This is a genomic window from Rhizobium sp. 57MFTsu3.2, assembly GCF_012932765.1.
Lineage (GTDB): Bacteria > Pseudomonadota > Alphaproteobacteria > Rhizobiales > Rhizobiaceae > Rhizobium > Rhizobium altiplani.
Genome location: NZ_JDWI01000001.1, coordinates 56997 through 168911, shown reverse-complemented (window position 1 = coordinate 168911; position 111915 = coordinate 56997). Strand labels below are relative to the sequence as shown.

112 protein-coding genes and 1 tRNA gene (2 of these 113 running past the window's edge) are annotated in these 111915 nt (G+C 60.9%); 44 read left to right on the top strand and 69 right to left on the bottom strand.

Annotated features, from left to right (window positions below; all coding sequences use genetic code 11):
* The 4 genes from AF71_RS00830 to gcvA form a co-directional block, all read right to left on the bottom strand.
* A protein-coding gene (locus AF71_RS00830; RefSeq protein WP_169679252.1) for an ABC transporter substrate-binding protein crosses the window boundary here: on the bottom strand, positions 1 to 195 show its 5' portion. Its footprint begins 933 nt before the window's first position; the window shows 195 of its 1128 coding nt (coding positions 1–195); its start codon is at positions 193 to 195; its stop codon lies off the left edge, out of view.
* Complete coding sequence (fhuF, locus tag AF71_RS00825; protein ID WP_113470555.1) at positions 192 to 941, bottom strand: siderophore-iron reductase FhuF; 750 nt, start codon at positions 939 to 941, stop codon at positions 192 to 194. The genes AF71_RS00830 and fhuF overlap by 4 nt, the downstream gene beginning before the upstream one ends.
* A gap of 4 nt (positions 942 to 945) precedes the next feature.
* Positions 946 to 3123, bottom strand: coding sequence for a TonB-dependent siderophore receptor (locus AF71_RS00820; protein WP_169679249.1), 2178 nt, complete (start codon positions 3121 to 3123; stop codon positions 946 to 948).
* Between the two features lie 136 nt (positions 3124 to 3259).
* Positions 3260 to 4144: a transcriptional regulator GcvA gene (gene gcvA, locus AF71_RS00815; RefSeq protein WP_169679247.1), complete on the bottom strand. Its 885-nt coding sequence runs from the start codon at positions 4142 to 4144 to the stop codon at positions 3260 to 3262.
* A 214-nt stretch (positions 4145 to 4358) separates the two neighbouring features.
* On the opposite strand from gcvA, the gene AF71_RS00810 reads away from it, so the two are divergent.
* Positions 4359 to 5276, top strand: a complete 918-nt coding sequence (locus AF71_RS00810) for a DMT family transporter (protein ID WP_192240310.1) — start codon at positions 4359 to 4361, stop codon at positions 5274 to 5276.
* On the opposite strand, the gene hemW is transcribed toward AF71_RS00810, so the two are convergent.
* Genes hemW through rph form a run of 4 tightly spaced genes read right to left on the bottom strand, consistent with a single transcriptional unit; the run spans position 5273 to position 8267 of the window.
* Complete coding sequence (gene hemW / locus AF71_RS00805) at positions 5273 to 6448, bottom strand: radical SAM family heme chaperone HemW (protein WP_018855128.1); 1176 nt, start codon at positions 6446 to 6448, stop codon at positions 5273 to 5275. The two genes, AF71_RS00810 and hemW, sit on opposite strands and share 4 nt — an antisense overlap.
* Positions 6449 to 6482: 34 nt before the next feature.
* Positions 6483 to 7127: an RdgB/HAM1 family non-canonical purine NTP pyrophosphatase gene (rdgB, locus tag AF71_RS00800; RefSeq protein WP_025658695.1), complete on the bottom strand. Its 645-nt coding sequence runs from the start codon at positions 7125 to 7127 to the stop codon at positions 6483 to 6485.
* 7 nt (positions 7128 to 7134) lie between these two features.
* Entirely contained in the window at positions 7135 to 7551 is a 417-nt protein-coding gene (locus AF71_RS00795) for a VOC family protein (RefSeq protein ID WP_018855126.1), read from the bottom strand.
* Positions 7548 to 8267, bottom strand: a complete 720-nt coding sequence (gene rph / locus AF71_RS00790; protein ID WP_062371335.1) for a ribonuclease PH — start codon at positions 8265 to 8267, stop codon at positions 7548 to 7550. Before rph ends, AF71_RS00795 begins: the two co-directional genes overlap by 4 nt.
* Positions 8268 to 8442: 175 nt before the next feature.
* Between rph and hrcA the strand changes: the two genes are divergently transcribed.
* Complete coding sequence (gene hrcA, locus AF71_RS00785; protein WP_018855124.1) at positions 8443 to 9531, top strand: heat-inducible transcriptional repressor HrcA; 1089 nt, start codon at positions 8443 to 8445, stop codon at positions 9529 to 9531.
* Between the two features lie 5 nt (positions 9532 to 9536).
* Here the strand turns inward: hrcA and AF71_RS00780 are convergent, their stop codons facing one another.
* On the bottom strand, positions 9537 to 9971 hold the full coding sequence (locus AF71_RS00780) for a GFA family protein (RefSeq protein WP_018855123.1): 435 nt from the start codon (positions 9969 to 9971) through the stop codon (positions 9537 to 9539).
* A gap of 219 nt (positions 9972 to 10190) precedes the next feature.
* Here AF71_RS00780 and grpE point away from each other — a divergent pair, with 219 nt between their 5' ends.
* A complete protein-coding gene (gene grpE, locus AF71_RS00775; protein WP_018855122.1) occupies positions 10191 to 10811 on the top strand; it encodes a nucleotide exchange factor GrpE in 621 nt (206 codons plus the stop codon).
* A gap of 30 nt (positions 10812 to 10841) precedes the next feature.
* Here the strand turns inward: grpE and AF71_RS00770 are convergent, their stop codons facing one another.
* Positions 10842 to 11786, bottom strand: coding sequence for a nucleoside hydrolase (locus tag AF71_RS00770; RefSeq protein ID WP_169679244.1), 945 nt, complete (start codon positions 11784 to 11786; stop codon positions 10842 to 10844).
* Between the two features lie 260 nt (positions 11787 to 12046).
* On the opposite strand from AF71_RS00770, the gene AF71_RS00765 reads away from it, so the two are divergent.
* Both AF71_RS00765 and AF71_RS00760 read left to right on the top strand, forming a co-directional pair.
* Positions 12047 to 12478: an Hsp20 family protein gene (locus tag AF71_RS00765; protein WP_062371331.1), complete on the top strand. Its 432-nt coding sequence runs from the start codon at positions 12047 to 12049 to the stop codon at positions 12476 to 12478.
* A 49-nt stretch (positions 12479 to 12527) separates the two neighbouring features.
* Positions 12528 to 12785: a DUF1150 family protein gene (locus AF71_RS00760; RefSeq protein ID WP_007799651.1), complete on the top strand. Its 258-nt coding sequence runs from the start codon at positions 12528 to 12530 to the stop codon at positions 12783 to 12785.
* Between the two features lie 6 nt (positions 12786 to 12791).
* Here AF71_RS00760 and trmB read toward each other — a convergent pair whose 3' ends face one another.
* The 17 genes from trmB to AF71_RS00675 form a co-directional block, all read right to left on the bottom strand.
* Entirely contained in the window at positions 12792 to 13493 is a 702-nt protein-coding gene (trmB, locus tag AF71_RS00755; protein ID WP_018855118.1) for a tRNA (guanosine(46)-N7)-methyltransferase TrmB, read from the bottom strand.
* Positions 13490 to 14743, bottom strand: coding sequence for a methionine adenosyltransferase (gene metK, locus AF71_RS00750; RefSeq protein ID WP_018855117.1), 1254 nt, complete (start codon positions 14741 to 14743; stop codon positions 13490 to 13492). Before metK ends, trmB begins: the two co-directional genes overlap by 4 nt.
* A gap of 182 nt (positions 14744 to 14925) precedes the next feature.
* The gene (locus AF71_RS00745; protein WP_018855116.1) at positions 14926 to 15345 is read right to left on the bottom strand and encodes a helix-turn-helix domain-containing protein; all 420 of its coding nucleotides are present in this window, start codon (positions 15343 to 15345) and stop codon (positions 14926 to 14928) included.
* Between the two features lie 152 nt (positions 15346 to 15497).
* On the bottom strand, positions 15498 to 17099 hold the full coding sequence (gene lnt / locus AF71_RS00740) for an apolipoprotein N-acyltransferase (protein ID WP_169679241.1): 1602 nt from the start codon (positions 17097 to 17099) through the stop codon (positions 15498 to 15500).
* 76 nt (positions 17100 to 17175) lie between these two features.
* A complete protein-coding gene (locus AF71_RS00735; protein WP_026371511.1) occupies positions 17176 to 18327 on the bottom strand; it encodes a hemolysin family protein in 1152 nt (383 codons plus the stop codon).
* Positions 18324 to 18839 carry an rRNA maturation RNase YbeY gene (gene ybeY, locus AF71_RS00730; protein ID WP_018855113.1) on the bottom strand — a complete coding sequence of 172 codons (516 nt, stop codon included), beginning with the start codon at positions 18837 to 18839 and terminating at the stop codon, positions 18324 to 18326. Before ybeY ends, AF71_RS00735 begins: the two co-directional genes overlap by 4 nt.
* Positions 18839 to 19888 carry a PhoH family protein gene (locus AF71_RS00725; RefSeq protein WP_025658708.1) on the bottom strand — a complete coding sequence of 350 codons (1050 nt, stop codon included), beginning with the start codon at positions 19886 to 19888 and terminating at the stop codon, positions 18839 to 18841. The genes ybeY and AF71_RS00725 overlap by 1 nt, the downstream gene beginning before the upstream one ends.
* Positions 19889 to 19907: 19 nt before the next feature.
* Complete coding sequence (gene miaB / locus AF71_RS00720; RefSeq protein ID WP_169679239.1) at positions 19908 to 21317, bottom strand: tRNA (N6-isopentenyl adenosine(37)-C2)-methylthiotransferase MiaB; 1410 nt, start codon at positions 21315 to 21317, stop codon at positions 19908 to 19910.
* Positions 21318 to 21365: 48 nt separating this feature from the next.
* Positions 21366 to 22163, bottom strand: a complete 798-nt coding sequence (locus AF71_RS00715; RefSeq protein WP_025658710.1) for a lysophospholipid acyltransferase family protein — start codon at positions 22161 to 22163, stop codon at positions 21366 to 21368.
* 29 nt (positions 22164 to 22192) lie between these two features.
* Complete coding sequence (locus AF71_RS00710) at positions 22193 to 22621, bottom strand: Fur family transcriptional regulator (RefSeq protein ID WP_007789354.1); 429 nt, start codon at positions 22619 to 22621, stop codon at positions 22193 to 22195.
* 37 nt (positions 22622 to 22658) lie between these two features.
* Positions 22659 to 23153: an N-acetyltransferase gene (locus AF71_RS00705; protein ID WP_025658711.1), complete on the bottom strand. Its 495-nt coding sequence runs from the start codon at positions 23151 to 23153 to the stop codon at positions 22659 to 22661.
* A 2-nt stretch (positions 23154 to 23155) separates the two neighbouring features.
* On the bottom strand, positions 23156 to 23815 hold the full coding sequence (tsaB, locus tag AF71_RS00700; protein ID WP_018855108.1) for a tRNA (adenosine(37)-N6)-threonylcarbamoyltransferase complex dimerization subunit type 1 TsaB: 660 nt from the start codon (positions 23813 to 23815) through the stop codon (positions 23156 to 23158).
* A gap of 102 nt (positions 23816 to 23917) precedes the next feature.
* A complete protein-coding gene (locus AF71_RS00695; RefSeq protein WP_018855107.1) occupies positions 23918 to 24484 on the bottom strand; it encodes a NifU family protein in 567 nt (188 codons plus the stop codon).
* A 110-nt stretch (positions 24485 to 24594) separates the two neighbouring features.
* Complete coding sequence (locus tag AF71_RS00690) at positions 24595 to 25086, bottom strand: universal stress protein (RefSeq protein ID WP_007789346.1); 492 nt, start codon at positions 25084 to 25086, stop codon at positions 24595 to 24597.
* Between the two features lie 82 nt (positions 25087 to 25168).
* A complete protein-coding gene (locus AF71_RS00685) occupies positions 25169 to 25594 on the bottom strand; it encodes a cupin domain-containing protein (protein WP_018855105.1) in 426 nt (141 codons plus the stop codon).
* A gap of 101 nt (positions 25595 to 25695) precedes the next feature.
* Positions 25696 to 26760 carry a tryptophan--tRNA ligase gene (trpS, locus tag AF71_RS00680; RefSeq protein WP_018855104.1) on the bottom strand — a complete coding sequence of 355 codons (1065 nt, stop codon included), beginning with the start codon at positions 26758 to 26760 and terminating at the stop codon, positions 25696 to 25698.
* Positions 26761 to 26857: 97 nt separating this feature from the next.
* Positions 26858 to 27253 carry a VOC family protein gene (locus AF71_RS00675; RefSeq protein ID WP_018855103.1) on the bottom strand — a complete coding sequence of 132 codons (396 nt, stop codon included), beginning with the start codon at positions 27251 to 27253 and terminating at the stop codon, positions 26858 to 26860.
* A 401-nt stretch (positions 27254 to 27654) separates the two neighbouring features.
* Here AF71_RS00675 and AF71_RS00670 point away from each other — a divergent pair, with 401 nt between their 5' ends.
* Positions 27655 to 28080 carry a D-Ala-D-Ala carboxypeptidase family metallohydrolase gene (locus tag AF71_RS00670; RefSeq protein WP_018855102.1) on the top strand — a complete coding sequence of 142 codons (426 nt, stop codon included), beginning with the start codon at positions 27655 to 27657 and terminating at the stop codon, positions 28078 to 28080.
* 3 nt (positions 28081 to 28083) lie between these two features.
* Here AF71_RS00670 and murJ read toward each other — a convergent pair whose 3' ends face one another.
* The 4 genes from murJ to mutS all read right to left on the bottom strand — a co-directional run bounded on the left by murJ (position 28084) and on the right by mutS (position 35701).
* Complete coding sequence (murJ, locus tag AF71_RS00665) at positions 28084 to 29664, bottom strand: murein biosynthesis integral membrane protein MurJ (protein WP_169679236.1); 1581 nt, start codon at positions 29662 to 29664, stop codon at positions 28084 to 28086.
* A gap of 10 nt (positions 29665 to 29674) precedes the next feature.
* A complete protein-coding gene (locus tag AF71_RS00660) occupies positions 29675 to 32584 on the bottom strand; it encodes a [protein-PII] uridylyltransferase (RefSeq protein WP_169679233.1) in 2910 nt (969 codons plus the stop codon).
* Between the two features lie 105 nt (positions 32585 to 32689).
* The gene (locus AF71_RS00655) at positions 32690 to 32965 is read right to left on the bottom strand and encodes a hypothetical protein (RefSeq protein WP_169679230.1); all 276 of its coding nucleotides are present in this window, start codon (positions 32963 to 32965) and stop codon (positions 32690 to 32692) included.
* A 3-nt stretch (positions 32966 to 32968) separates the two neighbouring features.
* Complete coding sequence (gene mutS / locus AF71_RS00650; RefSeq protein WP_169679226.1) at positions 32969 to 35701, bottom strand: DNA mismatch repair protein MutS; 2733 nt, start codon at positions 35699 to 35701, stop codon at positions 32969 to 32971.
* 111 nt (positions 35702 to 35812) lie between these two features.
* On the opposite strand from mutS, the gene AF71_RS00645 reads away from it, so the two are divergent.
* A complete protein-coding gene (locus AF71_RS00645) occupies positions 35813 to 38098 on the top strand; it encodes an NADP-dependent malic enzyme (RefSeq protein WP_169679223.1) in 2286 nt (761 codons plus the stop codon).
* A gap of 54 nt (positions 38099 to 38152) precedes the next feature.
* Here AF71_RS00645 and AF71_RS00640 read toward each other — a convergent pair whose 3' ends face one another.
* The 5 genes from AF71_RS00640 to AF71_RS00620 all read right to left on the bottom strand — a co-directional run bounded on the left by AF71_RS00640 (position 38153) and on the right by AF71_RS00620 (position 43921).
* The gene (locus AF71_RS00640; RefSeq protein ID WP_018857739.1) at positions 38153 to 39028 is read right to left on the bottom strand and encodes a GNAT family N-acetyltransferase; all 876 of its coding nucleotides are present in this window, start codon (positions 39026 to 39028) and stop codon (positions 38153 to 38155) included.
* Between the two features lie 109 nt (positions 39029 to 39137).
* A complete protein-coding gene (locus AF71_RS00635; protein WP_169679221.1) occupies positions 39138 to 41408 on the bottom strand; it encodes an ATP-binding protein in 2271 nt (756 codons plus the stop codon).
* Between the two features lie 56 nt (positions 41409 to 41464).
* A complete protein-coding gene (lspA, locus tag AF71_RS00630) occupies positions 41465 to 41968 on the bottom strand; it encodes a signal peptidase II (RefSeq protein ID WP_029867569.1) in 504 nt (167 codons plus the stop codon).
* Positions 41965 to 42825 carry an RNA methyltransferase gene (locus tag AF71_RS00625; RefSeq protein ID WP_026371839.1) on the bottom strand — a complete coding sequence of 287 codons (861 nt, stop codon included), beginning with the start codon at positions 42823 to 42825 and terminating at the stop codon, positions 41965 to 41967. Before AF71_RS00625 ends, lspA begins: the two co-directional genes overlap by 4 nt.
* Positions 42815 to 43921, bottom strand: a complete 1107-nt coding sequence (locus AF71_RS00620) for a class I SAM-dependent methyltransferase (protein WP_169679218.1) — start codon at positions 43919 to 43921, stop codon at positions 42815 to 42817. Before AF71_RS00620 ends, AF71_RS00625 begins: the two co-directional genes overlap by 11 nt.
* Positions 43922 to 44041: 120 nt before the next feature.
* On the opposite strand from AF71_RS00620, the gene AF71_RS00615 reads away from it, so the two are divergent.
* Together AF71_RS00615 and AF71_RS00610 are read left to right on the top strand one after the other, a co-directional pair.
* Entirely contained in the window at positions 44042 to 44494 is a 453-nt protein-coding gene (locus tag AF71_RS00615) for a carbon monoxide dehydrogenase subunit G (protein WP_169679215.1), read from the top strand.
* A gap of 45 nt (positions 44495 to 44539) precedes the next feature.
* Positions 44540 to 44995, top strand: a complete 456-nt coding sequence (locus AF71_RS00610; RefSeq protein ID WP_025658727.1) for a GNAT family N-acetyltransferase — start codon at positions 44540 to 44542, stop codon at positions 44993 to 44995.
* Here the strand turns inward: AF71_RS00610 and AF71_RS00605 are convergent.
* The 4 genes from AF71_RS00605 to sppA all read right to left on the bottom strand — a co-directional run bounded on the left by AF71_RS00605 (position 44989) and on the right by sppA (position 47787).
* Positions 44989 to 45894 (bottom strand): S1C family serine protease, encoded by a 906-nt coding sequence (locus tag AF71_RS00605; RefSeq protein ID WP_018857732.1) that lies wholly within the window; start codon positions 45892 to 45894, stop codon positions 44989 to 44991. The two genes, AF71_RS00610 and AF71_RS00605, sit on opposite strands and share 7 nt — an antisense overlap.
* Positions 45895 to 46051: 157 nt before the next feature.
* Complete coding sequence (locus tag AF71_RS00600) at positions 46052 to 46384, bottom strand: hypothetical protein (RefSeq protein ID WP_018857731.1); 333 nt, start codon at positions 46382 to 46384, stop codon at positions 46052 to 46054.
* 122 nt (positions 46385 to 46506) lie between these two features.
* Positions 46507 to 46806, bottom strand: coding sequence for an integration host factor subunit beta (locus AF71_RS00595; protein ID WP_003544934.1), 300 nt, complete (start codon positions 46804 to 46806; stop codon positions 46507 to 46509).
* 30 nt (positions 46807 to 46836) lie between these two features.
* Positions 46837 to 47787 carry a signal peptide peptidase SppA gene (gene sppA, locus AF71_RS00590; RefSeq protein ID WP_169679212.1) on the bottom strand — a complete coding sequence of 317 codons (951 nt, stop codon included), beginning with the start codon at positions 47785 to 47787 and terminating at the stop codon, positions 46837 to 46839.
* A gap of 213 nt (positions 47788 to 48000) precedes the next feature.
* Here sppA and lptC point away from each other — a divergent pair, with 213 nt between their 5' ends.
* The 6 genes from lptC (at position 48001) to ptsN (ending at position 53194) form a co-directional block, all read left to right on the top strand.
* Positions 48001 to 48666 (top strand): LPS export ABC transporter periplasmic protein LptC, encoded by a 666-nt coding sequence (gene lptC / locus AF71_RS00585; protein ID WP_025658730.1) that lies wholly within the window; start codon positions 48001 to 48003, stop codon positions 48664 to 48666.
* Positions 48667 to 48679: 13 nt separating this feature from the next.
* Entirely contained in the window at positions 48680 to 49300 is a 621-nt protein-coding gene (locus tag AF71_RS00580; protein WP_026371837.1) for an LptA/OstA family protein, read from the top strand.
* A 39-nt stretch (positions 49301 to 49339) separates the two neighbouring features.
* Positions 49340 to 50122 (top strand): LPS export ABC transporter ATP-binding protein, encoded by a 783-nt coding sequence (gene lptB, locus AF71_RS00575; protein ID WP_018857727.1) that lies wholly within the window; start codon positions 49340 to 49342, stop codon positions 50120 to 50122.
* Positions 50123 to 50278: 156 nt separating this feature from the next.
* Entirely contained in the window at positions 50279 to 51838 is a 1560-nt protein-coding gene (rpoN, locus tag AF71_RS00570; RefSeq protein WP_018857726.1) for an RNA polymerase factor sigma-54, read from the top strand.
* A gap of 252 nt (positions 51839 to 52090) precedes the next feature.
* Entirely contained in the window at positions 52091 to 52666 is a 576-nt protein-coding gene (raiA, locus tag AF71_RS00565) for a ribosome-associated translation inhibitor RaiA (protein ID WP_025658734.1), read from the top strand.
* A gap of 63 nt (positions 52667 to 52729) precedes the next feature.
* Positions 52730 to 53194 carry a PTS IIA-like nitrogen regulatory protein PtsN gene (ptsN, locus tag AF71_RS00560; protein ID WP_007529605.1) on the top strand — a complete coding sequence of 155 codons (465 nt, stop codon included), beginning with the start codon at positions 52730 to 52732 and terminating at the stop codon, positions 53192 to 53194.
* A 73-nt stretch (positions 53195 to 53267) separates the two neighbouring features.
* Here the strand turns inward: ptsN and AF71_RS00555 are convergent, their stop codons facing one another.
* From AF71_RS00555 to AF71_RS00545, 3 genes are all read right to left on the bottom strand, one after another.
* Positions 53268 to 55607, bottom strand: a complete 2340-nt coding sequence (locus tag AF71_RS00555) for a methyl-accepting chemotaxis protein (protein WP_169679209.1) — start codon at positions 55605 to 55607, stop codon at positions 53268 to 53270.
* A 219-nt stretch (positions 55608 to 55826) separates the two neighbouring features.
* A complete protein-coding gene (locus tag AF71_RS00550) occupies positions 55827 to 56726 on the bottom strand; it encodes a ribokinase (protein WP_018857722.1) in 900 nt (299 codons plus the stop codon).
* A gap of 48 nt (positions 56727 to 56774) precedes the next feature.
* A complete protein-coding gene (locus tag AF71_RS00545) occupies positions 56775 to 58001 on the bottom strand; it encodes a DNA recombination protein RmuC (RefSeq protein ID WP_169679206.1) in 1227 nt (408 codons plus the stop codon).
* Between the two features lie 195 nt (positions 58002 to 58196).
* Between AF71_RS00545 and AF71_RS00540 the strand changes: the two genes are divergently transcribed.
* The 4 genes from AF71_RS00540 (at position 58197) to truA (ending at position 62169) form a co-directional block, all read left to right on the top strand.
* On the top strand, positions 58197 to 59693 hold the full coding sequence (locus AF71_RS00540) for a globin-coupled sensor protein (RefSeq protein ID WP_169679203.1): 1497 nt from the start codon (positions 58197 to 58199) through the stop codon (positions 59691 to 59693).
* Between the two features lie 97 nt (positions 59694 to 59790).
* Positions 59791 to 60309: a peptide deformylase gene (def, locus tag AF71_RS00535; protein WP_025658739.1), complete on the top strand. Its 519-nt coding sequence runs from the start codon at positions 59791 to 59793 to the stop codon at positions 60307 to 60309.
* 124 nt (positions 60310 to 60433) lie between these two features.
* Entirely contained in the window at positions 60434 to 61369 is a 936-nt protein-coding gene (fmt, locus tag AF71_RS00530) for a methionyl-tRNA formyltransferase (RefSeq protein ID WP_025658740.1), read from the top strand.
* A complete protein-coding gene (gene truA, locus AF71_RS00525; RefSeq protein ID WP_169679200.1) occupies positions 61369 to 62169 on the top strand; it encodes a tRNA pseudouridine(38-40) synthase TruA in 801 nt (266 codons plus the stop codon). Before fmt ends, truA begins: the two co-directional genes overlap by 1 nt.
* Positions 62170 to 62181: 12 nt before the next feature.
* On the opposite strand, the gene AF71_RS00520 is transcribed toward truA, so the two are convergent.
* The 3 genes from AF71_RS00520 to dapD form a co-directional block, all read right to left on the bottom strand.
* Positions 62182 to 62778 (bottom strand): hypothetical protein, encoded by a 597-nt coding sequence (locus AF71_RS00520; protein WP_169679197.1) that lies wholly within the window; start codon positions 62776 to 62778, stop codon positions 62182 to 62184.
* Positions 62765 to 63958: a succinyl-diaminopimelate desuccinylase gene (gene dapE, locus AF71_RS00515; RefSeq protein ID WP_169679194.1), complete on the bottom strand. Its 1194-nt coding sequence runs from the start codon at positions 63956 to 63958 to the stop codon at positions 62765 to 62767. Before dapE ends, AF71_RS00520 begins: the two co-directional genes overlap by 14 nt.
* A gap of 157 nt (positions 63959 to 64115) precedes the next feature.
* Entirely contained in the window at positions 64116 to 64976 is an 861-nt protein-coding gene (gene dapD, locus AF71_RS00510; protein WP_018857714.1) for a 2,3,4,5-tetrahydropyridine-2,6-dicarboxylate N-succinyltransferase, read from the bottom strand.
* A gap of 181 nt (positions 64977 to 65157) precedes the next feature.
* Between dapD and AF71_RS00505 the strand changes: the two genes are divergently transcribed.
* Entirely contained in the window at positions 65158 to 66024 is an 867-nt protein-coding gene (locus AF71_RS00505) for an LOG family protein (protein WP_018857713.1), read from the top strand.
* A 49-nt stretch (positions 66025 to 66073) separates the two neighbouring features.
* On the opposite strand, the gene AF71_RS00500 is transcribed toward AF71_RS00505, so the two are convergent.
* Complete coding sequence (locus AF71_RS00500) at positions 66074 to 66700, bottom strand: EF-hand domain-containing protein (protein WP_169679191.1); 627 nt, start codon at positions 66698 to 66700, stop codon at positions 66074 to 66076.
* 109 nt (positions 66701 to 66809) lie between these two features.
* Positions 66810 to 67517, bottom strand: a complete 708-nt coding sequence (locus tag AF71_RS00495; RefSeq protein ID WP_025658745.1) for a pyrimidine 5'-nucleotidase — start codon at positions 67515 to 67517, stop codon at positions 66810 to 66812.
* Positions 67518 to 67618: 101 nt separating this feature from the next.
* On the opposite strand from AF71_RS00495, the gene AF71_RS00490 reads away from it, so the two are divergent.
* On the top strand, positions 67619 to 68698 hold the full coding sequence (locus AF71_RS00490) for a trifunctional transcriptional activator/DNA repair protein Ada/methylated-DNA--[protein]-cysteine S-methyltransferase (RefSeq protein ID WP_025658746.1): 1080 nt from the start codon (positions 67619 to 67621) through the stop codon (positions 68696 to 68698).
* Positions 68695 to 69468 (top strand): isocitrate lyase/phosphoenolpyruvate mutase family protein, encoded by a 774-nt coding sequence (locus tag AF71_RS00485; RefSeq protein WP_018857709.1) that lies wholly within the window; start codon positions 68695 to 68697, stop codon positions 69466 to 69468. The genes AF71_RS00490 and AF71_RS00485 overlap by 4 nt, the downstream gene beginning before the upstream one ends.
* A gap of 33 nt (positions 69469 to 69501) precedes the next feature.
* Here AF71_RS00485 and argB read toward each other — a convergent pair whose 3' ends face one another.
* Positions 69502 to 70389 (bottom strand): acetylglutamate kinase, encoded by an 888-nt coding sequence (gene argB / locus AF71_RS00480; RefSeq protein ID WP_018857708.1) that lies wholly within the window; start codon positions 70387 to 70389, stop codon positions 69502 to 69504.
* A gap of 134 nt (positions 70390 to 70523) precedes the next feature.
* On the opposite strand from argB, the gene AF71_RS00475 reads away from it, so the two are divergent.
* The 3 genes from AF71_RS00475 to AF71_RS00465 all read left to right on the top strand — a co-directional run bounded on the left by AF71_RS00475 (position 70524) and on the right by AF71_RS00465 (position 72464).
* Positions 70524 to 71063: a sigma-70 family RNA polymerase sigma factor gene (locus AF71_RS00475; RefSeq protein ID WP_112823941.1), complete on the top strand. Its 540-nt coding sequence runs from the start codon at positions 70524 to 70526 to the stop codon at positions 71061 to 71063.
* Positions 71060 to 71779, top strand: coding sequence for an anti-sigma factor (locus AF71_RS00470; RefSeq protein WP_018857706.1), 720 nt, complete (start codon positions 71060 to 71062; stop codon positions 71777 to 71779). The genes AF71_RS00475 and AF71_RS00470 overlap by 4 nt, the downstream gene beginning before the upstream one ends.
* Positions 71780 to 71906: 127 nt before the next feature.
* Positions 71907 to 72464: a fasciclin domain-containing protein gene (locus AF71_RS00465; protein ID WP_112665797.1), complete on the top strand. Its 558-nt coding sequence runs from the start codon at positions 71907 to 71909 to the stop codon at positions 72462 to 72464.
* Positions 72465 to 72516: 52 nt separating this feature from the next.
* On the opposite strand, the gene yihA is transcribed toward AF71_RS00465, so the two are convergent.
* The 4 genes from yihA to rpmH all read right to left on the bottom strand — a co-directional run bounded on the left by yihA (position 72517) and on the right by rpmH (position 75656).
* Complete coding sequence (gene yihA, locus AF71_RS00460) at positions 72517 to 73176, bottom strand: ribosome biogenesis GTP-binding protein YihA/YsxC (RefSeq protein WP_018857704.1); 660 nt, start codon at positions 73174 to 73176, stop codon at positions 72517 to 72519.
* Positions 73177 to 73302: 126 nt separating this feature from the next.
* Entirely contained in the window at positions 73303 to 75099 is a 1797-nt protein-coding gene (gene yidC / locus AF71_RS00455; RefSeq protein WP_112665965.1) for a membrane protein insertase YidC, read from the bottom strand.
* Complete coding sequence (gene rnpA, locus AF71_RS00450; protein WP_007802014.1) at positions 75099 to 75500, bottom strand: ribonuclease P protein component; 402 nt, start codon at positions 75498 to 75500, stop codon at positions 75099 to 75101. The genes yidC and rnpA overlap by 1 nt, the downstream gene beginning before the upstream one ends.
* 21 nt (positions 75501 to 75521) lie before the next feature.
* Positions 75522 to 75656, bottom strand: coding sequence for a 50S ribosomal protein L34 (rpmH, locus tag AF71_RS00445; RefSeq protein WP_016552555.1), 135 nt, complete (start codon positions 75654 to 75656; stop codon positions 75522 to 75524).
* A gap of 447 nt (positions 75657 to 76103) precedes the next feature.
* Here rpmH and AF71_RS00440 point away from each other — a divergent pair, with 447 nt between their 5' ends.
* From AF71_RS00440 to AF71_RS00430, 3 genes are all read left to right on the top strand, one after another.
* Positions 76104 to 78104: a methyl-accepting chemotaxis protein gene (locus AF71_RS00440; RefSeq protein WP_210258100.1), complete on the top strand. Its 2001-nt coding sequence runs from the start codon at positions 76104 to 76106 to the stop codon at positions 78102 to 78104.
* Positions 78105 to 78260: 156 nt separating this feature from the next.
* Positions 78261 to 79784, top strand: a complete 1524-nt coding sequence (locus tag AF71_RS00435; protein ID WP_169679188.1) for a HAMP domain-containing sensor histidine kinase — start codon at positions 78261 to 78263, stop codon at positions 79782 to 79784.
* Positions 79785 to 79906: 122 nt separating this feature from the next.
* Positions 79907 to 79983: transfer RNA gene (locus tag AF71_RS00430), tRNA-Arg, on the top strand.
* A 173-nt stretch (positions 79984 to 80156) separates the two neighbouring features.
* On the opposite strand, the gene AF71_RS00425 is transcribed toward AF71_RS00430, so the two are convergent.
* The 3 genes from AF71_RS00425 to AF71_RS00415 form a co-directional block, all read right to left on the bottom strand.
* Positions 80157 to 81350 carry a succinylglutamate desuccinylase/aspartoacylase family protein gene (locus tag AF71_RS00425; RefSeq protein WP_169679186.1) on the bottom strand — a complete coding sequence of 398 codons (1194 nt, stop codon included), beginning with the start codon at positions 81348 to 81350 and terminating at the stop codon, positions 80157 to 80159.
* A 520-nt stretch (positions 81351 to 81870) separates the two neighbouring features.
* Entirely contained in the window at positions 81871 to 82341 is a 471-nt protein-coding gene (locus AF71_RS00420) for an aminoacyl-tRNA deacylase (RefSeq protein WP_026371835.1), read from the bottom strand.
* A gap of 174 nt (positions 82342 to 82515) precedes the next feature.
* A complete protein-coding gene (locus AF71_RS00415; RefSeq protein ID WP_018857698.1) occupies positions 82516 to 83088 on the bottom strand; it encodes a cysteine hydrolase family protein in 573 nt (190 codons plus the stop codon).
* Positions 83089 to 83206: 118 nt separating this feature from the next.
* Between AF71_RS00415 and AF71_RS00410 the strand changes: the two genes are divergently transcribed.
* The 4 genes from AF71_RS00410 (at position 83207) to AF71_RS00395 (ending at position 86982) form a co-directional block, all read left to right on the top strand.
* Positions 83207 to 84193 (top strand): GlxA family transcriptional regulator, encoded by a 987-nt coding sequence (locus tag AF71_RS00410; protein ID WP_018857697.1) that lies wholly within the window; start codon positions 83207 to 83209, stop codon positions 84191 to 84193.
* Between the two features lie 101 nt (positions 84194 to 84294).
* Complete coding sequence (locus tag AF71_RS00405) at positions 84295 to 84618, top strand: hypothetical protein (protein ID WP_026371834.1); 324 nt, start codon at positions 84295 to 84297, stop codon at positions 84616 to 84618.
* A gap of 197 nt (positions 84619 to 84815) precedes the next feature.
* A complete protein-coding gene (locus tag AF71_RS00400) occupies positions 84816 to 85184 on the top strand; it encodes a hypothetical protein (protein WP_018857695.1) in 369 nt (122 codons plus the stop codon).
* A 760-nt stretch (positions 85185 to 85944) separates the two neighbouring features.
* Entirely contained in the window at positions 85945 to 86982 is a 1038-nt protein-coding gene (locus AF71_RS00395; RefSeq protein WP_169679183.1) for a 4-hydroxyproline epimerase, read from the top strand.
* A gap of 3 nt (positions 86983 to 86985) precedes the next feature.
* Here the strand turns inward: AF71_RS00395 and AF71_RS00390 are convergent, their stop codons facing one another.
* On the bottom strand, positions 86986 to 87468 hold the full coding sequence (locus AF71_RS00390; protein ID WP_062372941.1) for an RbsD/FucU domain-containing protein: 483 nt from the start codon (positions 87466 to 87468) through the stop codon (positions 86986 to 86988).
* Positions 87452 to 88699, bottom strand: coding sequence for an ROK family transcriptional regulator (locus AF71_RS00385; RefSeq protein ID WP_018857692.1), 1248 nt, complete (start codon positions 88697 to 88699; stop codon positions 87452 to 87454). Before AF71_RS00385 ends, AF71_RS00390 begins: the two co-directional genes overlap by 17 nt.
* Before the next feature lie 233 nt (positions 88700 to 88932).
* On the opposite strand from AF71_RS00385, the gene AF71_RS00380 reads away from it, so the two are divergent.
* From AF71_RS00380 to pyrC, 6 genes are all read left to right on the top strand, one after another.
* Positions 88933 to 89958, top strand: coding sequence for a sugar ABC transporter substrate-binding protein (locus AF71_RS00380; RefSeq protein WP_018857691.1), 1026 nt, complete (start codon positions 88933 to 88935; stop codon positions 89956 to 89958).
* 152 nt (positions 89959 to 90110) lie between these two features.
* The gene (locus tag AF71_RS00375; RefSeq protein ID WP_018857690.1) at positions 90111 to 91175 is read left to right on the top strand and encodes an ABC transporter permease; all 1065 of its coding nucleotides are present in this window, start codon (positions 90111 to 90113) and stop codon (positions 91173 to 91175) included.
* Position 91176: 1 nt separating this feature from the next.
* On the top strand, positions 91177 to 91959 hold the full coding sequence (locus AF71_RS00370) for an ATP-binding cassette domain-containing protein (protein ID WP_018857689.1): 783 nt from the start codon (positions 91177 to 91179) through the stop codon (positions 91957 to 91959).
* The gene (locus tag AF71_RS00365) at positions 91956 to 92582 is read left to right on the top strand and encodes a nucleoside triphosphate hydrolase (protein ID WP_169679180.1); all 627 of its coding nucleotides are present in this window, start codon (positions 91956 to 91958) and stop codon (positions 92580 to 92582) included. The genes AF71_RS00370 and AF71_RS00365 overlap by 4 nt, the downstream gene beginning before the upstream one ends.
* Positions 92583 to 92699: 117 nt before the next feature.
* A complete protein-coding gene (locus AF71_RS00360) occupies positions 92700 to 93050 on the top strand; it encodes a DUF805 domain-containing protein (RefSeq protein ID WP_169679177.1) in 351 nt (116 codons plus the stop codon).
* An 89-nt stretch (positions 93051 to 93139) separates the two neighbouring features.
* Complete coding sequence (gene pyrC, locus AF71_RS00355) at positions 93140 to 94180, top strand: dihydroorotase (RefSeq protein WP_169679174.1); 1041 nt, start codon at positions 93140 to 93142, stop codon at positions 94178 to 94180.
* 43 nt (positions 94181 to 94223) lie between these two features.
* On the opposite strand, the gene AF71_RS00350 is transcribed toward pyrC, so the two are convergent.
* Positions 94224 to 94706, bottom strand: coding sequence for an anthrone oxygenase family protein (locus AF71_RS00350; protein ID WP_026371833.1), 483 nt, complete (start codon positions 94704 to 94706; stop codon positions 94224 to 94226).
* Between the two features lie 211 nt (positions 94707 to 94917).
* On the opposite strand from AF71_RS00350, the gene AF71_RS00345 reads away from it, so the two are divergent.
* Entirely contained in the window at positions 94918 to 95568 is a 651-nt protein-coding gene (locus tag AF71_RS00345) for a TetR/AcrR family transcriptional regulator (RefSeq protein ID WP_018857684.1), read from the top strand.
* Positions 95569 to 95608: 40 nt separating this feature from the next.
* On the opposite strand, the gene AF71_RS00340 is transcribed toward AF71_RS00345, so the two are convergent.
* Positions 95609 to 96880 (bottom strand): MgtC/SapB family protein, encoded by a 1272-nt coding sequence (locus AF71_RS00340; RefSeq protein ID WP_169679171.1) that lies wholly within the window; start codon positions 96878 to 96880, stop codon positions 95609 to 95611.
* 239 nt (positions 96881 to 97119) lie between these two features.
* Here AF71_RS00340 and AF71_RS00335 point away from each other — a divergent pair, with 239 nt between their 5' ends.
* Both AF71_RS00335 and AF71_RS00330 read left to right on the top strand, forming a co-directional pair.
* Positions 97120 to 97809, top strand: a complete 690-nt coding sequence (locus AF71_RS00335) for an orotate phosphoribosyltransferase (protein WP_169679168.1) — start codon at positions 97120 to 97122, stop codon at positions 97807 to 97809.
* 90 nt (positions 97810 to 97899) lie between these two features.
* A complete protein-coding gene (locus tag AF71_RS00330) occupies positions 97900 to 98826 on the top strand; it encodes a carbohydrate kinase (protein WP_018857681.1) in 927 nt (308 codons plus the stop codon).
* Between the two features lie 6 nt (positions 98827 to 98832).
* Here AF71_RS00330 and AF71_RS00325 read toward each other — a convergent pair whose 3' ends face one another.
* Positions 98833 to 99633 (bottom strand): alpha/beta hydrolase, encoded by an 801-nt coding sequence (locus AF71_RS00325; RefSeq protein WP_169679165.1) that lies wholly within the window; start codon positions 99631 to 99633, stop codon positions 98833 to 98835.
* Positions 99634 to 99792: 159 nt separating this feature from the next.
* On the opposite strand from AF71_RS00325, the gene AF71_RS00320 reads away from it, so the two are divergent.
* Positions 99793 to 100077 carry a BON domain-containing protein gene (locus AF71_RS00320; RefSeq protein WP_018857679.1) on the top strand — a complete coding sequence of 95 codons (285 nt, stop codon included), beginning with the start codon at positions 99793 to 99795 and terminating at the stop codon, positions 100075 to 100077.
* A 78-nt stretch (positions 100078 to 100155) separates the two neighbouring features.
* Here the strand turns inward: AF71_RS00320 and pgi are convergent, their stop codons facing one another.
* On the bottom strand, positions 100156 to 101790 hold the full coding sequence (gene pgi, locus AF71_RS00315) for a glucose-6-phosphate isomerase (RefSeq protein WP_169679163.1): 1635 nt from the start codon (positions 101788 to 101790) through the stop codon (positions 100156 to 100158).
* Between the two features lie 138 nt (positions 101791 to 101928).
* Positions 101929 to 103629, bottom strand: coding sequence for a long-chain fatty acid--CoA ligase (locus AF71_RS00310; protein WP_113161056.1), 1701 nt, complete (start codon positions 103627 to 103629; stop codon positions 101929 to 101931).
* A 247-nt stretch (positions 103630 to 103876) separates the two neighbouring features.
* Here AF71_RS00310 and AF71_RS00305 point away from each other — a divergent pair, with 247 nt between their 5' ends.
* On the top strand, positions 103877 to 104269 hold the full coding sequence (locus tag AF71_RS00305; protein ID WP_018857676.1) for a PRC-barrel domain-containing protein: 393 nt from the start codon (positions 103877 to 103879) through the stop codon (positions 104267 to 104269).
* Between the two features lie 119 nt (positions 104270 to 104388).
* Here the strand turns inward: AF71_RS00305 and AF71_RS00300 are convergent, their stop codons facing one another.
* From AF71_RS00300 to AF71_RS00275, 6 genes are all read right to left on the bottom strand, one after another.
* A complete protein-coding gene (locus AF71_RS00300; RefSeq protein ID WP_169679160.1) occupies positions 104389 to 106839 on the bottom strand; it encodes a glycoside hydrolase family 2 protein in 2451 nt (816 codons plus the stop codon).
* A 9-nt stretch (positions 106840 to 106848) separates the two neighbouring features.
* Positions 106849 to 107244, bottom strand: coding sequence for a VOC family protein (locus tag AF71_RS00295; protein ID WP_025658774.1), 396 nt, complete (start codon positions 107242 to 107244; stop codon positions 106849 to 106851).
* Positions 107245 to 107291: 47 nt separating this feature from the next.
* Positions 107292 to 108041 carry an ABC transporter permease gene (locus AF71_RS00290; RefSeq protein WP_169679157.1) on the bottom strand — a complete coding sequence of 250 codons (750 nt, stop codon included), beginning with the start codon at positions 108039 to 108041 and terminating at the stop codon, positions 107292 to 107294.
* Entirely contained in the window at positions 108038 to 108982 is a 945-nt protein-coding gene (locus tag AF71_RS00285) for an ABC transporter ATP-binding protein (protein WP_169679154.1), read from the bottom strand. The genes AF71_RS00290 and AF71_RS00285 overlap by 4 nt, the downstream gene beginning before the upstream one ends.
* Complete coding sequence (locus AF71_RS00280) at positions 108979 to 110145, bottom strand: ABC transporter permease (RefSeq protein ID WP_169679151.1); 1167 nt, start codon at positions 110143 to 110145, stop codon at positions 108979 to 108981. Before AF71_RS00280 ends, AF71_RS00285 begins: the two co-directional genes overlap by 4 nt.
* Positions 110146 to 110210: 65 nt before the next feature.
* Positions 110211 to 111119 (bottom strand): ABC transporter substrate-binding protein, encoded by a 909-nt coding sequence (locus tag AF71_RS00275; RefSeq protein WP_169679149.1) that lies wholly within the window; start codon positions 111117 to 111119, stop codon positions 110211 to 110213.
* A 420-nt stretch (positions 111120 to 111539) separates the two neighbouring features.
* On the opposite strand from AF71_RS00275, the gene AF71_RS00270 reads away from it, so the two are divergent.
* Positions 111540 to 111915, top strand: partial view of a LysR family transcriptional regulator gene (locus tag AF71_RS00270; RefSeq protein WP_169679145.1) — the 5' end (the start) only. It continues 818 nt past the right edge of the window; the window shows 376 of its 1194 coding nt (coding positions 1–376); its start codon is at positions 111540 to 111542; its stop codon lies beyond the right edge, outside the window.

The following is a 111915-nucleotide window of genomic DNA, read 5'->3' as shown; positions in this document are numbered from 1 at the left end:
CAGCGACAGCGCGAAAAGATTGAATCCCGTTCCGAGGATGATCGACTTCGGCTTCCTTGAAATCGTCACCGTTCGACCGACCGCGTCGGTCACGGTCAGCGGCCAGCGCGTCTCGGCCTTCAAGAGAGCCGGCGCGCAGAGCGTCGTGGACGCGGCGGCGAGAAAGCCACGTCTCGTGATCGTGGAAAGGGTCATTGTACGTTCCTTTGGCTCGGAAGAGCGCAAGGCTTGCCGCAGCTCGGCACGTCGGGCAGCATGTAGCGCAAGCAGCATATCTTCCGCCGGGCGACGCGCTCACCATCCTCCTCGACATATCGGACGCTGCCGCAAAGAGGATTGACGCCGCCATCCGGCAGGCAGCCGCGCACGAACACCGTGAGATCGGGGCCTTCAGCTGGCCGGGTCAATCGCAGCGCATAGTCGAGATAGACAGCGGCATTGTTCCAGCACAGCTTGGCCGAAATACCGCAAGCGTTGAGTTTCGCGACCGCCTCGGGAAGATGTTGCTCCAACAATGGACCTATCGCCCCGAACCCGTCGTCCTCCTCGACCGCGGCATGCCCGCCCCGGTGTGGAACGCCGAACGCGCGTGGCAGCCCGTTCTCCTGCAATGCGATGGTCATCTCATCGAAGGCGATCGGCAGCGCCTGCGCGGCGAGGCGGCGCGCCAGCACGTAGGGGATGGAAAGAGTGGAGAAGTAATATAACGACCACATCGAGACGACGGCGCGCCTGTCGCTGTCTCCACATGCCTCGGCATAACGATCAATCGCCTGCCTGAACCCGCCGTCACCGAAGAAGCGCGGCAGCGGTACCCCGTCCGATAGCTCGGTTGAGAGTACCATCTTCTCGCTGCACCACGCATGCTCGCCGGCGAAAGCCGGCGAGAGAATCGAGGCGCTCTGGCCTCGATCGGCGACATGGTGCTGTGCGCTCGCCATCAGCTCACCATGTGTAGCGCAGGCTGCCGATCACGGCGCGGCCCTGGTCGCGATAGCAGAAGCCCGCCGAGCAGACGGCCTCCCGGCGGTCGAAGAGGTTGGTGGCGTTCACCTGCAGGCTCAGGCCGTCGTATTTCTTGTCCAGCGCCGCGAAATCATAGCTGATGGCGGCGTCGAAGAGGACGCGTGAGCCGTTCTGCGCCGTGTTGGCGTCGCTGGTGTAACTCTTGCCGAGATAACGGGTGCCGAAGCCGATGCCGAGGCCGTAGACCGGGCTGCTCTCCTGGAATGTGTAATTCGCCCAGAGCGAAGCCATGTGCCTCGGAACCGACGAGACGGAATTGCCAACGGTCCCGGTCGTTCCTTCCAGGATCTCGGTATCGGTGTAGGTATAAGACGCGACCAGCGACAGGCCGTTGTCGAGGCTCGTGTTCGCTTCGAGTTCCAAGCCACGGGAGCGAATCTTGCCGCGCTGCACCTGAATGTTCGCCGGTCCTGTCGGCAGGTTCACGACCTCGTAGTAGAGGCTGTTCTTCTGGTCGATATTGAACAGCGCAGCCGTCAGCAGCGTGTTGCTGTTCGGGAGCAGGTACTTGACGCCGATCTCTTCCTGCTCGCTTTCCGTCGGCTTGAAGGGCTGGTCCGTCTCCTGGTTGATACCGGCATTGGGTGCGAAGGCGGTGGAGTAGCTGGCATAAGGTACAATGCCGAAATCGGTCTCGTAGCCCAAGCCGACACGGCCGGAGAATGCCTTGTCCTTTTGCGAGAGGCTGGTCAGAGCGTTCGTGCTGAGGTCGGTATTGTCGGTGTCGGTCGAAACCCAGTCGTAGCGCCCGCCGACGGTGAGTATCCATGCGTCATAGCGGATTTGGTCCTGCAGGTAGGTGCCGACCTGCCATTGATCCTGGATGGTGCGGGTGTCGAAGTCGATCGGTGCAACGGGCGCTCCCGCGGTCGGATTGTTGGTGTCGAGCGGCGGCGACACGCCCCGACCATCGAGCGAACGCCAGCGCAGCTTGGTCAGGTCCAGGCCCGCAAGCACCGTATGGTCGACCGCCCCCGTTTCGAACTTGGCTTCCAATTGATTGTCGATGACGAAGGCCGTCAGCCGCTCGTCGAACGTGCCGGCGCTGCGGTCGAGGAGACTTGGATCGACCGCGTTGGGGGCGTAGGCAAAGGCCCAATCGGCGTCGATGTTGAGCGTCGATGCGCGGGCGTTCTGGCGGAACACGAAGACGTCGTTCAGCCGGTGCTCGAATTCATAGCCGATGCGCGCCTGGTTCTGGACTGAATCGTTGAAGGCCGGATTGCCTGCGAAAATGTCGGTTACGTTGCCGGCCGGATCATTGTAGTAGGCCGCCGTCCCACCGGTCTTGGTTCGGGAATACTCGCCGAGAATGGTAAGCTTGGTATCCTCGTCCGGCTTCCACATGAAGGCTGGCGCGATATAGACGCGGTCGTCGGGAACGCTGACCTGTTCCGTGTTGGCATCGCGGTAGAGGCCAGTCAGGCGATAATAGAAGGGGTCCTCATTGTTAACGGGACCTGAGAGGTCGAACTGGGTCTGATAGCGTTGGTCGGTACCATACTGCAGCTGAACTTCGTGAAAAGCGTCTTCCGTCGGCCGCTTGGTGATGAGGTTGTAGAGACCGCCGGCGCCCGTTGCTCCATACAGCGCTGAGGATGGTCCACGCAGGATTGAGACACCTTCGAGGCCGTAAGGCTCGGTCTTGAAGAGTGACGAACCTGCGCCGGGCTGACGAAGGTTATCGCGGAAGATCCCCGTATAGGTCACGTCGAAGCCGCGTACCGAGAATGAATCGAAGCGCGGATCGAAGCCGTAAGCACCGACACGAGTGCCCGGTGTGTAGGCGACCGTATCGAGCAGGCTCTGCGGATTGCGGTCCCTCAACTGCTGCTCGGTTACGGACGAAATCGACTGAGGAATCTCGATGAACGGCGTGTCGGTCTTCGTGCCTGTCGCGCTGCTCTTGCCGACATAGCCGTCAGCCTGGATCACGCCGCCGCTGCCGCCATTGACGATGATATCTTCAAGAACCGTCGCTCCGTCTTGCTGCCCCGCGGCATCCTGTGCCGCAGCCGGCGCGAGAAGATGGGCGAGCACCACGCCCGTCAAAGCTGATGTGGAAAGGAATCGAGAAGAAAATTGAAGATTATTCATTGGCTTATCACACCGGAAGGCTCATTGCAGAATTTTATCTGGAGTGTAATAGTCAAGAAAAAGCCCGAAGAAAACCCTATTTTATGATTAGAATGCTCCACTTTTTAATCAGCATGACAAATCAGCCACAGTCAGGTCAGGCCTGTGCCTCGGTCAGCAGCCAGCGGCGAAAGGCCGCCGCTGCCGGTCGCTCGAGCGCGGGGCCCGGATAGACGAGGTGGAAGGCAAGGCGGCTTGCGATCCCAAGCGGGAAAGGCGTGATCACCGCACCTTCCTTCAGGTCCCGCTCCAGAAACGAGCGTCGCATCAAGGCAAAGCCGAGCCCGGCCTTCATCGCGTCATAGGCTCCGTTGCCATGCATGAAGATCGGCCCGCGCGACGGATCGACCCCCGTTGCGCCGGCCGCTTCCAGCCAGAGCTGCCAGTCATGGCGATAGACGTCATGGATCAGTTGGAAACCAGCGAGGGCGCCGGGCGACGGATTGCTCCCCAGTTCAGCGGCAAGCTTTGGCGTGCAGACCGGCACGAGTTCGTCATCGACGAGCCGCTCGCTGATCAGGCCGTCATACCCGCCGAGCCCGTGGCGGATTGCGAGGTCGATGCCGTCACGCTGAAAGTCGAGCACGCGGTGCGATGCGCTGATGCGAACGTCGATTTCAGGGTGCATCGCCTCGAAGCGCCCGAGACGCGGCACGAGCCAGTAGGTCGCAAATCCCGCCGTGCAGGTGACGTTGAGGACGGCGCCGCGTCCCCGCGCCGTGATTGCCGCCGTCGCCTCCCGGACCAGACGGAATGCTGCCCTAAGCGTCGAAAAATAATCCGCGCCCTCAACCGTCAAGGCCAGCGCGCGCGTCTTGCGCTCGAAGAGCTTGACGCCAAGCGATGCTTCCAGGTCACGGATCTGCAGGCTGACGGCGCCCGGCGTGACGTTGAGCTCTTTTGCCGCAAGCGTCATGCTGAGGTGTCGCGCGGCGGCTTCGAAGGCCCTAAGTGCTGAAAGAGAGGGAAGATAGTCGCTCATGGTTTAGCTCAGCTATATCATGGATCGAGAAAGACTCGTTTGTCTCCTGCCAGGCATCGCAATAATATCAGCATGAAAGCTGTCGAAAAAGCTGATTCAAGCTGCGCGATGAGCGAGAATTAATCGAGAATGGCCGCGTTCGAGACGCGCAACAATCGGGTGGTGGCAGCCAGCGGCTGGATGTATTCCGGTCAGGCTGACTAGGGAGAAGATAATGCAGCAGAAACAAATGGGCCTTGCCGAGTGGGGAATGCTGCTGGTGTTGTCCCTGTTATGGGGCGGCTCCTTCCTCTTCAACGGTATTCTGGTGAAGACCCTGCCGCCGTTCACGATCGTCGCGGGCCGGGTCCTGGTTGCCGCACTTGCGCTGAACCTTATCGTCCGAGCCACCGGCCATGCGATGCCGCGCGACGCTAGGTCCTGGGCTGCGTTCTTCGGCATGGGCATCCTGAACAACATGATCCCCTTCTGCCTCATCGTCTGGGGCCAGACGCACATCGCAAGCGGCCTTGCCTCGATCCTGAATGCCACGACGCCGCTCTTCGGTGTCGTCGTCGCGCATTTCCTGACAGCGGACGAAAAGATGACCGGCAACCGCCTGCTCGGCGTCCTCGTTGGCTTTGCTGGTGTTGCCTACATGATTGGCTTCGACGTGTTGCGTGATCTCGGCTCGAACGTGCTGGCGCAGCTTGCCGTGCTCGGTGCTGCGCTCTCCTACTCCTTCGCCGGGATTTTCGGCCGACGCTTCCGCCAGATGGGCATGGCGCCGCTCATTCCCGCCGCCGGACAGGTTACCGCTTCGACCATCCTGATGCTGCCGATCGCGCTCGTCGTGGATCAACCTTGGACTTTGGCCGCCCCGTCACTCGAGACCTGGATGGCCTTGCTGGGCCTGGCCTTGCTGTCGACGGCGATCGCCTATGTGTTGTTCTTCCGCATCCTGGCAACGGCAGGGGCGACAAACCTCATGCTCGTGACCTTCCTGATCCCGGTCAGCGCCATCCTGCTCGGCGCAGCTATTCTCGGCGAGCAACTGCAAGCCAAGCATCTGATCGGCATGGCGATGATTGCGATCGGCCTTGCGGCGATCGACGGGCGGTTGTTTTCCCTGGGACGAAAGCGGCCGGCCTAGCAGGCGAGGTCGGCTACGACGGAATCGAGGATCAGCATACCCGACGGCGTGCAGCGAAGCCGGGAATTGCCGATCCGCTCGACGAAGCCGTGTTCCAGCAGGAATTCTTCACGCTTTGGGTCGAGATCGCGGCCTGAAAGCTGTTGCCAGCGGGCGAGATCGACACCTTCCTTCAGGCGTAGTCCCATCAACAGCAGTTCGTCCGCCTGCTCCTCGTAGCCGAGTTGTTCCTGATCGAGGATGCCGTGGCCGTCGCGCTCGACGAGATCGAGCCAACTTTCCGGCTTCCGCTCGGTCGCCGTCGCGATCTTCATCGCGCCGCGCGTCAGCCGCCCGTGGGCGCCGGGGCCGATACCGGCATAGTCGCCGTAACGCCAATAGGTGAGGTTGTGGCGGCTCTCCGCGCCGGGGCGCGCGTGGTTGGACACCTCGTAGGCCGGCATTCCTTCGCGAGCCGTGATCTCCTGCGTCGCTTCGTAGAGCAATGCCGATTGATCGCCGTCCGGAACGACAAGCTTGCCCGCCTTGTGAAGGCCGTAGAAGGGCGTGCCTTCCTCGATCGTCAGCTGGTAGAGCGAGAGGTGATCGACCGCGTAGGAGATCGCCTCCTTCAGCTCGCGCTCCCATTCCTCGACAGTCTGGTTCGGGCGAGCATAGATCAGGTCGAAGGACATGCGCGGAAAGATGTCGCGTGCCAGCTTGATCGCCTTCAGCGCGTCGGCAACGTCGTGCAGCCGTCCGAGAAACTTCAGGTCGCGGTCATTCAAGGCTTGGACGCCAAGCGAGACGCGGTTGACCCCGGCGGCGCGATAGCCCCGGAAACGCTCCGCCTCGACGCTGGAGGGGTTCGCCTCCATGGTGATCTCGATACCGTCTGGCATATGCCAATGCTTGGCAATACCATTGAGAATGGCCGAAACCGTCGAAGGGTTCATCAGAGAGGGCGTGCCGCCGCCGAGGAAGACGCTCGTCACCGTCTTCGGCCCGCTCAATTGGCGCACCGTTGCCATTTCCTTCAGGAAGGCCGCAGTGAAGCGCTCCTGATCGACCGGCTGGTGGCGGACATGGCTGTTGAAATCGCAATAGGGGCACTTGGCAGCGCAGAACGGCCAATGCACGTAGACGCCGAAGCCGGGTTCGCCGGTATCGGGCAGAAGAGCGGCATAGCGCATCAGGTCAGGCTGTTCCAAAGTGTCCACGTTGCCCTTAGGCTTCCAGGCAGGTTTCGACGAAAATCTTGAAGGCGCGGGCGCGGTGCGACAGGGCCTCTGCGTCGCCCGGCTTCCAGCCGTGTTTTTCTTCCCCGCTCATCTCTCCAAAGGTAGTGTCATAGCCCTCGGGTTGAAAGACCGGATCGTAGCCGAAGCCTTGGCTGCCGCGCGGCGGCCAGACGACAGCGCCCTCGACTTCACCGCGGAAGAGCTCCGTATGGCCGTCCGGCCAGGCAAGGCAGAGCACGCTTACGAAGCGGGCGGTACGCTGTTCCGGCTTTGAAGCGCCGGCCTTGTCCAGCGCCGCCTCGACTTTCTCCATCGCCATCGCGAAGTCGCGGGTCCCGTCGGGCTTCTCGGCCCAGTTGGCGGTATAGACGCCAGGATCGCCGCCGAGCGCATCGATGGCGAGGCCGGAATCATCCGACAGCGCCGGAAGTCCAGCGGCTTCCGCAGAAGCGAGCGCCTTGATCTTTGCGTTTTCCTCGAAGGTGGTGCCGGTTTCGTCAGGCTCCACGAAGTTCAATTCAGCCGCCGACTTCGCGGTGAAGCCGAAGGGGCCGATCAGGTCCTGGATTTCCCGGATCTTGCCGGCATTGTGGCTGGCAACGACAATGGTCTTGGTTTCGAGCTTGCGCATGATTGTCCTATTCGAGGCCCCAGATACGGGCTTCAGCGCATTCAAGGCTGTTGCCCGCTGGATCGCGGAAATAGATCGATCGGCCGCCCTGCGGCCAGGTGACTTCGGATTCGATGGCGACGCCCTCGGACATCAACCGGGTGGCAATCGCATCGAGATTTTCGCCCGAGACGCGGAAACAGGCGTGTCCCGCACCGCTTGTGCCATGAGGCGGCACCTGCAGCGCGGTCGGTGAGGGCGGCTTGATCGTTTCTTTCGGATTGAAAATCAGCAGCACGCCGGGGCCGCAGCGAAAGAAGACATGCCGGTTGCCGCTCCGCGAGATCTTCGAAAGACCGAGAACGCCTTCATAGAAGGCTTCGACCTTGTCGAGATCCTCAGCATAGAGCGCCGTCTCCAGCATGCCTTCCAGCACGTCGTTCATCCGGCGATCGCCTGCTTTTGCATCGCCACGAGTTCGGCAATGCCCCCCTTGGCGAGCGTCATCAGCGAAGCGAACTCCTCGTCGGTAAAGGGCGTGCCTTCGGCGGTGCCCTGAATTTCGACGATACCGCCAGTGCCGGTCATCACGAAGTTCGCGTCGGTCTCGGCCGAGGAGTCTTCGAGATAGTCGAGGTCAAGGACCGACTGGTTTGCGAAGATGCCACAGGAAATGGCCGCGACGTGGTCCTTGAGCACGCGCTCGACCTTGAGCATGTTGCGGCTCTCCATCCATTTCAGGCAGTCGTAGAGCGCAATCCAGGCGCCCGTGATCGAGGCGGTGCGCGTTCCGCCGTCCGCCTGGATGACGTCGCAATCGAGGGTGATCTGGCGCTCGCCGAGCTCCTTGAGGTCGACGACGGCGCGCAGCGAGCGGCCGATCAGGCGCTGGATCTCCTGGGTGCGACCGCCCTGCTTGCCGGCCGCAGCTTCGCGCTTCATGCGATCGCCGGTGGCGCGCGGCAGCATGCCGTATTCGGCCGTAACCCAGCCCTTGCCGGTGTTGCGCAGCCATGCCGGCGGCTTTTCCTCGACGCTCGCCGTGCACAACACATGCGTATCACCGAACTTCACCAGACAGGAGCCTTCCGCGTGCTTGGAGAAATTGCGCTCGAAAGAGACCTTGCGCATCTGGTCGGTTTTTCTGCCTGAGGGCCGCATACTATTCTCCTAATCATCGTGCCGAAGGCGTGAGCAGGCTTCGGGTAGATCATGCGTGCTATGGTGTTGAGAGCTTCTACGATTGGCAGCGTCCATTTGCAATTTCCCTTTTGCCGCTGCGGAGAGATTGGCTATATTTTGTCGGATCATCGTCAGCACGGGTACGCAAGGTTTCATGGAGTTCAGATCGACGTCGGTTTCAGAGGCAGTGGCTGCGCTGGATGAACGCTCCAAGGAAATCTTTCGCCGCATCGTGGAGGGCTATCTGGAAACGGGCGAACCGCTCGGTTCCCGCAACCTTTCGCGAATCCTGCCGATGTCGCTGTCGCCGGCGTCCGTACGCAATGTGATGAGCGATCTGGAAGAACTCGGCCTCATCTATTCACCGCATGTCAGTTCCGGGCGTCTGCCGACGCAGATCGGCCTGCGCTTCTTCGTCGACGCCTTCATGCAGGTGGGCGATCTCTCGGCCGAGGATCGTGCCAACATCGATCGGCAGGTGCGCGCCGAAAGCCGCGACAATCCGATGGAATTGATGATGAACGAGGCGAGCCGAATGCTCTCGGGCATTTCGCGCGGCGCCGGACTTGTCATCACCTCGAAAAGCGATCCTGTGCTCAAGCATGTCGAGTTCATTCGCCTCGAGCCGACCAAGGCGCTTGCGGTGCTCGTTGGCGATCACGACCAGGTGGAAAACCGCATCATCGAGCTTCCGGCAGGCGTCACATCATCGCAATTGACCGAGGCCGCAAACTTCCTCAACGCGCATATGACCGGCCAGACGCTGCCGGAACTGCGCAATCAGCTGAGCCGACTGAAGGACGATGTCCGCCGCGAACTCGACACGCTGTCGCAGGATCTCGTCGAGCGCGGCATCGCTGTGTGGTCCGGCAGCGCGGACGAAGGCAAACCGGCTCAGCTCATCATTCGCGGCCGCGCCAATTTGCTCGCCGGTCTCGCCGGTGCCGACGATCTCGACCGCCTGCGCATGCTGTTCGACGACCTCGAGAAAAAAGACAGCTTGCTGGAACTCCTCAATCTGGCCGAAAGCGGGCCAGGTGTGCGCATTTTCATCGGCTCGGAGAACAAGCTCTTCTCGCTCTCCGGCTCGTCGTTGATCGTTGCGCCTTATCGTGACGATGACGACCGCATTGTCGGTGCCGTGGGAGTGATCGGGCCGACGCGTCTCAACTACTCGCGCATCGTCCCGATGGTCGATTATACCGCTCAGCTTATGACGCGACTGTCACGCGGCGCGAAGTAGCGCGGCTACTCAGGCAACGTGTCGCCCGAGCCGCCCATCTCCGCGGGCATGTCTTTATATTTGGGCAGGCCGTCACGAATGCGCAGCACGCTCTCCTGATAGTTCACGTGCAGCGCCGGGGTGTAGTCGAGATCCGGCAGAAGTGCCGCGTAGACGTCGGTGACGCCCCAGGTCGGGTGCTCGGTGTAGAGATGCCCACCGCACAGCTCGCAGAACTTCCGCACGCTGGTATCGGACTTCTGATAGCCCTCGACATGCTCTCCGCCTTTAGTGACCCGGACAGCCTGCGGCTGCCAGAGCGTGAAGGCATTGACCGGCCCTGCGGACCAATGCCGGCAGGAGGCACAGTGGCAGTATCCCATCGCCACCGGTTCGCCGGTAGCAACAATCTCCACGGCGCCGCAGAAGCAGCGCCCGGAATAGCTTTTCTGATCGCTCATGGTAGCAGCTCCCTGACCCAGGATTAGGCCGAAGCAAGAAAGGTTTAGGTAGCTCTAAAATAAAAGAACTTTAGCGCGAGCAAGTCAAGCTGGCCCTCTCGCTCAACCCGGCATGAGTTGCCCCGCATCGCGCGCTTTTCAGTCACGCAGACTTGATTTTTGCCCGTCAAAGCTCGATATCGGGCACATCCTAAAAGACACCAATCACCGGAGAACGTCATGACTGACGAAACGACGAAGAACGGACCTGACGCAGCCGCGGCCGAAGCCGCAGCGGACGCCGCCGCAAACGTCGAGAACGAAGCCACCGCACAGCCCGATCCGCTGGAACTTCTGAAGGGCGAGAACGCAGAGCTGCGCGACCGCTATCTGCGGCTTGCTGCCGAGATGGATAACCTGCGCCGCCGCACCGAGCGGGAAATCAAGGACGCCAAGACCTATTCGGCTGCTGGCTTCGCCCGCGACATGTTGGCCGTTTCGGACAACCTGCGCCGCGCCATCGATGCGATTCCGGAGGAAGCAAGGGCTGCCGCTGATGCCGGCCTGACAACGCTGATCGAGGGTGTCGAGATGACGGAACGCTCGATGTTGGCGGCGCTCGAGCGCCACGGTGTCCGAAAGCTGGAGCCGGTTGGCCAGAAGTTCGATCCGAATTTCCACCAGGCCATGTTCGAAGTACCGAACCCTGAGGTGCCGAACAACACCGTTGTTCAGGTCGTTCAGGCTGGCTACACGATTGGCGAGCGTGTTCTGCGCCCGGCCATGGTCGGCGTCGCCAAGGGCGGACCGAAGCTGGTCGAACCCGAAACCAATTCGGTTTTCGACCAGAAGGACGCCTGATCCCTCAGGCGCCCGTCAAACAATCCGAAATCAGATGCGGGCGAAACGCTCGATCAGCAGATCGAAAAATCCGTCCGCATCGACATCGCGCATGACCTGCGCATTGCGCTTGCGGTGGGTCACGTGCCACCAGTCGACGACGGTCATGCCGGCAGTCAGTTCCGACTTCACCTCGATCTCGACATTGCAGGTCCGCCCCTTGAAAAGCTCCGGCTTCAGCAGATAGGCGATAACCGTCGGGTCGTGCAGCGGGCCGCCGTCCGAGCCGTATTTCTCGACATCGAAGCGTTCGAAGAATTCCAGCATCTCGACCATGGCGATGGCCGGGCGTGTGCCGAGATCAGCCATGCGCTTGACGCGGTCCTTGCCTGTCAGAAGCTTGTGCGTGACGTCGAGCGGCATCATCACGATCGGAACGCCGGAGCGGAAGACGATGTCGGCTGCCTCGGGATCCACGAAGATGTTGAATTCGGCGGCCGGCGTAATGTTGCCACCCTCGAAGAAGCCGCCGCCCATCATGACCAGTTCATGGACGCGCGGGATGATGTCGGGCGCCTGCTGGAAGGCCAGGCCAATATTGGTCAGCGGCCCCAGCGTGCAGAGCGTCACTGCGCCTTCCGGCTCGCTGCGCAGCGTCTCGACGATGAAATCCACCGAATGCTGCGTCTGCAGCGGCATCGTGGGCTCGTCGAGAACCGGACCGTCGAGGCCGGTCTTGCCATGCACGTGCTCCGCGGTCACCAGCTTGCGCGCAATCGGCTTGTCGGCGCCGGCAAAGACCTTCGTATCGGTGCGACCACAGAGCTCGCAGACGATGCGCGCATTGCGGCTGGTGTAGGACAGTGGCACGTTGCCGGCGACCGTGGTGATGCCGAGTACATCGAGCTCTTCCGGGCTGCCAAAAGCCAGCATGATGGCGGCTGCGTCGTCCTGACCGGGGTCAGTGTCGATGATGATCTTTCTAGGGTTTGCCATTCCGATCGTTCCCATCCTCGTGGTGCGCGTCTTCGTGGCATGCACCGTTTGTTTATATTCCCGTCGCAAATCGGCACAGCCGGCGCGGGCAGGATTTGATGCGAGTCGGCGCCTGCTTTGTCAAGGTCGGACCCTTGCTGGCTTCCCGGGAGCGAGCATGGACGTCCGCCTTGCGCCCGGGCTCGGCAATTCCCATATTGTCGGCAGTCGGATGCTGCATTTCAGGTCCGGCAAGGTCGCTTGAATCAAGGACTTGAAAGATGAGCCGCATGACGCCTTTCGCGAGCCCGCTGCTTTTGGGCTTTGACGCCATGGAGAAGACGCTGGAGCGCCTTTCCAAGGCGAGTGATGGCTATCCCCCCTACAATATCGAGCGCGTTGCTCCTGACCGCGCTTCCGGCGATCCGGAAAGGCTGCGCATAACCCTTGCCGTCGCGGGATTCGCTGAGGACGACCTCGATGTCTCCGTCGAGGAAAATCAGCTGTCGATCCGCGGCCGTCAGGCAGAGCAGGGAGAGCGCGATTATCTCTATCGCGGCATCGCCGCGCGTCAGTTCCAGCGGACCTTTGTTCTGGCCGACGGCATGCAGGTTTTGGGCGCTTGCCTCAAGAATGGGTTGCTGTCGGTGGATCTCATCCGCCCCGAACCGAGCCGCATGGTGAAGAAAATTAACATTTCGGTCTCACAGTAGGACAACGGCGCATGTTGAGCCGTTGGTCCCTTCTCTTGGAGGTACAGGAATGTTGATGAAAGAAGCCAATTCGCACCTGACCAAAACCGAACTTGCCGGCATCGGCAACGGCGAGGTCGCCTATATCCGCAAGATGCGCAACGAAGAAGTTGCCAAGTGCTTCCCGGAAGCGCCAGACATCGATCCGAGCGTTGACCTCTGGGCGCTATTCGGCGCCGATGGCACGCCGATCCTTTTGACGGATAATCGCTCCAGCACCTTCTTCAAGGCCGCTGAGGATGAGCTGAAAACGGTGAGCCTGCACTAGGCAGGCTCAGACGCGCTTGAATGTGAGATAGGCGGAAGATCTGCCTTCACGCCGTGCCTTGGCCTCGTAGCGTGTGCTCGGCCAGCCCTCGTAGGGCGTCAGCCAGTCTGCCGCATTCTGTGCTAGCCATTCGAAGCCGCCATGGTCGCGGCATTTGAGCAGCGTCCAGTTGACGTAGGTATCGATATCGGACGCAAAGCAGAACAGCCCGCCCGGCTTCAGCACGCGGTGGAATCGGTCGAGGTTCGTCTTCGACACGAAGCGGCGCTTCCAGTGCTTCCGCTTTGGCCACGGATCCGGGTAAAGCAGGTCGATCTGGTCGATCGAGGCGTCCGGCAACCAATCCAGCAATTGCGTCGCATCATCGTTGTAGACACGAACGTTCCTGGCGCCTGCCTTGTCGACGCTCGTCAGCAGCTTCTGCATGGAATTGATGAAAGGCTCGACCCCGATAAAGCCGGTCGAGGGCATTTCCACGGCGCGATGGATCAGATGCTCGCCGCCGCCGAAACCGATTTCCAGGCGCAGCCTTTCGGTCGGCACCGGAAAGAGGGTCTTCAGCGGCTCGGGCGGAGCCGCTGAAAGATCGATGAGGAACGCCGGAAGCAGGGTGTTCAGTCGCTCTGCCTGATGTTCGCGCAGAGCCTTTCCCTTGCGGCGACCGAAGAAGGCTTCGGTCGCGCGTCCGCGACGCTCCATGTCGGTCATGCTGCTTCCTTGACCTTGACGGCGTCCTTGAGCGCCTTGACGAGGTCGGTGCGTTCCCAGGAGAACGAGCCGTCGCGGCCAGCCTTGCGACCGAAATGGCCGTAGGCCGAAGTCTTGGCATAGATCGGCTTGTTGAGGTCGAGGTGACGGCGGATGCCTGTTGGCGACAGGTCCATGTTCTTGCGGATCGCGGCTTCGATCTGGTCTTCCGTCACGCCCTTGCCGGTGCCGTGCAGGTCGACATAGATCGACAGCGGCTGTGCGACGCCGATAGCGTAGGACAGCTGGATCGTGCAGCGGTCGGAAAGACCAGCGGCAACGACGTTCTTCGCGAGGTAACGGGCAGCGTAAGCGGCCGAGCGGTCGACCTTGGTCGTGTCCTTGCCGGAGAACGCACCGCCACCGTGCGGAGCAGCACCGCCGTAGGTGTCGACGATGATCTTGCGGCCGGTGAGGCCGGCGTCGCCGTCAGGACCGCCGATGACGAACTTGCCGGTCGGATTGATGTACCAGTTGCAATCGTCGGCGATCGGCAGATCGCCGAGGGCTTCGCGGATATAGGGCTCGACCACCGCGCGAACCTTCTTCGAATCCCAGCTTTCGTCGAGATGCTGGGTGGAGAGAACGATCGACGTGACTTCGGCAGGCTTGCCGTTCACGTAGCGCACCGTCACCTGGCTTTTGGCGTCCGGGCCGAGCTTTGCAACTTCGCCGTCGCCCTTCTTGCGGGCAGTCGCGAGCAGCTGCAGGATCTTATGGGAGTAATAGATCGGCGCCGGCATGAGGTCAGGCGTTTCCTTGCAGGCGTAGCCGAACATGATGCCCTGGTCGCCGGCACCTTCGTCACCCTGCTGGTCGGCGGCACTATCGACGCCCTGGGCGATGTCGGCGGACTGCGAGTGCAGGAGCACGTCGATCTTCGCCGTCTTCCAGTGGAACCCGTCCTGCTCATAGCCGATGTCCTTGATGGCGCGGCGGGCAGCGGCCTTGAACTTCGAAGGGTTGATGACGTCGTTGCCGTTCTTGTCCTTCTTCATCAGGCTCGGCGGCAGGCGCACTTCACCGGCGATCACGACGCGGTTGGTGGTTGCCAGGGTCTCGCAGGCAATGCGCACGCCCCAGGGGTTGACGCCGGTCTTGGCGGCTTCGCGGTAGACCAGATCCACGATCTCGTCGGAGATCCGGTCACACACCTTGTCCGGGTGACCTTCGGCAACTGACTCGCTGGTGAAAAGGTAATTCGCGCGCATTCCGGGATTCCCCTCAAAGAACAAAAGCTGCCTAGTAGGTACTCAGTTCGCATCAGAAAAACAAGCGTAGAAGGACATAAATATATCTTTATATCTGCTGCAAAGTGGCAAATTTTGCCCCAAAAATGCCAAAAGCGGCCGTTGCGACCGCTTTTGTCTCTGCTCCGAATTTTGAATGGCGGTTATTCGCTGTCGGCTTCGGCGGCGAGTGCCTTCACCAGCTCGACGACTTTGCGGCGAACCTTGGGATCGGTGATTTTTACAAAGGCGCGGTTGAGTTGAAGCCCCTCGGACGACGAAAGAAAGTCGACCACATAGTTGGAGCTGGAGGCTTCCGCCATGCCGGACAGGCCGGAGGATTGTTCGCCCGGCGCGTCCTCGAAGAAGAAGGAAACCGGAACGTTCAAAATGCTGGAAATATTCTGGAGGCGGCTGGCACCGACACGGTTGGTGCCTTTTTCGTATTTCTGGATCTGCTGAAAGGTGATGCCGAGGCTCTCTCCGAGCTTTTCCTGGCTCATTCCGAGCATCGTTCGCCGAAGGCGAATGCGACTACCAACGTGTACGTCGATGGGGTTCGGCCGCTTCTTGTTCTCAATCATGGTCCTGCCCTAACAAAAATTTTCAACCTTGTTCAAACCGGCATGCCCAAACCCATCCCCAAAACGCCACGTTGCAAAGTCTTGATTAACCACCTTGAAACATACGCTAAGAACGCCGATCCGAACCACTATGCAATTTTAGGGGTTTTCGGTCAATTCTGCTTGAAAACTAAACCAAAACGCGAAACCAGCGCAATTGCAAACAGAAGTATCTCGATCAACCGGAAGTAAGTTTGGCGCGGGTAACCCGGATCGCGCTGGGCGTCGAAACGCTCGATGGTTGCGTCGACAAAGCCAGTTTCATTGAGGCCGAGACCCGCAATGACCTCGCCACGGGAGTTCACGATGGCTGAAATTCCGCTATTGCCATTTCGAATCAGCGGCAAGCCGGTCTCCACGGCACGCAACCTAGCCTGTTGAAAGTGCTGGTAGGGGCCGGGTGTTGCACCGAACCACGCGTCGTTCGTGACATTGAGAATGGCATTGGCGGCGCCTAGGTCGCCGGTCATCTCGTCGGGGAAAATGATCTCGTAGCAGACGAGGGGATAGAACTTGATCCCCGTGGGCAAATTCAGAAGCTGGCGCGTGGCGGCGGGTGAGAAGCCGCCTGGCATCTCGACCACATTCTGGATGCCGAAATCGTCGAGGATATTCTCGAACGGCACGTATTCGCCGAACGGCACGAGATGCACCTTGTCGGCCGCGCCGGCAATCTGCCCACGGCCGTCGATGACGTATATCGAATTGTAGTAGCGAGGCGGATTGCCAGGCCCCATGTCCTCCACCCTGACAGCGCCGGCAATCAGGATCTGATTGTCGTCGAGCGTGTCCGCGATCCGGCTGAGCGCATCCTGATTGTCGGTCAGGATGAAGGGAATGGACGTTTCCGGCCAGACAATGATGTCCGGTTTCCGCCCGCCGTCCTTCGGAGGCTCGACGGAAAGCTTCAGGTGCTTCTCGAAGATAGCAGCGCGGTCGGCGTCGCTGTCCATCTTCGCCGTCTGCTCGATCATCGGCTGAACCAGGCGAATGACCGGGCTCGGGGAGTCGGATGCAGGCGCGGGTTGCGGGCCATAGAGGATATAGGCGCCATAGCCGATATGTGCGGCGAAGAGCAGGGCTGCCAGCGAGAGCCCGAGCTTTGCGCCCTGCCGGGTGCCGAGGAGTGCGGGAGCGGCGAAGATGAAGACCGAGAGCGACGTGATGCCCATGATGCCGATGACGTGCGCCGATTGCATCATGAGCGGCACGGGCGTCATGCCGTAGCCGATAGCGTTCCAGGGGAAGCCGGTGAAAAGCACGCTCCGCAGCCACTCCAGCAACCCGAAGCTCGCCGCAAGCGCCGCAATCCGCCCCATGCCATCGGACCACATGGTTCGCGCCAGCGCCGCAGCAATGCCGTAGAAGATGGCGAGCACGGCAGGCAGGCCGAGGATCGCCAGCGGCAGCGCCCAAGCGAAGGCCTCCGCGTCGATCATCAAGGCGTGGCCAAGCCACCAGAGACCCGCGACGAAATAGCCAAAGCCGAAGAGCCAACCGACGGTAAAAGATGGCCACAGTCGCCCAATGAGCCCGCTTTCCGGAGCGGCAGCCGAGCCGTCGATCAGCCAGACGAGCAGCGTGAACGACACGAACATTGCGGCAAAGAAGCCAAATGGAGGCAGGGCCAGAACGCCGACGGCGCCAGCAAGGACCGCCAACGCAACCCTCTTGAACCCCCAGGCAAGGATAACCCTGTCCGCAAGCCGCTCCATGCGCACTCCCATCAAGCTGCGAATCAACCCGCTCGCAGTCTTTCAAAAAAGCCGCCGTTTGTCGTGCGTTGCGGCATCAGGTCGACGTGGAGGCGTCGGTTTGCCTCTCCTCGCCGTGATCCGAACCGGGCGTGCTGTCGCCGTCGATCTTGACGCGGCGACGGATGGCCTGACGCTTGCGGGTGATCCTCACGCGCTTGATCCGGCGCGGATCGGCGTCGAGGATATGGAACTCGAAACCGGGCAGAGCCTGCACGACCTCGCCACGCACCGGAATACGCCCGAGCTCGGAGAAGATCAGGCCGCCCAGCGTGTCGACTTCGTCGACCTGTTCGGTGATGTCGAAGTCCGGCCCGATCGCCTCGGCGATCTCCTCCAGTTCGACACGGGCATCCGCGACGAAGACGTCTTCGGAGACGCGCTTGAACATGACTTCATCGTCGTCGTGCTCGTCGTCGATGTCACCGACGACCATCTCGACGATGTCCTCGTGCGAGGCCAATCCATCGGTGCCGCCGTACTCGTCGATGACCAGCGCCATCTGCGTGCGGTTGACCTGCATGCGGCGAAGGAGGTCCGACGCAAGCATCGACGGCGGAACGAACAGGATCTTGCGGATGATCCCGGCCTCCGACAGCGTCTTCTGTAGGTCGACGCGGCTGAGGTCGAAATTCGGCTTCGCAGCGCGTGTAGGCTTCTGCAAGTGTTCGGGTGAAACCTCGACCAGAGGCTCTGTCGACTTGACTGTCTTGGTGCTGCCGCGGCGCTTGTTGCGGGCCTGCTTGGCGACGTAGGACAGGAGATCGCGGATATGCACCATGCCGCGCGGATCATCGAGCGTATCCGCATAAACAGGCATGCGCGAACGGCCAGATTCCTCGAACAGGATCATCAGTTCGCCGATCGTGATGTTCTGATCGACGGCTTCGATATCGGCCCGCGGCACCATCACGTCAGCAACGCGCACTTCCCGGAAGCGAAGGATGTTGTGCAGCATTGCCCGTTCATCGGGCGAAAAGACGTCACCGTCGGCAGCGTCGGTCAGCAGCGCATCGGCGATGTCCTCGCGAAGGCGCGAGCCCTGCTGTGGTCTCAAGATACGCGCGGCGCGCGTCCAGAAGGATTGGGGTCGTCCAGACTGCCTACTACTACTGCCACCCTCGTCAGAAGAGGAGGATTGGTCGGCGTCCTTGGCCTCCGCGGCCGGTCTCGTCGTAAAGTCGCTCATGGTTCCATTTTAAGGTCTTGACCCTCGTATGGGTCAGATAGGCCGAGTACCGCCAAAATGCGAGTCTCGAGCCCCTCCATTATCTCGGCTTCAGCGTCATTATTATGATCGTAGCCGAAGAGATGCAAGAAACCATGCACCATCAAGTGGGTCAGGTGGTCGTCAAAGCTCTTTTCGAGCTCGACTGCCTCCCGCTCAACGGTCTCTCTTGCGATAATGATGTCGCCCAACATCGGTCCCGGCACGTTGCCCGGCTTGACCGGGAAGGCCGGAAAGGAAAGCACATTGGTCGGCTTGTCCTTGCCGCGCCACTCGGCATTGATGTCCTGGATCGAGGCATCATCCGTGAAAACAAGCGAAACCTCGGGCACCATCTTCGGAAAGGGCTGCTTGACCGTTTCACGCAGATAGGTGGCGGCTGTTTCCAGCACCCGATCCGCCAATGCATGCAGCGCATCCTCGGAGGGCCAGTCGCCCTCTTCGATGCTGATCTGAATGTCGAGTTCGGCCATCAATCCTGCCGGCTGGCTTCCTCTGCTTCCGCGATATAGGTCGAGTCGTAGGCCTTGACGATGCGGCCGACAAGCGGATGACGTACGACATCCGTATCCCGGAAGCGGACGATCGAAATGCCTTCGACGCCATTCAGTAGTTGAAGGGCCTCCACCAGTCCGGATTTGACACCACGCGGCAGGTCGATTTGGCTCGGGTCGCCGGTGACGATCATGCGGGAATTCTCGCCAAGACGCGTCAGGAACATCTTCATCTGCATCGAGGTCGTGTTCTGCGCTTCGTCGAGAATGACGGCAGCGTTTGCGAGCGTCCGGCCGCGCATGAAGGCGAGCGGAGCGATTTCGATAACACCGGCCGTGATTGCCCGATCGACCTTGTCGGCGGGCATCATGTCGTAGAGCGCGTCATAGAGCGGGCGGAGATAGGGATCGACCTTTTCCTTCATGTCGCCGGGCAGGAAGCCGAGCCGCTCGCCGGCTTCCACCGCCGGGCGGGAAAGAATGATCTTCTCGACAAGACCCCGTTCGAGGAGCTGGGCCGCATGAGCGACGGCGAGATAGGTCTTGCCGGTACCCGCCGGACCGACGCCGAAAACCAGTTCGGCCCGTTCCAGAGCGCGCACGTAGGCGTCCTGGGTCGGCGTTCGCGCGACGATAGTCTTCTTGCGGGTCGAAATCTGCGCCATGGTGAGCTTGGCTTTGCGCTCCATCGTCGGCAGGCTCAGTTGATCGTCTGCGGCGACCGCCATGCGGATCGCGCCTTCCACGTCGGATCGCTCCACGCTGCCGCCTTTCTGGAGTTTCTCATAGAGGTAATCGAGTGTACGCCGCGCCTGGTTGGTGGCGACAATGTCTCCCGAGATAACGACGGAATTGCCGCGCGCTCGAGCGTCGATGTGGAGACGCTCTTCAAGCAGCTTGAGGTTCTGGTCGAACTGACCGAACAACTCACTGGCGAACCGATTGTTCTCGAACGTCAGAATAAAGTGATTGGCGTCGCTCGCAATGCGTGGGTGGCGCGGTGAAGAAACCAATTCTTGTCCGTTCAAGCGGTCGAGCTCCTAGGGTTTAGACCTCAGCCTCTGCTATCTCGGCAAACAGGCTGTTGGTTCCGGTTCCGGTGATTCGCACGTTAATAATGTCACCGATTTGCAATGCTTTTGCATCAACATTCACGGACTGAAGCCACGGAGAACGGCCGATAAGCTGTCCTGGCATGCGACCGGGCTTTTCGAGCAACAGTTCGATCGTTTTCCCGACACAGGATTCGGCAAATTCCTGCTGTTGCTTCAGAAGAAGCGCCTGCAGGCGTTCTAGCCGTTCTGCCTTGATCTCTTCCGGCACCTGGTCCTTCAGTTCCGCACCGGGCGTGCCCGGCCGTGTCGAGTACTTGAAGGAGAAGGCCTGCGCATAGCGCACCTCCTCCACGAGACGGAGTGTATCTTCAAAATCCTGGTCTGTCTCCCCCGGAAAACCGACGATGAAGTCTCCGGAAAGGGCAATGTCTGGGCGAGCGGCGCGGATGCGCTCGACGAGGGTCAGGTATTCGGCGGCCGTATGGCGCCGGTTCATCGCCTTCAGGATGCGGTCGGAGCCGGCCTGCACCGGCAGATGCAGGTAGGGCATCAGCGCGCGCAGGTCCCGATGCGCCTCGATCAGGCGATCGTCCATGTCGCGAGGATGGCTGGTGGTGTAGCGCAGACGCGCAAGTCCGGGGATCTCGGCCAGCCGGTAGAGCAGGTCTCCGAGCGTCCATTCCTGATCATTCGGGCCGACACCATGCCAGGCGTTGACGTTCTGGCCGAGCAGCGTGATTTCGCGCACGCCGCCTTCCACGAGCTTCTGTGCTTCCTCGACGATCTGGCTGACAGGCCGAGATACTTCCGAACCGCGCGTATAGGGCACGACACAGAAGGTGCAGAACTTGTCGCATCCTTCCTGAACCGTCAGGAAGGAGGTTACGCCGCGAGAGCGGATTTTCTTGCTCTCGGCGATCGGCAGATGCTCGAACTTGTCTTCGAGGGCATATTCCGTGTCGACGATCCGCTGCCCTTCCTTCGCCTTGCGCAGCGCTTCCGGCAGGCGGTGATAGGTCTGCGGACCGATGACGACGTCGACGGCGGGCGCCCGGCGCAGGATTTCCTCGCCTTCCGCCTGTGCCACGCAACCGGCGACGCCGATCATGAACTCCCGGCCTTCCTTGTTGCGCTCCTTCTTCATGTCGCGCAGGCGGCCGAGCGCCGAGTAGACCTTTTCGGCAGCCTTTTCGCGGATATGACAGGTATTCAGCAGAACAAGGTCTGCCTCCTCCAAGACTTCCGTCGACTCGTATCCGTCACGCGCGAGGGCATCGCTCATGCGTGTCGAGTCATAGACGTTCATCTGGCAGCCATAGGTCTTGATGAACACCTTGCGGCTGTTGCTGCCATCACGGAGATCGGTCTCCGGGGCATGAAGAAGGGCACTGTCCTGGGTCATGGGCGGCTATTTAGTGGTTTTTCATGCGCGAGAAAAGGAAATCTTGCCTCAGGCCGCTTTGCGACCGCGCAATGCTGCGCCAAGCATCGTGCGGATGCGACGAGCGATGGTCGTGCTGACTTCCTTGCGGTTGCTGTTCGCACGATATTCGACGGCTTCGCCGAAACAGACTTCCACCTCAAAGGCGCCGCATCGCAGCATGTCTTTCAGATGCGGGAACATCTCCACATCGCCCGGCCACGAGGCAAGCGGGCGATGATAGCGCCCCATCGGCAGACCGTGGACGCCGGTATAGGCCACCGCGACCGGTTGGACGACGACTGCTCCGGTCGGCGAAGCGGGAACCGCCATGGCGGCGGCGCCAAACAGCGACGATTTGACCTCCAGAAGCCGGTTTCCATCCGACGTCGTGCCCTCCGGAAACAGGACGACGATCTCGCCATCCGCCATTCGGGTCGCTATCTCGTTCGCCTGATGACCGGTCTTGCGCTTTTCCTCGCGCACGACGAAGACGCTCTTCTGCAGCTTCGCCAGCGTGCCGAAAATCGGCCAGTCGCGCACCTCGATCTTGGCGATGAACGCAACGTCGGCAACCGCGGAGAGCACCATGATGTCCATCCACGACGAATGATTGGCGCACAGCATCAACGGCCTGTGCGTTTCCATCTTCCCATGGACGCGAATCCGGATGCCGAGACAGAAACAGACGATGCGATGCCAGACGCGGGGCAGCCAGCGCCGCAGCTTCCAGTCGAAGCGGAGCGCCAAAAGCTGCCAGGGCATGAGCAGGAGACTGGCGACGAAAATGACGATACCCGCAAAGGCGACGCGCAGCCAGGCGATCAAGACGAAGACTCCATGGCTGCGATCATGTCTCAGCGCTCGTCCGGCTTGAGCGGGATGCCGTAAAGTTCCAGCCGGTGGTCGACCAGCTTGAAGCCGTGCTCGCGGGCGATGCGCTCCTGCAATGCCTCGATCTCGGGCGAGTGAAACTCGATCACGACACCCGATTTGAGGTCGATGAGATGGTCGTGATGCTCTTCCGGCACCGTCTCATAGCGCGAGCGGCCGTCTCGGAAGTCATGACGCTCGATAATGCCGGCGTCTTCGAACAGCTTCACGGTGCGGTAGACTGTCGAGATCGAAATCTTCGCATCGACCTTCACCGAGCGGCGATAGAGTTCTTCCACGTCGGGGTGGTCGGCGGATTCTTCGAGTATGCGTGCGATTACACGGCGCTGCTCGGTCATGCGCATGCCGCGTTCAGCGCAAAGCTCCTCGAGGGTCTTGGCGACGTCAGTCATGGGCTGCCTTCCGATAGTCAACGTTCAAGCAACGGAACTAGCGAAGAACGCGCTTCATGACAAGCGCTGTGGAAACCGCGCCCTTGGCATCCTTGTAGTATCCCCGGCGTTCGCCGACCTTCTCGAAGCCGAGCTTGCCGTAGAGCCCGAGTGCGGCCGCATTGCCGTCGTCGACCTCGAGAAAGATGCTCTCGCCACCGCGCAGTTTCGCTTCGCGCATGGCAGCCTGCATCAGCCGCCAGCCGAGGCCGGCGCGCGCGACCTTTGTCTGCACGGCGATCGTCAGGATTTCCGCTTCGCCGGCGACTTGGCGCGCCAGCACGAAGCCCGGCAACGGCTTCTTGAGGAATGCATTGGTTTGGCGGGCCACGAAGCCGAAGACGGTATCCTGGCTGAGCAGGCTGTAGAATTCGCCATCGCCCCACGGGCGGGCGAAACGCTCGCCGTGCAGCGCGGCGACCGCGCGGCAATCATCGGCATCCATCGCGACGATTTCAAATTCCGGCTTCAAGGTCAAATAGGATTCCAACATCGTCATACTCGCGCAATTGCGAATCCGGCCTGCGGCTTGGCATCGGGTCCGCGCAGATAAAGAGGTTTAGGCTTTCCAGCAGACGGATCGGCGTCGGCACCGAGGCGCGCCACCAAAGAAATCGGGAAATGGTTGGCATGGTCGCCGGTAGCGTCCGGCTTCAGGAGGGGCGTGGCCGAACCGGTTATTTCGCCATCGAATGCCGCAGCAACCGTCTGCGCTTCCTCGACAGTCACGGCGCGCGCTTCGTCGAGCGGTTCGCCATCGGCATTGAAGGCCTGCAAGTAGATCTCGTTTCGCTTGGCATCCATGGCTGTCAGCACCGGGCGCCCGGGCGTCTTTTGCCGCTGCGCTTCAGCCATCACCGCAAGCGTGGTGATGCCGACGGCCGGAACGCCGAGCGACAGCGCAAAGCCGCGGGCAGCGGCGACGCCGACGCGAATGCCCGTGAAGGAGCCAGGACCGATGGTGACGGCAATACGATCGACGGCCGAAAGCGCCAGGCCCGCCTTATCCATCGCGCGGTCGACGATCCCCATCAGATGCTCAGCATGCCCCTTGCCGATCATGTCCGATGCCTCCCCCAGCATCGTATTCCTGCCGCTGTCATAGAGAGCGGCAGCGCAATCCACACCTGCGGTGTCGAGCGCCAGTATGATCATGGCATCAATTTCCGAATAAAGCGTTCCTCAGCGTCCATACAATCACCCTGCCGCGCTTGCAATTGCTGCGCCAGGACGAATGCCGGAACAGGGGCGTCGCCGTCAGGCGGCGACGACTTCCTCGACTTCCGGAACGAAATGGCGAAGCAGGTTCTGCACGCCATGCTTCAGCGTCGCCGTCGAGGACGGGCAGCCGGAGCAAGAGCCCTTCATGTTGAGATAAACCTTGCCGTCCTTGAAGCCGCGGAAGGTGATGTCGCCACCATCCTGTGCAACGGCCGGCCGCACGCGTGTGTCCAGCAGCTCCTTGATCGTCAGCACGATCGACTCGTCGGCTTCGTCGAAGAATTCGCCGCCGGCATCGAGATCTTCGGAAAGAATCGATGCATCGCCCATGACAGGCTTGCCCGACATGAAGTGTTCCATAATCGAGCCAAGGATCGCCGGCTTCAGGTGCTGCCACTCGGCATTGTCCTTGGAGACGGAGATGAAGTCATAACCGAAGTAGACGCCGGTCACGCCCGGGATTTCGAACAGACGAGCCGCGAGCGGCGATGCCTGGGCCTCGTCGGCGCTCCGAAACTCGGCCGTGCCGTTTTCCATCACGACCCGACCCGGCAGGAACTTCTGCGTGGCGGGATTCGGTGTGGCTTCGGTCTGAATAAACATGTCGCTCTCCGTGCGGCGGGCAGTGGCCCAGGCCGTCTTTAGAATTCTTCAAAAAAGAAAATAAGCCGATTGGCAACTCTATTCAAGAGACTGGCACTCAAGAAATGGCTTTATGCGAGGGCATCCAGCTCCTCGTCGGTCAATGTATCCGGCAGGACAGTGACGGGGATCGGAAATGTCGCGCCACGCCCGGCGATCGACGACACCAGCGGCCCCGGTCCCTCCTTTGCCGAGCTTGCGGCCAGCACCAGGATGGCGATATCACGGTCTTCTTCGATGACGGCGTTGATCTGTTCCGTGGCGCTTCCCTCGCGGATGACGATCTCAGGGTCGATGCCGATCGTTTCGCGAACCACATGCGCCGCCTTGGCGACTACTGCTTCCGCTTCCTCGCGCGCCTCGGCGCGCATGATTTCCTCCACACCCAGCCACTGCTGGAAGTCGCCCTCCGGAATCACGTACATCAGCACAAGGCCGCCATTCGAGTTCTTGGCGCGCCGACCGGCGTAGTGGACGGCGCGGGAGCATTCGGGCGTATCGTCAATGACAGCCATGAATTTGCGGCGATGACCTTCGAGCCGGGAGAGTCGTTTTGATACCATGGGGCGGACTCTGACACCTGAACCTGAAGATTTGCAAGCCCTCGTTTGGTCGCCCTCGAAGGATCGCCTGCGTGCTGTGTAGTCAGGCCGGAACCAGTCCGTAGAGACGCATGATCGCCTTCACATGTTCGATGTCAGGCTTGCCCTGAACATTGATGGCCGACGCCATCTCCTCGAAATAGCGCCTGCCGATCAGGCCGGGCGTCATGGTGATCAACGCCTTGGCGGTTTCGCCATGCAGGTTCTCGTGGGTGTGGACGTAACCGCGCGGAATGAACAGGGTTTCCCCTGCTGCGATCTCGTGTTTGCGCCCGTCCAGCGTCGTCGACATCGTGCCGGACAATCCGTAAATCACTTCGTCGACGTCCCGGTGGTAATGGGGGGCGGGGACGCGTGCCTGGGGCGGGACCGTGAATTCGAACATCACGAGACCGCCGGCACTCTGATCCTCGTCGATCAGAAAGCGGATCTCCATCGTGCCGATCTGGATGAGGTTGCGATCTCGCATCGAAGCCTCCTGACGGTCGTTTCAACAGACTACGCCGCAGGTCTGGCTTCGACAAGCCCGGGGCGGCAAAGGTCGCCCCGGGTAAGCTCTTGAGGCCTATCTCAGTACAAGAAGCCGACGATGTCGCGCACTTGCTTCATCGTCACCTCGGCGCGGGCCCGAGCCCGTTCACTGCCGTTGCGCAGGGTCGCGTCGATGTGACTGGTGTCCGACATCAGGCGGCGCATCTCGGCGGTGATCGGCGAGAGCACATTGACGGCGAGATCGACGAGCGCCGGCTTGAAGACCGAGAACTGCTGCCCGCCGAATTCGGCAAGCACGTCAGCTTTCGACCTGTCAGCGAGCGCCGCGTAGATGCCGACAAGGTTGTCCGCTTCCGGGCGACCCTTGAGACCGTCGACTTCACTGGGCAAGCCGTCCGGATCGGTCTTGGCCTTGCGGATCTTCTTCGAGATCGCCTCCTCGTCGTCCATCAGGTTGATGCGCGAAAGATCTGATGGATCCGACTTCGACATCTTCTTGGTACCGTCGCGAAGCGACATGACACGCGGCGCCGGGCCATCGATCAGCGGCTCGACCATCGGGAAATAGGCATGCACCGGCTCGTTGCCGACGGTGATGTCGATGCCATAGTCCGTCTTGCGGATATGCTCCGCGTAGTCGAGGTTGAACTTCATGGCGATGTCGCGGGCGAGTTCAAGGTGCTGCTTCTGGTCGTCGCCGACGGGGACATGCGTCCCGCGATAGACGAGGATGTCGGCAGCCATCAGGCTCGGATAGGCGTAGAGACCGAGCGAGGCCTGCTCGCGGTCCTTGCCGGCCTTGTCCTTGAACTGCGTCATGCGGTTCATCCAACCGATGCGCGCTACGCAATTGAAGATCCATGCGAGTTCTGCATGCTGCGGCACGGCCGACTGGTTGAAGACAATGTGCTTTTCCGGATCGATGCCAGAGGCGATGAAGGCGGCGGCGATCGAGCGGATCTGGTTCGGCATATCCTCATGGACGAGCTGCGCCGTCAGCGCGTGCATATCCACGACACAGTAGATGCAGTCGTTGCCTTCCTGCAGTGCCACGAACTTGCGGATCGCGCCGAGATAGTTGCCGAGATGGAGATTGCCGGTCGGTTGGACGCCGGAAAAAACGACTTTCCTGAATTCGTTCATTATGTCCTCGATTAGGCTGGTGGAGGGCCCCAGGGTCTGTAACCCATGTTGCTAACGGGCGCGCTTATGCACGCGCGCGCTCCCGCAATCAAGGGGTTCAGCCTGCGGCGTGTTCGATCAGATCGAAGGTGTTGCCGTAAGGATCCGCAAACACGGCGACGGTCCCGTAGCTTTCGTGCCGCGGCGCCTCGAGAAACTGCACGCCCTTGGCCAGCATCGACTCATGGTCGCCTGCGAAATCGTCGGTCTTGAGAAAGAAGCCGACACGCCCGCCCGTCTGGTTGCCCATTGCCGCCATCTGCCGATCGTTGGCCGCCTGCGCGACCAGAAAGGCTGCGCCGTCGCTGCCCTTCGGTCTGACGACGACCCAGCGCTTGCCATCCGGCTGGACGTCATCCTGGAGGCATTCGAAGCCGAGCGCGCCGCAGTAGAAGTCCTTGGCGCGATCGTAGTCGTCGACGACGAGCGTTACGAGGAAGAGCGATTGGGACATTGCAGGCTCCGATTTGTCGTGTCGTGTTGTTGCCGGTTGCGGGGGCTCGGTCAAGGATCATGCTCCTCGCGCCGACGGGAGCGCCTTCGCGACCGTGAGGTCTAGCAAGCGTTTTGACACACATTGCACCCGGCGGGGATTGGCGGTGGTATTTGCACGAGAAACGCTATGAACGGGAGATTGGCGATGAATTGCTTGCTGTGAATATGTCAAGAAAATTTACGCAGCTTGGAAATTTATACCACCTCTGAGGTGGAGCTAATTCATCAATTGGCCGTAAATTGTGTTACGGTTCCGTAACGGTAGGTAAAGAATTTCACAAAAAGGCCATTTTTGGGGTGAGCGTTCCATTCGCCAAAAACTGCGCCGGCGATTCCGGCGCATTTCGAGGGGAGGGAACCATGCATTCGGCATTTTCCATCGCACTCGCCGGCCTGTTCAGTCTGTCGTGTTTCGACAGTGCCGACGCCCAGAACGTCAGAAGAGTTGCAATACCGCCGCTCAAGCATAAGGAAACGCTTGCCTACTCGCTGCAGACCGTCAGCGTCCAGGCGAACTGCTTCCCGCCGCGGCTACGCGGCGTTCTTGCTTATATCGCCGCCAAGACCGGTCGCCGTCCAATGGTAACCTCGGGGTTCCGGGCGCACGGTCGATCTCATTCCCAGCATCGCTACTGCGCAGCCGCCGATATCCGGATCCCCGGCGTTTCGGAGCGCACCATCATTGCGATCGCTGAATCGGCACCAGGAATCGGCGGGATCGGCCGTTACTGCAACGGCATCGTCCATGTGGACGTAGGCGCCAAACGACGATGGACCTATTGCTGAGGCTCAACCGTCTACCTTTGCAGCCGGCTTGCGATTGAGATTGCGCCGGATCATGCCGAGATTTGCGCCGCCGATCAGGAATGCGGTCGCGAAGTAGACAGCCATGGCGATCACGATCAGAAGGCCGAGCGTGCCGACCTTCGTCGTCAGGTGCGCGCTTGAGGCAAGCCACGGCTCCCAGCGGTGCTGCAGGTACATGATCACGCCGCCCATGACGGCCGCCGACACGACGAGCAGCGCCGTGCGCCGCGCCAAGGCCCATTCCCAGGTGAGATGGCGACGACGCAGCAGGGTGGTGAAGAGCAGTACGGTGCTTATCCAGCCTGCCGTCGCTTCCGCGACTGCAATGCCGGGAGCGCCGAGGAACGGGAAGAGCGTCAGCGCCGTGGCGCAATTGACGCCAACGGCGATGGCGGAAAAGCGCATCGGCGTCCTGGTGTCCTCGCGCGCGTAGAATCCCGGCTGCAGCGCCTTGATCAGCACGAAAGCCGGCAGGCCAATGCCGTAGATGGCGAGGATGGAGCCGACGATGGAGGTGTTTTCCTGATGGAAGGCACCGCGCTCATAGAGCACACGGATGATTTCGTCGGAGAGAATCCAGAGCGCGAAGGCAGCGGGGATGGTCAGGAACAGTACGAATTCCATCGACCGGTTCTGCAGGTTTGCGGCCTCGCGCAGATTGCCGCCCTTCAGGGCGCGGGCGAGTTCCGGCAGCAGCACCACGCCGACGGCGACGCCGACGACGCCGAGCGGCAGCTGATAGATACGGTCGGCATACTGGAGGGCTGCAATGGCGCCTTCGCGCGAGGACGCAATCGCCTGGCCGATCATCTGGTTGATCTGGGTAATGCCGCCAGTCACCGCCGCGGGGATCGCGAGGATCAGCAGTCGTTTGACGTTGGGCGTGAAGCGCGGGAAACGCAACCCGATGCTCATGCCGGCGTGGAGCACGCCGAAGTAGACGACGGCGAGCTGCAGGATACCGGCTACGAGCACGCCCCAGGAGAGATACCACGCGGTCTGCAGGGGCTCCGCGTCGATATAGAGCGCGTAGAACAGCGCGCCGATCATCACGACGTTGAGGAAAACGGGCGCAATCGCGGCGGCGAAGAAATGATGGAGCGAATTCAGCATGCCGCTCATCATCGCCGTCAGCGACATGCACATGAGGTAGGGGAACATGACCGCCGCCATGCGCACGGTAATGTCGAACTTGTCCGGATCGTTGGTAAAGCCCGGCGCGATGACGAAGCGCACGAGCAGGGGCATGGAGAGCTCCATCACGATGGTGATGAGCAGCAGCACCGAAAACAGCACGCCGAACACTTCTTCAGAAAAGCGCTTGGCACCATCGGTGCCGTTCGCCTCGATTTCCTTGGCAAAGAGCGGCACGAAGGCGGCATTGAAAGCGCCTTCCGCAAAGAGCCGCCGGAAGAGGTTCGGAAAACGGAAGGCGGCATAAAAGACGTCGGCCATCGGACCGGTGCCGAGTGCGGCCGCCATCAGCGTTTCACGGGCGAAGCCGAAGATGCGGCTGCCGAGCGTGGCGCCGCCGACGGTGGCGAATTTTCTAACGAGGCTCATGCGTTTGGGCTCATGCGGGCGAATCCGCCTTCTTTTCTGTTTGCATCGCGGCGCTGGCCGTAGCAGGCGGCGCGATGATGCCGGAGGGCATGCGCTCGCGCAGCTCGTCCTGTTCCTCGGCCATCACGGCCTTGAGGCGCGCGGTGATATTCGAGCGCTTGCTGTCGCCCGAGATTTTCTGGCCGACGAGATCGGTCACGTAGAAGGTGTCGATGACCTTCTCGCCGAAGGTGGTGATGCGGGCCGACTGAATGTCGAGCGAGAGATCCGATAGAACCGCTGTGATTTCCGACAGCAGGCCGGGTCGGTCAAGGCATTCGACTTCGATGACCGTGAACTTGTTCGACAGACTGTTGGAGATGTTGACCGACGGCGGGATGACGAAGGCCTTGCTCTTCTTGCGGTTCTTGGTGCGGGTCGCGATGACCTCGGGCAGTCGCTTGCGGCCGGAAAGCACGTCCTCGATCATCCGCCCGATGGTGCCGGCGCGGCGAAGCTCGTCGGCATCGTCCTTGAACTCGCGGCTGACATGGATCGTGTCCAGCGCGCGCCCATCCGACGTCGTGAAGATTTGCGCGTCGACGATGTTGGCACCGGCAGCGGCACAGGCACCGGCGATGACGGCCAGGAGGCGCGGATGGTCAGGCGATAATACGGTGATCTCGGTGATCGCGTGGAAACTGTCGGTCCGCACCATTGTCGCCAGCGCTTGGCCGGCCTTGTCCGCCTGCCGGATGAAGCCGGCGTGCCGGACCTGATCTTCCAGGGGAACGGAGAGCAGATAGGGCTGGTAGTGCAGCTTGCTATAGATCTTGCGATCCTTCTGGCTCCAGTCGGAGAGCGCGTTGTAGAGCGCTTCGGCTGCGAAATTGGCGCGCTCCTTGCGCGAAACCTCCGAGAAGCCGCCGGCAAGCAGCAGTTCCGTTTCATAGTAAAGCGTGCGCAGCAACTGGCCTTTCCAGCCGTTCCAGACACCGGGACCGACGGCGCGGATGTCGCAGATCGTCAGGATCAGCAGCATCTTCAGCCGGTCGAGCGACTGCACCACATCGGCGAAGTCGGTGATCGTCTTGCGGTCCGTAAGGTCGCGCGTCTGCGCGACCATCGACATGACCAGATGCTCCTGGATCAGCCAGACGACCAACTCTGTCTGCTTCTGCGACAGGCCGAAACGGGCGCACAGCTTGCGGGCGACACGGGCGCCGGCAATGGAATGGTCTTCTTGGCGGCCCTTGGCAACGTCGTGCAGCAGCACGGCAAGGTAGAGCGCCTCGCGGTCCTCGATGCCGGGCATCAATTTGTTTGCGAGCGGGTGCAGGTCGTCGGCCTTGCCCTTGTCGATTTCCGACAGGACGTCGACGGTGCGGATCAGATGCTCGTCCACCGTATAGTGGTGGTACATGTTGAACTGCATCATCGCGACGATCTTGCCGAATTCGGGAATGAAGCGGCCGAGCACACCGGCCTCGTTCATGCGCCGCAGAATGAGCGCGGGGTCGCCCTTCGAAGTCAGGATCGACATGAAGAGGCGATTGGCCTCATCGTTTTCGCGCAGATCGCTGTCGATGAGGTTGAGCGAGCGCGTCACCCGCTTCAGCGCATCGGGATGGAATTCCAGCCCGTTGATGTCGGCAACATGGAACAGGCGGATGATGTTGACCGGGTCGTGCTTGAAGACATCCGGGCTTGCAAGCGCGATACGACCGCGGTCCTCGACGAACTCCGTGCTGCCGGCGATCTTGCGGCTGCGGTGCGCAAAGCGGCTGATGACACCGGTGAGGCCGGGCGTCGACTTCGCCTGCTGATCCTCGAGCGCCGCGCAGAGGATGCGCGTCAGGTCGCCGACGTCCTTGGCGACGAGGAAGTAGTGCTTCATGAAGCGCTCGACGGCCGAAAGGCCGGGTCGCGAATGATATCCAAGCGCTTCGGCGATCTCGCGTTGAATGTCGAAGGACAGCCGTTCCTCGGCCTTTCCGGTCAGGAAATGCATGTGGCAGCGCACCGCCCAGAGGAAGTCGTCGGCCTTCTCGAAAACGCGATACTCGTGCTTGGAGAGAACCCCGAGTGGCACCAGCTCCGCCGTGTCGCGAACATGGTAGTAGTATTTCGAAATCCAGAAGAGCGTGTGCAGGTCGCGCAGGCCGCCCTTGCCTTCCTTGACGTTCGGCTCGACGAGATAGCGCGTGTCGCCCGCCTTGCGGTGGCGCTCGTCACGCTCGGCAAGCTTGGCGGCGATGAATTCGGGGCCGGTGCCGGTGACGATTTCCTTGTCGAAGCGCGTCTCCAGTTGCGTTTCCAGCGATCGCAGGCCACAGATGTAGCGCATCTCGAGGATCGCCGTGCGGATCGTCATGTCCGACTTCGACAGCGCAATGCACTCTTCCAGGGTGCGCGTTGCATGGCCAACCTTGAAGCCCATGTCCCAGAGGACGTAGAGCATGAATTCGACTGCTTTGTGCGTCTCCTCCGCCGGCTTCGGCTGGAACAGGAACAGAAGGTCGATATCGGAGCCTGGCGCCAGCGTGTCGCGGCCATAGCCGCCAACGGCGGTGACGGCGAACTTGTCCTTCTGCTTCGGAAAGACGTGGGTGCAGACGAACTCGTAGAGGACCGTGACGATCTGGTCCTGCAGCCAGGAAATACGGCGGGCACAATTGATGCCGCTGCCATCGGCAGAAAGCAACTCGCGCGCTATCTGTCTACCTTCGCTGCTCGCCTTCTTGAGGATCGCCAGCAGATCGGACCGCATGACGTCGGGCCGCGTCTTGTTGGACTCGGCCACCGCGTCGCACGTCTTCGAGAGATGATCGGTGTCGAGGATATCGGAGAAATCGATGTCGTTCGTCGTCGCCATGCGCGGGGCGGCTTCCTGTTCGCGTGGCGCAGCCGTGTGCTGCTGCTCCTCTCGTTTCGTCTGCATGCGCTATAGCCTCTTTGCCCGCCGATGACACGGGCTTTCATACTGCAGAACCTTTAATTTTGGCGAAAAGGTGTTGCCGCGCGCGAAAGCGGCGGCATCGGGCGATCAGGCAGCGATCTGAGCCTGTACGGAATAGAGCACCTGCCGCGTTTCGCTGGTGATCGCCTCCAGCGTCTCTTGGTCGCACTCGCGGTAGCCGGCTTTGGCAACACACGAGGAAAGTTCCAGAATCCGGGCGCAGCAGCGGATGATCTCCAGCAGGCCGAAGGGCGAAGCCCAGCCGCGCGGGGTGCCGTGCTCATCCGCAAGCCGCAGCGCTTCAAGCGCGTTGAAGATCGCCGCAAGCCTCTGGGTCTCGTTGAACAGCCGATCCATGAACATCGGCTAGCCCTGCTTCAGCTTCTTCTTGAGGTCGTAGAGCGCGCCCATCGCCTCGCGCGGGGTCATGTCGTCGAGGCTCATGGCCTTTAGCGCTTCTTCCACCTTCGATGGGCCACGGCTGGCATCCTCGCGCCGAACCGCCACCTGGAACAGAGGCAGGTCATCGATGAGCTGGCTCGCCGGGTTCTTGCGGTCGGCGTCCTCGAGGCGTGTCAGCACGTCGCGGGCACGCGCCACCACCGAGGCCGGCAGGCCGGCAAGCCGGGCAACCTGGATGCCGTAGGAGCGGTCGGCAGCACCTGGGCCGACCTCGTGCAGGAAAATCACGTCGCCGTCCCATTCCTTCACGCGCATCGTCGCGTTCGATAACCGTGCAAGCTTTTCCGACAGCACCGTCAGTTCGTGGAAGTGGGTGGCAAAGAGGCCGCGGCAGCGGTTCCCTTCGTGCAGATGTTCGACGGCGGCCCAGGCGATGGAAAGGCCGTCGAAGGTAGCCGTACCACGGCCGATCTCGTCGAGAATGACAAGGGACCGGTCGGTCGCCTGATTGAGGATCGCCGCCGTTTCGACCATTTCGACCATGAAGGTCGATCGGCCGCGCGCAAGATCGTCGGAAGCGCCGACGCGCGAGAACAGCCGATCGACGATGCCGATATGGGCTGACGTCGCCGGCACGAAGGACCCCATCTGCGCGAGGATCGCGATCAGTGCATTCTGACGCAGGAAGGTCGACTTACCGCCCATGTTCGGGCCGGTCAGCAGCCAGATCGCGCCATCCTTTCCGCCGGAGACGGGAGAGAGATCGCAGTTGTTGGCAACGAACGGGCCAGATGATTGCCGCCGCAGCGCCTGTTCGACGACAGGGTGGCGTCCGCCTTCGATCGCAAACATCTTCGAGCCGTCGACTAGCGGCCGGCAATAGGCCTGCTCGTCTGCAAGCAGCGCAAGGCCGGCGGCAACGTCGATAACGGCGAGCGCGCGAGCGCCTGCCTTGATTGCTTCCGCTTCGGCGACGACGGCCGAGGTCATGTGGTCGAATGCCGCCAGTTCGATAGCAAGCGCCTTGTCGGCGGCGTTGGCGATCCGGCTTTCCAGATCGGCAAGCCCGGTGGTGGTGAAGCGCATCGCGTTCGCCATCGTCTGGCGGTGGATGAAGCGACCCTTGGCCTCCGGCGTATCTGTCATCGGCCCGGCATTGCCGGCAGTAACTTCGATGAAGTAGCCGAGGATATTGTTGTGCTTGATCTTCAGCGATTTGATGCCGGTTTCCTCGGCATATTGCAGCTGCAGGCCGGCAATCACCCGGCGCGATTGATCGCGCAGCGCCCTGACCTCGTCCAGTTCGGTGTTGGCGCCGTCCCGCAAGAAGCCGCCGTCGCGCTTCAGCAGCGGCAGCTCGTCGCCCAGTGTTTCGGAAAGCAGCGTTGCGAGGCCGGCCGGGAGGGCCTCGAGGCGCGAAAGCGCGAGCTTCAGCTCTTCCGGCAGCAGTGCTTCCGACAGCAGCCGGGCGACATCGCCCGCAGCACTCAGGCCCTGACGGATGGCGGCAAGGTCACGCGGCCCGCCACGGTCGAGTGCAAGACGCGAAAGCGCGCGCGGCATATCGGGAACATGCTTGAGATGGTGGCGCAGGTCGCCGCAAAGCGAAGGCTCCTCCATCAGGAAACCGATCGAATCCAGCCGCTCATTGATCCGGATGGGATCGGTCAACGGCGACATCAGCCGTTCGGCCAGCAAGCGTGCCCCGCCGCCCGTCACGGTACGGTCGATCGCCTTCAGCAACGAGCCGTTGCGATCGCCTGAAAGCGTGCGGGCAAGTTCGAGATTGGCACGGGTGGCGGGATCGATGAACAGCGTTGACGCGCCGCTTTCGCGCTCCGGCCGGCCGAGCGGCGGCCGTTCGGCGATCTGTGTCTTCTCGACATAGGCGACGGCTGCAGAGGCGGCGGCAAGCTCGGCGCGCGAAAAGGTGCCGAACCCATCAAGCGTAGAGACATTGAAATAGCGCGCGATCCGCCCCTCGGCGGTGGCGCTGTCGAAGAGCACGGATGGTTGCGGAACGGCGGTGCGGCCGAGTACGTCGAAAACAGGTTTCAGCTCGGCATCGTGAAAGATCGTATCGGGCACGATCAGTTCACGCGGATCGATCCGCAGGATATCGGCAAGCAGCCGCGAGCTTTCGGTCTCGGCCAGGCGGAAGATTCCGGTCGAGATGTCGATCCAAGCCAGCGCCAATACCGGCTCGGCGCTGCCGCGAATCCGGGTAAGTGCCATCAGATAGTTCGATTCCGACGGCGAAAGCAGCTTTTCCTCGGTAATTGTGCCCGGCGTCACCAGGCGGATAACGTCGCGTTTCACGACGGACTTGGATCCGCGCTTCTTGGCTTCGGCCGGGTCCTCGACCTGCTCGCAGACGGCAACCCGGAAACCGAGGGCGATCAGCTTCTGCAGGTAGTCGTCGGCCGCATGAACAGGCACGCCGCACATAGGAATGTCCCGCCCCATGTGCTGGCCGCGCTTGGTCAGCGTGATGCCCAGTGCACGGGAGGCTTCCAGAGCATCCTCGAAGAACAGCTCGTAGAAATCGCCCATGCGATAGAACAGCAACGAGTCAGGGTTGTTGGCCTTGATCTCGATGAATTGCTCCATCATCGGCGTTGCCGAGGCGCGGCTTTCTTCCGTGGCCAGCTCGGCAGCCGAAAAGGCTTCTATTCCAGTGTCTATTCGTTCGTTCACGGAGATGCATTTTTTCCAAAAAAGAGGTGCCAACCCTAGCCGCCCGCCGCTATAGATGACAACCGCGATTGAGGAAGAGCAAGGCGTCACCCACAAGACGTTGGAGGAAAAATGCCCGACACCGAGAAGAAGCAGCGGCCGGTTACATCAGTGACCGACAACGAGGCTCTTGAGTTCCACGCCATGGGGCGGCCCGGAAAGCTGGAGATCAACGCCACGAAGCCTATGGCGACCCAGCGCGATCTGTCGCTCGCCTATTCGCCTGGCGTTGCCGTTCCGGTGAAGGCAATCGCCGCCGATCCCGCCACCGCCTATGATTATACGACGCGCGGCAACATGGTCGCGGTCATCTCGAATGGTACCGCAATTCTCGGTCTCGGCAATCTCGGTGCACTGGCCTCCAAGCCTGTTATGGAAGGCAAGTCGGTGCTATTCAAGCGCTTTGCCGACGTCGACTCCATCGATCTCGAAGTCGATACCGAAAACGTCGATGAGTTCATCAACTGCGTCCGCTTCCTCGGTCCCTCGTTCGGCGGCATCAATCTCGAAGACATCAAGGCGCCCGACTGTTTCATCATCGAGCAGCGTCTGCGCGAACTGATGGACATCCCGGTTTTCCATGATGACCAGCACGGCACGGCGATCATTGCTGCCGCTGGTCTCATCAATGCGCTGGAACTGACCGGTCGCGACCTGAAAACGACGAAACTCGTCTGCAATGGCGCGGGTGCAGCAGCCATCGCCTGCGTTGAGCTCATCAAGGCCATGGGCTTCGCGCCCGAGAATATCGTCCTTTGCGACACCAAGGGCGTGATCTACCAGGGCCGCACCGAGGGCATGAACCAGTGGAAGTCGGCGCATGCGGTCAAGACCAAGGCGCGCACGCTCGAGGAGGCGATGAAGGGCGCGGACGTGGTTTTTGGCCTCTCGCAGAAGGGCGCGTTCTCCGAGAGCATGATCCGCTCCATGGCTGATCGCCCGATCATCTTTGCGATGGCCAATCCCGATCCGGAAATTACGCCCGAAGAGGTTACCCGCATCCGCGACGACGCCATCATGGCAACGGGTCGCTCCGATTATCCGAACCAGGTCAACAACGTCCTCGGTTTTCCCTATATCTTCCGTGGCGCGCTGGACGTCCGTGCGACCACCATCAACGACGCCATGAAGATCGCTGCTGTTGAGGCGCTGGCAAATCTCGCCCGCGAGGACGTTCCTGACGATGTTGTTGCCGCTTATCAGGGCAACCGCCCGCGCTTTGGTGCGCAATACATCATTCCGGTGCCGTTCGATCCGCGCCTGATCTCGGCGATCCCGGTTGCCGTGGCACAGGCAGCGATTGACAGCGGCGTAGCGCGCAAGCCGATTACAGATATGACGGCCTATGCCCGCGAACTTTCCGGCCGCCGCGATCCCATCGCCTCGACGCTGGCGAGCCTCTACGAACGCGTTCGCCGCCGTCCAAAGCGGGTGGTTTTTGCCGAGGCCGAAGAAGAGCAGGTCATGCGTGCGGCAATGTCCTACGCAAACCAGGAGCTCGGCACGGCGATCCTGCTCGGCCGCGAAGACCTGATCCACCAGACCGCCGAGCGCGCCGGCATCGACCTCAATCGGCCGGGGCTGGAAATCGTCAACGCACGTATCTCCACCCGCGTCGAAACTTATATCGACTACCTCTATGCGCGCCTGCAGCGCAAAGGCTACCTGCATCGTGACGCACAGCGTCTGATCCATCAGGATCGCAACCACTTCGCCGCTTGCATGGTGGCGCTTGGTGACGCCGATGGGATGGTTACTGGTATCACCCGCAACTATTCGACGGCCCTGGAAGATGTGCGCCGCTGCATCGACATGAAACCCGGCCATCGGGTCATCGGCGTATCGATCGCGCTGTGCCGCGGCCGGACGGTGTTCGTCGCCGATACAGCGGTTCACGATATGCCGAACGCCGAGGAGCTCGCCGATATCGCTGTCGAGGCCGCAGGCTTTGCGCGCCGCATGGGCTATCAGCCGCGCGTCGCCATGCTTGCCTATTCGACCTTCGGTCATCCGTCGGGCGAACGCTCCGAGCGTGTGCGCGAGGCGGTGAAAATCCTCGACAAGCGCCGCCTCGATTTCGAGTATGACGGCGAGATGGCGGCCGACGTGGCGCTGAACCGCAAGGTCATGGAGCAGTATCCGTTCTGCCGCCTGTCCGGCCCGGCCAACGTGCTCGTCATGCCGGCCTTTCACTCAGCCTCGATCTCCACGAAGATGCTGCAGGAGCTTGGCGGTTCGACTGTCATCGGCCCGATCCTCGTCGGCCTCGACAAGGCCGTTCAGATCACTTCGATGGGCGCAAAGGATTCCGACATCGTCAACATGGCGGCGATCGCCGCCTATACGGCTGGATCGTGAAATAAAAACGGAGCGGGAGGCATCCTCCCGCTCCGTCTTCCATCTGCTTGAAAGTCAGCTCGCGAAACGACCGGCGTCGGCGCCGTAGTAGTTCAGGTAGCGATCGGAAATGCTGGCGATCGGCAACACGATCAGGACATCCGTCGTATTGAAGGCCTTGTCGACCACGGCGGTCGAACCGACCATGGCGCCGAGGCGCAGGTAACCCTTGATCAACGGCGGCAGTGCCATCAGCGCCCGCTTCGGGTTGACGGCTTCGGCCGGCATCAGATCCATGTCGCGCGCAAGGTGCGGAAGAGCGGCGACGGCCCACTCATCCTTCGCGGCGACGTTGTGATGCAGGAAGGACAGTGCCAGCGCATGGCTTTCCGGGTGGATGCCCGGGAAGGAGGCGCAACCGAACATGGCGCCCATGCCATGCTTCAGCGCATAGGCCCAGTTGCCCTGCCACAGAAGCTCGACCGTGCGCTTGGTGCGGTAGTCGGGCAGCACACAGGAGCGGCCGAGTTCCATGAACCGTTTGTCCGGATGGCGAGCAAGCAGCTCGTCGATGGCGAATTCCGAAGCCGAGTAAAAGCCGCCGTTCGCCATGGCGACTTCCTGTCGCAGCAGGCGATAGGTGCCGACGATCTGGTCCTCGCTGTCACCCTCGATCGAGCGGTCGAGCACGAGCAAATGATCGCAGAACGTGTCGTAGGAATCGAAATCGCGCTTGCGGCGCATGGCCTCCGGCGAAAGCTGTGCCCCCATTTCTTCGACGAAGACGCGGAAGCGGACGGCCTGGGCGGCATCGATCTCGCTGGCCGTTCGGGCAAGGCGAGTTTCGAGATTGCCGATGCGGCCGAGAACGTCGCCTTCCTTTAGCGCAAGCGTGGTCGATGGCCGGGGGGTCTCGGCGACAGCGTCACAGTTGAGGGCGTCTGCTGACATGGCGATTCTCCCGTTGCCGGCTTTTGACACGCCATAAAACACTTATATGCGACAGGAAAGTGACATCATATAGCCGCCATACGCAAGAAGCGTGCCGGTTATTTGATGGCTACCGCGCTTCCGCGCGGCGGGCCGAAAGCGCAGCAACAGCTTGGACTTCCGTCAGCAACCTTATCGGGTCAACCGGCTTTACCATGACGCGGTTTGCACCATTCAGCAAGACTTGTCTACGGGATTCATCGCGCTTGTCGGCGGTGAGCACGAGGATCGGAACAGGCGGAAGATCGAGCCGACGTTCGTGCCCGCGTAGCCGGCCAAGCATGTCGATGCCGTCGCCTCCTGGCATGGAAAGGTCGCTGATGACAATGTCAGGGCGCACGCTTCCCTCCGACAGCGCGGCGTCGAGCAGCGTCTCGAAGTGCTCGACGTGCTCGACGGTATGACCGGCTTTTTCGAGCATGGCGCGAATGAGCATCGCGTTGATCGGGTCGTCTTCCGCCAGCAGGATACGCAGCCCACTCTGGATTCCCGCTTCCGGAATGGCAACGCTGAAACCGGGCTGGTTATCGTTCAACGCATCGCGCTTCTCCATGCCGCGCATCCGTCCACGCAGCACGTCGATCAGCGATTGCTCGCGCAGCGGCCGTATCAGCCACGCGTCGAATAGGTCGAGCGGATGGGCGTTGCGCTCCTCGGGGTTGACCAGGAAGATTTTGCGCAGTCCCAGTGCCGCGATTTCGCCACGGTCGGCAAGGTGCTCGGCGAACTCCGTCGACATCCGGTGGTCGACGATGATGTCGGTTGGCCTGCGGTCGCCCGCAGCCATGGCGAGCAACATGTCATGGGCGCTCGCACCGTCGGTGACCAGGTGGCAATCGCCGCCGAGCGTTGCGATCGTCTCCGATATCGCTTTGCGCGCCGAACCGGCTGGTGCCAGCAGCAGCACGACGCTGCCTGCAAGCACGGCCTTGTGGCGACTACGGCGTTCCTCCGGAATGGCGATCGGAAAGCGGATGCTGAACTCGCTACCGGCTCCCTTTTCGCTCGTCACCGTAAGTGTGCCGCCAAATTCGCGCATGATGCGGGCGGAGATGGAGAGACCAAGCCCTGTCCCGGCGCTCTTCTCGACCAGCGTTCCGCCCTGCTCGAATTCGCCGAAGATGCGGTTTTGTTCTTCCTCGGTCATGCCGGGGCCGGTGTCGGTGACACTGATCAGCACGGTGTTCGCCTGCAGCGATGCCTGGACGAAAACGCCGCCCGCCTGCGTGAATTTCACGGCGTTGCCGATCACGTTGAACAGGACCTGACGCAGGCGCGCCGGATCGAAGCTCATCATGTCTGGAAGGTCGGAGGATACCGTTGTCCCAATCTCGATGCCCTTTTCATGGGCGCGGTGGGCCAGCATTTCGACGACGCTTTCAAGGAGTTTGCGCAGCGATTCTGCGCGGGGGCGCAATTGGAAACGACCGACCTCGATGGTCGAGAAGTCTAGGAGGTCCTCGACCAGCTGCGTCAGCGCATAGCCGGATTGGCGGATGCCCGTCAGATAGTTCTGCTGTTCCTGCGTCAGCCGTGTCTCGGTCAGCAGATGCGTCATGCCGAGGATGCCGGACAGCGGAGTGCGGATTTCATGGCTGACCGTGGCAAGCAGGCGTGATTTGGCTGCGCTGTTGTACTCGGCCTTCTGCCGGGCCTCCTCGCGGGCTTGTGCGGTCAGCCGTTCGTCGGTGATATCGCGAGCGATGCTCTGCAGCAGGAGCCGTCCGTCGGCGGGGTCGCGGGTAACGACGTCACGCCAGAAAAAGATGCGTTGGCCTTCCGGCGTCGAGATCTCCACCTCGAAGCGATGCGGTGCCGAGCCCGGTCGAAAGGCGATGCCAATCTCCTCACACGTCAGTCCCTCTGGATTGAGCCTGCCGGTCAGCCGACGAAATGCCTCGTTGGCGCCAACGATGCGCCGATCCATGTTCCGTGTGACGGTAATGTCGCCAAGCGCGTCGTGGATCTCCGCAAAGAGAGCCGCCCTCTGGCTCCATGCGGATGAAACGCCGGTGAGGTGTTTCCGCAACGGGCGTTGTCTGGTGGTTGCGAGCATCGCGAGCAGGACAACGAAGGACAGCGCGGCAACGCCGAGCCCCACCGATGGCAGCAGAGGGCCGCCCGCCTGCGCCACGACAACAAGGAGAAAGCCGCCAACAAGGCCGAGACCGCCCAACCACCAGGATAGAAGCTTGCGGCCGACGCGGCTGCGTTGGAATTGCGGTGAAACGAACTCGGCTTGATAGGCAACAATATCCGAGTCCCGCTCACCGTGGCGATGAGCGGTATGCCGCCCGAACGCGGCGGCAAGTCTGTCGTGCAATTGACCGAGACCTTGCATGCCCGCCGGAATAGCATGGCGGCGGTTCCAAATGCCTTCAGCAAACCGCTAAGATTTTAACGGTCTGCGTTTTTAGGTTGTATCAGCTCGTCCAGAATCACGCATCCCGCGCCGATCGTGATAAAACTGTCGGCCAAGTTGAAGACGGCGAACGACCATGTCTCGGTGTGAAACAGGATGTAGTCGATCACATGCCCGTAGAGGAAGCGATCGATCAGGTTCCCGAGCGCGCCGGCGATGATCAGCGCGTAGCCGAGGTGAGCGAAGGTGCGCTGCTTGTTGGTGCGGTGCCAGAGCCAGATGACGAAAGCGACGATGATGAGGCGCATGCCGACGATGAACCAGCCGTCCATGCCCGAGAGCATCGAGAAGGCGACGCCGAGATTGTAGGTTCGGTAAAGCGCCAGCATCGGGAAAAGATGCACGGGCTCCTGCAGTGGTAGGGTGTGGTCGACAACGATCTTGACGATCTGGTCGAGTGCAACGGCGATGACGATGAAGATCAGGATTGGCAGCGGCCGGGCAAGCAGCGTCGGTCGTTCTAGCGTCTGTTCGGTCATTTGGCCTCGTCGAGTGAGAGGAGGTGGCGGCGCGCCTCGAACAGCATGACGGCGCTGGCGACGGCAAGATTGAGCGAGTCGGCACGGCCCTGCTGCGGAATGCGGGCAAGCGCATCGGCTTCCTTGGCAAGATGCTCGGGCAGCCCGGACTGCTCGTTGCCCATCAGGATCACCACCGGCTTCTTCTTGTAGTCGATGGTACGGTAGTCAACTGACCCTGCCAGATGCGTAGCAACGACGGAAGCTCCAGCGTGCTTCTTCCAGGCAATGAATTCTTCCGCCGTGGCGCGTGCAACGGGAACGGCAAACACCGAGCCCATGGTGGCGCGCACCGTTTCGAGCGAGAAGGGATCGGTCGTCTCGCCGACAAGGATGACGCCAGAGGCGCCGGCAGCGTCGGCTGTGCGGATGATCGTGCCGAGGTTGCCGGGATCGCGCACGCGATCGAGGGCGATCCAGGTTTCACCCGGCCTTGGGTGGATCTCGCGCAATGGCTTCCAGCGGCTTTCGAAGATGCCGACCACCATCTGCGGATTGTCGCGACGGGTGATCGAGGAAATCACCTTCTCGCTGACCTCGAGCACCAGCCCACCGGAGGCGACCGTCTTTGCCGCCATCTGCTCGACCAGCGGCTTGCCCTTGGCCGCTTTGGCATAGACAAGCGTGCGGATCGTCCAGCCGAGTTCGATCGCGTCGATGACCAGCTTCAAGCCTTCGGCCATGAAGGTGCCGCTCTGCTCGCGGGTCTTCTTGTCGCTGAGCGCCTTAATGTCCTTGATGATCGGATTGGCGAGCGAGGTAACCTCTTTCACGTGCCCGACCTTATGCGGGCCGTGGCCCCTGTGTTCATGGCTCATTTGGGTACCAACGGGAGAAGAGTGAGGTGGAGAGTGCGCGGCCCGGCGCCTTGCCGTCCAGCCCGGCCTCGCGAAGGACGAGCTCGCCGGATTCGACGACACCGCCGGCCCCGCGCATGGTCTCGCGCATCAGTTCATGGATCGAATAGAAGCTGGCCCGGATCGAATAGGCCGTCAACACAAGTCCAACCGCCTTCGGAGACAGGATTTCACGGCAGATATCGAGCATCAGCGGCAGGTGCGCGAAAAGATGCCAAACCTCGCCGTTCGGGCCGCGGCCGAAACTCGGCGGATCAGTGAGGATGATGTCGTAGGTGTTGCCGCGGCGTTCTTCCCGCAGGATGAATTTCATCGCGTCTTCGCAGATCCAGCGGATCGGCGCCTTCTCCAGCCGGCTCATCGCCTGGTTTTCGCGCGCCCAGCCGATCGCCTTCTTGGAAGCATCGACATGCGTAACCTCGGCGCCGGCAGCGGCGGCAACCAGGGAGGCAACACCGGTGTAGCCAAAGAGGTTCAGAACCTTCAATGGCCGCTTGGCGGCCTCGACCTGTTGCTTCATCCAGGTCCAGTGGGCGATCTGCTCGGGAAAGACGCCGACGTGGCGGAAAGAGGTGAAGCGGCCGAGGTAATCCACGCCGAGCAGATTGAGCGGCCAGGTCTCGCCGAGCGCTTCCTTGGGAAAGCGCCAGCGCCCGGTGCCTTCCTCGTCCGTATCGCCGGTGAAGACGGCATCGACCTTTTCCCAGGTTTGCTTTGGCAAGGACGGTTGCCAGAGCGCCTGGCCCTCCGGGCGCACGATCCGGTAGGGGCCGTATTGCTCCAGCTTCTCGCCGTTGCCGCTGTCGATCAGATGGAAGTCGCCTGCGCCAAGGGATTCAAGGATGACGGGCACGCGTTCAGCCGGACGCTCGCCAGTCCGCACCATCAGCGGCCGGTCGATTGCCGTAGGCACGGAGGCAGGTTCGCGCACCCTTTCACGGGCCGGCGCCGGCTTCGCTGCGGGCTTTGCCGGGCGCGGGCCTCGATCGTCGGCGCGGCGTCCGCCGGAGGGGCCGGCGGCGGGTTTCTGGCCTGGCCGGCGTTCTTTTTGTCTCAACGTAATCTTCCGCGTGCTTCAATTCGATAGAGCCCGTGCAAATAGCATTCCGTTTCATCTTGGCAAAGCGCTTTCGGGCTGTGATAAATTGAGCCACATCGAAAAGGGGAGGATTTTCGGATGGACTTGACCGGCGAAGAACGGATTGCCGCACCCCGGGATGTCGTATGGGCGGCACTCAATGATCCCGAGATATTGAAGCAGTGCATTCCGGGGTGTCAGAACCTGGAGATGAAGTCCCCGACGGAGCTCACGGCAGTGGTGAAGGTCAAGATCGGTCCGGTTTCGGCGACGTTCAACGGCGAGGTCTTGCTCTCCAACATTCAGGCGCCGGAAAGTTACACGATCTCGGGTGAAGGTAAGGGCGGTATTGCCGGCTTTGCCAAGGGCGGCGCTGATGTCGTATTGAAGGATGAGGGCGGGGAGACGGTCCTGCAGTATGAAGCAAAGGCCCAGGTTGGTGGCAAGATTGCCCAACTCGGCGCGCGGTTGATCGACTCAACCTCCGCTAAGCTGGCGCAGCAGTTCTTCTCCAGCTTCAACGCCGCCGTCAGTGCCAAAGCCGCAGAATAAGGGTCGGAATTGACAGATTTCTCCATTCAGACGACGTCACCATCCGTGAAGTGGACCATCAGATCGCCACTTCAATCGGAGTTGGAAAGGCTGGCCGACATATATCTGGCCGTCCGCCGCGAAACATTCACATGGGTCGATCCGGCCAGCTTCCGCCACGAGGATTTCAGCGTCCACACACAGGGCGAAGACCTATGGATTGCAGAAGCGCCGAACGGTGAGACCGCGGGCTTCATGACCCTGTGGCCGCCGGACGATTTCATTCACATGCTTTATATCAGCAAGTCCTGGCAAGGGCAGGGGGCGGGCGCCGCCTTGCTCGCTACGCTGCCGAACTGGCCGCTCAGGAAGTATCGGCTGAAATGCCTGGTCAAGAATGAGCGTGCGAACGCCTTCTATCGATCCAAGGGGTTCATCGTCACGGGATCCGGCTCATCGGCGGAAGGCGACTACGAAGAGATGAGTTTCTACCCAGCCGCCCGGGATGCGCAGGCCTATTGAAGCTGCGGCTTCTTCAGGAAAGCATTGCGATCGGCGGACCTGATGCGCAGCCACGCCTCGCGTCCATTGCGCACCACCCGCATCGGGATTTCCGCGCCGGCTGGGCCGCTGCTCCAGACCTTGCGATAGAAATCGGCAAGTCCATCTACCTCGCCGTCGCGGATCTCGGAAATGATGTCGCCTCGGCGCAGGCCGGCCTCGTCCGCAGGACTTCCGTCGGCGACGCTCATAACGATCACATCGCCGTTGCTTTCTGCGGAGAACGCGCCGAGCCATGGACGCGGTGGCTTGTTGACGCGGCCCTGGGTCATCAGGTCGTCCAGAATTGGCGGAAGCAGATTGATCGGCACGATCATGTTGATATCTACGGCGTCGCCGCCCTGACTCATCTGCAGCCGCAGTGACCCGATGCCAAGCAGCTTGCCGTCGCCATTAATGAGTGCCGCGCCTCCCCAGGAGGGATGCGCAGGCGTGGTGAAGATCGCCTCATCAAGCAGATATTCCCAATAACCCGCGAATTCCTGCTTTGCCACGATCCTGGCTTCCACGAACTGGCCGATTCCATCCGCCAGCACGACGGGATCACCGAGGTTAGCGCCGATGTCGTCGCCGAATTCCAATGCCGGCAGGCCGAGGTCACCCAGTGCTTGAAGCAGGCCGAACCCGGTCTCCTGATCGTAGGCGAGAGGATGGGCCGCGACAACGCGCCCGTCTAGCGTGGTCAGCCAGACTTCCTCGGCCTCGGTGATCAGGTAGCCGATGGTGAGGACCAGTCCGGATGGCTTGATGACGACACCACTTCCCTCCCGGCGCGTGCCGAGTGTGCCGGCCGTAAAGGCATCATCAGGAATTGAGGAGCGAACGGCCACGACTGACCGCAGGATTTCGTCGATATTCATGGTCTCATCCTCGCAAGGCAGGGCTCGTATGCCGCGAAACGACTGTGCCTAGCAGATGTGCAGTGGGTCGCATTTTATATAGCTATGAAGCCGGATCTATGGCTGCAAGTGGTTGCATAGCTGAATTTCGGCCCGCTGTCCGCCCTTGGCGTGCGCGTCACCTCGACGGCAGATGGCCCGCAATTTCCTCGGCGTGGGTTTTGTGGCGGTCCGCCTCGGCCTGCCAGCGAACGGCCGCTTTCGCTTCGGTTCGCGCGCGCTTGCGGTATTTGCCCTGATTGAGCCAGGTGGCTGCCGAGCCGACCAGCATGCCGATGATCAGCGTGATGAAAAGAAACACGAAGAACGGCGCTGACAAGGAAAGGACTTGGTCGTCCGGCCGAAACGGGTTGAAGGCGAGCGTCACCACCTGCCTGTTGGCGACGCAGAAGATGATCAAAATGATTCCGAGTGGTAAAAAAATCAAAAGGTTGGTGATCTTCTTCGCCATGCTCGGCCTCCGTATATCAACGCCCGTCGACTTTGACGCAGCGCTTTGATCTGGTCAGCAGGATAGTGGGCCGAGAGCCAAGTTCAAGTGCGGGCTTGCCGCAGGCTGCATCAGGGAGAGGATCAATCCTCTTCGTCGGCCTGTCCCGGGTTGAGGCGCTCACGCAGCTCCTTGCCGGTCTTGAAGAAGGGAACCCACTTCTCCTCGACGAAAACGGTATCGCCGGTACGCGGGTTGCGGCCGGAGCGGGACGGGCGGTTCTTCACCGAGAAGGCGCCGAAGCCGCGCAACTCGACGCGATTGCCGGCCGCGAGCGCGTCGGTTATCTCATCGAGAACCGCGTTGACGATATTCTCGACGTCACGATGATAAAGATGCGGGTTGCGGGCTGCAACGATCTGCACCAGTTCGGACTTGATCACTTTCGTCCCCCTTAAATTATTGATTTCTTATCAATCATTGCCAACCTGCCAAACTGAAAGGAGCCCGTCAAGGAGCAACTTCTGCGGCAGGATTCCGCCGAGGTCACTCGCCTTGGCAAGATCGTCATAACCAAGCAGCGTGAGGATATGAGACGCGCTGTCCGCGAGCAGGAAAGCTGTGTTTCTTCTCTTGTCCCAATCGACCTCAGGTAGGTTCTTGCTGACCTTGCGCGTCTCAAGGTAGGCCCTGATCTCGTCATTTCCGCCGATCTGGTCGATCAGCTTGACCTTGAGCGCCTGACGGCCGGTGAATATCGAGCCGTCCGCAAGCTTCTGGACCTCATCATGCGGCAGCTTGCGCCGCTCGGCGACGAGATCGACGAACCAGCCGTAGCTGTCGAGAATCATGTTGTTGATCATGGCCTTGGCCTCTTCGCTCGCCGGATGGAATGGCGACGGTTCGGCCTTCAAGGGCGACGATTTGATTTCTTCCATCGAAACGCCGATCTTGTCGAGCAGCGGCCTGATCTGCGGATACTGGAAGATCACCCCGATCGAGCCGGTGATCGAGCTGTCGCCGGCAATAATCATGTCGCCGGCGGTCGCGATCATGTAGCCGGCGGAAGCGGCCAGCGTGCGCACGTCGGATACGACAGGCTTCTTGGCGGCAATGGCACGGATTGCCTTGAATATCCGCTCTCCGCCATAAGTCGTGCCCCCGGGTGAGGAAATCGAGACGATGACGGCCTTCACCGCATCGCTCTTTTCGATTTTCTTCAGCCGCTCCAGCAACTCGTCATCATCGGTGATCAGCCCGGAAATGGTCACATGGGCGACGTGCGGCCGACTGGTCGCGATATCGCCGATGAGTGCCCAGTAAGCAGCGTAACCCAATAGCACGAGCAGCAGCACCGCGACGACGCGCCAGAAACCGACCTTGCGGCGAAGCCTGCGGCGATCGGCGATCATGGAACTGTCCATACATTCCTCCAGGGGGGTGGGGAGCACGCGTGATCCCGCAAATCTAGGGCTCCTGCGCCGTTCGGACACGTAGATTTTGCACGCGTCGGCGCCTTTGTTGCTTGTTGCAGAAAAAAATCCATATTGGCAAGTCAGTGTAATAATGCGAAACGAACTGTGATCGAGCGCGAGAATGCTTATATACGCTGCTCCATCACCTACACGGACCAGGTTATGCTCAATACTTTGAACACCACGGGACAGGCTGACTATGTGACGCCGGAGCGAAGCGCCTATGTCGCTGCGCGCTTCCATTCGGCACGGGTGCGCCGCCTGAAGGTCATTCTTCCGATCGCGGCCGTTGTGGTGTCGCTGATCTTCATTGGTGTATCCGTGATCCGCACCTACCTGCCGGAGAACATCAAGATCGAGGGCGCCAAGATCGAGAATGGCAAGGTGGTGATGGAAAAGCCCGCCATCTCCGGCCGCAACTCGGATGGCATCAACTATTCCATGCTGGCGGAACGCGCGCTTCAGGATATCAAGAATCCCAACCTGATGACGCTTGAGAATATCAAGGCGGCCGTCCCGATGAAGGACGATCTGATCGCCCGCGTCGAGGCGACGGCCGCAGATTACGATCGTGCGACCGACAATCTCGATGTCAAATCTCCCTTTGCCATCCTTTTGAGCAATGGGCTGACGGCCAACTTCCAGAGCGCCAAGGTCGACATCAAGGGCGGGAAGCTCACCAGCGAGGATCCCGTAAGCATTCAGAAAGATGGTGCCTCTATTGTTGCGCAGTCGGTCAAGATGACGGATAAGGGGCAGACGATCACATTCGAGGGAAATGTACGCATGAACGTCGATCCCTCAGCTATTCACAAACAGGGCACTTAACAGCCGGGTCACCATGACAAACGCTTGTCGCATTTCTACCCGCAAGGCGGGAGCAGTATTTCTGAGTGGCGCGGTTGCGCTGCTTGTGTTGACCGGAGGCGCCCTGGCGCAGGCAACAACCAGTCAGATGGATGGGCTGAAGCTCAGCAGTGACGAACCGATCCAGATCGAGAGCGACAAGCTGGAGATCCACGATAAGGAGCACACGGCCGATTTCACTGGCAATGTGAAGGTCGTGCAGGGCAAGACGACGCTGCAAGCCGGCCACATGACGGTCTACTACAAGCCGAAGGCCGGCGACGCGAACGCGCCTGCCGCCGACGCCAAGGCCGCCGACACCAAGAATGCTTCGGCATCGATTTCATCCGGAAACGCCGATATCGATCACATCGTGGTGACGGACAAGGTGTACCTGACCTCGGGCACGCAGACAGCTACCGCCGACAACGGTTCGTTCGACATGGCCAAGCAGCTTTTCATCCTCAAGGGTGACAGGGTCGTCCTCACCGATGGGCCCAACGTCTTTACGGGTTGCCAGCTGACCGTGCACATGGAGACGGGACAGGCACAGCTGGAGAGCTGCGGGGGGCGCGTCCAGATTCAGCTTGATCCGAAATCGCAGAAACAGAACTGACCCCGGCCGTACCACGTGAAGTTATTCTCGCTATCGACCATGTTCGGCAGGTCCGGGCAGCAAGCTGCTGAAGCCCCCGCCGGCGACAAAAGCCGTTACCAGGGCACGCTGATTGCGCGCGGTCTGACCAAGACCTATAGCACCCGCCGTGTCGTGAACGGCGTGTCGCTGGTCGTTCGACGCGGCGAGGCCGTTGGCCTGCTGGGTCCGAACGGCGCCGGCAAGACAACCTGCTTCTATATGATCACCGGGCTTGTGCCCGTTGATGAAGGTACGATCGAGATCGACGGCAACGAAGTCACGACGATGCCGATGTACCGTCGCTCGCGGCTGGGCGTCGGATATCTGCCGCAGGAAGCGTCGATCTTTCGGGGGTTGACCGTCGAAGAGAATATTCGCGCCGTCCTGGAAGTGCACATCAACGACAAGGCTGCGCGCGAGAAGAAGCTCGACGAACTGCTCGATGAGTTTCACATTCGCAAGCTGCGCAAGAGCGCCGCCGTGTCGCTTTCCGGTGGCGAGCGTCGCCGCCTCGAAATTGCCCGCGCGCTGGCGACCGATCCGACCTTCATGCTCCTCGATGAGCCGTTTGCGGGCGTTGATCCGATCTCCGTCGCCGACATTCAGCATCTTGTGCATCATCTGACGGCGCGCGGCATCGGCGTGCTGATCACCGACCACAATGTGCGCGAGACGTTGGGCCTGATCGACCGCGCCTATATCATCCATGCCGGCGAAGTGCTGACGCACGGTCGTGCCAACGACATCGTCAACAACCCGGAAGTGCGGCGCCTTTACCTCGGCGATAATTTCAGCCTCTGACGCGCTCTCGCGCCGCGGAAATTCACCTTCTGTGACAGTTCCGCTTGACCAAATAGAATAAAAAAGCAATTTTTGGGCCAACTTGGATTTCCGTGGCCTGAGCCCGTGGCAGGACGCGGTTTCCCGGAGGAGACGAACGGGAGTTTCGCGTCCGCTATGGCACTGTCGGCCAATCTTTTCCTGCGCCAGAACCAGTCGCTGGTGATGACACCGCAACTGATGCAGTCCATCCAGTTGCTGCAGATGACGCATTTCGAGCTGACGCAGTTTATTGCCCAGGAAGTCGAAAAGAACCCGCTGCTCGAGATTCCGTCAAATGATGCGGAATCGGGCAGCGAGCGCGGGGGCGCGGAGGACGAGGCCTACGCGCATCAGGCTGAAGACCCCTCCGACGACGGCTACGATAGCCGAACCGAGGTCTTGTCGGGCGATTGGTACGAGAGTGGCAACAGCGGTGGGGCAAGCCGCCTCAGCGACGAACTCGACGCCAATTATGCCAACGTGTTTCCCGATGACGGCGTCCCGCAGCGCGCCGATGCTCCGGAGCTGATCAGCCAGTGGAAGTCGATGCCCGGCAGCGGCGAAGGGGCGGAGAGTTACGATCTCGATGATTTCGTTGCCGGTCAAATCTCGCTTCGCGATCATCTTGCCCAGCAGTTGCCCTTTGTCCTGCCCGATATGGCCGATCGCCTGATCGCTCAACATCTCGTCGATCAGCTGGATGAGGCAGGCTATCTCCAGGGCGATGCGACGGAAGCAGCCGACAGGCTGGGCGCAGGTGTCGACGATGTCGAGCGTGTAATCGCCGCCTTGCAGGCGCTCGATCCGCCCGGTGTATTCGCCCGCAATCTGGCGGAGTGCCTGGCGATCCAGCTTCGGCAGAAAGACCGCTTTGACCCTGCCATGCAGGCGCTGGTCAGCAATCTCGAGCTCCTGGCCCGGCGTGACTTCGCGACGCTGAAGCGGCTGTGTGGCGTGGACGAGGAAGATCTGCTCGACATGCTGGGCGAGATCCGGCAGCTCAATCCCAAGCCAGGTGCCGGCTTCGAAACCGGAATGTCGGAAGCGATCATGCCTGATGTCGTCGTGCGGGCAGGCTCCGACGGCGGCTGGCTGATCGAGCTCAATCCCGACACATTGCCGCGCGTTCTGGTCAACCAGGCGTATTTTTCAAAAGTCACCAAGAGTGGTGAGGATCACGCGTTTCTGTCGGAATGCCTGCAGACCGCCAACTGGCTGACCCGGAGCCTCGACCAGCGCGCCAAGACGATCATGAAGGTGGCGAGTGAGATCGTTCGGCAGCAGGACGCCTTCCTGATGCATGGGGTCGATCACCTGCGGCCGCTCAACCTCAAGACGGTGGCCGACGCCATCAAGATGCACGAATCCACCGTCAGCCGCGTCACATCCAACAAGTACATGCTGACGCCGCGGGGGCTCTTCGAGCTCAAGTATTTCTTCAGCGTTTCGATCAGCGCCGTCGAAGGCGGTGACAGCCATTCGGCCGAGGCCGTACGCCACAAGATCCGGACGCTGATTTCGCAGGAAAGCCCGGAATCCGTGCTTTCCGACGACGATATCGTGGTTATTCTCAAGAAGGGCGGCATCGACCTGGCCCGTCGCACGGTGGCTAAATACCGGGAAGCGATGAACATCGCATCCTCGGTCCAGCGCCGGCGGGAGAAGCGCGCTTTGGCCAAGGTTGCGGGTTTTTGATTGCTGCCTGGAGCTACCGATACGTGTATTTATAAATTCTAATTCATGCATCTGTTGACATTTTGGTAACTTCTGGCTAGAAGCGCGCCGCAATTGGCGCTGTGGACAGCGTTGGAAGTTATCCCCATCATCCTCAGGGCGCCTGAAGCCGGCAACTTCGGCCGATCTTGCTCGGGATCGCGCGAAGTGCTTGGATGAGGGTGAGCCTTGGCGTAAACTGGTACCCGCAAACACTGTAAGAAGGGAAACTCCATGAGTGTGCGTGTATCCGGTAAACATATGGAAATTGGTGACTCGTTCCGTCAGCGGATCGAGGACCAAATCGGTGTCGCCGTCACGAAATACTTCGACGGAGGGTATTCTGGTCAAGTGATCGTGCATAAGGCCAACGCCCGTTTTTCCGCCGACTGCAAGCTTCATCTCGATAGCGGAGTTGTATTGCATGCCGCCGGAGAGGCGATGGACCCGCAGTTGGCCTTCGATGCCGCTTCCGAGCGGATCGAGAAGCGCCTTCGCCGCTACAAGCGCAAGCTGAAGGATCACTACGCCGGAAATCACCAGAATGGTTCTGCGGAAGTTGCCTACACCGTCATGGATGGCATGTCGGACCACGAAGACGAGATCCCGGATGACTTCGCGCCGGCGATCGTCGCCGAAAGCACCAAGCAACTAAAAACAATGTCTGTCGCGACCGCCGTGATGGCGCTCGACATGACGGATGAGCCGCTGCTGCTATTCCGCAGTCCAGGCAAGGAACAACTGAACATCGTTTATCGTCGGCACGACGGTAACATTGGCTGGATCGATGCAGCCAGTATCAAAAGCTGAGATCAAGGCGAAGGGCGGCAGTTAGGCTGCCGCTCTCCTCTCTTGGCGCAGAAGGAAAATAAAATGGCTTTGGCAGATTTGCTGCAGCAAAATGCGATCATTCCCGCCCTTAGGGTAAATTCCAAGAAACAGCTCCTCCAGGAATTGGCTGCAAAGGCGTCGAAAGTCACAGGGCTTTCGGAGCGGGAAATTTTCGATGTTGTCCTGCAGCGCGAACGCCTTGGCTCGACCGGCGTCGGTAACGGGATCGCTATTCCGCACGGTAAGTTGGCAAGCGTCCATTCCATCGTCGGCATCTTCGCGCGTCTCGATCAGCCCGTCGATTTCGAGGCCCTGGACGATCAACCCGTGGATCTGGTGTTCCTGCTCCTCGCACCGGAAGGCGCTGGCGCTGATCACCTCAAGGCCCTCTCGCGCATCGCCCGCGTGCTGCGCGACCACGATCTCGTCGCCAAGCTGCGTGCGACCGACTCCGCCTCGGCGATCTATGCGTTCCTCAATGAGGAGCAGACCTCGAACGCAGCCTGAGCATTCAACATGCCAGTAAAAAAGGCGCCTGATTGCTCAGGCGCCTTTCTTCATTCAAGCCGTCGAGTTCGGCTTAGAACTCTTCCCAGTTGTCCTGAGCGAGCGCTGCCGAGCCCTGAGTCTGCGGAACTGCGCGGCGCGGTGCCGGTGCTGCAGCTTGGCGATACGTCGGTGCAGCAGTCGGCGCGCGCATCTGCTGAGCCGTCGAGCGTAGTGCGGAAGCGTGGCTCATGCCGGATACGCGGAAGCGTGTCACGAGTTGCTTCAGCGTCTGGGCCTCGTCGTTCAGCGTGATGCTGGCTGCCGTCGTCTCCTCGACCATGGCTGCGTTCTGCTGGGTAACCTGGTCCATCTGGTTCATGGCCTGGTTGATCTCCTTCAGTCCGATCGCCTGTTCACTGGCCGATGCGGAGATCTGGCGGATAAGGCCGTTGATGCCCATGACCTGCTCGGAGATCTTATGCAGCGTATCGCCGGCGCGGCCGACCAGATCGACGCCTTCCTTGACCTGTACGGCCGAAGTGTTGATGAGCGTCTTGATCTCCTTGGCGGCGTTCGCGGAACGCTGGGCCAGCTCGCGGACTTCCTGCGCGACGACGGCAAAGCCCTTGCCGGCTTCGCCGGCGCGTGCGGCTTCAACGCCGGCATTCAGGGCCAGCAGGTTGGTCTGGAAGGCGATCTCGTCGATGACGCCGATGATGCGCGAGACCTCGGTGGAGGACTGCTCGATGCCCTGCATCGAAGCAATTGCCTTGCGCACCACTTCGCCTGACTTTTCGGCATCCTCGCAGGCGAGGTTGACGTTATCAGCCGCCGTGCGGGCGTTGTCGGCGCTGGAGTTGACCTGTGCGGTGAGCTCGTTGAGCGCGGCTGCCGTTTCTTCCAGGCTTGCTGCCTGCTGTTCCGTACGCTTGGCGAGGTCGGAGGCGCTGCCGCTGATTTCGCTTGTACCGGAGCCGATGTTCACGACGCTGAGGTTCATCGTGTTGATGGTTTCCTCGAGGCTTTCGAGAGCCGCGTTGAAGTCCTGCTTCAGCTTGGCGTATTCGCCCGGGAAGTCCTCGGTGATGCGATGGCCGAGGTTGCCCTGGGACAATTCGGACAGGCCGGAGCCGACGATCGACACGATATGACGCTGCAGCGTGATCGACTGATGCCGCTCGGCTTCCGAGCGGCCACGCTCGGTTTCGGCTGCATCGCGCTGGTTGTTTGCCTCGGCCTCAAGACGCTGCGTGTCGGCGAGTGCGAAGCGGAAGCCCTCAAGAGCCTTGGCCACGGCGCCGATCTCGTCAGCGCGATCCTGACCGGCTACCGGCTGCTCGTACTTGCCGTCGCTGAGTGCCTTGACGCTGGCGACGAGACCGCCGATCGGACGCTGGACGAGGGAACGGACGGCTAGGTAGAGGGCAATCATGACGGCTGCGAGCACGAGAATGCCGGCGACAACCATCATGGAGGTTTGATCTTGAACAGGCGCGTTGATGGCCGAGTGCGGGACGTCGACGAGGATGACCCAGGTCGTGTTCACGTCGGGCAGGGCAAAGGGATAGACGACGCGGTCGAAGGGCTCGTAGCTATCGTAGCTCAGGTCCTTGACGACGGCTGGCTGTAGCGTCGAAAGCGCGCTCTTCACGGCATCTGTGCCTTCGCCGTCATAGTCCTTCATGGAAAGCTCGGGAATCGGCGAGACAATCCATTTGCCGGTCTGCGAGAGCAGCGTAACGCGGCCAGAGCCGAAGGGGTGGAGCGTCGAAAGCTTATCGCGGAGCGATTTGAGGGAGATGTCGACGCCGCTGACGCCGATCATCTTGCCACCCGAGAACACCGGATAGGCAATGGACGTCATCGCGGTATTCTCGCCGGTCGTCGTCTCGGCATAAGGCGGCGACAGCGCGCCCTTCTTGCTTTCTGCGGCGAGCGCGTACCAGGCAGCCTTATAGTCGGAATCGAAGGTGGAGAAGCTGAAGCCGCCGTCCTTGCTCTTCGTCCAGTACGGGTTGAATGTGCCATCCTTGGCTGCGCCGAATTCGGCCTTGCCGGCCATGGACGGCGACTGGCCGTCGAAGGCGTTCGGCTCTTCGGCAAACCAGCTGCCGAAGGCAAGCTGGTTGCGCTCGACGTTTGCCTTCAGCATGTCCAGAACGGCCTTGCGGTCGAGATATTTGCCCTCCTGACCATGACCGATCGTGCCGGCCATCGAGCGCGCGGCCCCTGCCAGCTCGCCGACGGATGAGGCAACCTCGTTGGCGATAGCCTTCGCCTCGAGATTAGCTTGGTCCATGGTGAGGGTCCGCACGCGGTTGCGCGTCTCGCCGATGAGGAAGAAGTTGGAAATGAGGAGGACGAGGGCGATGGCAACGCCCGTAATGAGGATAAGCTTGGCTGCAAGCGATTTCATGCGAAAGATGAACATGGATTCCTCGGGAAGCAAGGATGTGCCGTACGGGGCATTCATCGGCACAGGGACGAAGGCGTCGCCCCCTCATGGAGCAGCCGTGACAGAAGCCGACCCCTTGGCGAAGGCCGGCGATGGCTGGAACATCGCCGGAAACCTATTAAATTTGAATGAAATCTAATGAAAACAGACGCTGCATACGGCAAACCGCCCCGATATGTCGCGGGGCGAATTGCCCTATAGCTCGTTTGCGACTTCGGCGCTTGATGGGATCGATGGCTGAGCGCCTTGCTTGAGGCAGGCGAGCGATCCTGCGACGGCGGCCCGCCGCAGCGATGCCTCGAAATCTAGGCCTTCGTCCAGGCTCGCGGCGAAATAGCCGCAGAACGTGTCGCCGGCACCGACCGTATCGACAGGCTCGATCTTCAATCCCTTCGCACGGGAGATGACGCCGTCGCGGATTGCGATGACGCCGTCTGCGCCGAGCGTCACGATCAGGGTTTGCCCCGTCTCCGCATTGAGTCGTTTCAGCGCGGCCTCGCGATCCGCCGTGCCCATGTTTTCCTGGCCGGCAAGACGCTCGAACTCGGTCTCGTTCGCGATCACGATGTCGGCAAGGCGGCCGAGGCGTGGAGCGTCTTCGATCAGTGGGGCCAGGTTGAGGATGGACGTGACGCTCTTGGCGCGCGCCGCGGCCAGCGCCCGCTCGACGGCCGGAACGGGCACCTCGAGCTGCAGCATCAGGATGTCGCCCTCCTTCATCGCGTCGATCGCGACGTCGGCATCGGCCGGCGTCATCGTGCCGTTTGCGCCAGGCACAACGGCAATCATGTTCTCGCCGTCACCGCCGACGAGGATCAGTGCGGTTCCGGTCGGCTCGTCGACCTGCTTGACGGTTTCAAGTCCAGTGCCGGCGTCCTTCAAGAGAGCAACCGCCGGCTCCGCAAAGGCGTCGCGTCCGACGGCTCCCGCCATGTGAACGGTTCGGCCGGCGCGTCGCGCCGCAAGTGCCTGATTGGCGCCCTTGCCGCCTGCTGCCGTTGAGAAGCCGTTGCCGGCAACCGTTTCGCCGGGCTTCGGCAAGCGCGCGGTGGTGGCGATGAGGTCCATGTTGATGGAGCCGAAGACTGTGATCATGAGTGTCCCGTCCAATGCTTTTCTTGAGCGCGACACTGCCTGAAGGGCTTACTCGTCGTCAACCACTCTGAGCTTCAGAAGCCCGCTGCGGCTGTCGACGGATTTTGGCGCGCCATCACCGTCCCGCGCCGCGGCCTTGCTGTTGTCGCCGCCCTCGAACTCCAGAGCTTCGATTTTCGCGCCGCGCTTGGTGAGCTTATCGGTGGAGGTGAGGATCTGGTCGACATCTCTTTGCGTCATGGAAAAATGGCTCTGCAGCTTGCGAACACGCTCGTCGAGACGGCCGAGATCGTCCATCAGGTTCGCGACTTCGCCCTGGATGACGTGTGCCTGGGCCCGCATCCGCTGATCTTTCAGGACTGCCTGAATAACCTGGATGGAGAGCATCAGCAGCGAAGGCGACACGATGACGATGCGCGACCGGTGCGCCTTCTGCACGATCGCTTCGAAATTCTCGTGGATCTCCGCGAAGATCGATTCCGACGGCACGAACATGAAGGCCGTGTCCTGCGTCTCGCCCTGGATCAGATATTTCTCGGAGATATCGCGGATGTGCGTTTCCATGTCGCGGCGGAACTGCTGCGAGGCGACCTTGGCTCCGTCAGGTCCGCCGGCGTCCCGGATCGCGTTCCAGGCTTCAAGCGGGAACTTCGCGTCGACCACCAGCGGTGGTGCGCCGTTGGGCATGCGAATGGTGCAGTCCGGGCGCGAGCCATTGGAAAGCGTCTGTTGGAAGGCATAGGCCCCCATCGGAAGGCCGTCGGCGACAATCGTCTCCATGCGCGATTGGCCGAAAGCGCCGCGTGTCTGCTTGTTGGAGAGGATCGCCTGCAAACCGACGACATCTTTCGCCAGTGTCTGGATGTTGTTCTGGGCGGCATCGATGACGGCGAGACGCTCCTGCAGCCGCTGCAGGTTCTCGTGCGTCGATTTGGTCTGCTCGCTGATCGTCGAACTGACGCGCTGCGACATACCATCGAGACGCTGGTTGATCGCCTGGTTGAGCTCGGACTGCCTCGAGCCGAACACTTCGGCCATTGTCGACATGCGCCCGTGCATTTCCGCCTGGATTTTCAGAAGTTCGGCCATTCGAGCATCCGTCTCGGCGGCACGGAGGCTCGCTACCTCGGCCTGCTCGCGCCGCACCTGCCCGCTGCGGACGAGAAGGAGGATCAGCAACAAGACCAGAGCCGCGATCGCGCCTCCGACGAGCGCCAGCGTGGCAGGACTGATACGGGAAAGGGCGAGGAGAAACGACTCAGAGCTGGTGTTCATTTCGCCACCATAACAAACTCGTGTGGGATGGCTAGATCAAAACGTGAACAACTCGCAAGCCTTCCCAAAGGATTGGCTCGTAGAGGGAACAAACGACAGTTGACAAATCTCAAGTTCATTTAACCTTTGCTCAACCATATTGCGTAAAAGGTCAGGTCAAATTCCCTTTTGCATCAATTACAAAGCAGAGAGATCATGACCAGCCAGCAGTCCGACAGCACGCTCAAGCAACGCCTCGATTTCATCGAGCTGGACGACGGAGCCCGCACGGCGCTGCGTGAGATGCGCCCGGCAATCTCGGAGTTGCTCGGCGGCGCTCTCGACAAGTTTTACGCGAAGCTGGCAATGACGTCTGAGGTCGCAAGCTTCTTTGCCGATAAAGCGCATATGGGACATGCCAAGAAGCGCCAGGAAGACCACTGGGCCAATCTGGCTGGCGGCAACTTCGACGAAACCTACGTCAAAGGCGTGGTCACGGTGGGCAAGACCCATGCCCGTATTGGCCTCGAGCCTCGCTGGTATATCGGTGGCTACGCGCTGCTGATGAGCGAACTCGTGAAGGGCCTGATGGCCAAGCAGTGGCCCTCCATGTTCGCCAGGCAGCAGGGCAAGGTGCTGGCCGAGAAGCTTTCAGCGGTCATCAAGGCCGCGATGCTCGATATGGACTATTCGATCTCGGTCTATCTGGAAGCGCTCGAAGAGAAGCGACGCAAGCTGGAAGAAGAGCGCGTAAAGGCCGAGCAGGATCAGGCCGTTGCGCTCGATCATCTTCGCCGCGGTCTGGAGGCGCTGTCGAACGGCGATCTCGAGGCCACGCTGCCGCCAGATCTCCCCGGTAATTTCAAAGCCATGGCCGACGACTATAACCGCGCCGTCGCCGCTCTTCGCGCGTCCTTTGGCTCGGTGCGGGCAACCTCGGGCGAGATCCTGAGGGGTACGGACGTGATCGCCAAGGCCTCCGATGACCTTGCTTTGCGGACGGCCCAGCAGGCAGCTGGCGTCGAGGAAAGCTCGGCGGCGCTGCAACAGCTTTCGGTCAGTGTCGGACAGACTGCCGCAAACGCCGAAAAGGCATCCGGTGCGGTCCGTGAGACGCAGCAGAAGGCCAAGAACTCCGGCGAACTCGTCACCAGCGCCGTTTCCGCGATGGCCGGCATCGAAAAATCCTCGACCGAGATCGCCAAGATCATCGGCGTCATCGACGAGATTGCTTTCCAGACGAACCTGCTGGTGTTGAACGCCGGCGTGGAGGCTGCGCGTGCCGGCGAAGCGGGCAAGGGCTTTGCCGTCGTGGCGCAAGAGGTCCGCCAACTGGCGCAGCGCACCGCCGACGCCGCCAAGGAGATCAAGAACCTGATTTCGGAAAGCTCGGTCCAGGTGAACGAAGGAGTGGACATCGTCAGCAGCACCGGCGAGGCGCTGAACGACATGATCAACCGCATCGATATCATCAACAGCTTCGTTGCCGATATCGCCGCTGCCGCGCGCGATCAGGCAACCGGGGTCAACGAGGTCAGTGTCGCCATCCGCAACATGGACACGATCACGCAGCAGAACTCGGGAATGGTCGAGAACACCTCTGCCGAGACGCGGCGCCTGCGCGGCGAAGTCGACAATCTGGTTGCACTGCTGCAGCGCTTCCGTACCGGCGTCGAGCAACGTTCGATGACCACGACACGCCGCGCCGCATGACGGGAATGCGGCGAAATTCCGGGCTGGGGCGTAAAAAAGCGCTCCGCCAGCCCACCGGATAATTCCATCCTGGAAAAAGATGCGTTATGGGAACGCCATGACCATCAAGCCACTCATCATTCTCCCCGATCCGCTGCTTCGTCAGGTTTCCAAGCCGATCGAGCGCGTTGACGCCGATCTTCAGCGACTTGCCGACGACATGCTTGAAACCATGTACGACGCGCCCGGTATCGGCCTTGCTGCCATCCAGATCGGCGTGCCGCGCCGCATGCTGGTCATCGACGTTTCCCGCGAGGGCGAAGAGAAGCAGCCCCTCGTATTCGTCAATCCGGAGGTCGTGGCATCGACAGACGAGCGTTCGGTATATGAGGAGGGATGCCTTTCGATCCCTGACTATTATGCCGAAGTCGAACGCCCGGCGACCGTCACCGTCAAATATCTCGACCGTGATGGCAAGGAGCAGACGGTGCAAGCCGACGGCCTGCTCGCGACCTGCCTGCAGCACGAGATTGACCACCTGAACGGCGTACTCTTCATCGACCACATTTCTCGCCTGAAGCGGGACATGGTGATCAAGAAGTTCACAAAGGCGGCGAAGTCGGCGAAGGCGCTCTAACCGGACCTTTGCTGACGCAGCCTCGCTGGACAGGCGATTTCGCGGGCCGGATGCCTGAAGGGGCTTGATCTGAAGCTCGCAAGCCCGTTTGAAGACGTCTGACCGGAAACATGGCGGGATAGAAATGTCGCTTCGCATCATCTTCATGGGCACGCCCGAATTCTCCGTCCCGACCCTGCGAGCGCTGATCGACGCGGGTCACACGATTCTTGCCGTCTACACGCAGCCGCCACGGCCGGGCGGACGGCGCGGGTTGGACCTGCAGAAGTCGCCGGTGCACCAGGCGGCTGAGCTGCTCGGCATTCCCGTCTTTACGCCGGTGAATTTCAAGGATCCGGAAGAGCGCGAGCGCTTCAGGGCGCATGATGCAGATGTCGCTGTTGTGGTTGCCTATGGACTGCTATTGCCGGAGGCGATTCTGACCGGCACGCGCCACGGCTGCTACAATGGTCATGCCTCACTCCTGCCCCGGTGGCGGGGTGCTGCTCCGATTCAGCGGGCGATCATGGCCGGCGACGAAAAGACCGGCATGATGGTGATGAAGATGGACAAGGGGCTCGATACCGGCCCGGTGGCTCTCACCGGTGAAGTCGAGATCGGCCCCGACACCACGGCCGGGGAATTGCACGACAAGCTGATGCATGTCGGGGCCAGGGCAATGGCTGAGGCAATGGTCAAGCTCGAGATGGGCGATCTTCCCCTGACGCCGCAGCCGTCGGACGGTGTGCTCTACGCCGCCAAGATCGACAAGGGCGAGACGCGGATCGACTTCTCGCGGGACGCCGCTGACATCCATAATCACATTCGCGGTCTGGCGCCGTTTCCGGGCGCGTGGTTCGAAGTGGCAATCGGCGGCAAGCCTGAGCGCGTCAAGGTGCTGGCCTCGGAAATCGCACAAGGCCGCGGCAGCGCTGGCGAGTTGCTGACCGATGATCTGGTCGTTGCCTGTGGAACCGGCGCCGTTCGCCTGACCAGACTGCAGAAAGCCGGTGGCAAGCCGTTGCCGGCCGCTGATTTCCTGCGCGGGACACCGCTTCCATCGGGCACGAGGCTTCCCTGATGCATCGTTACCGCATGATCGTTGAATATGACGGTGGTCCTTACGTTGGCTGGCAGCGGCAGGAGAACGGACCGTCTGTCCAAGGGGCGATCGAGAAGGCGATTCTGTCGGCAAGCGGTGAGACGGTGTCGATCCGCGGCGCGGGGCGCACCGATTCCGGCGTTCATGCAATGGGCCAGGTCATCCATGCCGATCTCGCCAGGGAGTGGTCGGCCTTCAAATTGCAGAATGCGCTGAACGCCCACCTCAAGATGGCCGGGGAGCGGGTCGCGATCGTCAGCGTGGAAGCGGCGAGCGAGTTCTTCGACGCACGGTTCTCGGCGCTGCGGCGCCATTATCTTTATCGCATCATCAGCCGCCGGGCGCCGTTGGCGCTGGGGGCCGGGAAGGCATGGTGGGTCCCAAAAGCGCTTGACCATGAGGTCATGCATGCGGCGGCGCAGACGCTCGTCGGCAAGCACGATTTCTCCACCTTCCGCTCCGCACATTGCCAGGCCAACAGTCCGATTCGAACACTTGATCGGCTGGACGTGACGAGAAACGGCGAACTGATCGAGATTCGTGCTACGGCCCAAAGCTTCCTGCACAACCAGATCCGTTCTTTCGCGGGAACACTCAAGCTCGCGGGGGAGGGCAAATGGACGCCGGCCGACGTCCGCGCCGCGTTGGATGCGCGAGACCGCAAGGCCTGTGGCCCGGTCGCGCCGCCGGATGGACTCTATTTCATGCAGGTGGACTATCCCGACGTCATCGTCGACCGGCGCCCGCCGGTGGAAGGCGACGACGGCGAGGACTTCTGATTTTTTCGCTGATCAGACGGGATAAATGCCGAGAAAGCGCTGCAGGTATTCCGACAGCATCAGTGATGGCACGAGCAGCACCAGCGTGAGTACCCCAACCATCAGGCCTTGGCCGTAAAAGATCATCCTCAGGATGCGTGCAATCGCAAAGACCTGCGCAAGCATGAAGGCCAGCAGCAGCACCGAGACGAGGCCAACCAGCTGTGGCAGGAAGAAGACGAGCGCGAGCAACATCCCATTGACGTAGGACAGCGGCACGCCGAGCCAATTGACGCTGACGATAACAGGCCCAAAACGCTCGCCCTTCTTGAAGGCCAGCAGCAGCAAGCCTGCAAAGACCAGCGGCACGAACCAATTGGCGGCCTCGACGAGCCCGAGTCTGAAATAGAAGAGTGCGCCGACGTCGGTATGCGGCGGCATCGTTTGCAGGAAGGCCTGGCGCCACCATAGCCACGAGATGCCCATTGGCGGCAGGCACCAGAAGATCGCCCAGAACGAGCGGTTGACGCCGCGATCCGACATGTCGAGGAAGCGAAAGCCGCGCGGATCCATGCGGATCAGCAGCCAGATCCCGGCAAGATAGTACTGAACTTCCCTAAAGCCCGGCATTAGCGAACCAGCGCTCGATGAAGGTTTCATAGATTACCGTGAGTCGCTCGAGGTCGGAAATTGCGACGCGTTCATCGACCATGTGCATCGTCTGGCCGACAAGGCCGAACTCGACGACCGGGCAGTAATCCTTGATGAAGCGGGCGTCCGACGTGCCGCCCGTCGTGGAGAGCTTCGGGGACTGGCCGGTGAGGCTTTCGACGGCCGAAGACAGCGAGGCGATCAGCGCGTTGTTGCGGGTCAGGAAGACGTGGCTCGGGCGCTCGGCCCAGACGATATCGTATTTGAGCGGCGCACGGCCGGGGCGCAGCACGCCTTCCGCTGCCGCGGCATCGAGGCGGCGCAGGATCTCCTGTTGTAGGCTCGCGGCGGTCCACGTGTCGTTGAAGCGAATGTTGAAGCTCGCCGTTGCCTTGGCGGGTACGACGTTCGTCGCCGGATTGCCGACGTCGATGGTCGTCACTTCCAGGTTGGACGGCTGGAAATTGTCGGTGCCAGCGTCGAAAGGTGGGTCCATCAGCGCTTGCGTGAGTTGCAGGATGCCGCGCACCGCATTGTCGGCAAGATGCGGGTAAGCGGCATGGCCCTGGACGCCATGCACGGTGATTTTGCCGGAGAGCGAGCCACGGCGGCCGATCTTGATCATGTCGCCGAGCTTGTCCGGATTGGTCGGCTCGCCGACGAGGCAGGCATCCCAGCGCTCGCCGCGCTCGGCCGCCCATTGCAGCAGCTTGATCGTGCCGTTGATCGCCGGGCCCTCCTCATCGCCGGTGATCAGGAACGAGACCGAGCCCTTCGGTGCGCCATGCTTTTCGATATAGCGGGCAATGGCCGCGACAAAGCAGGCGACCCCGCCCTTCATGTCGACAGCGCCGCGTCCGAAGAGTTCGCCGTCCGCAATCTCGGCGGCGAAGGGCGGATGCGTCCAGGCGGCTTCGTCGCCAACCGGCACGACGTCGGTATGCCCGGCAAAAATCAGGTGCGGGCCTTCGCCGCCGAGCCGCGCATAGAGGTTCTCGATATCGGGCGTTCCCGGCTCGGTCGCCTTCACCTTATCCACCTTGAAGCCAAGCGGCGACAGCATTGCCTCGAGCGCCGAAAGCGCGCCGCCTTCAGCGGGCGTGACGGACGGGCAGCGAATCAGAGTCTGAAGATTGGCAACGGGATCGGTAGCGGTCATGGGAGTGGAACTATCCAGCGGTAGTGGCAAAGAAAAGGCAAGGCGGCGGTACCGCCTTGTTGAAATGTGCCGTTCATTTTGCCGGATCAAGTCCGACCGTCAGCGTTTCGGAGGCACCCATCGTTTCAGACGAGATCGCCGGAACCTCAAGACTTGATCAGTCGCGAAGCAGTTCGTTGATGCCGGTCTTCGAGCGGGTCTTTTCGTCGACGCGCTTGACGATGACGGCGCAGTAGAGGTGCGGCGCCGGCTGGCCGTTGGCCATGGTGGCATTGCCCGACGGCATCGAGCCTGCAACGACGACGGAGTAGGGCGGCACTTCGCCGTACATCACTTCGCCGGTGGCGCGATCGACGATCTTGGTCGACTTGCCGATATAAACGCCCATGCCGAGGACCGAGCCCTCGCGGATGATGCAGCCTTCGACGACTTCCGAACGCGCGCCGATGAAGCAGTTGTCCTCGATGATCGTTGGGCCGGCCTGCATCGGCTCAAGAACGCCGCCAATGCCGACGCCGCCCGAGAGGTGCACATGCTTGCCGATCTGAGCGCAGGAACCGACGGTCGCCCAGGTATCGACCATCGTGCCTTCGTCGACGAAGGCGCCGAGGTTGACGAAGGACGGCATCAGCACGACGTTCTTGGCGATGTAGGCGGAGCGACGCACGACGCAGTTCGGCACGGCGCGGAAGCCGGCAGCGCGATACTGGTTTTCACCCCAGCCTTCGAACTTGGATGGCACCTTGTCCCACCAGGTCGAGTTGCCCGAACCGCCCTTGACGACTTCCATGTCGTTCAGGCGGAACGAGAGGAGGACGGCCTTCTTCAGCCACTGATTGACCTTCCAGACGCCGTCGTTGCCACGCTCGGCAACGCGTGCCTTGCCGCCATCGAGGAGTTCGAGCGCTGTTTCGACGGCGTCGCGGACTTCGCCCTTCGTCGACGTATTCACATTGTCGCGGTTGTCGAAGGCGGCTTCGATGGTCTTTTCGAGGGAGGAAAGGTCGCTGGCGCTCATGGGAATTCCTTAAACTTCGATCTTTATCGTTGGAGACCGAAGCCTCCGGAATTGTGATTGGCAGGGTGCGATCTGCTCTATCGCATGAACGGGTAAAATGGAATGATTTTTCCCGCGGCGTTTCAACGCCTCGGGACGACATACCGGCTCTGAAAGCCGGCGGTATTGAAAGGCATTAGGCATGGCAAAGGCACGAAACGGCAGACTGCGGCGCAAGGATGGCGTATGGGCCCCCCTCAAGACGAGTGCGGTCGACAAGCATCGCGCCGAGTCCGTCCCAAAGACGCCGCAGACCCTGTCACCGGCCTATCGTCTTGCCTATGTCGACGAGGATTTTTTGTGCCGCGAGGAGTTGCGGCCGATCCGGCTGCAGCTCGAACTGCTGAAGGTGGAGATGTTGCTCGCCGAGCGCGGCATCAAGTCAACGGTGGTGATGTTTGGTGGCGCCCGTATTCCTGCTCCCGGCCAGAGCGCATGGGCGGCGCGCAACGAGGTGCAGCGGGCCAATCTCGAGGCCGCGTCCGTCTACTACGACGAGGCACGCAAGTTTGCGCGGCTCTGCTCGAAGTATTCGGCGAGCTTCGATTTCCACGAATACGTTATTGTCACCGGTGGCGGGCCTGGTGTCATGGAGGCCGGCAATCGTGGTGCCGCCGATGAAGGCGCGCCGTCGATCGGTCTCAATATCGTTTTGCCGCACGAGCAGGCGCCGAACGTCTACGTCACGCCGGAGCTCAGCTTCAACTTTCACTACTTCGCCATCCGCAAGATGCACTTCATGGTGCGCGCCAAGGCGATTGCGGTCTTTCCCGGTGGTTTCGGCACGCTGGACGAATTCTTTGAGTGCCTGACGCTGATTCAGACAGGCCGCATGGAGAAGATGCCGCTCATCCTGTTCGGAGAGAAGTTCTGGCGCAGCATCATCAATTTCGAGGCACTGGCCGAGTTCGGCACGATCGCGCCTGACGATGTCGATCTGATCAGCTTCGTCGACACCGCGGATGCCGCCTGGAAGATTATCGAGGACTTCTACGAACACCACGAATAGAAAGGCCCGCCAGAACGACGGGCCTTGCGATCGATCGGTAAGTCCAAACTTACGGAAATGGACGATCCGGCATATCGTCGAGCGAGATTACCCCGTCCTTATTGCGATCCATCCAGGTGAAGAACTTGTCGAAGGCGGCTTCGGCTTCCTGCTTGGAAATCTGGCCGTTCTCGTCGGTATCGAAGCGCTGCATCATCATCATCATGCCTCGCATCATTCCGCCACGCATGCCGCGGCCTTCAGGGGTGGCCTGCGGTGGTGCTGGCTGGGCGCTGTCGGCATCGGCCGGCGGTGCCATCGGCATTGCATCGTCATCCGCGGTATCATCCGCAGGCGCCTTCATCTTGGCCATCATGGCTTCGCGGTGCTTGCGGATTTCCCCTGGCGTCAGCGAGCCGTCCTTGTCGGTGTCGATCGCGACGAAGATTGCCTCCATGCCGTCCTTGGCTTCCTGCTTGGAGATCTGGCCGTCCTTGTTGGTGTCGAACTGCTTCAGCATGCGAACGAAGATGACTTCGCGGATCGCGCCCATGCGCGGGCCCATCATCATGCCCATGCTGTGCTGCGGGCGAGGCCGATGAGGCTTCTTGTCGTGAGATGCTGCAAAACTGGTGCCTGCGGCACCAACGATCAAGACGGAGGAGAGTGCGGCCAGTATCAGCTTGTTCCGAGACATTTCAGCTCCTTTCAATATGCAATCGCAATCGGATTACAGATGAGAGGGTAGGGCTGGTGTGGCAAAACGCCCAATTAAAGATCGGTAAGCTGGATAAAACTTTCGTAACCTAACCGGTAATCTTCGCAAGAAAATCAGTGAGATCGTCGGTCACGAAGTCGATATGATCGTCCTCGCCGCTGGTCTTTTCCCACCATTCGACAACCGTGTCTTCGAGATTGTTTGGCACCAGCAACACTGTCTGCATGCCAAGGGTCTTTGGAACCTTGAGATTGCGCGGCAGGTCTTCGAACATCGCCGCCTTGCCGGTCTCCACCCGCTTCAACGCTGCGAACTTGTCGTAGGTCGCCTGCGCCGGCTTCGGCACGAAGTCCGCCGCCACGATGTCGAAGATGTCATCGAAATGCTCGAGGATGCCCAGCGCGCCCGCCGCCATCTCGGCATGCTTGACGCTTCCATTGGTGAAGATGAACTTCCGACCCGGCAGGGCCTTGATGGCCGCGCCCAGTTCGGGCTGCGCCGTCAGGCTGGAATAATCGATCGCATGCGCCTTCTCGAGGAAGTCGTTCGGATCGACACCGTGGTGGATCATCAGTCCCTGCAGCGTCGTGCCATGATCGTGATAATATTGCTTCTGCAGCTTGCGCGCCTCGTCCCGCTCCATCTGCAGCAAAGTCGAGACGTAGGCCGTCATGTTCTTGTCGATCTGCGCGAACAGGTTGACGTGATGCGGGTAGAGCGTGTTGTCGAGGTCGAAAACCCACTCGGTCACATGCGAGAAGTCCGCCTTGGTCGGCGTGCGATCTATCTTGGTCATGGGGGCGTTATGGCACGGCTTGCCGCGCAAGGAAATCGGCAAGAAAAAATAGACGCCCGATTTGCGGCGGACGCGGCATGCAAGGGATGTTAGAACGCCTCATGCTCTTCGATCTGCCCAATGACGATGCGCTCTACGACGCGCTGATTGCCCGAAGCCCTGCCTATGAGGGCCGCGCTTACGTTTGCGTCAAGACAACCGGCATTTTCTGCCGGCTGACCTGCCCGGCTCGCAAGCCGAAGCGAGAAAATACCCTCTTCTACGATTCCATCGCCACCTGCATGCAATCCGGATTTCGGCCGTGCCAGCGGTGCCGGCCATTGGAAGAGGCGGACAGGGAGCCGATTGTTGACGAACTCCTCGAGGCACTCGACAACAATCCGGCAGCGCGATGGACGGAGGACGATCTTATCGCGCGCGGCTACGACCCCTCGACCGTGCGGCGGGCTTTCAAGCGATCAACAGGCGTGACGTTCCTCGATATCGCCCGCTATCGCCGTCTTGGTGAGGCGGAGAAGCAACTGGCGAATGGCGCTCGTGTCATCGATGCTCAGATTGAGGCTGGGTATGAGTCCGGCAGCGGCTTTCGCGCCGCATTCCAGCGGCTGATCGGCAAGGCGCCTGTCATGTCGCAGAAGCGTGATCTCCTGTTTGCCGATTGGTTCGAAACGCCTCTCGGGCCCATGGTGGCGGTCGCGGACCAGACACATCTGCATCTCCTTGAATTCCACGACCGCAAGGCGCTGCCGGCCGAACTGGATAAGCTGCAGCGCAAGACGCGCTCCTCGGTTGCGGCCGGCCGCACACCTGCGATCGATCAGATCGATACTGAGGTGAAGGACTATTTCGATGGCCGGTCTGCTGCGTTCCGGACGCCGCTTGCGCTGGGCTTCGGCACAGCCTTCGAACGTCAGGTCTGGTCGAAGCTGATGGAGATACCCGTCGGCGAGACACGCGCTTATGGTGATATTGCGCGTGACATGGAGAACCCGCAGATGGTGCGGGCCGTCGGGCGCGCCAATGGCGCGAACCAGATGGCAATCGTCATCCCGTGCCATCGCCTGATTGGCGCCGACGGATCTCTGACCGGCTACGGCGGCGGGCTCTGGCGCAAGCAATGGCTTTTGCGGCACGAAGATGAGATGAAGACCAAGGGATTGTTTGTGGAGGAGATCCAATGAATCAGGCCGAGAAGGCAAAGGCATTCGGTGCGCTGCATCAGAAGGGCAACCCTGTCGTCCTTTACAACATATGGGACGCCGGAACGGCGAAGGCCGTGACCGAGGCCGGCGCCAAGGCTCTTGCGACGGGAAGCTGGTCAGTCGCCGCCGCGCAGGGTTATGGGGATGGTGAAAAGATTCCGCTCGAAGCGCTGGTTGCCACCACGCGGTCGATCACCACGGTGAATGACCTGCCGCTCTCGGTCGATTTCGAGGGCGCCTATTCGACGGAACCGGCCGGTGCCGCCGCCAATGTCGAAAAGCTGATCGACGCCGGCGCCATCGGCATCAATTTCGAAGATCAGGTGGTCGGCGGTGAAGGCTTGCACCCGGTTGAGAAGCAGGCCGCCCGCATCCGCGCCATTCGCGAGATGGCGGATCGCCGTGGCATTACCTTCTTCATCAACGCCCGCACCGATCTGTTTCTGCGCGAAGGTGATCTCTCAAAGCACGCAGGACTGGTCGATGCAGCGATCGAGCGTGGCAAGGCTTACGCCGCTGCCGGTGCCAACGGCTTCTTCGTGCCTTGGCTAATCGATGAGGGCCTGATCGAGAAAATCTCAACCGCCTCGGACTTGCCGGTCAACATCATGATGCGACCGGGCGCTCCCGATGTTAAGACGCTGGCGAGGCTTGGCGTCAGCCGCGTCAGCTATGGGCCAGGACCCTATCGGATGATGATGGAGAAGCTGAAAGAGGCAGCCACGGCGGTCTATGCCGCCGCAGGCTAAAGCACAACTCCCGGAAAAGCGCAGAGCCGCGGCTCAGGGAACGATCAGCGTTCCCGCGCCGTGCTCGGTGAAGATCTCGAGCAGCACGGAATGCGCGGTCTTGCCGTTCAGGATGACGACACCCTGGACGCCGGCCTTGATCGCATCGATGCAGGTCTCGACCTTCGGGATCATGCCGCCGGAGATCGTGCCGTCGGCGATCAGCGCGTGCGCCTGGGCAACGGACAGTTCCTTGATCAGATTGCCCTGCTTGTCGAGAACACCGGGGACGTCCGTCAGGAAGAGCAGACGGGTTGCACTCAGCGCCCCGGCGATCGCGCCGGCAAAAGTGTCGGCGTTGATGTTGTAGGTTGCGCCGTCGCGGCCGGGCGCGACCGGTGCGATGACCGGGATCATCTCGGAGCGGGCAAGCAGATCAAGCAGCGTGCGGTCGACTTCGACCACCTCGCCGACGAAGCCGAGGTCGAGCACGCGCTCGATGTTCGAGTCCGGATCCTTGACCTTCTTCTGCGCCTTTTCGGCAAAGACCATGTTGCCGTCCTTGCCGCAAAGGCCGATCGCCCATTCGCCCGTCTGGTTGATGAGCGCGACGATCTCCTTGTTGATCGAGCCGGCGAGAACCATTTCGACGATCTCGACCGTCTTGGCGTCGGTGACGCGCAGGCCGCCCTCGAACTTCGATTCGATGCCCATCTTCGTCAGCATCGCGCCGATCTGCGGGCCGCCGCCGTGGACGACAATCGGATTGACGCCCGACTGCTTCAGCAGCGCGATGTCGCTCGCGAAGGCCTTGCCCAGCTCGGGATTGCCCATGGCATGGCCGCCGTACTTCACGACGATCGTCTTGTTTTCGTAACGCTGCATGAAGGGCAGGGCCTGCGCTAGGAGGCGTGCCTGGGTTTCGCTTTCGGACTGGTTCATGGGATACCCCGTGGAATTGATCGCGGCCTTTTATCTCAAGTTTTTGACAGATGGAATAATCCAGAGGCCAATAGTTTGCCGTATGTGCTGGCAACCGCGCTCGAGAAGATCGGCGCTTTGGCTAGAGGCATGGGATGACCAGCGACGAAATCGCACATTTGATAAGCCTCGTTGCGATCGGGGACCGCAAGGCATTCGCTGTGCTCTATCGCGAGACGAGCCCGAAACTCCTTTCCATCTGCCTGCGTATCTTGAGAGACAGAACGGACGCCGAGGAGGCGACCCAGGAGGTCTACGTCAAGATCTGGCAACGCGCCGGCGTTTTTGCTGCCGGATCGGGGGCACCGTCTTCCTGGCTCGCTGCAATTGCGCGTAACCAGGCAATCGACATCATGCGCGCGCGCAAGCCAATCGCCGACGAACTGGACAGTGCATACGACCTCGCGGATGACGATCCTTCGCCCGAGATACAGACTGTGATCAAGGATGAGGGAAGGCGGATTGACACCTGCATGGAAGAGTTGGAAGCTGATCGGGCAACGGCGGTGAAGAAAGCTTACGTCGAAGGGCAGAGCTATCAGGAACTGGCCGATCAGTTTGGCGTCCCCTTGAACACGATGCGCACATGGCTGCGTCGCAGCCTCTTGAAACTGAGAGAGTGCATGGAACGATGACATCGCCGGATCAGAGCAAGGGAGGCCGCTCCCGCGACGAGGTACTCGCCGGTGAGTATGTTCTTGGTGTTCTTTCCTTCAAGGATCGGCGGGTTGTGGAAGAGCGGATGCGCCGCGACAGGCAGTTCGCAGCCATCGTCAGCCGCTGGGAGACCAACCTTTCCGCTTTCAACGACGATTACGACGTCGTCAGCCCCGGTCAGGAAACGTTCAAGCAGATCGAAGCACGTTTGTTCGGTGAGCCGGAAGCTGTCGCGGTGCCGTCGCGCGGTCTATGGAGCTCTATCGTTTTCTGGCGTTGTCTTGCGCTCGTCTCGCTGCTGATCACGGCGGGTGCACTGACAATCGCGACCGTCGCGGTCACGCCGCCTCAAACACCGGCACCGCTCGTCGCCGAGCTGACCGCTGCCAACAGCCAGGTCAACCTGCTCGCCTCCTATGAGCGGCAGAGCGGAAGGCTGAGGATCGTGCCCGTAGCTATTGGCAAGCCGCAGGAGAAGTCACTGGAGCTTTGGCTCGTTCCGGCAACCGGCACACCAAGGTCGCTTGGCGTGTTTCCTTCGGATCAGACCGGCGAGCTGGTCATACCGGTTGATATGCGCGGCAACATAGGCGAGGGCGCGTCCCTTGCCGTCAGCCTCGAGCCCTTTGGCGGCTCTCCGACAGGCCAGGCCACGGGCCCGATCGTGGCGAGCGGCACGACGCACCGCCGCTAACACTTTTTTTCGGCACACCTGCGTTCGCGCTGAAACTCTTCCTGCGAGCCTTCCGTAGCTCCTCATGTCCGCAAGGGAATGCCGGCATTCGGCCGGTCTCATAAGCGGATGCTAGAGGAGAACCGTCATGATGAAGTCCACCCTGCGCTTGAGTGCGCTTGCCGTTGCCGTTTCCACATTTGCTTTCGTCGCTGAGGCCAAGAATCCGATTGTTGGTGGTGCTGCGATGTATCCGACGAAAGACATCGTGCAGAATGCGATGAACTCGAAGGATCACACGACGCTGGTTGCTGCCGTCAAGGCTGCCGGTCTCGTGTCGACACTGGAAAGCAAGGGACCCTTCACCGTATTCGCTCCCACCAATCAGGCCTTTGCCGAATTGCCCGCCGGCACGGTCGACACGCTGCTGAAGCCTGAAAACAAGGCAACGCTGACCAAGGTTCTGACTTGCCATGTCGTCGCGGCCGATGCGATGGCCAGGACCGTTGCCAAGATGATCAAGGCCGACGGCGGCGAACACGACATCAAGACCGTCGGCGGCTGCGTGCTGAAGGCCAAGGAAAGCAGGGGCAAGATCACGATCACCGATGAAAACGGCGACGTCGCCCACGTCACGATAGCCGATGTGAAGCAATCCAACGGCGTCATTCACGTCGTTGACAAGGTTCTGCTGCCGAAGATGTAAATTAGTTCAGGCGGTCAATAGAAGGCGCCCCGTTCCACTGGGGCGTCTTCTTTCATTTCCAGTTGGCGATACCGACCGTTTGCGCGATTGCCTCGCGCAGGTCATCGAGACCCTCGCTCTTTTCCGAGGACGTGGCGATGATGGCCGGATAGGCGGCGGGCCGCTTCTTGATCTTTTCCGCGGTCTCCGCGAGCAACTTGGTCACAGCCGGTGGTTTGATCTTGTCGGTCTTGGTCAGAACGATCTGGTATGAGACGGCAGCCTTATCCAGTAGATCCAGCACCTCATCGTCGTTCTTCTTCACTCCGTGGCGGCTGTCGATCAACACGTAGACGCGCTTCAACGTCGCGCGGCCGCGCAGGTAATCGAAGACGAGCTTCGTCCAGGCGTCGACCTGGTCTTTCGGCGCCTGCGCGTAGCCGTAGCCCGGCATGTCGACTAGAGCCATCGGCGGAAGGTCGCCGCTTTCGCCCGAATAGCCTTCCGGCACGAAGTAGTTGAGCTCCTGCGTCCGGCCTGGCGTATTGGAGGTGCGCGCCAGCCCCTTGTGACTGACGAGCGCGTTGATCAAAGAAGACTTGCCAACGTTCGAACGGCCGGCAAAAGCCACTTCCAGCGGTCCTTCCGGCGGCAGGAATTTCAGGGAGGGAACACCGCGGATAAAGGTCCAGGGGCGCCCGAACAGCGGCTTGTCGTTCTTATTGTCGGTCATTCGGCCTTTTCCAGCAAAATCCAGTGTGCCTATGGCATTCAGGTTCCAGGCGATTTTGTCAACCGCACAGTCGTCGGACACCCCGGCGGGGTACAAATGAAAAGCCCCGCCGGAGCGGGGCTTTCGTCATTTCTCTGTCGGAGCCGGCTTTCGTTTGAAGAGCCCCTTCAGATTGTCGAAGAGCTCGATCTTCACGCCATGGCGGCGCATGATCACGCCCTGCTGGATGACCGAAAGCGTGTTGTTCCAGGCCCAGTAGATGACCAGGCCAGCCGGGAAGCTTGCCAGCATGAAGGTGAAGACCAGCGGCATCCAGTTGAAGATCATCGCCTGTGTCGGATCCGGCGGGGTCGGGTTCATGCGCATCTGCAGGAACATCGTCACACCCATGATCAGCGGCCAGACGCCGAGATGCAGGAAGGTCGGAGCGGCAAACGGCAACAGGCCGAAAAGGTTGATGAACGAGGTCGGATCGGGCGCCGAAAGGTCCTGGATCCAGCCGAAGAACGGCGCGTGGCGCATCTCGATGGTGATGTAGATCACCTTGTAGAGCGAGAAGAAGATCGGGATCTGCAGCGCGATTGGCCAGCAACCGGCGATCGGATTGATCTTCTCTTCCTTGTAGAGCGCCATCGTCGCCTGTTGCAGGCCCATGCGGTCGTCGCCGAACTTGGCCTTCAGCTCTTCCATCTTCGGCTGAACACGCTTCATGTTCGCCATCGAAGCGTACTGCTTGCTGGCGAGCGGGAAGAACAGCGCCTTGACGACGATGGTGGTCAGCAGGATCGCGACGCCGAAGTTGCCGAAGTAATGGAAGAAGAAGTCCATCAGCCTGAACATCGGCTTCGTCAGGAAGTAGAACCAGCCCCAGTCGATCAGGCGATCGAAGCGAGGGATCTGATACGTATCCTTGTAGTTGTCGATGACAGGAACGACCTTGGCGCCGGCAAAAATCAGGTTCTTGAGCTCAGTCGACTGGCCGGGCGCGACGGTGACCGCATTCTGCTTGTAGTCCGCCTGGAAACGCGGTTGTCCGTCCGTGAAATGGCTGAAGCGGGCGTCGAAGGGGGTCTGCTGCGGCGGGATGAGCGTCGCTGCCCAATATTTGTCGGTGATCCCGAGCCAGCCGCCGGTTGCGTTCGCCATATTGACGGCTTCTTTTTCAACGGCGGTATACTTGCTTTCGACAAGTCCATCTTCGCCGATAACACCGATGAAACCTTCATGCAGAACATAGGTGGAGGCGACAGCCGGCTTGTTGTAGCGCGTGATGCGCCCGTAGCCGGAAAGCGCGACCGGAGCCTGACCGGCATTGGTGATCTTGTCCGTGACCGTGAACATGTAGTTCTCGTCAACGGAAATGGTGCGCGCGAAGGTGACGCCCTTGTCATTGGTGTAAGTAAGCGTGACCGGGGTCTTTTCGGTCAGCTTTGCGTCAGCCGGCGCTGTCCACACCGTCGAGGGACCCGGCACGCTGCCGGTCGCGTCGCCACCGATATAGCCGAGTTCGGCAAAGTACCCGTCCTTCGTTTCGGAGGGGCTGAGCAGGGTGATGATCGGGCTGCTGTCGTCGACTGTCTCGTGGTAGCGCTTGAGCCGGAGGTCGTCCAGACGGGCGCCGACAAGGTTGATCGAACCGGAAAGTGCCTGCGTATCGATCGTGATGCGCGGGTTCTTCGCAAGAGCATCTGCAATCGACGCCACCGCCGGAACCTGGTCGGTGGGAGCCGCCCCGTTCGGCTGCGCCGTCGTTGCGCCGCCGGGCGCAGGCGTCTGCACTTGCTCGGTGTGTTGCTGTGCCTTCTGGGCAAGCTCCGCCTTGCGCTGAGCCTCGATGCGCGGATTCATATAGAGGAACTGCCAGCCGAGAACGATCAGCACTGAGAGAGCGATCGCAATGAAATAATTGCGGTTGTTTTGCATCATACGTTCCTGGGGCGGCCGTCTCCGGACCGCTTGTGTTTCGGCTTGGTCTCGACGCGAGTTTTGAGCTCTGCGGCTAATTCTTTGAAGGATGCTTTCAGCACGTCCCTTCGCGCGACAACCACATAGTCGTGTCCGGGCTGCATTGCAAACCCTGCATGAAGTCGCACCGCCTCTTTCAGGCGCCGCCGCATGCGGTTTCGTTCGACCGCGTTGCCGTGTTTCTTGGTGACGGTGAAGCCGACGCGGGCTTCGGTCTCCGGCTCCTTCCGGTCGAGCACCTCAAGCAGGAAGAAACCGCCTTTTCGTTTTTCGCCCTGGCGGACAGCAAGAAACTGCGGGCGGCTTTTCAGCCGCCCGGCAGTCATTTTCTTGTTATTGGTCGTCAATTCGCCCGCCATCTCTTATCGGGCAATTCGGCCTTAGGCCGAAAGACGCTTGCGACCGCGTGCGCGGCGAGCAACGATGACCTTACGGCCGCCCTTGGTGGCCATACGTGCACGGAAACCGTGGCGGCGCTTGCGGACAAGCTTGGATGGTTGGTAGGTACGCTTCATTTATTTAAACACCGCGGAGTGCGGCCCTTCTTGAATTTGCATATTGCAAGGAGCGTTGTTTTTCGAACGGGCGAGGCTAACGAAAGCCTTATATGACCGGACGTGCGGCGGCTTATACGGATGAAGGCCCCCAAAGTCAATTATCGCCGGGAATTTCCGAGTTTGCGCCCGGAGTACAAGATTTAGTGAAGCGCATTAATCATTGTGACAAGCAGTGAGCCATGCGCTGGCGTAATATTTTTCTCAAGTTTCAACTACAGCACGCATCCTGCCCAGCGTCTAACGCTTCTGCGCGCAAAAAGCGAAGCGGCGGCGATTAAGTACGGGTAATTTTTTGTAGTGCTGCAGCCAAACACCCGAAATCTAACGTTAATTTATTTGGGCCAATTTTAGCTATCGGCCGGAATGCTTTCCCGGCTTGTCATCAGTCTTTGGGGGGCTTTTCCTTTGAAAATTCGAGGTAAGATCAATCTGCTTGTTTCCGCCATGTGTGGCGTTGCATTGCTGATCGGGGCGACGGCGCTTTGGGCCGTGCATCAATACGATACTAATCTGTCGGCTTACGAAGACGCATCTGATCGCGCCTACGCCGGTGAGCGCCTTAACCGTTTTGTGACGGCGACGGTCATGGAAGCACGCGGAATTTACAGTGCGCCCACGACGAAGGAGGCTGCTACCTTCGCCAAGGGACTGCTTGCGAACCTCGACCAGATCGACAATGTGATCGCCTCCTGGACCCCGCTCGTTCCCGAAAGTCAGAAGGGTGCTTTTGCCAAGCTGGTTGAACGTGCCAAGGAATTCCGGACATTCCGCACCGAAACAGCGCGTCTCGGCACGGAAGTGAGCCCGCAGGCTGCCAGCGAGCAAGGCAACAACGATGCCAACCGCGCCAACCGCAAAGCCTTCCAGGCCGAAATCGACGCTGTCGTGGCCACCGACAAGGCGACGCTGGACGCTGTCAATGCTCTCGTCGAAAGCTCGCGCACCTCAATCTTGTGGCTCGTGATCGCGATCAGTGTTGTCGGCGTCACGGCTGGCATCGGCATGGGCTTCTACATCGGCACGATCCAGCTTAGCCGTCCGATCAACAAGGTTACCCAGGCGATCAAGGAAGTGGCTGACGGCAATTTTGATGCCGACGTGCCGTTTGCCGGCCGTCAGGATGAAATCGGTGAGATGGCTGCGGCCGTTGCCGTCTTCAAGGAAAACGGTCTCGCCGTCCGCCGCATGAACGCGCAGGAGGCCGCCATGCGTGCCAAGAGCGACGATCTGCAGTCCAGCATGTCCGTGGTCGTCGCTTCCGCAGCTGCCGGCGACTTCAGCCGCCGCATCGAAAAGGACTATGGTGACGAGAACCTCAACCAGTTCGCCACCAACATCAACCAGCTGCTCTCGAGTATCGATGCCGGTGTCGGCGAAACACGCCGCGTAATTGCAAGCCTGGCGGAAGGCGACCTGACGCAGACGATGCGCGGCAGCTTCCACGGCGCCTTCGCCGAACTGCAGCAGAACGTCAACAGCACCTTCGCCACCCTTCAGACGACCATACGCGAAGTCCGCGAAACGGCAGAAGGCTTCCACGGAAACACCAACGAGCTGCGCGCCGCAAGCGACGACCTCTCAAAGCGCACCGAGCAGCAGGCAGCGGCTCTCGAGGAAACCTCGGCAGCCCTCGATGAGATCACGGCCGTGGTCAACAATTCGACAGAGCGCGCGCAGGAGGCCAGCGTCATGGTGTCCGAGGCCAAGGACGATGCCGGCAAATCGGGCGTTGTCGTCCGCAATGCCGTCGACGCCATGGGCCGCATCGAGCAGGCCTCGCGCGAAATCAGCCAGATCATCAACGTCATCGACGAGATCGCCTTCCAGACGAACCTGCTCGCCCTCAATGCCGGTGTCGAAGCCGCGCGTGCCGGCGAGGCGGGCAAGGGCTTTGCCGTCGTCGCCCAGGAGGTCCGCGAACTGGCGCAGCGCTCGGCAACCGCCGCAAAGGACATCAAGGGCCTGATCACCAAGTCGGGGGACGAAGTCCAGGTCGGCGTGAAGCTCGTTCAGGCCACCGGCGAGGCGCTGTCCCAGATCGAAAGCCGCGTCAACGCGATCAACGACCATATTCACTCGATCGCGACTGCCGCGAAGGAGCAGTCGACCGGCCTCAAGGAGGTCAACACGGCCATCAACCAGATGGACCAGGTGACGCAACAGAACGCCGCCATGGTCGAGGAAACCTCCGCGGCAACGCACAAGCTCTCCGGCGAAGCCGACGGCCTCGTCCGCCTCATCTCGCGCTTCAAGGTTTCGAACGTGCCGGCCTCGGCTCCTGTCGCCGTTGCGCGCCAACAGGAGCATCGTCCGGTGGCCTCACCAGCGCGCCGCGCCATGGGGACCGTCGCACGCGCATTCGCCGGCAATGTCGCCGTCGCCGAGCAGAATTGGGAAGAGTTCTGATCAGCCCTCTTCCTCTTTCGACCGATCGGAAACGCCGCCTCGGGGCGGCGTTTCCTTTTGTCGCAAGCGGCGTTGCTCTCAAAGATTTGAAAGCGGACCGTCATCGGCTAATATAGAAGTCGCGAAGGGCGCCTGGCGCCGAGCGGACGAAAGACGATGCAAGCCAACGATCAAGGCGAGAATCTTCCCCAGAGCGGTGCTGCAGGGAACGAGACCAACAGGGCGGAGCACCGCCCGTCCGGAAAGTTCGGCGGGCTTTCCGGCAAGCTGCTGTGGCTGACGGTTGTCTGCATCATGCTGGCCGAGGTTCTGATCTTCTTCCCCTCGGTTGCCAGTATGCGTCTGCGCTGGCTGGATGAGCGGTTGAACGCCGCGGCCGCGGCCGCGATCGTTATCGATGGCCTGCAGCCGGTGGAGTTGCCGCGCGCCTTACAGAAGGAAACTTTGGAGGCGACCGGCACCAAGGCGATCGTCTTGCGGAAAGAGGGCACCTCGCGTCTGCTTGCGACGACGGATATGCCGACCTCCGTTGACGAACAGTATGATCTGACCGACGTGCCGCCGATGATCGCGATCCGCGATGCGCTCGATACGATGATTTTCGGCGGCAATCGCATGATCCGCGTCTATGGCCCGGTGCAGGACACCAATACCGGCGTGGAAGTGCTGATGAAGGACAAGCACCTCCGCAATGCGATGCTGGTCTATTCCCGCAACGTCTTTCTGTTGTCCATTCTGATTTCGATGTTCACCGCGACACTGGTTTTCTTCGCGATCAACCGGATCCTGATCCGGCCGATTCGCAAGCTGACGGGCAGCATGCAGCAATTCTCCTCCGATCCGGAAAATCCGCAGAACGTCTTTGTCGGCGATGGCGGGCGCGATGAGCTTGCGGTTGCCGGCCGACACCTGACCTCGATGCAGATGGAGCTGCAGAAGACGCTGAAGCAGCAGAAGAACCTTGCTGCCCTGGGGCTTGCCGTCTCCAAGATCAATCACGACATGCGCAACATCCTGGCCTCGGCGCAGCTGATGTCGGACCGCCTCGTGGACGTCGACGATCCTATGGTGAAGGCCTTCGCGCCAAAGCTGCTGCGCACGATCGACCGCGCTGTCGGCTATACGACCGAGGTCCTGTCCTATGGCCAGGCAAGCGAGGCCGCTCCGCGCAGGCGCCGCGTCCGGCTTTTCGACCTGACACAGGACGTCAAGGACATGCTCGCGGTCGATGCCCAGAGCGACATTGAATTCGTCGAACAGATGGCGGCCGACCTTGAGGTCGATGCAGACAGCGAGCAACTGTTCCGGGTTATCCACAATCTCTGCCGCAACGCCGTGCAGGCGTTGAGCGTGCCTGGCGCGGGGCGGGGACCGGATGGCATCAAGCGAATCACGGTTTCGGCCCAACGTGTCGGCAGCGTCGTCAGCATCATAGTCGACGACACTGGCCCCGGCATGCCGCAGAAAGCCAGACAGAATCTCTTCGCAGCCTTCCGCGGCTCAGCCCGCTCCGGCGGCACGGGCCTCGGCCTGGTAATCGCCCGCGAACTGGTGCTGGCCCACGGCGGCACGATCGCTCTTGTGGAAAAACCCTCGGTCGGAACGCAGTTCCGCATCGAAATTCCGGACCGCCCGGTATCCCTGGACGATTATCGCGGCCGAGCACTCCAAGAAAAGTGATGCATTTTTCGCATTTCAGCTCTGCACCACCAAAGTCGCGATTTTTTCAGAATGCCTATTGCAATCCCTCAAAGGACCCTTTAGAGAACCGCCCACGCAAGCGGTTTGACCGCTTCCGGCACGCACCCGTAGCTCAGCTGGATAGAGCACCAGACTACGAATCTGGGGGTCAGGAGTTCGAATCTCTTCGGGTGCGCCATCCCCATCATTAAGACGAAAATGCTGTGAAGCTGCGGCTTTGTTTCGACGAGAGCCTCTGCGTCTCGCCGTGTGGCAGCTAGCAAGGTGGACACGCCAAACCCTTGGCGTGCGCGCAAGAGCGTCGCAAATGCTTGTCCTGCGAAGACGAGCAAGGATCGCCTACACGGTGAACTATTCGGGATAGACCTCGGAGCCTTCAGGCGTTGGCTTGTTGAAAAGGATGAATACCAAGGGGTTGCCGGGCTCGGACATTGCATCGCTGCGTTGACCCGTTATCTCGCCAGCCACACCGCTTGTATACTCCGCAACCACCTCGCCGAAGCTGTTGCGCTGTATGGCCACCTTTTGCCCGGCTTCGACCTTGTCGTTCAGCTTGACCAGATGCTCGACGATCCCGCCCGCGGTGGCAAGAATCGGGAAGGCGCTGTTTCCGACAAAGACACTCACGTCCTTGCCTGTGCGTCCCATCGACCCGGCGACGATGCCGTAATGCTTGAGGACATTCATAGTGCCTTCCACGAACAGAGAGATCATGTCGAGGTCCAGCACCCGCGCAGCGCCGATCTCCGGCGTAAAGGCCGGAATTCCCACGTCGATGAACGCGTTATGCAGGACACCGGGATAGACATGGTTGTCGAAGATCTGGCCGACCGGATAGAGCTCCAGCATTGCCTTGACCTCGGGCAGATCCATGCCGCCAATATTAAACGCTGTCACTTCGAATCCGGTTGTTCCGGTGTGGAAGTCAATCGCGAAGTCGGCGTTCGGCCGCAGCAGCCGGTTGAACAGGAGCCCGGCGTGCCGGCTGGGCGCGGTGGCGCCGTTCTCATTCCCGGGCCACTCCCTGTTCATATCGATCAGATCAATGCCTCTGCCCTGATTGGGCCATCTGCGCTGCATGCTTTCGACGGCTGGGCGGGACACGTCCGTGACCGCCATCACCGTGCCCGACATTTCCGCCGGATCGAGCTGGTTCATCACCGTCTGGACTGTATGGATAGAACTCATTTCGTCGCCATGCACACCACTGACAAGGATGGCGCGCTTACCTGGCTTTGTTCCCTTGGCGACCACCACAGAGACATGCCAGTGCTGTCCGGTGGGCATTTCAACGCCCTGAAAATAGAGGGCATGCTTCTTGCCGGGCTCCAGGTCGTTGACGTCAAGCGCGCTGACGACTTTCTTCCCGTCGATGACGTCGCCGGTGTAGGCTGTTCCTGATGACGGATTGGTAGAGGGTGCCGCTGCTTGCTGGGCATTTGCAGCGCCAGCGTTGACGGCAAGGGCGGCGGATGCGCCGACCGTCGCGATGGATGCTACCAGGAAATGGCGGCGATCGAGGCCTTCTTTAGATTCGTCCGGCATGATGGAAGCCCTTTGTGGTTTGAAAAGTTACATTAGAACAACGGCATACACATCGACTGCAAAGGTCGCGCACGATTTCAAACTAGGGTGCGCTGCTGAACTCGCAAGGTTTGCGGGGCTCGCGATCTTGCGGCTTCACTCGGCAAGATCCGAAAGTAAGATGAAGCGGGCATGCCTGGACATCGACAGCGATAACAATCACGTGCCAGTTCTCAGTTTCATCTCGCCCGATGCTGCGTTCATGTCCCTCGAGTGCTACAGGCAACGTACTCACAAGATGTCGGATCCGATCCCGGCCAGTAGTCCTGGTGTGGCTCGCAATTTTGTCATGGGGAGGGTGTCGAGACGCTGCAGATCAAAGGGAATCGGATCGAAGAGCGCCACATTCCAAAATCGGTCACGCCCACAGTGCTCGCTGATCGGGCAAGCCTGCCTACGGCGAAATGTTGCCTTCTTGGCATGCGTCAAGCGCATTGCCTTGCCAGAGCAATCGAATCGCGAACGGTTCTTTAACCCGACCTTACGGCCGGTGACTGAAGCGGGCGATTTGCGCGTCCCTCATCAGGTTCCGGAAGCTGGGGCCGCTCATATGCACCAGCGTCGTGTGGTCGCCGCCCTCGAAATAGACGTCACTGGCATCGCCGAGGCTTTCGTCGAGGATCACAGGTACGTTGTAGGCCGATCCGATCGGTGGGACAGCGCCAATGTCGCAGTCGGCGAAGAGCGAGCAAACCTCATCTTCCGAGGCGAGGCCGAGGCGCCTGTCCATGACATCTTGCAACGTGCTGAGCTCGATCCGGTGCGTGCTGGGAACGACGGCCAGGACGTAGCCCATCTCGTGATGCACGACGACGGATTTCGCCAGCCGGCTGCCCGGAACATGCGCGGCTTGCGCCGATTGGCTGGTTGTCGCTGTGCGATGATGCGGGACGGTATCATAGGCGATACCCTCACCGTCGATATAATCCTGAAGTTTCCTTGCGATCGTCATCGTGGGCACCCCTTATATTGCGTGGGGAGGCATAACAGGCATTCTCCTCTCATCATCTGTGAAGTCAACGGCGAACGGGACCAGTCGGTCCGTTGGTCGCCGCCACGGGACGATGGCGGTCATCTGGGCTCTTCAGTGGTCAGCCCGCGTCGCAGGCGCGCCCGATGCGCCTGCCTAAGCAGAGGCTCTCAATTCGCCGCGCATGGCGAGTGCCTCGTTGGTCGAGAGCACGGAGGCGTAGGCGAAGGCGAGTGCCGCCATGAAGGCCGCATGCGCTTGCGCGGCAGGGACGAGCGTGCCGTTGAATTCGAGGTCGCGCGTTGCGCAAGCGTCATGGATGACCATCACCCGATAGCCGAAATCGTTGGCGGCCCGCGTCACGGCGTCGATGCACATGTGGCTCATGCTGCCGACGACCGTGACGTCCTCGATACCATGGCGGTCGAGTGTCGCTTTCAGATCCGTTTCACGGAACGAGTTGATATGGTTCTTGACGATGACGGACTCGCCGGGTCGGTTCAGCACCTTCGGATGAATCTGGGCGCCCTCTGAGCCGGCCATGAAAAAGGCGGCATTCTCGCTCGCCGACTCATGTCTGACGTGAACGACAAGATCGCCTGCATCTCGAGCAGCCGCGATGATCCGCGCCGCATTGTCGGCAGCCGCCTCGGCACCGCTCAACGGCCATTTGCCGTCCGGAAAATAGTCGTTCTGAATGTCGACGACGATGAGGGCTCGCTTGCTCATGTGCTTGTGTCCTTTCGGTTCTTCCGGGGGCGATCCCCGGCCGTTGATGGACAAACTATGTCTGAATCGGCATGGTGTGGATTGGCGAAATTGACATTATCGAGGCGAAAACTGACAAATGAGCCAAACCGACGCGCCGGCCGAGATCGGCATCCTGCTTTATCCGAACGTCCAACTCGCAGCCGTCCACGGTCTGACCGATCTCTTCCACCTGGCCAATCGGTTCGCAACTGCCCGGCAGCCGTCAGGAGGCCCCGCCCTGCGCGTCAGCCATTGGCAAGGGGCAGAAACCTCGGCAGCGGTCGAGCGCGTCTTCGATACGGCACCCGGCACTCCCGGATCGCCGGCCGTGCTCATCCTGCCGCCGAGCTTCGGCGACCCGATGACGTCAGAGCAAGCCGCTCCGCTGGCGCAATGGCTTCGTGCGCGGCATGCCGAGGGAACGACGCTGAGTTCCGTCTGCGTCGGCGCCTTCCTTCTTGCTGAAACGGGCCTTCTGGCGAACCGTTTGGCGACGACCCACTGGGTCTGCGCGGACGCGCTGGCTCAGCGCTTTCCCGAGGTGAGGGTCGACGCCGACAAGCTTATCATCGACGATGGCGACGTGATTACCGCGGGCGGCCTGATGGCCTGGACCGATCTCGGCCTCAAACTCGTCGACAGATTGTTGGGATCGACGATCATGCTCGAGACCGCGCGCTATCTTCTCGTCGATCCGCCGGGCAGGGAGCAGCGCTACTACAGCAATTTCTCGCCGCGTCTCAATCATGGCGACGAGCAGATCCTCAAGGTGCAGCACTGGCTGCACGCGAGTGGTGCGCGCCAAGTGACGCTTGCGGCGATGTCGGAGCGTGCCCGCCTGGAGGAGCGCACGTTCCTGCGTCGTTTCCGCAGGGCGACCGGCCTTCGCCCGACTGAGTATTGCCAGCATCTGCGGATCGGCAAGGCGCGCGAAATGCTGGAGTTTTCCAACCGCACGGTCGAGCAGATTGCGGGTGCGGCCGGCTACGAGGATCCGGGCGCGTTCCGAAAGGTGTTCCACAAGATCACGGGGCTATCGCCCGGAGACTACCGCAACCGCTTCGGATTGACCGGGCGGGCATGAAGGCTGCTGCAGAGCTGACGCGCTAGCTTGGCGCAATATTGCGACGCCATGGTGAACTTGGCGCTGCGTGCAGCGGTTCGTGGCGCATGGCCGGAGGGAATATGTTGAGGGGTATGGGGCGAGCGTTTGCGTTGTGCGTGGTGGTTGCGGCGCTTGCCGGTTGCGTCGACGCCAATGCGCCGACCCTCGTGCCCGTGGCCACGCCTTTCGATCCACCGCTCAATCCGCCGGGCATCGCGCATCACATCTGCGCCGCCGATGGCAATTTCATGTATCGCGAGGCGAAGAAGCAATACGAACTGCGCGTCGGAATGGCCGGCGCTCCGATCGATCCGGCCCAAGAGGAAGCGAATGCGACCGCTGCCGCGCACCGGCAGTATGTCGCGTGCCTGTCGAGCCAGGGATACCGAATCGCAAATAGATGAGTTTGCGGGCCTGCTGAGTTCCGAGGCCGGATCGCTTGATCCGCCATGCCACGATCGAGTGCGCGCTGTAAAGAATCAGGACCCACACATCACGCGCAGTCGCTGCCGATCACGAATGCAGGAACCCGCGTGTGATGGCGGAACTTTGCTACGGTAGAACGCATTTTTCTAAGGTAAATCCAGAAGGAGGATTTATCATGAAAATGTTCAGCTTCGCTTCCACTCTCTCGGCCGGAACTCTTCTCGCGCTGGCATCAATCACTCCCGTCGAGGCGGCACCTGTGCAGCAGGTTCCTCTCCCAAGTGCCTCGAACGTTGAGATGGTGCAGTACAATCAGCGGGCAGGTCACTTGAACGGCTATCGTGGCTCGCGCACCGAGCGCCCCGGCACCCGCCGCGGTCCGGATGGCTACTGGTATCCGCTGGCAGCCTTCGGTGTCGAGGGCGGTACGACCGGCTCGATCGGCACTCAACCGGCACGGCCGATGCAGCGGCAAACCTACTGTCAGAACACATTTGGCGGCACCAATGGCGATGGCAGCATGCCATGCGATAACGGCTATTGATGGGGTTGGGCCGAGGGAAAGGCGAGGCGAATTCTCGCCTTTCCGTCATCTTCTTCCTTCAACCTTTGGTGATGTTTTTCTGTGCTGGCGGGGTCTCCGGGCCAACCAGGAGATCTGCGGTGCCCCGAGATCGTTTCGGGACGGCGTTACCCGATTGCCGTCTCTCGCCGCCGCAGGCACAATCTCACGGCCGACGTTGTTTAAGAAAAATTGATCAGTCGATCAAATATGCCGCAAAAAGAGGCTGCAAGATTCGTGGAGCTATGCGGGCATTGCAATGCTGCATTGCGGTAATCTCCCTATTCCTGATCGAAACAATGGGCTATCTATTACCTCGAAGGCAGCGCACTCCTCCTCCCAGCGCTCCTTCATCGGACTGACAACACTCCTCCTCCCAGTTGTCAGTCAGGATCAAGAGCCCGGTGCACCTCCTCCCGCACCGGGCTCTTTTCTTTTTCGGTCCTTCCTGCAAATCATCAGCGCTGTGCCGGCCCAGTTTTTCGGAGCGGCGGTACGCTGGCTTAATGCCGTCAGCCGCAGTGTCGCCTGGAAGTTTTTCACCGGTGAAGATTCCCCGTAGGCAATCGACTGCGATCTGATATATCAGAACTGGCTGCAACGACACTCACACGCCTGCGGATAGGCGAGATCTGAACCAAGCTCATCGGCGAAATGCTGGATTGCTGCCGGAGGGTGTCGACAATATTGCCGGACAATATTCGCGTGATGGCGAGATCACGCGCTTGAGAGGAGTTGACGAATGAGATGGAAGCGCACGATCCAGCTTCTGGATGTCCACGCGGAAGGTGAAATCGGCAAGGTCGCGATCGGCGGTGTGCCGAAGATCCCCGGCAATACGGTCGCCGAACAGCTGAACTGGCTGAACACCGATCCGAAGGGCCAGGAACTGCGCCGCTTTCTCTGCCTCGAGCCGCGCGGCGCGCCGATCGGCTCCGTCAATCTGCTGTTGCCGCCGAAGCATCCGGCTGCCGATGCGGCCTTCATCATCCTGCAGCCTGACCAGGCGCATGCAAGCTCGGGCTCGAACTCGATCTGCGTCACCACCGCATTGCTGGAATCCGGCATCGTCGAGATGAAGGAGCCGGAAACCATCGTCACGCTGGAGACGGCCGCGGGCCTCGTCAAGGCGACGGCGACCTGCCGCGACGGGCGCTGCGAGAAGGTCAAGCTCACCATGGTTCCGTCCTTCGTGCATGAGCTCGACGTGGACGTCGACACCCCGCACTGGGGCAAGATCAAGGTCGATATCTGCTACGGCGGCATCTTCTACGCGCTGGTCGATGTCGGACAGATCAACCTGACGATCGAGAAGGGCAATGCCGCGGCGCTCGTGCAGGCCGGCATGGTGCTGAAGGAGCTGATCAACCGCAGCATCGAGGTTGTCCATCCGGAAATTCCAGCGATCTCGGGCGTTGCCTACGTCATGTTCCGCGACCTCGAGCCGGACGGCACCGTTCGTACCTGCACGACCATGTGGCCGGGGCGCGCCGACCGCTCGCCCTGCGGCACGGGCAATTCCGCCAACCTCGCAGCACGCCATGCGCGTGGCGAGGCAAAGGTCGGCGACATCTTCAAGTCGCGCTCGATCATTGGTTCGGAGTTCGAGGTCGGTCTGCTGGCGGAAACCGAAGTCGCCGGCCGTGCCGCGATCATTCCGACGATCGCCGGGCGTGGCTTTACCTTTGGTCTTTCGCAGGTCGCGCTCGATCCCTTCGATCCGCATCCGGGTGGCTTTGCCCTAACTGATGTCTGGGGGCCATTGGCAGGGGAAATCTGACGCTCAATAGGTAAAGGGGTCGACCTCTGCCTTTTCAACGGCGTGGTCGCCCGCCTGCTCTGGGTAGATGACGCCCTTCCGCAGGATGACGTTGGCGTAAAGTCGCGGTTCGCTTGTTTGGATGACGGCGTGAGCGGCCCGAACGCGATTGTAGAAGTCAGCCCCGACAAGCGGCACGACCTGCCGGTGTGGCTCGTGGCGGGCGCAGCAATCGATTATCTCTTCATGAACAGGGTCGAGCTTGTCGCGCTCGGCCTTCACGGTCGACCGGAAAATCGCATCCGGAACGAAGTCGTCGATCGGCAGGACGCTGAGAACGGCATCGAGCACGGGTACGATACCGTGGCCATCGAGGCGGATCAGCCGCCTTGCATGTTCGACACCGGGATAGTTGCCGTCAACGATGGCGATTTCGTCGCCATGCCCCATGGCGCGTAAGGTCGAAAGCAAGTCCGGGCTCAGAAGCGGGTTAAGTCCCTTCAGCATATTCGACCTCTTTGAATAGAACGTTCTGGTCCGTAAGGTAGCGCGCGAAGATCGGCAGGCTGGCGCCGCCGATGGCGCGCGCATGAGCGCCGACCGCGCCTTCGATAATGTCCGGCATGACAACGCCCTGCAGATCGAGCATCGCTGCTTCATGGATCGTCGCTTGCACAATCCGTTCCCGTACCCATCCGGGAAAGCCACCGTCGATGACGGCCGCACTGAAGTCGATGATCGAGGCCGCGGCGACGATTGCCTGTGCGAGCGCTTTGGCGGTGTCCTGGATCCACGTCTCAAGAGGCTCACCGAAGTCGATCCAGTCGTCGGCCGAATACCAGAGCGGCTGCGGGTCAATGCCGCGCTCGCGCAGCATGTTCTCCAGCACGAAGATCGAGGCAACTTCGAGCAACTGCAGTGTTTCGCCGTTCTTGCCGCGAACGGGAAGGGGGCCGATGGCTCCGGCTGTGCCCGTGCGACCGGAAAAGATTGCCGAATTGAGAACTATACCGCCGCCGATGAAGGAGCCGATGAAGAAATAAACGAAATCGGGATAGGACGGCCCGATACCGAACACGAGTTCGGCGCCGCAGGCACTTGTCGCATCGTTCTGCAGGTAAACGGGGTAGGGCACGCGGGCGGCGATTTCTGCGTGGAGGTCGAAGTCGCGCCACACGTCCATCGCGCCTTTGGGCGATCCCACTTCTTCTTCCCAGTTCCAAAGCTCGAAGGGTGCTGCGATGCCGATGCCGGCAATGCGGCTGCGCTGCTGCTCGTCGAGCCGGCTTTCAAGCTCGCGGATGCCTGACGTAATGAAGTCCAGGAAAACCTCGGGCAGCGGATAGGCATAGGTTTGGTGAAGTTGCAGGCGGATATTGCCCACGAAATCCATCAGCACCAGGTCGGCGCTGCGTCGGCCCATCTTCACGCCGAACGAGTAAACGGCGTCGGCATTGAGGCGCATCGGGATCGAGGGTTGACCGACGCGCCCGCGCACCGGCTCGCCGCGAGAGAGCAGCCCTTCCTTCTCCAGTGCCCGCATGATGACCGACACCGTCTGTGCCGAAAGGCCGGTGCGGCGTGCGATATCCGCCTTCGACTGGGAGCCGTAAAGGCGCACCAGCGACAGCACAAGCCGCTCGTTATAGGCGCGGACCCTGATCTGGTTCGCGCCGCCCGCGGGACTCGATATAGGCGGTTGGGCCGGTGTGTGAACCGGACCGTCTAAAGACGACATTGGCCGCTCCTCCCGTCTCGTGGCCTATGCGCTATTTTTGCTCAGCATGCCATAGCGAATTAATAATTCAATTGGATTTATTTATTGACAAGGCGATTTCTTTCGCTCTTAATTACCCTCGTCAAACGGCACAGAACGGCTTGGAGGAGGCCCGTCGGCGAGACTGCAGCGTTCTCGTGCTCGTCAATTCCGGCACCGCCAGGGGGTGGGTCGGCTATTTCTGGGAGGATTAAATGAAGAAATCAGTGCTTTCCGCAGCGCTTGGCGCGCTCGCCCTCGGTGTCGCCTTCTCGGCGCCGGCAATGGCCGCGGATGTTTCCGCCTGCCTCATCACCAAGACCGACACCAACCCCTTCTTCGTCAAGATGAAGGAAGGCGCGACAGCAAAGGCAAAAGAACTCGGCGTGACGTTGAAGTCCTACGCCGGCAAGATCGACGGTGACAGCGAAAGCCAGGTTGCCGCGATCGAAAGCTGCATTGCCGACGGCGCGAAAGGTATCCTGATCACCGCATCCGACACGAAGGGCATTGTCCCGTCCGTCAAGAAAGCACGTGATGCGGGCCTCCTGGTGATCGCCCTCGACACGCCGCTCGATCCCGCCGATTCTGCCGACGCAACGTTCGCGACCGACAACCTGCTCGCCGGCAAGCTGATCGGCCAGTGGGCCAAGGAAACGCTTGGCGACAAGGCAAAGGATGCCAAGGTCGGCTTCCTCGATCTGACGCCGTCGCAGCCAACCGTCGACGTTCTGCGTGACCAGGGCTTCATGATGGGCTTTGGCATCGACACCAAGGATCCGAACAAGATCGGCGACGAGGACGATGCGCGCATCGTTGGCCACGACGTGACGAACGGCAACGAAGAAGGCGGCCGCAAGGCTATGGAAAACCTTCTGCAGAAGGATCCGAGCATCAACGTCATCCACACGATCAATGAGCCGGCTGCTGTCGGCGCCTATCAGGCCCTCAAGGCTGTCGGCATGGAAAAGAACGTGCTGATCGTTTCGGTTGATGGCGGTTGCCCGGGTGTCAAGTCCGTCAAGGACGGTGTCATCGGCGCCACCTCCCAGCAGTATCCGCTGCTGATGGCTTCGCTCGGCATCGAGGCGATCAAGAAGTTTGCGGACAGCGGTGAAAAGCCGAAGCCGACCGAAGGCAAGTCCTTCTTCGACACCGGCGTTTCGCTGGTGACCGACAAGCCGGTCTCAGGCCTCGAGTCGATCGACACGAAGGTCGGAACCGACAAGTGCTGGGGCTAAATCCCGCGATATAACTTACTGCCGGCCGGGGCTTGATCCCCGGTCGGTTTCGACCGACCATGGCTGCTGTCTCGGGAACCGGCAAACAAAGACCGGTGTGATATGGGGCAGAGCTTCCGCGCGCGGTTTGGCGCGAAAGCGGAGGAGGAACAATGACCGGAGCACAGGACTTCGAACGGGTGCTTGACGGCAGCGACAAGAATGTCGCGTCGTTCGAGCATCAAGCCGTACCATTTGTGAAGCGTGCGCAGCATTTCTTGCACTCGACACCGGCCGCTGTGCCGCTGATCGTGCTGGTGCTGTCGATCATCATTTTCGGCATCGCGATTGGCGGGCGGTTCTTTTCGTCCTACACGCTGACGCTCATTCTCCAGCAGATCGCCATCGTCGGTATCCTGGGGGCCGCGCAGACGCTGGTCATCCTGACCGCTGGCATCGATCTTTCGATCGGTGTGATCATGGTCATCTCGGCCGTCATCATGGGCAATTGTGCCATCACCTATGGCATCCCCACACCGATCGCCGTGCTGGCCGGCATGCTGGTAGGCGGCCTCTGCGGTCTCCTGAACGGTTTCCTCGTCGCGTTCATGAAACTGCCGCCGTTCATCGTGACGCTCGGTACGTGGAACATCGTGATGGCCACGAACTTCATCTATTCCGCCAACGAAACGATCCGCGACACCGATGTCGACGCGCAGGCGCCGTTGCTGCATTTCTTTGCGATCAGCTTCAGGCTCGGCAGTGCAGTCCTGACGCTCGGCGTCATTGCCATGGTGCTACTTGTCCTTGCGCTCTGGTACATCCTCAATCACACCGCCTGGGGCCGCCACGTCTATGCCGTCGGCGATGATCCGGAAGCGGCAAAGCTTTCAGGTATTCAGACCAAGAGCGTGCTGCTCACCGTCTACACCGTCTCTGGCATCATCGCCGCCTTCGCAGCCTGGGTCTCCATCGGCCGCAACGGCTCGATTTCTCCCTCGTCCGCGGTAACGGATTATAACCTGCAGGCCATCACGGCGACGGTGATCGGCGGTATCTCGCTCTTCGGCGGCCGCGGCTCAATCCTCGGAACACTCTTCGGCGCGATGATTGTCGGCGTCGTCTCTATGGGCCTCAACATGCTCGGCGCCGATCCGCAATGGAAGGTGTTGCTCACCGGCGTGCTTATCATCGCCGCGGTCGCAATCGACCAGTGGATCAGAAAGGTGTCGGTGTAATATGGCGAACGAACCTCTCCTCTCGGCACGCGGTCTGGTCAAGCGCTACGGACGCGTTACCGCACTCGATCATGCCGATTTCGATCTGTACCCCGGCGAGATCCTGGCAGTCATCGGCGACAACGGAGCCGGCAAGTCCTCGCTCATCAAGGCGATCTCGGGCGCCATCAGCCCCGATGAGGGCGAGATCACGCTGGAAGGCAAGCCTGTGCATTTCAAGTCTCCGATGGAGGCGCGCGATGCCGGCATCGAGACGGTCTACCAGAACCTCGCTCTATCGCCGGCGCTTTCGATCGCGGACAATATGTTCCTCGGCCGAGAGATTCGTCGGCCGGGCATCCTTGGCAGTTGGTTTCGCATGCTCGATCGCCCGGAGATGGAGAATCGCGCCCGCACCAAGCTTTCCGAGCTTGGCCTGATGACCATCCAGAATATCAACCAGGCCGTCGAAACGCTCTCGGGCGGTCAGCGGCAGGGTGTGGCGGTCGCGCGTGCTGCAGCCTTCGGTTCCAAGGTCGTCATCATGGACGAGCCGACGGCGGCTCTTGGCGTCAAGGAAAGCCGCAAGGTCTTGGAACTGATCCTGGACGTGCGCTCGCGCGGTCTGCCGATCGTGCTGATCTCGCACAACATGCCGCATGTCTTCGAGGTTGCCGACCGTATCCATATCCACCGGCTCGGTCGCCGCCTGACGGTCATCAATCCGAAGGAATACACGATGTCCGATGCGGTGGCCTTCATGACCGGCGCCAAAGCCGCTCCGACGGAGCCGGTTGCTGCATGAGTGCAACGATCGATGAAATCGCCGGCGAGGTCATCGATCGCGCCGGTGACACCAAGCGCTTCCTGATCGCCATCGCCGGCCCGCCCGGCGCTGGCAAGTCCACCATGGCGGACAACCTCGCCGACGCCCTGAAAGTCAGGGGCGAAACGGCCGAGGTCCTGCCGATGGATGGCTTCCACATGGACAATGCCATCCTCATTGAACGCGGTCTTCTGGCGCGCAAGGGTATCCCGGAAACCTTCGACGTCAGGGGCTTTCTCGATATCATCCGGGCCGTGCGTCCCGCCGACCAGGACGTGCTGATCCCTGTCTTTGACCGGTCCAGGGAAATCGCCATCGCCTCGGCGCGTGTGGTTTCGCCGGAGCATCGCTTCATTATCGTCGAGGGCAATTACCTGCTCTTCAGCCAGGGCAAATGGGCAGAGCTCGAAGGTATCTTCGACTACTCTGTCATGCTCGCCCCGCCGATCGAGGTGCTCGAGGAACGGCTGTGGGCGCGTTGGCGCGGCTACAAGCTGACAGAGGAAGAAGCGAGCGCCAAGGTTTACGGCAACGATTTGCCTAATGGTCGATTGATCCTTGGCAATCGCCGCAGGGCCGATGTGACGCTCGAGATCGCCTGACCTGTCTGGCGGTCTGGCTGAATGCCGGGACTTGCATCGCCTGATGGAATCGTTGCAGGCTCACCTTCATACAACTTTTGCGGTTTGGCACCCTGTGTGGACATGAAGGAAGAGCGCATGAGTTTCACGGAAGCAGTCTCATCAGTCTTCTCTAAATACGCGGTTTTCAGCGGCCGCGCCGGTCGCCCGGAATTTTGGTGGTTTGCGCTCTTCAACGTTATTGCCTCGGTGATTCTGGGCGCCGTCGACTATCTTCTCTTCGGCCGCGAAATACTCGGCGCCGTCTATGGGCTTGCCGTGCTGCTTCCGGGTCTCGGCGTGGCGGTCCGCCGCCTCCATGATATCGGCCGCTCCGGCTGGTGGATTCTCGTCGGCATCATTCCGCTGGTGGGCTGGATCGTTCTGTTCGTGTGGTATCTCACCCCCGGCACGCCCGGCTCCAACGAATATGGTGCAGCACCAGCCTGAGTGTCGCGGGCAAAGTGTTTGCCATGGCCCGCTTCGGGGTGATAATGCGCAGGGCTGAACCTTATAGGCCAGCCTCCGGAGTCCAGCGCATGCAATCGATCACCATCCGTCGCCCCGATGATTGGCACCTGCACCTGCGGGACGGCGCCATACTGGAAGGTGTGATCGGCGATACCAGCCGCGACTTTGCCCGCGCGATCATCATGCCGAACCTCGTGCCGCCGGTGGTGACCACGGCGGATGCCGAAGCTTATCGCGGCCGCATCATGGCGGCGCTGCCGAAGGGCGACATATTCCAGCCGTTGATGACGCTCTACCTGACGGAACATACGAATCCCGATGATGTCGAGGTCGGTAAGACGAGTGGGCTGATCACGGCGGTCAAGCTCTACCCGGCCGGTGCCACGACCAATTCACATGGCGGGGTGCGTGATATCGAAAAGGCGATGCCGGTGCTGGAGCGCATGGCCAAGATCGGCCTGCCGCTCTGCGTTCACGGGGAGGTGACGACGCCTGAGGTCGACATCTTTGACCGTGAAGCGGTGTTCATCGAGACGGTGCTCGATCCGATCCGCAAGCGCTTGCCCGAACTCAAGGTGACGATGGAGCACGTCACCACGAAGGACGGCATCGACTACATCAAGTCCGCGAAGGGTGGTCTCGCAGGCTCGATCACCACCCACCACCTGATCATCAACCGCAACGCCATCCTCGTCGGCGGCATTCGCCCGCATTACTATTGCCTGCCGGTGGCCAAGCGCGAAAACCATCGTCTTGCGCTGCGTGCCGCTGCAACAAGCGGCGATCCGCGCTTCTTCCTCGGTACGGATTCGGCGCCGCATGTCGATCCCTTGAAGGAATGTGCCTGCGGCTGCGCCGGCATCTATACTTCGATCAATACGATGAGTTGCCTTGCGCATGTCTTCGAGCAGGAGAATGCGCTCGACAAGCTCGAAGCCTTCGCGTCGCTGAACGGCCCTGCCTGGTATGACCTGCCGGTCAATGAAGAGAAAATAACGCTGGTCAAGCGTAACGAACCCGTCAGTTTTCCCGCCAAGATCGAAACCGGCGCTGGCTCCGTTACGGTTTTCGATCCGATGTTCCCGCTCCATTGGGATGTCGAACGCTAAAGCTTTCCATTGGCAATTTTGCGCGGACTGCAGTCCCTCCCGCTTAGATGAGCATCAAGGCGCGGACGAAGGCCATGGATGCGAGCAGCGAGGCGATTGTCCTCACATGGTTCCACCACGTCCAATCCTTGAGATAGCTCGCCCAGAGCGCGGTCGCCTCGGCGCCGCCACCACCGACTTTCGCCAGCGCGTCGTTCATCGGCACGTTGAAGACGATCGTCGAGAGGAACGATGCAAAGATATAGAGCACCGCTCCGGCCAGCATCCAGACGCTGATGCCTTCGCGCCAGTTGAAGAATGCGAAGGCAGCGATCACAAGGCAGAGGACCGCGGTCGGCACGAAAAGCAGCATGAAGGGCGAGCGCACGATCGTGACGTTGATGGAGTTCATGGCCGCTATGCCCTGTTCGGCGGGAATGCGGGCGAACGACGTCATGATGAAGGTCGAAAAGGCAAAGAAGATGCCGGCGACGAGGCCGCTGCCGATCGCAGCAGCCGCCAGAACGATCCAGAGAACCAGTGTCATGTTCATATCCTCCACGGGCCATTGGCGGCAGCACGCAGATGGGGCCGAAAATTCTTGGCGGGGCGGTCGAAAATTACTGGATCCCGCGCGTCGATGAGAATGGAATGCCGCATAAGAACACTCCTCCGGCAAAAAACAAGAGAAAGTCTCTCATTTGTGAAATGAGATAAACTCTCTTATTTTCATCGTCAAGAAAAAAACGGAGAGTGGAATGGGCGAAGAGGTTTCCGTGAGCCGTAGAAGACAGCCGGAATCAACCGGCCAACCGCGCAGGATTCCGCAGCAGAAGCGCGGGCGGGAGCGCTTCGAGAAGATCCTTTCGGTGGCGCTCGAGCTCATCGAAAAGAATGGCAGCGATGCGCTGAAGGTGAGCGAGATCGTTGAAAAGGCAGAGCTATCCTTCGGGGCGCTCTACCAATATTTCCCGGACAAAAGCTCGATCATCCGCACACTGGCCGAACGCTTCAACGAGCAGGGCAGGGCCTGCGTCGAAGCCGAGCTTGCGGCGGTAAGGGACGCGGCGACGCTGCGGCAGGCACTTTGTAACATCGCCGACCAGTATTACGACTTCTTCCGGCAAGAGCCGGTGATGCGCGATATCTGGGTCGCCACCCAGGCCGATCGGCTACTGCAACAGATCGATGCCGAGGACATGGAGTTTCATGCCCAGGCGTTGCTTTCGGTTCTCGCCACGCTGGAACCAGGGCGGAGCAAGGGCGAACTTGTCGCCATTGCCAGGCTGACCATGCAGCTGCTGGCAGCCGCCGTCCGCTATGCGATCTCGCTGGATGATACCGAGGGACGGGCTGCGATTGCGCTTTACCAGCGAATGCTCCCGATCGATATCGGCCGGTTGTCGTAGTCACGGCGACTGGTGGAACTGGTCACGCCGGTCCAATTGTTCAGGCCGGCAAAAAGCTGCGCGCCGCGAAATAGCCGATGGCTCCGAGCGCGACCGCCACTACCGAAGCCAGCCCGAGCGCCATCGCGTACTCCCGCCGGCCGGCGGTGAAGGCAAGCACCACCTTTGTCACCGCGTTGACCGCGACGGCGATCAGAATGACGTCAGCCGCCTTAATCACGTCGATCGTCGAGCCGGCGAGGCGCGCGGTGGATAGCGTGATGGCATCGACGTCGACGAGGCCGGAGATCGCCGCCACGACGAAGAGCGCGGACGGGCCGACATATTCGATCGCGATCTTCGACACGAGACTGATCAGGCCGAGCAGCAGAGCAAAGGAAATGACCGTGGTGAGCTCGAAGGGGTTCTTGAGGTCGATCTCCGGCGCCTTTGTCGCGGTCTCCGAACGCCAGACCGAAAACAGCGCCGCTGCCAGGAAACCGATGATTGCGGGGACCAGCGCGGCGGCGAGGGGCGCCAGCAAGGTGAAGGAAAGCGCGCTGGCGATGACGAGAACGCGGGCGAAGGAGAGGGCGCCGGCAATGCCTGCCCCTTCCGCAAGGTGGCGTGCGCCCTCCGGCGCCTGCGCCGAATAGCGGGCGAAGGAAAGCGTCAAGGCGGTGGACGAGACAAGACCGCCCGCGGCACCTGCCAGCAGAACGCCACGGCCTGGGCCCATCAATCGAATGGCGGCATAGCCGGCGAAGGACAGGGCTGCGATGGTGATCGTCAGCAGCCAGAGCGAGTAGGGGTTGAGCGCGCCCCAGGGATCCAACGCCCTGTTAGGCAACAGCGGCAAGGCGATGACGGTCATTGCAAGCAGCACCAGCGCCGAGCGGAGCTCCACCCACGTCAATCCTCTGAGGAAGCCATGCAGGCTATGGCGAGCCGCAAGAATGACCGTCGTTGCGACACCGCCGGCTGCCGCGGTAACGATGTCGCCGACAGCTGCCAGAACGCCGAGCCCGAACACCACCAGGGCGGCCACGACCGAGGTGATGCTGTAGTCTTCGTTTTCCTTCGTCTCCTGCCACTTGCCGGCAATGTAAATGGCCCCCAGGAGCACGGCGATCGTCGCAGGCAAAAATGGGCCGGTCATCGCTTGAAGCGTTCCGGCTATTCCGCCGAGAAAGCCGGTAAGGCCGAACGTCCGGATGCCCGCCGCTCTGCCGCCAGCGCGAATGTCGCGCTCCTGCCATCCCCGCTCGACCCCGACGAGAAGGCCAATAGCAAGGGCGACGCCGAGCCGCTGAAAAACCTCAATATGCTCCATGACGTGACGATATCGCCGCCGCGCCGGCGCGCAAGCGCAAATAACTGAAAGAATTGATGCATTGCTGGCTCAGCGCAACGAAGGCGGTGCCTTCAGGCACCTCTGGACGGATGCCCGGCCGACGTCTTCAAGCGCTGTCGCGTTTTTTGCCCTCATTGACGGCGTGGAATCGCTCGCCGTTCTGGAAAACTGCCGCGCTTGCTGCTATTGGCCCATAAATTTGACCAAAGGAGAGAGCGATGATCCAGACGACATTCACCGACCGCGCCGTGATGGCGGAACTCGTGGCGAAGATGCTCTGGGAGATCAGGGCGGTGCATTTCAATGCAGCGCAGCCCTACAAATTCGCCTCCGGCATGGCGAGCCCGGTCTATATCGATTGCCGCAAGCTGCTCTCCTTTCCGCGCGTGCGCTCGACCGTGATGGATTTCGCCGCCAGCGTCGTTCTGCGCGAAGCCGGTTTCGAGCAGTTCGATTGCGTGGCCGGTGGCGAGACTGCGGGCATCCCATTTGCAGCCCTTCTCGCCGATCGCCTCAGCCTGCCGATGATCTATGTCCGCAAGCAGCCGAAGGGTCATGGCCGCAACGCGCAGATTGAAGGCAACATGCCGGAGGGCTCACGCGTCCTCGTCATCGAGGACCTGACGACGGCAGGCGGCAGCATGTTCAAGTTCATCGATGCCGTCAGGGCTGCTGGCGGCGTGGTCGATCATGGTATCGCCCTGTTCTATTACGGTATTTTCGATGAAGGCGCGCTGCGCTTTGCCGATGGCAAGGTGAAGCTGCACTATATCGCCACCTGGCGCGATGTGCTGGCCGTCGCCAAGGCGCAGAAGCTGTTCGACGAGAAGACCTTGAGCGAAGTCGAAGCCTTCCTCGATGCGCCGCTCGCTTGGTCGGGACGCAATGGCGGCATTTCATCACTTTGAATGAAGAATTGCGTCGCGGCGCTTTGCTTTTGCCACGAAATTATCTAATCGATTTGAGCATCGATGGATCGTAATGCTTGGGAGGCCGGAATGATTTTGTGCTGTGGCGAAGCGCTGATTGACATGCTGCCGCGGGAGACGACTCTGGGCGAGAAGGGCTTTGCCCCATACGCAGGGGGCGCGATCTTCAACACGGCGATCGCACTCGGACGCCTCGGCATTCCGACAGCCTTCTTCACCGGCCTCGCCGACGATATGATGGGCGAAATCCTGCGCGATACGCTGCAGGCGAGCAATGTCGACTTCAGCCTCTGCGCCATCACCCCACGCCCGTCGACGGTCGCCTTCGTCAAGCTGGTCAACGGCCAGGCAACCTATGCCTTCTACGACGAAGGCACGGCCGGGCGAATGATCACGACCGACGATCTGCCTGTCCTCGGCGACGATTGCGAGGCGTTGCATTTCGGCGCGATCAGTCTCATCCCGAGCCCCTGCGGCGAGACCTATGAGGCGCTGCTCGACCGCGAATGCGACAAGCGGGTGATTTCGCTCGATCCGAACATCCGCCCGGGCTTCATCAAGAACAAGGACGCCCATATGGAGCGCATCAAGCGCATGGCGGCGAAGTCCGACATCCTGAAATTCTCTGACGAGGATCTGGAATGGTTCGGCCTCGAAGGCAGCCATGACGACCTGGCGGCCTACTGGCTGAAGCAGGGCGCCAAGCTCGTGGTCATCACCAAGGGTGCCGAGGGCGCGTCGGGCTACACCAACGAGCGCAAGGTCACCGTGCCGAGCGAGCGCGTCACCGTCGTCGATACCGTCGGCGCTGGCGACACCTTCGATGCCGGCGTGCTTGCCTCGCTGAAGATCGACGATCTCCTGACCAAGGAAAAGGTCGCTTCGCTCAGCGAAAAGGCGCTGCAGAACGCGCTTTCGCTTGGTGCCAAGGCCGCTGCCGTCACCGTCTCGCGCGCCGGCGCCAATCCGCCCTGGGCGAAAGAAATCGGCCTCTGAGACAGGCTATAGCCGATCGAGAAAGGCGAGCACTTCGCGGTTGAAGTGCTCTGGCCGCTGCAGCGGCGCGAAATGGCTGACCTCCGGAAGCAGGATGAGTTCGGCATCGGGAATGCTGCGGACCAGATAATCGGCGTGCTCGCGCTTGATGAACTCGTCATTGTCTCCGAGCACGACCGCGACCGGCACCTTGATGCCAGCGAGATCGGTAGCCGTATAGTTTGGCTCGCTTGCCATCATCTTCGACACATCGCCCACGAAGCTCTCGAAGGCATCGGGCGTGGCGGATAGCGCCTGATAATCCTTCCGATGACGACTGAAGCAGCGATCGATGACCGGTGTCGGCTTGAATTCAAGCGTGCCACTGGGATCCATGTTGCAGGCGAAGAAAAACACACCGGGTACCCGCTCTGGCCGCTGGTCGGCGAGGATCAGCGCCGTACAGGCCCCGTCGCTCCAGCCGACAAGGGCGGACTTCGTAAGCTCAAGGCAATCCATCACCGCAAGAACGTCGCCTGCCATCTGGGCATAGTGATAGGGGCGCATGTCGCGCGTGCTGCGGCCGTGGCCGCGACTGTCGATAACGACGACCTGTCGGCCCGCGGCGACCAGTGCCGGCACCTGATAGCCCCAGTTCCCCGCATTGCCGAGCCCGCCATGCAGCAGGATCACGGCTGGGCCGGAACCGTAGGTCGCATACCAGATGCGAGCGCCGTCGTTCTCGACGAAGCCTTCGCGCTGCGGCCTTGGCAGGGGCGCTGCGCCATGTGCTTCGAAATTCAGAAGCTCGTCGTCCGTCACATCCATTCAACCTCTCCTCATAGCGATGTACCTAAGACGCATCGTGAAGCCGAATTTCGACATTGACCAAGCGCTACCACAAGACAAATGCCGGCGCATGTCATACTTAATAGACTGCTAATATTACGGCCTGTAGCTTCAGCGTTTAACGTTGGAGGAGAAGAAATGGTTCTACGCGTTGATGGTCAAGGCTGGTCGCTCAGCAGCGTCGAAGCCGGACATTGTTCGGCGGCGACTAAAGCCGCGGTCAAGTGCGCACTGGAAGCGTCATCGGAGTTCGACAGCACGCAGATCGTTGTTTCAATGCTTGGCGATTTCGTGGTGCTTGAAGGCTTCGTCCGCTGTCGCGGAGATGACGAACTAGCCGCGGATGTCGCCGCTGCCATCGTCGGATCGACCCAGGTTCACAATCGACTGATATGTCGAGGCTTCCCGAAGAGGTCGAACTAGAGGACGGGCTTTTAAGCCCTCAAGCCAATTTCCAGACTGTGTAAAGCTCCCGCGGCCAGCCGCGGGAGCTTTCTGATCTCAATGCTCTGTTTTGGCAAGTTTTGCCAGTGCGGCAACGAGGCCCTGCGTCGAGGAGTCGTGGCCGGCAGCGCTTTCCTTGCCTTCCACGACAGGCAGCAGACCAGTCGCCAGTTCCTTGCCGAGTTCGACGCCCCACTGGTCGAAAGAGTTGATGCGGAACAGCACGCCTTCGACGAAGACTCGGTGCTCATAGAGCGCGATCAGGCGACCGAGCGCGTAGGGCGTCAGCTTGTCGTAGACGAAGGTGATCGACGGGCGGTTGCCGGTGAAGACACGATGCGGTGCGATGAAGTCGGCCTTCTTGTCGTCCATGCCCTTGTCGGTCAGCTGCTTCTTCGCCTCCTCGAAGGTACGGCCCTTCATCAGCGCTTCGGACTGCGCAAGCACATTCGATATCAGAAGCTCGTGCTGGTGGCGCAGATTTGGCTCGAAGGCGTTCGCCGCGATCATGAATTCGGCCGGGATGACGCTCGTGCCCTGGTGGATCAGCTGGTAGAAGGCGTGCTGGCCATTGGTGCCGGGCTCGCCCCAGACAACAGGACCGGAATTACCCTCGACGGGCGTTCCGTCGATCGTGACACCCTTGCCGTTCGATTCCATGTCGAGCTGCTGCAGATAGGCCGGGAAGCGCGACAGGCGCTGGTCGTAGGGCAGGACGGCACGGGTCGGATAGCCGAGTACATTGCGGTGATAGAAGCCGATCAGGCCGAGCAGCATGGGCAAGTTCTTGGTGATCGGTGCGGTGCGGAAGTGGTTGTCGACGGCATGGGCGCCCTCGAGAAACTTGATGAAATTTTCCGGGCCGATGGCGATCATGATCGGCAGGCCGATCGCCGACCAGAGGGAGTAGCGGCCACCCACCCAGTCCCAGAAGCCGAAGACGCGTTCGCTCTCGATGCCGAAGGCCGCGACCTTGTCGAGTGCGGTCGAAACGGCAGCGAAATGATGCTGGACGGCGGCCTCGCCGAGCGCGTCGGCGATGAACTTGCGCGCCGTTTGCGCGTTCGTCATCGTCTCTACGGTCGTGAAGGTCTTGGAGGCGACGATGAACAGTGTCGTCTCGGGCTGAACGAGCTTCAACGTGTCGGCGACATGGGCGCCGTCGATGTTGGAAACGAAATGCGCGCGCGGTCCATCATGGAAGGGCGCCAGCGCCAGCGTTGCCATCACGGGGCCGAGGTCAGAGCCGCCGATGCCGATGTTGATGACGTCGGTGATGGCCTTGCCGGTCGCGCCCTTAAGACTGCCGGAGCGGATGCCATCGGCGAATTTGCCCATGGCGGCAAGCACGGCGTTGACATCAGGCATGACATCCTTGCCGTCGACAAGCACCGGCGTATTGGAGCGGTTGCGTAGCGCCGTGTGCAGAACGGCTCGGTTTTCGGTGAAGTTGATCGCCTTGCCGGCGAACATTTCGTCACGCTTGACTTCAACGCCGCCCGTCTCCGCGAGCTTGACCAGGAGAGCCAGGATCTCGTCGTTCACGGCCGTCTTGGAATAATCCATCAGGAGGTCGTCGAGCGACACGCTGAAGCGCGAGAAACGCTGCGGGTCGGCGGCAAAGGCGGCGCGCAGATCGGTTGCCTTGGTGGCGGCTGCAGTGCTCTTCAATTGTTCGACGATGGCATTCATGGGAGGCTCCTTTGCAGGGCGAGAGGGTCGCGGAAACTATTCGCTTTGTAGGGCGCAAATCAAGTTCGGCGACCTCTCGGAACGCAAAAAAGCCATCTGAACAAACGGATGGCTCATAATTTCACGCGACCGTCAAACTTAGCCGCGCAGATCCTTGCGCAGGATTTTTCCGACTGGCGTTTTCGGCAGTTCGGTGCGGAATTCCACAAAGCGCGGCCGCTTGTAGTTGGTGAGGTTTGCCGCGCAATGCGCCTTGACGTCTGCCTCCGTCAACGCCGGGTCCTTGCGAACCACGAAGAGCTTCACGGCTTCGCCGGAATGCCCGTCGGGGATGCCGACAGCCGCCGCCTCGAGGATGCCGGGATGCATCGCCGCCACTTCCTCGATCTCGTTCGGATAGACGTTGAAGCCGGAGACAAGGATCATATCCTTCTTCCGGTCGACGATCTTGGTGTAGCCGCGCGCATCCATGAAGCCCATGTCGCCGCTGCGGAAATAGCCGTCCGGCGTCATCACGCGGGCGGTCTCCTCCGGTTTGTTCCAGTAACCAGCCATCACCTGCGGGCCGCGGATACAAATCTCGCCGATCTCACCAAGCGGCAGCGAATTGCCGTCCTCGTCGCGAATGTCGAGATCGGTGGATGGAATCGGTAGCCCGATGGAACCGGTGAACTCTGCCGAATCGAAGCGGTTGGCGGTGGCGACCGGCGATGTCTCGGAGAGACCATAGCCTTCGGTGATATGGGAGCCGGTGATCTTCATCCAGCGCTCGGCGACCGGTCGCTGCACCGCCATGCCGCCACCGAGCGACATCACGATGGAGGAAAAGTCGAGCTTGGCGAAATCGGCGTTGTTCATCAGCGCGTTGAAGAGTGTGTTGAGGCCGGGGAAAATGTGGACCTTCACCCTGCCGAATTCCTTGACCAGCGCCGGAATATCGCGCGGGTTGGCGACGAGGATATTGTGGGCGCCGAGCGACATGCCCATCAGCGAATTCACCGTCAGTGCGAAGATATGATAGAGCGGCAGGGCACACAGGAAGTTCAGAACCTCTGGGCGCGGCTTCTTGTCGAAAGCCGATCGCAGCCACAGTTCGAGCTGCAGCTTGTTGGAGAGCAGGTTCCGGTGCGTCAGCACCGCGCCCTTGGCAATGCCGGTCGTGCCACCGGTATATTGCAGAAAGGCGATGTCGCCCCCCGTCAGGCTTACAAGTTTGAAAGGTTGGCCGGCACCTTCCGCGAGCACCTGCTTGAAGGTCTTGTGCTGCGGAATAGACCATGAAGGAACGAGCTTCTTGACCCTGCGCACGAGCAGATTGACGATCAGCCCCTTGGCGCCCAGCATCTCGCCGAGCGACGTGACGACGACATGGCGCACATCGGTTTTGACCAGTACCTGCTCGACCGTTCGCGCGAAGTTTTCGAGCACGAAGATGGCCTTGGCGCCCGAGTCGCGCAGCTGATGTTCCAGTTCGCGGGGTGTGTAGAGCGGATTGACATTCACGACCACGAAGCCGGCCCGCAGGATCCCGTAAACGGCGACCGGATTCTGCAGAACGTTCGGCATCATGACGGCAACGCGGTCACCCTTCTCGAGGCCGATGCTCTGCAGCCACGCTGCAATCTTGCGGGTCTGGCTCTCAAGCTCGCCATAGGTCAGCGTCTTGCCCATGCTGGAAAAGGCGATGCGATTGGCATAGCGCGCGCAGGATTTCTCGAGCAGTTCCGCAAGCGATTCGTATTCCAGCGGTGGAAGCTCTGCCGGCACGCTGTTGGGATAGGTCGCAAGCCAGGGCTTTTCGGGCTTCGCACCGCCTGGATGGACGGAAATGCTGTTCATATGGTCTCTCTCCCTGTCGCTGCCGGCCGGTCCCACCGGCAAGCCGATTGGACGATCCTCCATCTTCCAACGCGGCAGCTTATGTCATCGCCTGAATGGTTCAAGCTGAGAATAGAGCTACACTAACCTTAACGTAAACGTCAATAATCATGTATTGGCGGTTGCTGTGAGTAAATTGGGAACATCGAGTGCGGGGCAGCGTTTTTTCTCCGTGGGCCAACCACGAGGAAACAAAAGGAGGTGCACCATGCTGCATCAGGACGCTGACAAAACCCGCCGTGACCCAAATGTGAAGGACACACCGACACTGATTGCCAGCGACCGCGTGGAAGGCACCCGCGTCTATGGAGCCGATGGCAAGCATATTGGCTCTATTGAACGATTGATCCTCGGCAAGCAGGATGGCCGCGTTGCCTATGCCGTACTCGAGTTCGGCGGCTTCTTGGGCATCGGCCACGATCACTATCCGCTGCCGTGGGAAAAGTTGACCTACGATACCCAGCTGGACGGCTATCGCATCGATCTGACGAAGGATCAGATCGAGGGCGCGCCGAGCTATGCGGACGATGACGACACCTGGTACAACGATAATGGCCGCCGAGTTTACGACTACTACGGCGTGCCTCCCTACTGGATGTAACGTCGTCCGCACACGCGCGGTCCCTTGATCGCGCGTAGATGCGCTGCGCCGCACTCTGCCCACTTGGCGCGCGGCGTGGTAAAACGACCTGGATGGGCCCCGTCGCAGACGGGGCCTTTTCAGTGTGTGGCGACGAGATCGTTGGCGGAGCGCAACACGGTGCCAATGCTGATGTCGCTTACCGACATCGCTTTTGCAGTCCGTAGCGCGAATATGTGACTTTCCCCCGGCAGCAGCGTTACCAGCATCGAATCGACGACGCCATCAGGATCGAGCCGGTCGGCCATCAGGCAAAGGTCCTTCAGCAGGGTCTCCGCTGTCACCTTCACCGCATATCCATCCGTCGTGGCAGTCAGCTCGATTGACGCCCGCGGTGCCGGGAGCTTCAAATCGATGTCCTCGACAAAATAATGGAATGCGCGCCGGTCGAGCATCTGCACGACGATCAGCTCGTCACCGGCATTGTCCGGCGTTGCGATATCCGCCGGCAGCGGAAACTCCTTCGCTTCGAAGCGGTCGCAGAGCAGCCGCCAGAACTCGAATTCGGCGAGCACCGTACCATCAAGCCGCAGGCGCTTGCCCGATATCTTCGCCCGCCAGAACAGCGTGCGCTCGTTGACGGCGACGGCTGCCAGCCCGCCATTGCGTGGCTGGATGGTCAGCAGTCTGGGATCGAATGCCTGTTGCATCGCATACCAGAGCGGTTTGCGCCGTCCTGCCGAGTCGAGCGCCGCCCATGAGGTCACTGGCCAGCAGTCGTTGAACTGCCAGACGACGGCGCCCTTGCAGATGGCGCGGTGCGAGCGCATGTGCTCGATCGCGAAGCGGATGGCGCGTGCCTGGTTGAGCTGCGTCGCGAAATGCCAGTCGTCCATCGTCCGTGGCACCGGCAGATGCCCGGCGAGACCGCGGATCAGCTTGTCGTTGCCCTGTGTCGCCTTCTGATGATGGAATACGCCGTTCGAAACAGGTGTCAGCGGCGTGTCATGGACGCTTTCCTCGATCGTCGCCCAGTTCGGAGGCGCCTGCCAGCCGAATTCCGAGCAGAAGCGAGGGATGTAGTTGCGATAGACCTCGTAGCCGACATCGTTCCAGACATCCCAGATATGCTTGCAGCCGTGCTCGTCCGCGTTCGGCTCGATCTCCATTGTCCCGGAGTAGGGGCTGCCCGGATAATACGGCCGATCTGGGTCCAGCTCGGCGCAGAGCTTTGGCAGAACATCGAGATAGTAGCCGAGCCCCCAGCTTACGCCCTCCTTGATGATCGGGCGCCAGCCCCATTCGTCGAAGCCCCAGATGTTCTCGTTGTTGCCGTTCCAGACAATCAGCGACGGATGTGGCATCAGGCGCACCACATTGTCGCGCACCTCCGCCTCGATCTCGCTGTGCAACGGTTCTTCTTCCGGATAGGAGGCGCAGGCAAACAGGAAGTCCTGCCAAACGAGCATCCCCGCGCGGTCGCAGGTCTCGTAGAACTCGTCTCGCTCGAAGATGCCGCCGCCCCAGACGCGCAGCAGATTGATGTTTGCAGCCTTCGCCTCCTCGATCTGGGAAGCATAACGCTCGGCGGTTACCCGTGGCGGAAAGCAGTCGTCCGGAATCCAGTTGGCGCCGCAGAGGAAAAGCGGCACGTCGTTGATGACGAAGGTAAAGGCGGAGCCGTGTTCATCGGGTGCTGTGTCGAGTCTGACGGAGCGGAAGCCGATCTGCTTAGAGTAGCTGTCGAGTAAGTCGTCGCTTACGCTATTCCGCAATTCGACCTGAAGCGAGTAGAGTGGCTGTGCGCCAAGATGATGCGGCCACCAGATCTGCGGCGCTGGAACAGTCAGCTGGAACTCGACCGCATCGGCTCCTTCCGCCAACTCGGCGACGTGGCTGACGCCGGCAATGCTCGCGACGATCTTCGCGCCAGCGCCGTCGCGGCGCTCGATACGAGCGCGAACCGTCACGAGCCCCTCGCCGCCTGCAAGCGTCGCCGAAACCCGCGTCTCCGCAAGCCGCGCCCGCTCCCAGCTTTCCAGCCGCACCGGGTTCCAGATCCCCGAGGTCACCAGCGTCGGACCCCAGTCCCAGCCGAAGTTGCAGGCCATCTTGCGCATCAGGTTGCCAGGGCCGGGATAGTTATTCGGCCGGTAACCGTAATGCGCCTCCATCTCGGCGCCGTAGGCATAAGGGGAGCGGAAGGTCACAACGAGTTCATTCGCGCCCTGCTTCAGCCGCTCCGACACGTCGAAGCGATAGGTGCGGTGCATGTTGAAGGTGCGGCCTAACTCTTCGCCGTTCAGCACGATCGTCGCGACCGTATCGAGGCCTTCAAACACCAGTCCCTGGACTTTTCCGGCATCCGGCGCTGCATCGAAGCTGCAGCGATAGGTCCAGTCTTCCTTGCCGATCCAGTCGTTGGTGATCTCGTTGACGTCGAGATAGGGGTCCGGGATCAGACGGTTGGCCAGAAGGTCGAGATGTACGCAACCCGGCACCTGTGCAGGAATTTCGGCCGGCAGGTCGCGTCGACCGGCAACGTTGCAGGAGAGCGTCCAGCCACGGTTCAATTCGGTCTTTTCAATCATGTGAAGCTCTTAGAGATAACGGCCGTGACGCTGCAGGACTTCGATCTTGTAGCCGTCGGGATCTGTGATGAAAAAGAACAGCGCCAGCAACTTGCCGTCGCGATTGAGCTCGACGATCTTGCCGGGGTTCAATCCCGCCTCCGTCAGACGCTTGTGCTCCATCTCCACTTCCTGAACCGAGAGGGCAAGATGCCCGTAGCCGTTGCCGAGGTCATAAGGCTCGATGCGCCCCTTATTGACCGTCAGCTCCAGCTCGAAGCCGGTCTCGTCATTGCTCATGTAAATCAGGGTGAAGGTGTCGAAATCGATACGATCGGCGACCTTGAGGCCGAAGACCTTGCCGTAGAACTCGACCGAGCGCGCCTCGTCGAGAACGCGGATCATGGAGTGGATCATCTTGGCCAAGGCTGCCTCCCATTGCCGATATCACGGCAGCCTTGGTAGCCGTCGCCTCATGCCTGGCGCAAGCCAATTCTTTCAGTGATGGCGTTTTCGATCAGCCCCATCGCATCATAGATCAACACCGCCATCAGGCCGACGATCAGGCCGCCTTGCAGGATGAAGGCGGTATTGTCGGAGATCAGCCCGGCAATGATGACTTCGCCCAAGCCCTTGGCGGCCACCGTCGAGCCGATCGTTGCCGTGCCGATGTTGATGACGGTCGCAACCTTCAGACCCTCGAGGATCAGCGGCAGGGCAAGCGGCAATTCCACCTGAAAGAGCCGCTGCGTGCCATTCATGCCCATGCCGTCGGCGGCATCCAGCACGGAGGGAGAGACTTGCTTGAGGCCGGAGACGGTGTTTTCGAAAATCGGCAGGAGGCCGTAGAGAAAGAGCGCGATCAACGTTGGCCCGGCGCCGAAGCCGGTTGCAGGCACGGCAAGGGCGAGCACTGCCACTGGCGGGAAGGTTTGGCCGGCATTGGCGATCGCCCGGGACAGCGGCAGGAAGTCCTCGCCGCTTTTGCGGGTGACGAATATCCCGCCGAGGATCGCGAGAACGGCGCTGCCGACGATCGAGATCGCCACGAGAAACAGATGCGAGGCGGCAAGATGCGGAAGGCTGTTTTGGGTATAGACCGCCGGCGCATTGTTGCTCGTCAATGGTACGAGCAGGAAGGACAGCCACTCCGTCCGGAACAACAGGATCAGCAGCAGTACCAGTGCGGCAGCACGGAAGAGGTTCGCAAGGACGAGCTTCATGCCTTCCGGCCCAGTTCGAGCAATCGCGTCATCGAGATCGAGCCGACAGGCGCCTTGTCCGCATTCTGGACGGCGGCTTCGCCAACGCCCTGCCAGATCATCTCTGCCAGGGCATCTCGCAGGCTGAGCGACTGCGGCAATGCGTAAGCGAGGCCTGACTTTGCCGGCTCCATGCTGTCCTTCAGCGGCAGCAGCGACATCAGCTTCAGCGCCCGGTCGGAGGTGCCGGTCAATTGTTGCACGAAGGGATCGGCTGGCTCGGTCAGGATCTTTTCCGGCGTCGAGCATTGCAGCAGCTTGCCGGCGCTCATCACGGCGATCTGGTTGCCGAGATGGAAGGCTTCGTCCATGTCGTGCGTGACGAGGACGACGGACGTACCGAACTGCTTCTGGATCGCCAGCAGATCGTCTTGCGCCTTGCCGCGGATGACTGGATCGAGCGCGCCGAAGGGCTCGTCCATCAACAGCAGTTCCGGCTCCGCGGCGAGCGCCCGCGCAACGCCGACACGTTGCTGCTGGCCACCGGACAGCTGATGCGGATATTTCTCGGCAAAGGCCGCGGGATCGAGGTTGAACAGACCGAGCAGTTCCTCGACGCGGCTCTTGATTTTCGCCGTATCCCAGCCAAGAAGCTGCGGCACCGTCGCGATGTTTTGCGAAACGGTTCGATGCGGAAAGAGGCCGTGCCCCTGGATCGCGTAACCGATCTTGCGGCGTAATTCTGTCACCGGGACGTCCATGATGTTTCGCCCGCCGACGAAGATCTCGCCCGACGTGATCGGCACGAGACGATTGATCATCCGCATCAGCGTTGATTTGCCCGAGCCGGAGGTGCCGACAATAGCCGTGATCGAACCTTTCTCGACTTCCATCGAGACGTTGTCGACGACGGCCGCCGTGCCGTAGCGCTTGGTGACGTTCCTGATTTCGATCATGCTCATGCGGCGGATCCCCGTATGCTGTCGATGACCGCATCGAGGATGACGGCCGAAGAAAAGGCGAAGAAGACGGTCGGCACGGCGCCGAGCAGAACGAGGTCCATGGCTGTTTGACCGAGCCCTTGGAAGATAAAGATGCCGAAGCCGCCACCGCCGATCAGAGCCGCGACCGTCACCAAGCCGATCGCCTGCACCAGGACGATACGAATGCCCGTCAAAATGACGGGAAAGGCAAGCGGCAAGTCGATGCCGGTCAGAATTTGGCGACGCGTCAATCCCATGCCAGCAGCTGCATCACGTACCGAGGGATCGACTCCCTGCAGACCGACGACGGTGTTGGCCACGATCGGCAACAAAGAATAAAGGACAAGCGCGATCAGCGCCGGCGCGGCGCCGATGCCGCGAATGCCGATCGAGGCGGCGGCGGGCACGTGCGTCGCGAGATAGCCGAGCGGCAGCATCAGGATGCCGAAGAGCGCAAGGCTCGGGATCGTCTGGATGAGGCTGAGGCCCTGCAGGACGACGGCACGCAACTTTGGAACCCAGAAACACAGGATGCCGAGCGGCAGGCCAATGACGATGGCGATCGCCAGTGAGCCGAGTGCCAACAGCAAATGGGCGACCGCTTCCGTCCAGAACTGCGCGGATCGGGTCGCGAATTCCTTCATGATCGAGAGATCGTCGAGCAGTCCGGAAGCCAGGAAGATGCCGAGCAATCCGGTGTAGGCGACAAGGGCCGCAATACGCATCCACGGCGTAAGCTTGATCTTCACGAGCGCGTCCGAAACGACGAGCCCGATCACCGCAAACAGCACCCAGAACCCACCGCCCGGCGTCATGCGCGCGGCATTGCTGGCCGGTGGCGTGAATGCCGAAGCTGCAAATCCAATGGTCGCGAGCAGCGCAGCAAAACAAAGGGTGGCGATCACCAGCCGCAGCAGCGCATTTTGAAGAAAAAGTACGGCAAAGGCCGTGGCCAGCAGGAGGATCGTCAGGATGAGGGCGGAGGGTTGATTGAGTAGCTGCGTCAGCAGCATGGGCTTTCCGGCGGCGATGCGGTTTGCCTTCACATAGATGAAAGGCAGGAGCGCAGTTGCGACAACGCCTGTTGTCACCAGCACCACGCCGAGCCGGTCCAGTTTGCGGACCGCTAAGGTTTCTTCCATCGATCCATCCTGTCCGGTCGAAAGGCTGCTCCGCCCGTGGGCAGGCGGAGCATCGGGCAACGAGATTACTTCAGGAAGCCCTTTTCCTTCAGGAAGCCTTCGGCAACCGACTTCGCCGGTTCGCCGTCGACCTGGATCTTGCCGTTCAGCTTGCGCAGTTCATCGGCGTTCAGGCTCTTGAAGATCGGTGCGAGCACTTCCTCGATCTTCGGGTTTGCCTTCAGCACTTCCTCGCGGATGATCGCGGTCGGCGCATAGACTTGCTGGACGTTCTTGTCGTCCTCGAGAACCGTCAGTTCCGCGGCCTGGATCGCACCATCTGTACCATAGACCATGGCGGTGTTGGCGCCGTTCGTCTGGTCGGCTGCCGCCTTGATGGTCGCGGCCGTGTCACCGCCCGAAAGGACGATTTCCTGGTCTGGCTTCAGCGTGAAGCCGTAGGTCGTCTGGAATGCCGGAAGCGCGCCAGCCGAGTTGACGAACTCGGCGGAAGCCACGAGCTTCGCCGCACCACCGCCTGCGACCCACTTGCCGAAGTCCGACATGGTCTTCAGGTTGTTCGGGCCGGCGACGTCGTTGCGGACCGCGAGCGCCCAGGTGTTGTTGGCGGGGGAAGGCGCCAGCCAGACAATCTTGTTGGCATCGTAATCGAGCTTTTTGGCCAGTTCGTAGCCCTGTTCGAGGTTCTTCCAGGCTGCATCGTCGGCCTTGTTGAAGAAGAAGCCGGCATTGCCGGTATATTCCGGATAGATGTCGATTTCGCCTGATGTGATTGCCTTGCGAAGAACCGGCGTCGTCCCAAGCGCAACACGGTCCTGCGTCTTGATGCCGTTTGCGTTGAGCGCGAGCACGATCACGTTGCCGAGCAGCGTGCCTTCAGTATCGATTTTCGATGAAACGACGACGTCTGCAGCATGGGCCGCCCCTGCCGCAAAGGCGGAAAGCGTGACGGCAAGAGCGAATTTCTTCAACATGGATTGTCCCCTTGATTTACACCGTTTGACCTCGTGGCAGGCCCTGGCGGGAGCCTTCCACGTATAAAATCACCGGCGAAAGCAGTCTGGCTGCGATCATGCCGGAAATACGTGCGTCATGGAAATAGCGTTCGCGTTCGAAAAATCGATGCAAGCCTCTCCAGTTTTGCGGTCGCGGCGCGATTATGGCGGTGAATGCAAATGCTTGCGCGAAAATGCATTTCCTTTTCCATCGCTGCCGCGATTTGTTTTTGTTCCCTTGCGTGTTTCCGCAGATGTCCGGTGCTCTTCAGTGCTTCTACTGTCCAACCCGGTTTTGTTCTTGGCGGGAACGATAGCCGCCGGATTCCCCGACAGGGATATCTTTTTTCGCGAACACATCATATCGTTCGATTTTTCATACTGTTACGGAGAAAGCGATTGCAGCTCGGCACGTTGTTTGTCGCCAGTCACGTGCTCACATCGGGTTCGGTCAGAGAGACGGCACGAAGCCTTTCGCTTGCAGCATCGACGGTCTCGACCGCCGTCCGCAATCTCGAAACGGAGCTTGCCCTGAAGCTGACAGAGCGCGGCTCCGGCGAGCTTGCGACGCTCCTCGCCAGCAACGACGTGCGCGAAAAGCTCGCCCCGATCGTGCGGGCAGCTGAAGAGCTCGCGAACTGGGTGGGGACCAACGAACCGTCGCGTCTGCCGATCAAGATCACCACGATGGAGCGGTTCCTTGAGGTCGCTGACCAAGGCAGCATCAACCGGGCGGCGCGACGGCTGAAGCTCGGTCAGCCGCAGCTTTCGCTTC

Excerpts from the sequence above, each read along its gene's own strand:
- dapD (WP_018857714.1), bottom strand. The coding sequence starts at position 64,976 with ATGAGCGCCAGCGACCTTTCCTCCCTCGAAAAGACCATCGAAGCCGCC.
- AF71_RS00555 (WP_169679209.1), bottom strand. The coding sequence starts at position 55,607 with ATGTTCATCTTTCGCATGAAATCGCTTGCAGCCAAGCTTATCCTCATT.
- miaB (WP_169679239.1), bottom strand. The coding sequence starts at position 21,317 with ATGACCCAGGACAGTGCCCTTCTTCATGCCCCGGAGACCGATCTCCGT.
- ptsN (WP_007529605.1), top strand. The coding sequence starts at position 52,730 with ATGGCTTTGGCAGATTTGCTGCAGCAAAATGCGATCATTCCCGCCCTT.
- AF71_RS00640 (WP_018857739.1), bottom strand. The coding sequence starts at position 39,028 with ATGTCAGCAGACGCCCTCAACTGTGACGCTGTCGCCGAGACCCCCCGG.
- AF71_RS00365 (WP_169679180.1), top strand. The coding sequence starts at position 91,956 with ATGAGTGCAACGATCGATGAAATCGCCGGCGAGGTCATCGATCGCGCC.
- AF71_RS00465 (WP_112665797.1), top strand. The coding sequence starts at position 71,907 with ATGATGAAGTCCACCCTGCGCTTGAGTGCGCTTGCCGTTGCCGTTTCC.
- AF71_RS00345 (WP_018857684.1), top strand. The coding sequence starts at position 94,918 with ATGGGCGAAGAGGTTTCCGTGAGCCGTAGAAGACAGCCGGAATCAACC.
- AF71_RS00470 (WP_018857706.1), top strand. The coding sequence starts at position 71,060 with ATGACATCGCCGGATCAGAGCAAGGGAGGCCGCTCCCGCGACGAGGTA.
- AF71_RS00765 (WP_062371331.1), top strand. The coding sequence starts at position 12,047 with ATGAGCCGCATGACGCCTTTCGCGAGCCCGCTGCTTTTGGGCTTTGAC.
- pgi (WP_169679163.1), bottom strand. The coding sequence starts at position 101,790 with ATGAATGCCATCGTCGAACAATTGAAGAGCACTGCAGCCGCCACCAAG.
- AF71_RS00625 (WP_026371839.1), bottom strand. The coding sequence starts at position 42,825 with ATGAGCCATGAACACAGGGGCCACGGCCCGCATAAGGTCGGGCACGTG.
- AF71_RS00690 (WP_007789346.1), bottom strand. The coding sequence starts at position 25,086 with ATGGTATCAAAACGACTCTCCCGGCTCGAAGGTCATCGCCGCAAATTC.
- AF71_RS00615 (WP_169679215.1), top strand. The coding sequence starts at position 44,042 with ATGGACTTGACCGGCGAAGAACGGATTGCCGCACCCCGGGATGTCGTA.
- AF71_RS00655 (WP_169679230.1), bottom strand. The coding sequence starts at position 32,965 with ATGTTCATGGATCGGCTGTTCAACGAGACCCAGAGGCTTGCGGCGATC.
- AF71_RS00340 (WP_169679171.1), bottom strand. The coding sequence starts at position 96,880 with ATGGAGCATATTGAGGTTTTTCAGCGGCTCGGCGTCGCCCTTGCTATT.
- AF71_RS00745 (WP_018855116.1), bottom strand. The coding sequence starts at position 15,345 with ATGATTGAGAACAAGAAGCGGCCGAACCCCATCGACGTACACGTTGGT.
- AF71_RS00425 (WP_169679186.1), bottom strand. The coding sequence starts at position 81,350 with ATGCCGGACGAATCTAAAGAAGGCCTCGATCGCCGCCATTTCCTGGTA.
- truA (WP_169679200.1), top strand. The coding sequence starts at position 61,369 with ATGCATCGTTACCGCATGATCGTTGAATATGACGGTGGTCCTTACGTT.
- AF71_RS00415 (WP_018857698.1), bottom strand. The coding sequence starts at position 83,088 with ATGAGCAAGCGAGCCCTCATCGTCGTCGACATTCAGAACGACTATTTT.
- argB (WP_018857708.1), bottom strand. The coding sequence starts at position 70,389 with ATGAACCAGTCCGAAAGCGAAACCCAGGCACGCCTCCTAGCGCAGGCC.
- lptC (WP_025658730.1), top strand. The coding sequence starts at position 48,001 with ATGCTCAATACTTTGAACACCACGGGACAGGCTGACTATGTGACGCCG.
- grpE (WP_018855122.1), top strand. The coding sequence starts at position 10,191 with ATGACTGACGAAACGACGAAGAACGGACCTGACGCAGCCGCGGCCGAA.
- AF71_RS00710 (WP_007789354.1), bottom strand. The coding sequence starts at position 22,621 with ATGACTGACGTCGCCAAGACCCTCGAGGAGCTTTGCGCTGAACGCGGC.
- AF71_RS00490 (WP_025658746.1), top strand. The coding sequence starts at position 67,619 with ATGCTCTTCGATCTGCCCAATGACGATGCGCTCTACGACGCGCTGATT.
- murJ (WP_169679236.1), bottom strand. The coding sequence starts at position 29,664 with ATGAGCCTCGTTAGAAAATTCGCCACCGTCGGCGGCGCCACGCTCGGC.
- AF71_RS00485 (WP_018857709.1), top strand. The coding sequence starts at position 68,695 with ATGAATCAGGCCGAGAAGGCAAAGGCATTCGGTGCGCTGCATCAGAAG.
- lnt (WP_169679241.1), bottom strand. The coding sequence starts at position 17,099 with ATGGAGCGGCTTGCGGACAGGGTTATCCTTGCCTGGGGGTTCAAGAGG.
- AF71_RS00500 (WP_169679191.1), bottom strand. The coding sequence starts at position 66,700 with ATGTCTCGGAACAAGCTGATACTGGCCGCACTCTCCTCCGTCTTGATC.
- tsaB (WP_018855108.1), bottom strand. The coding sequence starts at position 23,815 with ATGATCATACTGGCGCTCGACACCGCAGGTGTGGATTGCGCTGCCGCT.
- rph (WP_062371335.1), bottom strand. The coding sequence starts at position 8,267 with ATGCGGCCCTCAGGCAGAAAAACCGACCAGATGCGCAAGGTCTCTTTC.
- AF71_RS00330 (WP_018857681.1), top strand. The coding sequence starts at position 97,900 with ATGATTTTGTGCTGTGGCGAAGCGCTGATTGACATGCTGCCGCGGGAG.
- AF71_RS00495 (WP_025658745.1), bottom strand. The coding sequence starts at position 67,517 with ATGACCAAGATAGATCGCACGCCGACCAAGGCGGACTTCTCGCATGTG.
- AF71_RS00305 (WP_018857676.1), top strand. The coding sequence starts at position 103,877 with ATGCTGCATCAGGACGCTGACAAAACCCGCCGTGACCCAAATGTGAAG.
- AF71_RS00375 (WP_018857690.1), top strand. The coding sequence starts at position 90,111 with ATGACCGGAGCACAGGACTTCGAACGGGTGCTTGACGGCAGCGACAAG.
- fmt (WP_025658740.1), top strand. The coding sequence starts at position 60,434 with ATGTCGCTTCGCATCATCTTCATGGGCACGCCCGAATTCTCCGTCCCG.
- raiA (WP_025658734.1), top strand. The coding sequence starts at position 52,091 with ATGAGTGTGCGTGTATCCGGTAAACATATGGAAATTGGTGACTCGTTC.
- AF71_RS00475 (WP_112823941.1), top strand. The coding sequence starts at position 70,524 with ATGACCAGCGACGAAATCGCACATTTGATAAGCCTCGTTGCGATCGGG.
- trpS (WP_018855104.1), bottom strand. The coding sequence starts at position 26,760 with ATGAACGAATTCAGGAAAGTCGTTTTTTCCGGCGTCCAACCGACCGGC.
- AF71_RS00600 (WP_018857731.1), bottom strand. The coding sequence starts at position 46,384 with ATGGCGAAGAAGATCACCAACCTTTTGATTTTTTTACCACTCGGAATC.
- AF71_RS00350 (WP_026371833.1), bottom strand. The coding sequence starts at position 94,706 with ATGACACTGGTTCTCTGGATCGTTCTGGCGGCTGCTGCGATCGGCAGC.
- metK (WP_018855117.1), bottom strand. The coding sequence starts at position 14,743 with ATGCGCGCGAATTACCTTTTCACCAGCGAGTCAGTTGCCGAAGGTCAC.
- AF71_RS00505 (WP_018857713.1), top strand. The coding sequence starts at position 65,158 with ATGGCAAAGGCACGAAACGGCAGACTGCGGCGCAAGGATGGCGTATGG.
- AF71_RS00275 (WP_169679149.1), bottom strand. The coding sequence starts at position 111,119 with ATGTTGAAGAAATTCGCTCTTGCCGTCACGCTTTCCGCCTTTGCGGCA.
- AF71_RS00820 (WP_169679249.1), bottom strand. The coding sequence starts at position 3,123 with ATGAATAATCTTCAATTTTCTTCTCGATTCCTTTCCACATCAGCTTTG.
- AF71_RS00545 (WP_169679206.1), bottom strand. The coding sequence starts at position 58,001 with ATGAACACCAGCTCTGAGTCGTTTCTCCTCGCCCTTTCCCGTATCAGT.
- AF71_RS00390 (WP_062372941.1), bottom strand. The coding sequence starts at position 87,468 with ATGCTGAAGGGACTTAACCCGCTTCTGAGCCCGGACTTGCTTTCGACC.
- AF71_RS00285 (WP_169679154.1), bottom strand. The coding sequence starts at position 108,982 with ATGAGCATGATCGAAATCAGGAACGTCACCAAGCGCTACGGCACGGCG.
- AF71_RS00310 (WP_113161056.1), bottom strand. The coding sequence starts at position 103,629 with ATGAACAGCATTTCCGTCCATCCAGGCGGTGCGAAGCCCGAAAAGCCC.
- AF71_RS00675 (WP_018855103.1), bottom strand. The coding sequence starts at position 27,253 with ATGTCCCAATCGCTCTTCCTCGTAACGCTCGTCGTCGACGACTACGAT.
- AF71_RS00395 (WP_169679183.1), top strand. The coding sequence starts at position 85,945 with ATGAGATGGAAGCGCACGATCCAGCTTCTGGATGTCCACGCGGAAGGT.
- AF71_RS00300 (WP_169679160.1), bottom strand. The coding sequence starts at position 106,839 with ATGATTGAAAAGACCGAATTGAACCGTGGCTGGACGCTCTCCTGCAAC.
- AF71_RS00705 (WP_025658711.1), bottom strand. The coding sequence starts at position 23,153 with ATGTTGGAATCCTATTTGACCTTGAAGCCGGAATTTGAAATCGTCGCG.
- lspA (WP_029867569.1), bottom strand. The coding sequence starts at position 41,968 with ATGACCGAACAGACGCTAGAACGACCGACGCTGCTTGCCCGGCCGCTG.
- AF71_RS00695 (WP_018855107.1), bottom strand. The coding sequence starts at position 24,484 with ATGTTTATTCAGACCGAAGCCACACCGAATCCCGCCACGCAGAAGTTC.
- AF71_RS00290 (WP_169679157.1), bottom strand. The coding sequence starts at position 108,041 with ATGAAGCTCGTCCTTGCGAACCTCTTCCGTGCTGCCGCACTGGTACTG.
- AF71_RS00380 (WP_018857691.1), top strand. The coding sequence starts at position 88,933 with ATGAAGAAATCAGTGCTTTCCGCAGCGCTTGGCGCGCTCGCCCTCGGT.
- fhuF (WP_113470555.1), bottom strand. The coding sequence starts at position 941 with ATGGCGAGCGCACAGCACCATGTCGCCGATCGAGGCCAGAGCGCCTCG.
- def (WP_025658739.1), top strand. The coding sequence starts at position 59,791 with ATGACCATCAAGCCACTCATCATTCTCCCCGATCCGCTGCTTCGTCAG.
- AF71_RS00520 (WP_169679197.1), bottom strand. The coding sequence starts at position 62,778 with ATGCCGGGCTTTAGGGAAGTTCAGTACTATCTTGCCGGGATCTGGCTG.
- AF71_RS00320 (WP_018857679.1), top strand. The coding sequence starts at position 99,793 with ATGGTTCTACGCGTTGATGGTCAAGGCTGGTCGCTCAGCAGCGTCGAA.
- hrcA (WP_018855124.1), top strand. The coding sequence starts at position 8,443 with ATGGAGTTCAGATCGACGTCGGTTTCAGAGGCAGTGGCTGCGCTGGAT.
- rdgB (WP_025658695.1), bottom strand. The coding sequence starts at position 7,127 with ATGCGCAAGCTCGAAACCAAGACCATTGTCGTTGCCAGCCACAATGCC.
- AF71_RS00435 (WP_169679188.1), top strand. The coding sequence starts at position 78,261 with ATGCAAGCCAACGATCAAGGCGAGAATCTTCCCCAGAGCGGTGCTGCA.
- rpmH (WP_016552555.1), bottom strand. The coding sequence starts at position 75,656 with ATGAAGCGTACCTACCAACCATCCAAGCTTGTCCGCAAGCGCCGCCAC.
- rnpA (WP_007802014.1), bottom strand. The coding sequence starts at position 75,500 with ATGGCGGGCGAATTGACGACCAATAACAAGAAAATGACTGCCGGGCGG.
- lptB (WP_018857727.1), top strand. The coding sequence starts at position 49,340 with ATGTTCGGCAGGTCCGGGCAGCAAGCTGCTGAAGCCCCCGCCGGCGAC.
- sppA (WP_169679212.1), bottom strand. The coding sequence starts at position 47,787 with ATGGACAGTTCCATGATCGCCGATCGCCGCAGGCTTCGCCGCAAGGTC.
- yidC (WP_112665965.1), bottom strand. The coding sequence starts at position 75,099 with ATGCAAAACAACCGCAATTATTTCATTGCGATCGCTCTCTCAGTGCTG.
- gcvA (WP_169679247.1), bottom strand. The coding sequence starts at position 4,144 with ATGAGCGACTATCTTCCCTCTCTTTCAGCACTTAGGGCCTTCGAAGCC.
- AF71_RS00400 (WP_018857695.1), top strand. The coding sequence starts at position 84,816 with ATGAAAATGTTCAGCTTCGCTTCCACTCTCTCGGCCGGAACTCTTCTC.
- pyrC (WP_169679174.1), top strand. The coding sequence starts at position 93,140 with ATGCAATCGATCACCATCCGTCGCCCCGATGATTGGCACCTGCACCTG.
- AF71_RS00540 (WP_169679203.1), top strand. The coding sequence starts at position 58,197 with ATGACCAGCCAGCAGTCCGACAGCACGCTCAAGCAACGCCTCGATTTC.
- AF71_RS00635 (WP_169679221.1), bottom strand. The coding sequence starts at position 41,408 with ATGCAAGGTCTCGGTCAATTGCACGACAGACTTGCCGCCGCGTTCGGG.
- AF71_RS00385 (WP_018857692.1), bottom strand. The coding sequence starts at position 88,699 with ATGTCGTCTTTAGACGGTCCGGTTCACACACCGGCCCAACCGCCTATA.
- hemW (WP_018855128.1), bottom strand. The coding sequence starts at position 6,448 with ATGCGCTATGCCGCTCTTCTGCCCGATACCGGCGAACCCGGCTTCGGC.
- AF71_RS00660 (WP_169679233.1), bottom strand. The coding sequence starts at position 32,584 with ATGCAGACGAAACGAGAGGAGCAGCAGCACACGGCTGCGCCACGCGAA.
- AF71_RS00405 (WP_026371834.1), top strand. The coding sequence starts at position 84,295 with ATGTTGAGGGGTATGGGGCGAGCGTTTGCGTTGTGCGTGGTGGTTGCG.
- AF71_RS00810 (WP_192240310.1), top strand. The coding sequence starts at position 4,359 with ATGCAGCAGAAACAAATGGGCCTTGCCGAGTGGGGAATGCTGCTGGTG.
- ybeY (WP_018855113.1), bottom strand. The coding sequence starts at position 18,839 with ATGGCCGAACTCGACATTCAGATCAGCATCGAAGAGGGCGACTGGCCC.
- AF71_RS00280 (WP_169679151.1), bottom strand. The coding sequence starts at position 110,145 with ATGGAAGAAACCTTAGCGGTCCGCAAACTGGACCGGCTCGGCGTGGTG.
- yihA (WP_018857704.1), bottom strand. The coding sequence starts at position 73,176 with ATGACCGACAATAAGAACGACAAGCCGCTGTTCGGGCGCCCCTGGACC.
- AF71_RS00335 (WP_169679168.1), top strand. The coding sequence starts at position 97,120 with ATGATCCAGACGACATTCACCGACCGCGCCGTGATGGCGGAACTCGTG.
- AF71_RS00410 (WP_018857697.1), top strand. The coding sequence starts at position 83,207 with ATGAGCCAAACCGACGCGCCGGCCGAGATCGGCATCCTGCTTTATCCG.
- AF71_RS00645 (WP_169679223.1), top strand. The coding sequence starts at position 35,813 with ATGCCCGACACCGAGAAGAAGCAGCGGCCGGTTACATCAGTGACCGAC.
- AF71_RS00550 (WP_018857722.1), bottom strand. The coding sequence starts at position 56,726 with ATGATCACAGTCTTCGGCTCCATCAACATGGACCTCATCGCCACCACC.
- trmB (WP_018855118.1), bottom strand. The coding sequence starts at position 13,493 with ATGACCGACATGGAGCGTCGCGGACGCGCGACCGAAGCCTTCTTCGGT.
- AF71_RS00780 (WP_018855123.1), bottom strand. The coding sequence starts at position 9,971 with ATGAGCGATCAGAAAAGCTATTCCGGGCGCTGCTTCTGCGGCGCCGTG.
- AF71_RS00685 (WP_018855105.1), bottom strand. The coding sequence starts at position 25,594 with ATGCGAGATCGCAACCTCATCCAGATCGGCACGATGGAGATCCGCTTT.
- AF71_RS00580 (WP_026371837.1), top strand. The coding sequence starts at position 48,680 with ATGACAAACGCTTGTCGCATTTCTACCCGCAAGGCGGGAGCAGTATTT.
- AF71_RS00670 (WP_018855102.1), top strand. The coding sequence starts at position 27,655 with ATGCATTCGGCATTTTCCATCGCACTCGCCGGCCTGTTCAGTCTGTCG.
- AF71_RS00325 (WP_169679165.1), bottom strand. The coding sequence starts at position 99,633 with ATGGATGTGACGGACGACGAGCTTCTGAATTTCGAAGCACATGGCGCA.
- AF71_RS00770 (WP_169679244.1), bottom strand. The coding sequence starts at position 11,786 with ATGGCAAACCCTAGAAAGATCATCATCGACACTGACCCCGGTCAGGAC.
- AF71_RS00360 (WP_169679177.1), top strand. The coding sequence starts at position 92,700 with ATGAGTTTCACGGAAGCAGTCTCATCAGTCTTCTCTAAATACGCGGTT.
- AF71_RS00420 (WP_026371835.1), bottom strand. The coding sequence starts at position 82,341 with ATGACGATCGCAAGGAAACTTCAGGATTATATCGACGGTGAGGGTATC.
- dapE (WP_169679194.1), bottom strand. The coding sequence starts at position 63,958 with ATGACCGCTACCGATCCCGTTGCCAATCTTCAGACTCTGATTCGCTGC.
- AF71_RS00735 (WP_026371511.1), bottom strand. The coding sequence starts at position 18,327 with ATGAGCGACTTTACGACGAGACCGGCCGCGGAGGCCAAGGACGCCGAC.
- rpoN (WP_018857726.1), top strand. The coding sequence starts at position 50,279 with ATGGCACTGTCGGCCAATCTTTTCCTGCGCCAGAACCAGTCGCTGGTG.
- AF71_RS00605 (WP_018857732.1), bottom strand. The coding sequence starts at position 45,894 with ATGAATATCGACGAAATCCTGCGGTCAGTCGTGGCCGTTCGCTCCTCA.
- AF71_RS00760 (WP_007799651.1), top strand. The coding sequence starts at position 12,528 with ATGTTGATGAAAGAAGCCAATTCGCACCTGACCAAAACCGAACTTGCC.
- AF71_RS00370 (WP_018857689.1), top strand. The coding sequence starts at position 91,177 with ATGGCGAACGAACCTCTCCTCTCGGCACGCGGTCTGGTCAAGCGCTAC.
- AF71_RS00795 (WP_018855126.1), bottom strand. The coding sequence starts at position 7,551 with ATGAACGACGTGCTGGAAGGCATGCTGGAGACGGCGCTCTATGCTGAG.